This is a genomic window from Aliivibrio salmonicida LFI1238, assembly GCF_000196495.1.
Lineage (GTDB): Bacteria > Pseudomonadota > Gammaproteobacteria > Enterobacterales > Vibrionaceae > Aliivibrio > Aliivibrio salmonicida.
The window spans coordinates 3225744-3325165 of record NC_011312.1 but is presented as its reverse complement, the minus strand read 5'-3'; the positions used below and the strand labels follow the sequence as shown (position 1 = coordinate 3325165).

Sequence of the window (99422 nt, the reverse complement as noted above, 5' to 3'; positions counted from 1 at the left end):
AAATTTTAAAACTTCATCATTTTTTCATTTCTCTCAAGCCTAGAAAAAGGGTAAAATACTCCTCCTTGATTAAATTCATCCAACTCTTTAAAACACCTAAGGTCTAATCATGTTTTACCAAGAAAACTTTGATGTCATTGTTATTGGCGGTGGTCATGCTGGTACAGAGGCTGCACTTGCTGCAGCTAGAACCGGACAAAAGACACTCTTACTTACTCATAACATTGATACATTAGGTCAAATGTCGTGTAACCCAGCAATTGGTGGGATCGGCAAGGGCCATTTGGTAAAAGAAGTCGATGCTTTAGGCGGGTTAATGGCTGAAGCCATTGATCACAGTGGTATACAATTTAGAACACTGAATGCATCGAAAGGACCAGCAGTTCGAGCAACTCGTGCTCAAGCCGATCGCGCGTTATACAAAACCTACGTACGTTCTGTATTAGAAAATCAACCAAACTTAACCTTGTTTCAGCAAGCGGTAGACGATTTGATCATTGAAAATGATAAAGTTATCGGTGCTGTCACTCAAATGGGCCTTAAATTCCGTGCTAAATCAGTTGTACTGACTGCTGGCACATTTTTAGGGGGTCAGATACATATCGGAATGGAAAACTTCTCAGGAGGCCGTGCAGGGGATCCTTCTTCGATCACTCTTGCTCAACGTTTAAGAGATCGTCCGTTTAGAATAGATCGTCTGAAAACAGGTACTCCACCTCGAATTGATGCGAGAAGTGTTGATTTCTCCAATTTAGAAGCACAACCCGGTGATAATCCAACCCCTGTATTTTCCTTTTTAGGTAACCGTCAACAACATCCACAACAAGTAAATTGTTTTATTACTCACACTAATGAAAAAACGCATGATGTCATTCGTAAAAATTTAGACCGTAGCCCTATGTATGCGGGAGTTATTGAAGGTATTGGTCCACGTTACTGTCCTTCAATTGAAGATAAAGTAATGCGTTTTGCAGATAAAGACAGTCACCAAATATTCATTGAGCCAGAAGGACTAACAACCCACGAATTGTACCCGAATGGCATTTCAACAAGCCTTCCTTTTGACGTTCAATTACAAATTGTTCGTTCAATGAAAGGATTCGAAAATGCACACATTGTGCGTCCAGGTTATGCGATAGAATACGATTTCTTTGATCCTCGAGATTTAAAAGCAACGTATGAAACGAAGTTTATTGAAGGCTTATTCTTTGCTGGTCAAATAAACGGAACGACCGGTTATGAAGAAGCGGCTGCGCAAGGCTTAATGGCTGGTTTAAATGCAAGCTTATTCTCTCAAGGAAAAGAAGGCTGGAGCCCGCGTCGTGATGAAGCCTACATGGGCGTATTAATTGATGATTTATCAACGCTTGGCACAAAAGAACCTTACAGAATGTTCACTTCTCGTGCTGAATACCGTTTGTCATTACGTGAAGATAACGCTGATTTACGCTTAACTGAACAGGGTCGAGAACTTGGACTTGTTGATGATATTCGTTGGTCTCGTTTTAATGAAAAAGTAGAAAATATTGAAAAAGAACGCCAACGTTTAAAAGATATTTGGATCAATCCAACGTCTGAAAATATAGATCAAGTTAACTCGATCTTAAAAACACCGATCGTTCGTGAAGCAAGTGGTGAGGATCTTCTTCGTCGCCCAGAAGTTACGTATTCATCATTAATGACAATTGAAAAATTTGGTCCTGCTAGTGATGATCAACAAGCGTCTGAACAAGTTGAAATTCAAACTAAATACGCGGGTTATATTCAACGTCAACGTGATGAAATTGAAAAATCATTACGTCATGAAAATACAAAATTGCCGTTTGATTTGGAATACAACAAAGTTAAAGGCCTTTCAAATGAAGTGGTCGCAAAATTAAGCGACGCAAAACCTGAAAGTATTGGTATAGCATCTCGAATTTCAGGAATTACACCGGCTGCGATTTCAATTTTGTTAGTTCATTTAAAAAAACATGGTTTATTGAAGAAAGGTAAGTAACGTGACCGATTTATCTCAACAATTCGATCGTTTGATTGCTCAAACTGATTTAACTGTCTCTGAATTGCAAAAAGAACAATTACTTGGTTATGTCGCCCTACTTCATAAGTGGAATAAAGCGTATAACTTAACCTCAGTAAGAAACCCAAGTGAAATGGTAATTAAACATATCTTGGATAGTATTGTTGTTAGTCCAAATCTATCTGGTGAGCGATTTATTGATGTTGGTACCGGTCCTGGTTTACCAGGGATACCATTAGCTATCATGAATCCTGAAAAGTCATTTACACTGCTCGATAGCTTAGGAAAGCGAATTCGCTTTATTAAACAAGTGATTCATGAATTAAAAATAACCAATGTCACTCCGATTCAAAGTCGTGTTGAAGACTTCCAACCGGAAGAAAAGTTTGATGCAGTCCTAAGTCGTGCGTTTGCGTCAATGACAGACATGGTGAATTGGTGTCATCATCTACCAAAAGAAGATGGTGTGTTTTTGGCATTAAAAGGGATCTACTCAGAAGAAGAAGCAAATGATCTTCCTGAATGGTGTTCAGTCAGAGATGTAGTGACATTGATCGTTCCGGAGTTAGAGGGTGAAAGACACTTAGTCACCTTAACCGGAAAAAAATAATGGAATGAGGTTAATGTGGGAAGAGTTATCTCTATTGCGAACCAAAAAGGTGGCGTAGGCAAAACAACAACGGCGGTGAACCTTGCCGCTTCAATGGCTGCAACAAATCGTAAAGTATTACTGATTGACTTAGATGCTCAAGGTAATGCTACTATGGCCAGTGGCGTAGATAAATACGACGTAGATGCAACGGCTTATGAGTTGTTGGTTGATGAAGTGCCTTTTGATAAGGTAGTTATAGAAGAAACCTCTGGTGGTTATGATCTCATAGCCGCTAATGGTGACATTACAGCTGCTGAAATTAAATTGATGGAAGTGTTTGCGCGTGAAGTTCGTTTACGCAATATGATCTACCCAGTTCGTGGTAACTATGATTTCATCTTTATTGATTGCCCTCCTGCATTAAATCTCCTTACAATTAACGCCATGGCTGCGTCCGATTCTGTATTAGTCCCTATGCAATGTGAATATTATGCACTAGAGGGGCTAACCGCATTAATTGACACTATTAGTAAATTAGCGGCAGTAGTTAATGCAGATTTGAAAATTGAAGGTCTACTTAGAACCATGTATGACCCTCGAAATCGATTAGCTAATGATGTGTCTGATCAACTTAAAAAACATTTCGGAGATAAAGTGTATCGCACTGTTATTCCTCGTAATGTTCGATTAGCGGAAGCGCCAAGTCATGGTAAACCTGCAATGTATTATGATAAATACTCAAATGGTGCAAAAGCATATCTTGCTCTTGCCGGAGAGATAATCCGCCGTGACGAACTGGAAAAAGAAAGGGAAACAAAAATTCATGAGTAATAAACGTGGTTTAGGGAAAGGACTTGATGCGCTATTAGCGACAAGCTCATTAGCTCGTGAAAAGCAGACTGCCGCTGTTCAAAGTGAGTCATTAGCAAAAAATGCTCAATTAATTGAGCTTGGTATTCATCAATTAACTCCTGGTCAGTATCAACCGCGTAAGATCATGGAAAAAGAAGCCTTGGATGAACTTGCTTTGTCTATTCGTTCTCAAGGGATTATTCAACCTATCGTTGTTCGTGAAATTGCACCATTACAATATGAAATTATTGCAGGTGAACGACGTTTTAGAGCGGCAAAACAAGCAGGGTTAAAACACATTCCATGTGTTGTTAAAGTGGCTGAAGACAAAGCCGCTATTGCGATGGCTCTGATTGAAAATATTCAACGTGAAGATTTAAATGCGATTGAAGAAGCTCAGGCGTTAGAACGTTTACAGAGAGAATTTGAATTAACGCATCAACAAATTTCGGATGTGATAGGTAAATCTCGCACTACGGTGACTAACCTATTACGCTTGAACGCATTATCTGATGAAGTTAAAGCATTAGTTGAAGCCAAATCTTTAGAAATGGGTCACGCCCGTGCTTTGTTAGCTTTAGAGTCTGAATTACAGATTGAATTAGCGCATATTGTCGTGAAAAAGAAGCTGACGGTTCGTCAAACTGAACAACAAGTAAAGAAATTATTAGCGCCAGTTGTTGAAGTGGAAGTCAGTGAGAAAGACGCTCAAATTGAAGCTCTATCTACAAAACTGTCAGAGACTTTGGGTTCAAAAGTCGTTATTACGCAAAATACGTCGGGTAAAGGTAAGTTAACGATTAGCTTTGACGAGGCTCACAAATTAGAACAACTGATTACAAAGCTAGAAAGTTAAATGTGATATAAAGCAGTAGTTGACATTATTATTGTATTTTTCATCGTAAAACTTACTGTTTTGTTCTCATAAATGTAACTATTTGATGCTATTTGATTGCATTCATATTAGTGCAACGTATAATTTTTGCAAAATCTTCACCTTGTGTTGATTTATATCAAGGTAAAGATGCTTTTAAGGAAGAATACATGGTAGCTACGTTAGCTAGACCTGGCCGTTTGCTAGCCAAACGACTGATTATGATCCAGCTTAGCGTGGTTATTTTCATGGCAGTAGGAATGAGCTTAGCCGTTAGTGCTAGCTGGGGGATCTCTGCGCTTATTGGGGGTGGCATTTATGTCATTGCTAATGCGGTATTTGCAGGGTGTGCATTTATGTTCAGTGGAGCAAGAGCGGCTAAAAAGGTTGCTGTTTCTTTCTATGCTGGCGAAGTGTTAAAAATTCTTATAACAGTCGTCTTATTTTCTGTTGCCTACGTGTATATGGAGGTGGAACTTGTTCCCCTCAAACTAACCTATTTGCTGGTACTGGGTATTAATATCTTTGCACCAGTTCTCTTTATTAACAACAGAAAATAGGAAAAGTTATGGCTGCGCCAGGCGAAGCGCTAACACAATCTGGATATATTGAGCATCACCTATCAAACCTGTCTCTTGCGAAACTAGGTATGGTTGCTGATGAAACAAGCTTCTGGAACGTACATATCGATAGCCTGTTCTTTTCTGTGCTTACAGGGATGTTATTCCTTTGGGTTTTTCGTTCTGTAGCAAAGAAAGCAACAACAGGAGTACCAGGAAAGCTACAATGTTTTGTTGAAATGGTCGTGGAATTCGTTGCTGACAACGTTAAAGAAACTTTCCATGGACGCAATCCATTAGTTGCTCCACTGGCACTAACTATCTTCTGCTGGGTTATTTTAATGAACTTGATGGATTTAATTCCAATCGATTTCTTACCATACTCTGCAGCGCATTGGTTAGGTATCCCTTATCTTAAGGTGGTTCCTTCTGCTGATGTGAATATCACCATGGCAATGGCGTTAGGTGTTTTTGCGTTGATGATCTATTACAGCATCAAGGTTAAAGGACTTGGCGGGTTTGCTAAAGAATTAGCACTTCACCCGTTTAATCACCCAATCATGATTCCATTCAACCTATTATTGGAAGTTATTTCGTTATTAGCGAAGCCTCTTTCTTTAGGTATGCGCTTGTTTGGTAATATGTTTGCTGGTGAGGTGGTGTTTATTCTTATTGCGGCAATGCTACCGTGGTATTTACAATGGGTAGGTGCACTACCTTGGGCTATCTTCCACATTTTAGTTATTTTGATTCAGGCGTTCGTATTCATGATGTTGACAATCGTTTATCTGTCAATGGCTCATGAAGATCCTGATCATTAATTTTAATAAAATATATTTATCAATGGCACTTTGCCGACAACAACAAAACTGGAGAAAGTAAATGGAAACTTTACTGAGCTTTTCTGCAATCGCCGTAGGCATCATTGTAGGTCTTGCTTCACTTGGCACAGCGATTGGATTCGCAATTCTTGGCGGTAAATTCCTTGAAGGCGCGGCACGTCAACCTGAAATGGCTCCAATGCTACAAGTTAAGATGTTCATCATCGCTGGTCTATTGGATGCGGTTCCAATGATCGGTATCGTTATCGCGCTACTATTCACATTTGCTAACCCATTTGTTGGTCAACTAGCGGGCTAATTGCCACAGCTAATTGAATTTTTGTAGCTGATTCTTAACGAGGGGTAGCTGTTTTGAATATGAACGCAACTCTGCTTGGTCAAGCAATCGCTTTTGCTCTGTTTGTTTGGTTCTGCATGAAATATGTATGGCCACCAATCATGGAAGCGATAGAGGAACGTCAGAAGAAAATTGCTGACGGTTTATCTGCCGCTGAACGCGCAGCTAAAGACCTTGACTTGGCACAAGCGAATGCTTCTGATCAATTGAAAGAAGCAAAGCGCGCTGCAACTGAGATCATCGAACAAGCAAATAAGCGTAAAGGTCAAATTTTAGATGAAGCTCGTGAAGAAGCTCTGACAGAACGTCAGAATATTCTTACTCAAGGTGAAGCTGAACTTGAAACTGAACGCAACCGTGCTCGCGATGAACTGCGTAAACAAGTTGCAACTCTGGCTGTGATTGGTGCTGAGAAAATCTTGGAGCGTTCTATTAATTTAGAAGCGCAGAAAGATATTCTTGATAACATCACTGCGAAATTGTAAGTAAAAGGGGCTAAGATATGTCGACAATGACAACCATCGCACGCCCCTACGCGAAAGCAGCTTTTGACTTTGCGGTCGAAAAGAACGAATTGAACCAATGGGTTCAAATGTTAACTTTTTGTTCAGAAGTTACAAAAAATAAAGACATGGCTCAATTGCTAGATGGTGCAGTCGCACCAGAAAAATTAGCGGAAATCTTTATTTCTATTTGTGGCGAACAACTGAACGAGTTTGGACAGAATCTGATTCACATAATGGCTGAAAACGGTCGTTTAAAGGTTCTACCTGATGTGTTAGATCAATATATCCTTTTACAACATGAGTTTGAAAAAGTGATTGATGCTGAAATTATTTCGGCAATTGAACTAACTGAACAGCAAAAAGCTGACATTGGCGCCAAACTTGAAGCTCGTTTAGAGCGCAAAGTGAAGCTGAATTGTAGCGTAGATGAGGCCCTGTTAGCTGGGGTCATAATTCGAGCCGGAGACCTAGTCATTGATAACTCAGTTAGAGGCCGTTTGAGCCGACTGAGTGAAACATTGCAGTCTTGATGGGGAATGGTGCATGCAACTTAATTCCACGGAAATTAGCGATCTGATCAAACAACGTATTGAAAAATTCAACGTTGCAAGTGAAGCTCGTAATGAAGGTACAATCGTTTCTGTAAGCGACGGTATTATTCGTATCCACGGCCTTGCTGATGTTATGCAAGGCGAAATGATTGAATTACCTGGTGGCCATTACGCACTAGCACTTAACCTTGAGCGTGACTCAGTGGGTGCTGTTGTTATGGGACCTTATGCTGACTTACAAGAAGGCATGAAAGTTACAGGTACTGGTCGTATCCTTGAAGTACCAGTAGGCCCAGAAATGTTAGGTCGTGTTGTAAACACACTTGGCGAGCCTATTGATGGTAAAGGACCTATTGACGCGAAATTAACTTCTCCAGTAGAAGTGATTGCACCTGGTGTAATCGATCGTAAATCAGTAGACCAACCACTACAAACTGGCTATAAGTCAGTTGACTCAATGATCCCAATCGGCCGAGGTCAGCGTGAGCTAATCATCGGTGACCGTCAGACTGGTAAAACAGCAATGGCGATCGATGCGATCATTAACCAGAAAAATTCTGGTATCTTCGCTATTTATGTTGCAATTGGCCAAAAGGCATCAACAATTGCTAACGTAGTTCGTAAACTGGAAGAGCATGGTGCACTAGCGAATACTATCGTTGTTGTTGCTTCTGCTTCTGAATCTGCTGCGCTGCAATATCTTGCACCGTATGCTGGTTGTGCGATGGGTGAATACTTCCGTGATCGCGGTGAAGATGCTCTGATTGTTTATGATGATCTATCTAAGCAAGCAGTAGCTTATCGTCAGATTTCTCTACTATTGAAACGTCCACCGGGCCGTGAAGCGTTCCCTGGCGATGTATTCTATTTACACTCCCGTCTACTAGAGCGTGCTGCTCGTGTAAGCGTAGCGTACGTTGAGAAATTCACCAATGGTGAAGTGAAAGGTAAAACTGGTTCTTTGACTGCTCTACCTATCATCGAAACTCAAGCTGGTGATGTATCTGCATTTGTACCAACTAACGTAATTTCGATTACTGATGGTCAGATCTTCCTACAAACAGAACTGTTCACCGCTGGTGTTCGTCCTGCTGTAGATCCAGGTATCTCTGTATCTCGTGTTGGTGGTGCTGCGCAAACTAAGATCATTAAGAAACTGTCTGGTGGTATTCGTACTGCTCTTGCACAGTATCGTGAACTTGCAGCATTTGCTCAGTTCTCTTCTGATCTTGATGAAGCGACTAAAAAGCAACTTGATCATGGTGAGAAAGTAACTGAGCTTATGAAACAAAAACAGTACGCTCCAATGTCTGTTTTTGATCAAGCATTAGTTATCTTTACAGCTGAGAAAGGCTACTTGAATGATGTTGAGCTTAAGAAGCTTGCTGATTTTGAAGAAGCTCTGCTGTCGTATGCTCGTGGTCAATTTGCCGATCTAGCAAAAGAGATCGACTCATCGGGTGCTTGGAATAAAGAAATTGAAGATCAGTTCGTGAAACTGGTTGAAGATTTCAAAGCAACCCAGACCTGGTAATTCGTTGGTGACCTGTTATGGGTCACCCGAAAACGGAGAGTAACGATGGCCGGTGCAAAAGAGATTCGTAGCAAGATCGGGAGTGTGAAAAGCACTCAAAAGATCACGAAAGCAATGGAAATGGTAGCCGCTTCTAAAATGCGTCGCTCGCAAGAGTCGATGGCAGCGTCTCGTCCATATGCTGACACAATGCGTAAAGTAATCGGTCATTTAGCGCTTGGTAACCTTGAGTATCGTCATCCGTATCTTGAGGAACGCGAAGCTAAGCGTGTTGGCTACATTATTATTTCTAGTGATCGTGGTTTGTGTGGTGGCTTGAACATTAACTTGTTTAAAAAAGTCATGGCAGGAATGAAAACATGGTCAGAAGATGGTGTTGAAATTGATTTAGCCGTTATTGGCTCAAAAGCAACAGCATTCTTTAATAGCTACGGCGGTAATGTGATTGCTCAAAATTCTGGTCTAGGTGATAAACCTAGTTTAGAAGAGCTGATCGGTACCGTTGGCGTTATGCTTAAGAAATATGATGAAGGTCAACTGGATCGCTTGTATGTAGTGAACAATAAGTTCATTAATACTATGGTACAAGAGCCAACAATTGACCAATTACTTCCTTTGCCTAAATCTGAAGATGAAGCAATGAAACGCACTCATGCTTGGGACTATATATATGAGCCTGAGCCTAAACCATTACTAGATGCCCTATTGATTCGATACGTTGAATCACAAGTGTATCAAGGTGTGGTTGAGAATTTAGCCTGCGAACACGTAGCGCGAATGATTGCGATGAAAGCAGCAACTGATAACGCTGGTGACATTATTGATGAACTGCAACTTGTGTATAACAAAGCCCGTCAATCGGCGATTACACAAGAGCTTTCTGAAATTGTTTCAGGCGCATCAGCGGTTTAAGCATAGGTATTTAAACAGTTTAGAGGATTAACGATGACTACAGGTAAGATCGTACAGATCATCGGTGCGGTAGTCGATGTAGAGTTCCCACAAGGCAGTGTACCTCGTGTATACGATGCTCTGAATGTTGTTGATGCAAAAGAACGTCTTGTTCTTGAAGTTCAACAGCAGATTGGCGGTGGCGTTGTTCGCGCAATCGTAATGGGTAGCTCAGATGGTTTACGTCGTGGCTTAACAGTAGAAAATACTGGCGCGCCAATTACTGTTCCAGTGGGTACTAAAACGTTAGGCCGTATCATGAACGTTCTTGGGGACGCGATTGATGAGTGTGGTGAAATTGGTGCTGAAGAGCATTATTCCATTCACCGTGCAGCGCCTAGCTATGAAGAGCAGGCAAACTCGACTGAACTTCTAGAGACGGGTGTTAAAGTAATCGATTTGATTTGTCCATTCGCTAAGGGTGGTAAAATCGGTCTATTCGGTGGTGCTGGTGTAGGTAAGACCGTCAACATGATGGAACTTATCAATAACATCGCACTACAGCACTCTGGCCTATCTGTGTTTGCAGGTGTAGGTGAGCGTACTCGTGAAGGTAATGATTTCTACTTTGAAATGCAGGAAGCAGGTGTTGTAAACATCGAACATCCTGAAGAATCAAAAGTAGCGATGGTTTACGGTCAAATGAATGAGCCACCGGGTAACCGTTTACGTGTTGCTTTGACTGGTCTAACAATGGCTGAGCGTTTCCGTGACGAAGGTCGTGACGTTTTACTATTCATTGATAACATCTATCGTTATACGCTTGCCGGAACTGAAGTATCAGCTCTGCTAGGTCGTATGCCATCAGCGGTAGGTTACCAACCTACACTAGCTGAAGAGATGGGTGTTCTTCAGGAACGTATCACTTCAACTCGTAGTGGTTCTATCACTTCAGTTCAAGCGGTATATGTACCTGCGGATGACTTAACGGATCCATCTCCAGCAACAACGTTTGCTCACTTAGATGCGACAGTTGTACTTAACCGTAATATCGCATCTATGGGTTTATACCCAGCGATTGACCCGTTAGATTCTACATCTCGTCAACTTGATCCACTTGTTGTTGGTCAAGAGCACTATGATATCGCCCGTAATGTACAATCTACATTACAGCGTTATAAAGAGCTAAAAGACATTATTGCTATCCTAGGTATGGACGAGCTATCTGAAGAAGATAAGCAAGTTGTATCTCGTGCCCGTAAGATTGAGAAGTTCTTAACTCAACCTTACCATGTAGCAGAAGTATTCACAGGCGACCCTGGTATTTACGTATCACTTAAAGACACATTAGCTGGCTTTAAGGGTTTATTAGCTGGTGATTACGATGACGTTCCTGAGCAAGCCTTCATGTACTGCGGTAGAATTGAAGATGCGCTTGAGAATGCGAAGAAGCTATAAGGCTGATTAGGAGGCGATATGGCAGCAATGACCTTTCATCTGGACGTTGTAAGTGCTGAGAAAAGTTTATTCTCAGGGCTTGTTGAAACGATTCAGGTGACCGGTAGCGAGGGTGAACTTGGTATTTTCCATGGACACACACCGCTGCTGACCGCTATCACGCCTGGTATGGTGCGTATTGTTAAACAACATGGCCACGAAGAGTACATTTATGTCTCTGGTGGTATTGTTGAGGTTCAACCTGGTTCGGCAACTGTTCTCGCAGATACCGCTATCCGTGGTGAAGACCTAGACGCAGCTAAGGCAGAAGAAGCTAAACGCAAGGCTGAGGAAAATATTAAGAATCAGCATGGCGACATTAACTTCGCTCAAGCGGCCAGTGATTTGGCTAAAGCGATCGCACAGCTTCGAGTTATCGAACTGACAAAACGTTCGCGTTAATCAAGCACCATTAGAAAGAAGGCGGCCTATTGGTCGCCTTTTCTTTGGCTGTTTTTCGCAATTCTTACTTATCTTTCATCTTATTCGATGCTTTTTAGCATATAATTTAGCCCGCATATTAATTCCATTGGTTATTTATGAATAATATTCATGAAGTAAATAATGGATTTAGTGTTTTTGGTATTTAATAAAGCTAGGCAAATTAAGTCAGCATAAAAAATAGAATGGGCTTTTTATGAACTTCAGTGCAGTAATTCTTGCAGCGGGTAAAGGCACTCGCATGTATTCAAATAAACCTAAAGTACTTCATACTTTAGCGGGTAAACCTATGGCGAAACATGTGATCGATACATGTGAAGGTTTAGGGGCTAAAAATATTCACCTTGTTTATGGTCACGGTGGTGATCAAATGCAAGCTGAGTTAGGCCAAGAGAGAGTAACTTGGGTACTTCAAGCTGAACAACTGGGTACAGGTCATGCCGTTAATCAAGCATCACCAGAATTTTCTGATGATGAAAAAGTATTGATCCTTTATGGCGATGTTCCATTGATCAGTACTGCAACGGTTGAAAACTTATTAGATGCTCAACCTACTGGTGGTATTGCTCTTTTGACTGTCGTTTTAGATAACCCGATGGGTTATGGTCGTATTATTCGTCGTAATGGCCCTGTCATTGCGATTGTAGAGCAAAAAGACGCGACAGAAGAGCAAAAGCTCATTAAAGAGATTAACACCGGTGTGATGGTTGCTACGGGCGGTGATTTAAAGCGCTGGTTAGCGGCGTTGAAAAATGAAAATGCACAAGGTGAGTATTATCTAACGGATATCATTGCTGCTGCTCATGATGAAGGTCGTGCAGTTGAAGCGGTACACCCTGTTAGCCCTATTGAAGTTGAAGGGGTTAATGATCGTGCACAATTGGCTCGTTTAGAGAGAGCATATCAAGCAGCGCAAGCTCAGAAATTGCTAGAGCAAGGCGTAATGCTTCGTGATCCTAGTCGTTTCGATCTTCGAGGATCATTGCAATGTGGTATGGATATTGAGATCGATGTTAATGTGATCATTGAAGGTAATGTTACCTTAGGTGACAATGTTGTCATTGGTGCTGGTTGTGTACTTAAAGATTGTGAGATTGATGATAATACAATTATTCGTCCATACAGCGTGATTGAAGGCGCAACGGTTGGTGAGAAGTGTACTGTTGGTCCATTTACTCGTTTACGTCCAGGTGCAGAATTGTGTAATGATGCGCATGTAGGTAATTTTGTTGAAGTCAAAAATGTACGTTTAGGTGAAGGCTCAAAAGCAAATCATTTAACGTATTTGGGTGATGCAGAGATTGGTAAGCGTGTAAATGTTGGTGCTGGTGTTATTACTTGTAATTATGATGGTGCAAATAAATTTAAAACCATTATTGGTGATGATGTGTTTGTTGGTTCAGATAGCCAATTAATTGCTCCTGTTACTATTGGTAATGGTGCAACGATTGGTGCGGGTTCTACGGTGACTAAAGATGTCGCCGAAAATGAATTGATGATCAGTCGTGCAAAAGAGCGCCGAATTGAACATTGGCAACGACCAACAAAAAAGTAAGATGAGTTAATCAAATTAAGAAGAAGTCATTATGGCTTCTTTTTTTATGCCTATTTAAAAGGTAAGGAATTTGAATGTTGCTGAGTTAGCATTGGCCCGTCTAAAAAAGCCAATTTCACCATCGCTGTTTTTTTAAAAGGTATCGAAAATATAATTATCGGGGATTTTATAACTGTTTTAGCCCTATTTCATGAGTTTTAGATACACTTATCCTACAAACCTTATTATGCTGCCCTCAATTCTGACTGAACTATCGCATGGGTGACTAAATCATTGACCGAATTTCCGACTCGGAAATTCGTAAACACCAGACGACTTTCACATAAAATACATTCGTACGGATCTACTTTTACATATCCTTTTAACATTGCGGCATACCCTGGCATTTTCGGCTCAGCTTCTATTGTCATACCTAAAGCTGCATAAACTCTAGGCAGAGCTTCTCCACGACGACGCATTGATAAAAAACCGTAGTATCGGATCATCTTGAAATGTTTATCAGGATAGTGCTCTACTATCCGTCTTATCATCTCTTCTGGTGATAATGTTAGGCTGTCTGTTGTTCCTGTTCGATGGTCTAAATAATTAAACGTTATCATTCCGCCTTTGGCGTAATGACTTAAACGTGACGCTGAAATCGGGGGCCGTTTTAAATACCGACCAAGATAGTTCATCGTCGGTTTTACATTATTTGTCTTTTTAGCAAAATGAAGCTTCCAACGACGATTATATTGACTGCTTAAAAAGCGTGACCAATCCGTTTTATTACGGATATAGGGGCATTCTTCGCTTGATAAATCAAGCTCATCATAAGCCTTACCCAATAAACTGACGATAGCCGCTCTCCAACAAGGCTCTGTCGTTTTCATTTGGAAGTAAATGGGTTTCCATAAACCGGTACGTTCACAAATTCCCCCACGAGTGACCGATAAATGTAAGTGCGTATTCCAATTCAGTTTTCGACCGTAAGTATGAAGAGCACAAAAGATACCGACATCTATTCCTTTATCTTTTGCCCATCCCAGCAGAATGTTTGCAGCACATTTGAATAATTTATTTAACAGCCAACGGTTATGACGAAAGATAGGCCATAGCGTGTTTGGAAGGGTAAAGGTGATGTGTTGATATTCGCATTCAGGGAAGACATGTTGTTGCTTTTGTATCCATCGCTCTGTGGCTTTCATGCCACAGCTACTGCACGCTCGAGATTTACAGGTTTGGTGAATATATTTGATATGGGTACAGTCAGGGTTGCAACAATGATATTCGCGAGAGCCAAAAGCCGCTGTCCCACAGGACAGCATCTTTGTGACATTTTCAATCACGACCGCTCTTAGGTTAGCTTTGTTATTATGAAGAAATTTAAGCCAGTTATTTTGACTATTAAATAATTGTTTCAGGGGTTTATATGCGTGCATGGCGATAGGATAAACGATTTATTGGCAACAATGGAAGAGGTTGAGTCCTTTTGATTTGCGCCGTAGGCGCCTATTGTTCACCTTAAGCAACTTGTTGCGCCTCTGCTCTTACTGCTACACTACCCATCCAGCCACCACTCGAGAAAACCATGCTAGATAAACACGGTTTACTAACCCAACCTATCGCCGACGTATTACAAAAACTCACCACCCCAATGGTGTTTGGCATGGTTGCGATTCTTCTGTTCAACTTGGTGGATACCTTCTTTATTTCATTGCTTGGTACCGATGCCCTTGCTGCGGTGAGTTTTACCTTCCCCGTAACCTTTGCGGTGAACTGCATTACGATGGGGATTGGGGTTGGATTATCTGCCTCTATTGGACGTTTGCTCGGACAAGGCAACAGTAAACACGCGGCTCAATTAACAACGCACGGATTAATCTTAGCGGTCATTCTTATTCTTATCGCTTGCAGCATTGGCTTTTTCACCATTGAACCCCTGTTTCGATTATTAGGTGCAGAAGACAAACTGTTACCTCTTATCCATCAATATATGTCCATCTGGTATCTCACTATTCCGCTACTGGTTATTCCAATGTCGAGTAACAGTGCCATTCGAGCCACGGGTGACACAACCACTCCGGCGAAAATCATGATGCTGGCAGGGTTAATTAATGGCGTACTCGATCCTCTACTTATCTTTGGTTATGGGCCTTTTCCTGAGTTAGGCATTCAAGGTGCAGCGATTGCCAGTGGCATCAGTTGGTTTGGTGCGTTATGTGCTTCTTTTTATGTATTAACTCGAAAAGTAAAATTGCTTGCTCCACCAAAGCCATCAGAGATAAAACAAGATTGGCATCAGATCTTAAAAATCGGCTCTCCCGCAGCATTATCAAACGCATTAAACCCTATCTCTGGAGCCATTTTAATGATGATGCTTGCCAGCCAAGGTACGGTTGCGGTCGCCTCTTATGGTGCAGCGCAACGAGTCGAGTCATTAATGTTATTAGTGATGATGGCACTTACGTCTTCATTAAGCCCATTTGTCGCTCAAAACCTTGGCGCAAAACAGCCAGAGCGAGTCAAAGAGGCCATATTCTTAGCGATGAAGTTCTCCGTCATCTTCCAACTGTTTCTCTATATTTTAATTGTTCCACTGAGTATCCCGCTATCTCATCTATTTAGCCAAGATGATGCTGTTCAACACGGCCTGTGGATGTACTTGATTGTAAGCGTGCGGGGAACTACACCTAACAAATAAAATTCATTATGCGTATCTTACGATCTTTCATTTAACGAGAACGTAATTATGCAAAAAGATAAAAAGAGAACACCAGAGCAATGGCACGCTCTATTTGAATCTCAGCAATCTAGCAAGCTTAGTGCCGCTGAATTTTGTCGTAACCATAATATTCTGCCAAAGACATTTAGTGCACGTAAAGCACGATGGAAACAAAAGATTAACGCTTCTACTTTCTTGAAAGTAGAAGCGTTAACATCAACTATCATCGCCACTCCACAATTACCAGATATTCAACTTTCTATCGGAAAATTGCGATTAACATTGCCAGCTAATACTGAACCTCACTGGATAGGACTCTTATTAAAAGGGTATCAATCATGAATGTATTTACTGATGTTTCCACCATTTATCTTCATCGTGATTTTGTCGATTTTCGCAAGGCCATTAATGGCCTTGTCGTGATTGTTGAGCAAGAAATGCAACTATCACCGTTTAGTGATGCTCTATTTATATTTTGCAATAAGCCTCGTGATAAACTCAAAATATTGTATTGGGATAAAACAGGATTCGCTTTATGGTACAAGCGATTAGATGAAGACCGCTTCAAATGGCCACGAAATATAAATAACGATACGTTAGCATTATCAGAGCAGCAACTGACACTGCTATTACAAGGTTTTGATATCTTAGGACATCAACCGGTACATTATCAAACAACCCTTTGAATAGTTGATTCTCAGTCAAGAATAGGAGGCAACCGATTGATTACCTGTATTATCGTTATATAGTCATCTACATGACTGATAAAATAAAACCACTTCCTGATACCATTGACGAGCTGAAAGCACTTGTGCTTCAGCTTGAAAATAAATATAACCGTCTTCTAGAGCAATTTCGGCTGGCTCAACATCAGCGCTTTGGTAAAAGCAGTGAATCTGACTCGACTCAATTTGATTTATTCAATGAAACAGAAGAAGAAATCATCATTGAAAATGATGACACACAAACGATTACCTACACTCGTCAAAAGCCAAAACGCCAACGCTTACCTGAAGACTTACCGCGTACTGTTATTATCCACGACATAAAAGATAAAACTTGTAAGTGTTGCGGTCTAGAGATGCATGCGATGGGTAAAGACATCAGTGAAAAGTTGGAATTTGTACCAGCTAAAGTGGAAGTTATTCAACATGTTCGTCCTAAATATGCTTGCCGAAATTGTGAAAAAAACAATACTTCAGTAGACATTAAACAAGCCCCAATGCCAGCGTCACCAATCCCTAAAGGGATTGCGACCGCAAGTTTACTTGCTCAAATTATTACGGCTAAATTTCAATACAGTCTTCCACTTTATCGTCAAGAAACGTTATTTCAGCAATGGGGGTATCATTATTGGACGGCGAACGATGGCGGATTGGTTAATAAAATGCTCGGTACTATTTACCCCTCTTTATAACGAGTTACATCGTATTTTGCTTGAACAACCCACTCTGCATTGTGATGAAACAACGGTAAATGTGTTGGATGTTGAAAAAGCAAAATGTTATATGTGGGTCTACTGCTCTGGCTATGATTCTCCAGGCTCTGGTGTTTTGCCTGGAATTGTACTTTATGATTATCAATCTAGCAGGCATGGCTACCATCCAGTTAACTTTTTAAAAGGTTATAACGGGTATTTACATACCGATGGTTACCAAGGTTATGAACAAACTGAAGCGATTTTAGTTGGCTGTTGGGCACACGCACGTCGACGATTTATTGAGGCTCAACGTGTTCAAGTAAAAGGGAAAACAGGGAGTGCAGATTGGGTATTGAGTAAAATCCAAAAGCTATACCGGATCGAATCGTTATTAAAAGAGGCTTCCCCTGAAGCCAAGTATGTTGCTAGGCAGACAGAAGCCCGCGATTTACTTAAAGAGCTCCGTGATTGGCTTGATAGCGCAGTTAGTCGAGTATCACCTAAAACAAAATTAGGTGAGGCGATTAGCTATACATTAAATCAATGGGATAAATTAGTTCGTTATATTGATGATGGATTGTTATCTATTGATAACAATCGAGCAGAGCGAGCGGTTAAACCGTTTGTTATCGGCCGGAAAAACTGGTTATTTTCGGGTTCAACGGCTGGTGCAGATTCAAGTGCAATGCTTTACAGCATTGTAGAAACAGCAAAGGCAAACGGATTAATCCCTTACGATTATATTAGGTATTGTCTAGATCGTTTATGTGTTGGATCGCCAGATATCGATTCACTTTTACCTTGGAATGTAAAAGACAAGGTGTAGTTCCCCGCACGCTTACACTTGATTTGTGTGCCATTCAGTTATGGATTCCAAGGCATTGTGATGGTGCTTGTGAGCAGCTTAAATGCGATGCAAAAACCGTTACATTCTTTCAGTTGGAGTTTCATGAGGTTGTTTGTGTTTACCTTACCGACGGCGTGGATTGGCAGTCACTTTTATGGCATGGAAGGATTGTTTGTTGGGATTGCAATTGGGAATGTGATGGGTGGGATAAGTGCGTGGGTGTTTGTGAAGCATAGTAAGTTATTGGAGACTATACGCTTCGCTAACTAGAATCTAGACCGCTTCGCTCCTATAAGAGCAACACCATACTCGCTTTTGATCTTATAGTCTCTCGTTAGCGCAGCGTATAGTTTCTAGTTCTATACTTACCAACCCCTCCTCCCCACCCCTTTAACCTGCAAGCGAAGCGATCTGAACGCTGATCTTTAATTACGAAAAAATATATTTTAGCGAAGCAATTAATACCGTCACACCAATACCCAGCATCAGCTTTTTTATCCAATCCAAATCTTTTTTAATCGTAGATAACTCATCCGTCATATGTGCTTTTACATCATACATATCTGCCTTTGTAGATATTTGAGTTTCTAGCATTGCAAGTTGGTTTTCAGCTAGCACTTCCGCTGTCTTTTCTTCCATTCCAGATTTAACGAGCTCTTTAATAAAAGTATGAGTATTAAATAATTCTACTTTTTGCATATAAACCTCTGATTTGGATATAGTGAAGAATATGAGTGTTATTGGTTTAAAATTATACATTAAGTTAAGGCTAGAGACTATACGCTACGCTAACTAGAACGCTTCGCTCTTAGCTCTTAGCTTTTATAGGGGCGAAGCGGTCTAGTCTCTAGTTAGCGCAGCGTATAGTCTCTGGCCCATTTTCAAACTTTGTAGTAAAATTACACAAAGTTATTTATTCGAATTTATTAAGCTATTGACGAGGAACACCTTTATGTCAGCTAAAAAGCCTATGGCGCTAGTTATTCTTGATGGTTACGGTCACCGTGAAGCTCAAGCAGATAACGCAATCACAAATGCAAACACTCCAGTTCTTGATGGTCTAATGGCTACTCAACCAAACACGCTAATTTCTGCATCAGGTATGGACGTTGGTTTACCTGATGGTCAAATGGGTAACTCAGAAGTTGGTCACACAAACATCGGCGCTGGTCGTATTGTTTATCAAGATCTAACTCGTATCACTAAAGCAATCTCTGATGGTGAGTTCCAAGAAAACGAAACACTAGTTAACGCTATCGACAAAGCGGTTAAAGCAGACAAAGCCGTTCACATCATGGGCCTTATGTCTCCAGGTGGCGTTCACTCTCATGAAGATCACATCTACGCAGCAGTAGAAATGGCAGCAGTACGTGGCGCAGAAAAAATCTACCTACACTGCTTCCTAGACGGACGTGATACACCACCTCGTTCAGCTGAAAACTCTTTGAAAAACTTCCAAGAGCTATTCGCTAAATTAGGCAAAGGCCGCGTTGCTTCTCTAATTGGTCGTTACTACGCAATGGACCGTGACAATAACTGGGATCGCGTACAAAAATCTTACGATCTAATGACAGAAGCAAAAGCCGTATTCACTTTTGATTCAGCAGTTGAAGGCCTTGAAGCGGCTTACGCTCGTGAAGAGAACGATGAGTTTGTACAAGCAACTGAAATCAAAGCAGAAGGCGAAGAATCAGCAGCAATCGTTGATGGCGATGCGGTAATCTTCATGAACTACCGTGCTGACCGTGCTCGTGAAATTACACGTGCATTCGTTCCTGATTTCGATGGTTTTGCTCGTGACGCATTCCCAGCAATTGATTTTGTGATGTTGACTCAATACGCAGCAAACATCCCTCTTCTTTGTGCGTTCTCTCCTGCGTCTCTAGAAAATACCTACGGCGAGTGGTTATCTAAAGAAGGTCAAACTCAACTACGTATTTCTGAAACTGAAAAATACGCACACGTTACTTTCTTCTTCAACGGCGGTAAAGAAGACGAGTTTGAAGGCGAAGAGCGTCAACTGGTTGCCTCTCCAAAAGTAGCAACTTACGATCTACAACCTGAAATGAGCGCACCTGAGCTGACTGAGAAATTAGTTGCTGCTATCAAATCTGGTAAGTATGACGCTATCGTTTGTAACTTCCCTAACTGTGACATGGTTGGTCACACTGGCGTATACGAAGCTGCTGTTAAAGCAATGGAAGCGCTTGATGAGTGCATCGGTAAAGTCGTTGAAGCTATCAAAGAAGTTGATGGTCAGATGCTTATCACTGCCGATCACGGTAACGCTGAAATGATGATTAACCCTGAAACAGGTGGCGTTCACACCGCTCACACTAACCTTCCTGTTCCTCTTATCTACGTTGGTAGCAAAGCGATTGAGTTTAAAGAAGGCGGTAAGCTGTCTGATCTAGCTCCTACTATGCTAGCGCTAACTGGCACAGCGATTCCTGCTGAAATGTCTGGTGACGTTCTTTTTAAGTAAGAACTATACGCTTTGCTGACTAGAAACTAGAAACTAGACCGCTTCGCTTCTATAAGAGCAAAAGCAAACACTGTGTTCGCTTTTGTTCTTATAGTCTCTAGTTAGCGCAGCGTATAGTTTCTAGTTCTGCAAATAGTAAAATGCCCACAGGCTTTATAGCCAGTGGGCATTTTTTGTTTTGGTCGAAAATAATTCAGAGGTTGCGCTGAAGACTATACGCTTCGCTAGCTAGAAACTAGACCGCTTCGCTCCTATAAGAACAAGAGCAATACTCGCTTTTGATCTTATAGTCTCTAGTTAGCGAAGCGTATAGTTTCTAGTATCCTTTCGGATTATTCGACTGCCAGCGCCACGTATCCGCCGTCATATCATCAAGAGACAATTTCGCTTCCCACTTCAACTCTTCACGCGCTTTAGCAGGGTCAGCCCAACACTCGGCAATATCACCAGGGCGGCGAGGGACTATTTGATACGGAACTTTAGCGCCAGAAGCTTTCTCAAACGCAGCGACCATTTGAAGAACACTGTTACCATTACCAGTACCCAAGTTATAAATATGCAAACCCGCTTGTTGGCCTTTGTGCTTTAACGCCGCTAAGTGACCATCAGCTAAATCCACCACATGGATATAATCACGAACACCCGTACCATCTACTGTAGGATAATCATCACCAAATACCGATAAAAATTCACGACGGCCAACAGCAACTTGAGAGATAAACGGCATCAAGTTGTTTGGAATACCTTGAGGATCTTCACCCATGGTGCCTGATTTATGAGAACCAACCGGATTAAAGTAACGTAATAGCGTCACACTCATCTCAGGGTGTGCTTTTTGAATATCAGTTAGACACTCTTCAACAATCAGCTTACTGCGACCATAAGGATTGGTTGCTGATTTTGGGAAGTTTTCATTAATTGGGGTAGACGCCGGATCACCATAAACCGTCGCTGATGAACTAAATACAATGCTGTTCACACCCGCTTTACGCATCGCTTCAACTAAAACCAAAGTACCCGATACATTGTTATCGTAATACATGATTGGTTTTTCAACCGACTCACCGACTGCTTTTAAGCCAGCAAAGTGGATCACACTATCGATTTGGTTTTCAGCAAAGACAGTCGCTAAGATTTGAGGATCACGAATGTCACCCTCATAAAATTTAGGTTTTACACCAACCAAAGCTTCAATGCGATCAAGCACCACTTCTTTACTGTTGTATAAGTTGTCTAAAATGATCGGCGTTAAGCCCGCTTCAATCATTTGTACGCAGGTATGGCTACCGATGTAACCCATTCCGCCAGTGACTAAAATATTCATTGTTTTTCTCTATTTTTAATTTATTTGAATAAGAGCCTATACGCTGAGCTAACTAGAACGCTTCGCTCTAGAAACTATAAAATCAAAAGCATTCATGTTGATAGGCTTAATTATTACACCAGCTATACCTGCACTTATAGTCTCTAGTTAGCGCAGCGTATAGTTTCTAGTTTCTAGTTTCACTCTAATATTTATTCTCAACCACTTCAATAAACTCAGCAATCGACTCTCTCGGCAACACATTAATCCCCGCCGCCGCTTCACGTCCACCACCCGTATCAAACGAGCTACAGATCTCACCCGCACCTTGCTTATTATTCAATGGCGCACGAAGAGATACCATATACGTCCCATCCGCATTTTGCGTTAATACCGCATGAGCAGAGTCAGGAGATTGATTTGCCAAAAGGTTACCATAAACTCCGCTAATACGACGTGCCCATGCTTCATTTGGTAATTCAAATAAGCCTAATTTCTCACTTTTGTGCTGCGCTTCAATCGCAAAGGCGTTATCCATATCCGATTGATAGGCATTTTGAAGCTGATAAAAAGGTGATGTTTTATCTGCAATCACATCAAAAGGCGATGGGTATTGTAATAAGGCTTGGTATAACTCTGCGGGATCAAAGTGTAAATCCCCAACCTTGGCCCCATAACCATTATAGTTGATTAAGGTCCCCAATTCTTTTAGCTGTGATTTTTGCTCACAAGATAAGCTGGCAGCGTCTGCCAAGTCATCGGCTTTAGCTATTAAGTTATCACCATAAGCGGCGGTAATCGCCCACTCATGAAATTGACCATTTAATAGGTTATCAACAATTAAAGCAGTACAAGTATTGGCATCTAAATCGATATGAGCAGACAGATTCTCGTGCTGAGGAATATCACCCGCACGATGGTGATCGGCATAAAATACCTCAGCACCAGAACGTAAAGCAAGCTCTAGAGCGACTATGTTCTTTTCCATTGAAATGTCTAATACGGTTAGCTTATCACCCGCTTGGACGTCAATTTTAGCCACTAAGTTGATATCACGTTTAACACCTGTGATTAAGGTTGATTCTTGAGGAGTAGCCAGACGAAGTTGAAGCAGAGCGATGATGCCGTCAGCGTCACCGTTGAAGATGTCGTAGTTCATATGCCAATCCATGGTTATTGTTTATTTTGAATAATATAGCATGACTAGAAATAGGTTCCGGACGGTTCTCCCCCTTTATCGCTATGGCCATTAGAGCAACATAGTCAATACAAGGGGGAGTAACTATACGCTTACCCCTCCAACAACCCTAATAGCTGCTGTGGATCTAACGTTCTACTGCTCGACGTCGCTGACAACACCTGATCCGCCAAATCACGTTTATCATGGTGCAGCGCGATGATCTTCTCTTCAATCGTATCTTTTGTTACTAAACGATAAACCGTGACAGGCTTTTGTTGGCCCATACGGTAAGCGCGATCACTGGCTTGGTCTTCTACCGCTGGGTTCCACCATGGGTCAATGTGGATCACGGTATCCGCTTCGGTCAAATTCAACCCTGTACCGCCGGCTTTTAAGCTGATCAAAAACACAGAGTTAGTGCCGTCTTTAAATGAATCAATGGCCGCCTGACGCTGTTTGGTACTCAACTTGCCATCCAAATAACTGAACGAAATATTCGACTCGGTTAATTGGGCCGAAAAACGTTTTAACACCCCAACAAATTGGCTGAACACCAACACTTTATGATCACCATCTAGCGCTTCTTCAATCAAACTCTGCGCTTCTGATAACTTGGTGCTCGCCTCTCCTTGCATTGAATCAAACACCAAGCTCACATCACAACAAATTTGACGCAACTTAGTTAATGCAGCAAAGACCTCAACCACACCACGGCTCGATGCACTTTTTAAATTCGCGAGTGATTCTTTTCTTACCGCTTCATACGCGGTTCGTTCTTTATTCGATAACTCAACATGATGCACTACCTCAGTTTTTGCAGGCAATTCAGTCAATACTTCCGTTTTGGTACGACGCATAATAAACGGACTCACCAAGGCTTTTAATCGCAGCATATCTTGTTGCTGCTTCGCCGCTTGTGAATATTTAGAACGGAACGATTTAAGATCGCCAAGCAACCCCGGATTCAAGAAGGAGAACAAACTCCATAACTCAACCAGATGATTTTCAACCGGTGTTCCTGATAATGCAAAACGATGCGCCGCTTCCAAACCAAACACCACTTTAGAGCGCTTCGCTTGTGGGTTCTTAATCTGCTGAGCTTCATCCAATACCGCACAATTCCACTCAACCTCATTCAACGCTTCGGCTAATCTCGTCACTAAACCATAACTCAGTACCACGACATCATTTGGCCCCGCCGCTTTAATTGCCGTTAACCGATCATCACACGCTTCCAAATCAATCATTACCAACTGCGGTGTAAAACGCTCGGCTTCTTGCTGCCAATTGGTCAACACCGATTTCGGGCACACCACCATACTTGGTCCTTGCGCACGATAATGGCTCAGTAACGTCAAGCCTTGCAACGTCTTACCCAATCCCATGTCATCCGCAAGACAGGCACCAAAACCGTGTTGCGATAAATGCGCCGCCCACTCCACGCTCTCTTTTTGGTAATCACGCAGAGGCGCTAATAACTCAGCATCTAACTCTGGCTTCACTCGCCACTCTTCAACTAACTTATCCCACGCGTCATCACTGTTGGCCGCCATCGACTCCACCAACTTTTGCAACGGATACGCCATGCGCAGATCAACCAATTGATCGTCATCCACCAAGCTGTCCAATAAGCTCAATTGGCGACGCAGTTGATCTGAAATCAATAAGGTTAACGACGAATTATCAGAGCTCACAAAGCCAGTACGATGATGAGCCAGCAACTGACGTAAATCCATCTCCAAATCGCTGTCAATCTGAACTCGTCCATTCACCTCAAACCAATTCTGCTTTTGATTAATCGACATTGAAAAATCATCAACCCCAATCACCTTCACTTGCTGGCTGTCGGCTTTCCAATGCAGATTTGCGCTCAACTCCCCATCAATCTTAGTAATTAACTCCAACGCGGACTCACCCTCAATTTGCCAAGTAAATGTGCTGTTTTTTTCTAAGCCTAACTCTTTAACTAATAACTTTGCGTGATGTTTTTCATTCGCTAGATCCCGTTGATACCAGATCCCATCAAAGCCACTTTCCCACTCGTTGCCTTTACCCGGCGACCAACTGACTTTGTTGTCTAACGAACCATACTCAATCGCGACATCCAACGATATTCCATTCCACGCTAGCCACAATTGAGGCTCGGCCACACACTCACCACGCGTCACGGTTCCTCGTTGCTCATCAATATCAAACCAATGAACGTGCTCGCCCAACACCGCAATTAACTCTGCCGTTTGAGTTGCTGGAAAATGTGGATCTCGAACTCTTAACTCTTCTAAAAATTCAGAGATCTGCTCTGGCGCATCAATAAAACGAAACACACTGTCATTCGATTGATGCAACCACGATTGAGTACAAGTCCGCTCTGAATAATAAGGGTACGCCTCAAAGGCCAACTCTGCCCCCTCTGTGCGCCACACCAACAACGGCGTTTCTCGATAAAAAGAGACTTGTTCACCCTGATGATCATAAAGATTATCGGCATCACACAAGGCATGAGCAACGGGCTTAGTGATTTTTGAACCACCGCCCCAAATCATGCCCTCATACGAAGCAGCAGATAAGATCGTTGTGTCACTGGTGCTGAGGATTTCTTTGTGTTTATAACCAAACTTCTCTAGCGGCACCTTGCGACCCTGACTCCAACCTCGCTTACTTTTCGCCTGAATTTTCGCTTCAACTTTCGATGCCAATGGATCCAACTGCCAAATCAAACGTTCTTGCTTTACCGCTATTGGATTTAATGTGCCGTCAATGCGCGTTAACCATTGCTGCCAAGGCGAAGCGACATGAATTAATGGATTGTCTTGATCCAGCAAACGAGTTAACGCATTTTTTGCCACCTGAGCCAGTGCAAAGTTATCCGGGTGATCTAATAACGACCTCATCTCTGAAGTACGAGCTAAGGTCATTAACCCAATCCAGACATTGGTATTATCACGCAGACGATAAGCGATAATTGATTCAATTAACATGCGCCCCCACGCCACCTGGCCTCGACTATCCACTAATGAATCTAGCCAGAGTTCAGGGTCCTCAAAATAGTGCGCCAACACACTGTCACTGGCAGTAATAAGATTGATAGACGCACGCCAATACTGCGTAGAAAGCTCTGGCATGCTATAGAAAGCCATACTCATTTTTGCTTTGGTTGCAGAGGTAAGAGAAGGGTCAAGCACACTCACCAATGCCAAATCACACAGTTGAGTAAAAGAGATTTTATCTGAATTAATAGGACGAAAAGCGTCTCGATGACGAAGATAAGTGCTATCAAAATGGGAAGCGGAAAGCAGATAGTCACTCTTTATTCTTGGGGCGAAGCACCACTTATCAAACTGAAAGTTCACACCAAACTGGTTAATTCGCCACTCATCCATCACCTCAATGGCCGTGGTAAATTCCATCTTATTTGGGCGATCGTTTAATAGCTTATACCAGTTAACCATCATCACTTGAGCAAACAGATTAACCCAAACCCGATCATTTAACTGCCAACTGATTGGATCAGAGCAGAGAATATCAAAAGCCAAGCCGATATCTGATGGGTTATTTAGTTCATGCAATAAATCCATCAGCCAATCATAATCAGAAGCCACCGCAAACAAACCCACATAAGGCGCTTTAGGATTATCGATATTCGACTCAACCAAATCTTCTAACTGGGTATTATTTACCTCACCAAATGCCAATAGCGCCCGCGTTAACCCTTGCGGAGTAAAGCATAGCTTATTGCCCTCTTGATACATCATTTTTTGCTGGCATAGATCGGAAAGTGCTTGAGTAAAGTTCAACTCACTTTGTGGTGATTCAGGCTCAGCTAAGATCTGCATCATGGCTTTTTTGACTTTATTCAGCGTATTTTGGCTACAAAGCAAAGCGGCATAGAGAGCAATATGATTAGGGGTATTGGGATTAATAACAGTAAGAGGCATGAGGGCTCGTAAGTAAAGATGAATATACATTACGATAATAATAGGGTCGTGAGAGGAATGCAATTGAAGTGAGAGTGATGAGAAATTATACGGCGGCTAGAAACTAGAAACTAGACCGCTTCGCTTCTATAAGATCAAAAGCAAGCGCCGTATCCGCTTTTAGCTCCTCCCCTTTTATCGAACTAATCACTTGGCTGAAAATGTTGATATTTGATATAAGGGGAGACTGGGAGGGGTTGGTTATAAAAAACTAAAAACTAGGCTTCAGGACGCTACGCGCAGAGGTTTCAGGGGTACTCACTTTTGATCTTCCTGAAACCTGAACCCTGCTTTCCCCTACTATCTTAATCTTTGGATCTCTTCAATACTTAAACCGTAAGCAGATGGCGATATAATCATGAATAATAAAATTGACATCAATTCTAAACAAAAACCACATTTTAAGCACTCTCAGGCACTAAATTATTTTCCATTCGATTAGTGGTATACTTAACTCAGTCAGTAGAGTGGATCACTTTTCATGAGTAAGAAAAACACAACAACGCCCCATGATGGGTTGTTTAAAGCCTTTTTAACAACGCCTGAACCGCTAAAGATATGTTGGAAATACACTTACCAACATATCTGAAAACGTTATGCGACTTATCAACATTGAAACTGGAATCAGGTTCTTTTTTAGAAGACGACTTACGTCCGTATTATTCAGACGTGCTCTACTCAATGAAAACAGAATGTGGTGACGGCTATATTTATGCTCTTATTGAGCACCAAAGCAGCCCTGACGAGCACATGGCCTTTCGTATGTTCAGATATGCTATTGCAGCCATGCAAAAACATCTTGATGCTGGAAACAAAGAATTGCCTTTAGTCGTTCCACTGCTATTCTATCATGGTAAAACATCACCATATCCATACAGCATGAATTGGTTAGATTGTTTTACTAAACCAGAAATGGCGAAAGCACTCTATAACAATGATTTTCCATTAGTAGATGTTACTGTAATGGATGACAGTGCGATAATGCAGCACAAGCGCATTGCACTATTAGAGCTCGTCCAGAAACACATTTACCAAAAAGACATCAATGATATTCTTGAATCGTTAGCCATCTTATTATTAAATGACTACCATACAGACAGCCAAGTCCGAACCCTGATTGAATACTTAGTAACGGTAGGGGAAACTCAGAACGTGAATGCGTTATTGGAAGAGTTGGCGCATCAAGTACCAAAACATGAGGGCACACTAATGACAATAGCAGAGCAACTAATTCAGCAAGGAAAACAAGAAGGACTTTTACAAGGCGAACAAAAAGGACTTCAACAAGGCCGTCAAGATACATTGAAAGAAATGGCACGTAATTTACTGCAATCAGGCGTAGATAAAGCCGCAATCATGAAAGCAACAGGATTTAGCTCTCGTGAATTAGAACTTATTTCTCATTAATACATTCCGTCATAATGTAATAAGAGAGCTAATAAGCTCGAATTCTGCACCTAGATCATAAGCTTTCTTTACTTCAACGCTCTGAAAAGCACTCTTTTCAATTTAGATAAACTCATTATTTAGCTTCTTTCATTCGACTGCGAGCTAAATAGAAACTAGAGGCTAGACCGCTTCGCTTCTATAAGATCAAAAGCAAGCACCATACTAGCTTTTGATCTTCCTGAATTCTGAAACCTCACCGGTTCTCATACTCGCCCGTCGAGGACGCAGTTCGTCCATCCTAGCCTCTCGAAGCGCCCTACTCTTATCACTTCTACTCAGTCAATAAAAAAGTGATCGCCTTCTCCGTAAAATCAGCAAGAGCTTGATAATGACCTTCACGCAAAATATCTTCAACAATCAGTAAATCAATATTTAAATAATCATGTACTAGGCCATTGCGCATACCAATAATCTGTTTCCAAGTACGCAACTCATTGCTAGAAATCAGACCATACTCTTTTAGCAAAGAAAATGATTGATAGGCTTCAGTTGGGCTTTTATTTTGGATTTTCTTTACCATATGCTTAGATAATCCAATGCACATTTCAGTAAAAACCTGTAATAGACGCTCGGCAGCTAAATAATCACGACTTTTTAAGGTCGACTGATTAAGGTCAACACGAAGCTCATTTAACTCTTTGAGGTATTTTGCTTTATGAGACTCAACTTCCGCTAGATATAATTCAAGACCTTTATTCATACAATGCACTTCTTTTGCTTTCAATTAATTGATGTTCAAACATTGAGTTAATACGATTTTGCTCTTTATAAAACAGAAGAGGATTATTGTTATAAATCAGTTTCCCGTACTCAATGACGTTAAATGCAAGGGCTATTGGTATGTGATTGATATCAACGATACTGACTTTATCTAAGGGTAGGTTCAAATGCTCAGCCCATTCCATAGCCAAACACTCAGGGCGAGTTCGCAAAGCAAAAGTAGATAACGAATGATCATTAAATGCCACCGCTAAATCAAAATCACTCTCTTGATGATGCGTACCTTGAGCGCGTGAACCATATAGCCATACAAGCTCAATGCTGTCATCGACTTTAGCTAGGCTAACGATAGAATCAATCATACTTAATCCATTATTGTTGTTTATTTGGATACTATAGCAGGGTTAAAGACTATACGCTGCGCTAACTAGAAACTAGACCGCTTCGCTTCTATAAGATCAAAAGCAAGCGCCGTATCCGCTTTTAGCTCCTCCCCTTTTATCGAACTAATCACTTGGCTGAAAATGTTGATATAAGGGGAGGGGTTGGTTATAAAAAACTAAAAACTAGGCTTCAGGACGCTACGCGCAGAGGTTTCAGGGGCACTCGCTTTTGATCTTCCTGAAACCTGAACCCTGCTTTCCCCTACTATCTTAATCTTTGGATCTCTTCAACACTCAACCCCGTTTTCAAGGCAATGGTATCATTATCAAGAACATCCAATAAATTCCTTGCCACTTCTAATATCCCTTCAGCCTTACCTAGCTCTATACCCTCGGCCTTACCTAGCTCCTTACCATCATCAAACGCGGTATCTATTACGTTATTTAAATCTCGGTAATACTTGAGGCTATTCTCGTACTCTCTTTGCTTTTCTAACGGCAATTGTGCTAATTCAGCCTCTGCAAAAAAAGACTTAAAAACACCTTCAGTCAGCAATTCTGGATAATCTTGTAAGCTTTCAAGGTTCCAATTACCCTTTTGTCCCTGCTCTTGAATAGGAAATGACGAATAAAACACACTGCGATCGACAATCTGCTTACCTAATTGCTCATTAGAAATAAAGGTTAAATCTACAATCGTTGATTCCTCTCCTTCTAATAACGTATTTAAGAAATCAATGAGAATGGTTTTATTCGCCTCAGAGCCAAACAGCTTTTTAAAGCCAAAGTCTGTAAACGGATTGAGGTACTTGTCGGTGAGATACGTCATGCTAAGCCTACTGTAAGAATAAACAGGTAAATATGAGTATATACTGTGGTTAATTAAAGAGCAAAAACTAGGATTAAGTTCGCTTCGCTGGCAAAGTTCAAAGAGGCTTGCTTTTGATTTTAGCTCCTCCCCTTTATCGAACTAATCGCTTGGCTGAAAATGTTGATATAAGGGGAGGTTGGGAGGGGTTGGTGATACATAACTCGAAACTATACGCTGCGCTAACTAGAAACTAGACCGCTTCGCTCCTATAAAATCAAAAGCAAGAGATCTTCCTCGCCTTAATTATTGAATTGGCGGTATTGCTGAGATATATGTGAATCAATCATCGAAATTAACGCGTTTGATATACCAAGGTTTAATGCCTCTTGTTTAAAATCCCGAGTCTCATGATAGATCTCTTCAATCATATTTAGCAAAGGGGTGACACAGGGTCCACGCATGAGTTGCCAAAATGTTAAATTACAGCTAAGTGCCAAATAATACCATCTCTCTAAAGTCTGTATTAAGTGCACATTTCAACTGCCGTTTCTTTAACGTTCCTTTTAAATTCACCAATTTTATGAAGTTCATACACATCTGGCGGATCCTAGATAAATTCTCTGCAGCATGCTGATACATTATCTTGCTATCGTCTTCTTTCATTACGCTATCCAACCACCAATGCATGCTTTCTACACCCCAATGGCCTCGGCATAATTTACCAAACTCTTCTGCTGATAATTTCTTAGATGATATGAAATATCTAATACCTAAAGAGCCTGAGTTACTTTTGTTATGTTTATTATAAGTCACTGCTATACATAAACTTTCTAGACCTTTCCAATCAACAGAGAAGTCTCCAAATACTTCTGTAAATGGCACAACATAATAAGACCTAACCATTTTGCTTCCGCGCTTACCGACTTCTTCCGTTTCAAATTTATCACACTCTAAATGAGCAAGTTGAGCAAGTTGAGCAAAAGAAAATTTATTTAAATAACATATTATGTAAGCGTTCTTGGTTACCTTTCACTGCTAATAAGTAATCACCTTCTCTATTAACAATATCTGCTGCAATTGTTCTCTGACAGCCCATTGCATCAAGACTAATAGTTCTGTTTTTAACTTTAATTAGCTTTAGTATTTCAGGAATTGTCGTAATTTCATTACTCTTAGAATCTGTTTTTAATTGACCTAAAACCAAGCCTGTATCAACAGAATAAGCATTTACCATATGAGTTAAGTATTTGTTTTTACTATAGTCATATGTTCCTCTTAATGATTCCCCATCAATCGCTACATGAGTCGTATCTAATGATTTTTCATACTGAATATCATTGCACCACCGTGTAAAACAAATTGAAAATTCATCTGGGTCAACCAAGCTAACTATTCGAGCAATGGTATCGTGGCTCGGTACTCCATTAGAGTAATCGCTAAATTTTCTAAACCACGTTAAATTCTCTTCACCAAAGGTATCTATCTCATCCCAGGTCTTCATTCCACACAACATTGCGGTAACTACTTGGAACATTACTTCAAAGAAATTATACGTCGATTTTCTCGACTGACGTGTATCGCTTAATATGTTAAAATGCTCTTTAAACTCGTCGTAATTCATCATTTTGTCTTCTTCTGTTTTGTTAACAGTATAAGATCATTTCTAAACACCGAATTCAAGCTATTTTAAAAAATTATATCCCGAAATATTAGGAATCACTGCGTAAATAACATGCGTGGACCCTGGACCCTGCTGCATAATTGTGTCTAGAATTCGGCACGTTTGCACTTAACCTAAACTTTGCGATAGAACCAAACATTGAGCTTTGAGAGCTAATTTTGATAAAAGTTGCAATATAGATGCGACAGAACCAACAAAATTACTATTCACTACGAATCCTTTTTATTCATAACTCGCTCATGTTCAATCGTACTTTCTAATCCTGAAAAATCTTCATATACGAAATACGGGTGCGCGTGATTGATTGTCACATATTTACTGTAAATCAAGAAATCATCGGCTAAGAAGAAGGGGTATGTACCAAGTTCTTTGTCCAACTTGATTGCACTAACCTTAGGCAAAGCGAAACCTACAGTACCATACCAATGATATTCACTCTTCTCACCAAGTAGATATCCAAACTTTCTAACAGAAGCTATCAGATTAGGCTTAATAACAATCCGCTTAATGTTAGATAAAAAACCTTTCCATACACTAAGTTTTGAATGTCCAAGAATCGTCAGATTTGAAGGGTAATTCCCTTCTCTAAAGAGGATACCAAACCAAGGCATAAGTATTGCGTCGTCTTCTAGTACCATCCAATTCTCACAATCGCTTTCGGAGATTCGCTTCCAAATACCTAAGTGGCTTAGAGTACAACCAATCTCACCCCTAGCAGGTTCACGCCCGTAAGTGTCACGGAACCTTTTAACGTCGAACAGTTTCTCTAAATCCGATATTTCCATAGCTCTTGCATCAAAAGCATCATAGAACTCGAAATCTGTAATGCCACGTTTCTTTAGTCTCTCTGTGATGATTGCACGACGAGGTGAATCTTTCAGAGATAACACTATTACTTTAATCATTTTTCAATGACTCCATAAATTTACATTCTACTCTTAATGTCCAAATTAAAAAGAAGGACATTAAGGTGGTACAAAGTGAAAACGCATAGTCTGGTATAAATTGCAACCCAATAAAAAACACCACAGGTAAGAACGTGCTTTCAAGAGAGGCCGTTGTAACAAACGGCTCAACTTTATAACAGCGTACAAAGTTGTTTCTTATAGTCTTGTAAAACAAAATCACAAAGAAAATAAACACCTGAAGCACAAACATTTGACTTGGTATTTTATCAAATAAGTAGAGATCAGGGAGTAAGGACCACAACAACATAAAGACTGAATAACCTAGGGCCAGAATACACAAGGAAATCGGTTCTGTCGCATGAAAAGGAACTAAACAGGCATATAATGCTCAAAGTTCAAGGTAAGGAATTTGAATGTTGCTGAGTTAGCATTGGCCCGTCTAAAAAAGCCAATTTCACCATCGCTGTTTTTTTAAAAGGTATCGAAAATATAATTATCGGGGATTTTATAACTGTTTTAGCCCTATTTCATGAGTTTTAGATACACTTATCCTACAAACCTTATTATGCTGCCCTCAATTCTGACTGAACTATCGCATGGGTGACTAAATCATTGACCGAATTTCCGACTCGGAAATTCGTAAACACCAGACGACTTTCACATAAAATACATTCGTACGGATCTACTTTTACATATCCTTTTAACATTGCGGCATACCCTGGCATTTTCGGCTCAGCTTCTATTGTCATACCTAAAGCTGCATAAACTCTAGGCAGAGCTTCTCCACGACGACGCATTGATAAAAAACCGTAGTATCGGATCATCTTGAAATGTTTATCAGGATAGTGCTCTACTATCCGTCTTATCATCTCTTCTGGTGATAATGTTAGGCTGTCTGTTGTTCCTGTTCGATGGTCTAAATAATTAAACGTTATCATTCCGCCTTTGGCGTAATGACTTAAACGTGACGCTGAAATCGGGGGCCGTTTTAAATACCGACCAAGATAGTTCATCGTCGGTTTTACATTATTTGTCTTTTTAGCAAAATGAAGCTTCCAACGACGATTATATTGACTGCTTAAAAAGCGTGACCAATCCGTTTTATTACGGATATAGGGGCATTCTTCGCTTGATAAATCAAGCTCATAATAAGCCTTACCCAATAAACTGACGATAGCCGCTCTCCAACAAGGCTCTGTCGTTTTCATTTGGAAGTAAATGGGTTTCCATAAACCGGTACGTTCACAAATTCCCCCACGAGTGACCGATAAATGTAAGTGCGTATTCCAATTCAGTTTTCGACCGTAAGTATGAAGAGCACAAAAGATACCGACATCTATTCCTTTATCTTTTGCCCATCCCAGCAGAATGTTTGCAGCACATTTGAATAATTTATTTAACAAACGGTTATGACGAAAGATAGGCCATAGCGTGTTTGGAAGGGTAAAGGTGATGTGTTGATATTCGCATTCAGGGAAGACATGTTGTTGCTTTTGTATCCATCGCTCTGTGGCTTTCATGCCACAGCTACTGCACGCTCGAGATTTACAGGTTTGGTGAATATATTTGATATGGGTACAGTCAGGGTTGCAACAATGATATTCGCGAGAGCCAAAAGCCGCTGTCCCACAGGACAGCATCTTTGTGACATTTTCAATCACGACCGCTCTTAGGTTAGCTTTGTTATTATGAAGAAATTTAAGCCAGTTATTTTGACTATTAAATAATTGTTTCAGGGGTTTATATGCGTGCATGGCGATAGGATAAACGATTTATTGGCAACAATGGAAGAGGTTGAGTCCTTTTGATTTGCGCCGTAGGCGCCTATTGTTCATTATTTTCGAATTAACCTAAAAGTGATACAGCTGAAGATGGAATTTGCCTCGCTTGAGCTAATATACTTAGCTAGAACTTAAGATTCAGCCCAGCAAAGAACACATCGGATTCGAAATCGTTGGCTAAGATAAATTTACGGTATTCGGCATTGAAGCCGATCGTGCTGAAGGCAACAACCTCAGCCCCAAGTCCATAATATGGATTGAGGCCCTTGTGAGACACCGTTCTCTCTGCCTGACCCGTTGGGGTAAAGGTTTTCTCAACGTTTGAGTAGTTGGCACCACCCAGCGCATAGATATTGAAAAACGAAACAGGATAAAGACTGGCTTTGAGGCCGAGGTAGCCTGTGGAGTACTTCACGTGCTGTTTGGATTGGTCAAAAGCGGTGGAAATAACATTACTGGTCATACCATCGATTCCTGCATAACCAATCTCTGTAGAGAAATTAGGATGAAACTGGTAAGAATAGTCAATTTTACTCGCGAAACCTGAGTCAGTCCAATCATTTGACCCTTCGGTGCCGCCGTAACCAATCCCAACGCCAATTTGATGGTTTGCGGCGTAGACACTAGAAGAAATAAGGAATAACAAGGGTAAGAAACGTGTTTTCATAGTGAGCTCTGTTCAATAGTTATAATGTACACTTATAACGGAAATCGCCGTCATAAGCATGAGTATTTTTGTCGGTGTGTTACGATCAAAAATTGTCTTCCAATTATACCTTAAAAATATTATCTGCCTAATGGTTTTTATAGGTTAACTTACGGATGTAACAATAAGGGGCATATCGCGCATCGAATTTGTAAACCCAGAGATTTACCTTACTAAATGTGAATTCTGATTTTTAGACATAACCCTCATTTAGATAGACGTGTTTTGCATGGCAAAGAGAAGACGAATGTATACCCGTGATCAATGAAGATGATTGATTTTTGTGTAAATAGGATCAGAATACTGGAATGAATAAAATTAAATTATCAGTAGAGCTAAAATCAGCATTAGAATTACGTCATTCAAAAGTGAGAGACGGGAATGAACGTGATCGTATTAAAGCGGTTTTATTACGCTCTGAAGGCTGGAAAGTATCAATGATTGCTCAGGCATTACGCATTCATAAATCCACGATCTCTCTTCATATTAATGATTTTTAATTAAGCAAAAGTTAACATCAAATAATGGTGGCTCAGACAGTCATTTAAATGCAGATAAAACAGACTTACTGATTTCTCATCTTACCGAAAACACCTACTTTCATACCTATCAAATTTGTCAGTATATTCAAGATGCTTGGTCTATTTGTTATTCTGTTTCAGGTATGAATAAATGGCTTCATCAACATGGTTTTAGTTATAAACAACCCAAAGGCGTACCTCATAAGTGCGATCTTGAAAAACAAGCCACTTTTGTCGAGCAGTATGAAGCCTTAAAGCGGGAGTTAACTAATGATGACATATTATTGTTTATGGATGCGGTACATTCAACACAAGCAACAAAAATAACGTCAGATTGGATACGAACAGGGATAGATAATACGATTGAAACTACAGGCAGTCGAACACGATTAAATATCGTTGGTACCATCGAGTTGGGTAATTTAGCTAACGCAGTTACAGCACAATATAAAACAGTCAATAGTGAGAGTATCATTCACTTTTTAGATGAAATAAAGCGATATTATAAGGCTTAAAAAGCTATTCATTTAGTGCTTGATGGTGCTGGTTATCACCGCTCTCATGCTGTGATTGATAAAGTAAAAGAGTGTGGAATAACACTTCACTACCTTCCACCTTACAGTCCAAATTTTAACCCGATAGAACGGCTGTAGAAAGTCATGAATGAATATGCTAGAAATAATCGTTATTTTTCGACTGCAAAATTATTTAGGGAAAGTATCAATCATTTTTTTGATTCTACTTTGCCATCTATTGGTGCTGATTTAAATACGAGAATAAATGACAACTTTCAGCGATTTTACTCTGCAAATTGAAGTGCTACAGGTATATATACAATGCATCATTGCACTAGAGGGATATGTAGAATTAGGTAGCCATTTCCATATATGAACGTTACGTGATCACGTTAGCTTTGAATTAATACTTACGTATTTATCAATTAAGTTCTTAAGTTCTCAAGTTTTAAGTAAAAGTGACGATATTATTATCTAGCGAGTAGCATGAAGAAAAGATTTAATGCTGCTGCAGGTAAGTGTGACATAAGATACGCAGGTTTCGTTTCATGTGTCGTAGGGAAAATTACAGCTCATCAATTTATGATTAAATTAGGAATCATATGAACAATATCAAAATACGTTATTTATTACTATCAATAGCTCTAATTCCAATTATTGGTATGATGGTAATTCTAATGGTCTCTTTAAATCAAACAGATAAGATAAATGCTCAATCAACAGAAATAGCAACAAACATGTTACCTTCGACTAAACTTCTTGGGAGTTTAAATACTCAAACTTCTGATTTTCGCCTAGAAGAATCAGAAATGATTATTTTAAAAGACTCTACTAAAACTATTGATGTATATAATAAGAAGTTGAAAGAAATAAATGAAATTATAGGAAAATATCGCAATTTTATCTCATCAAAACAAGAAGGTACTTTATTTGATGAGTTTGAAAGAACGTTTAAAATATATGAAACAGAGTCAAAAAAATTAATTACTCTGATTGATGAAGGCAGGATGGAGCAAGCGGCTAAGTTTCATTTTACTTCTCACCAGAAATGCTATAATGATTATAGTGAACTACTGCTTGCTTTGATTGATTTAAATGAAAAAGATTCTGTAGCTGCAAGTAATCTTGGGGATGAGCTGTTTAATAATTCAATGATAATTATAGGGCTTGTATTTTTAGGTTCGATTACCATATCAATTATTGTTTCTTTTTTTATTATTACTCGATTTGAAAAATCAATGAAAGGAATTTCAGAGGGCATTACTAGCCTCTCATTAGGAGACTTAAATAACTCTTCAGAGGTTATTAGTGGGGAAAATGAATTAGCAAGACTATCAAAAGATTACCAAGGTGTAATATCGAAGTTACAAGGGATTGTTGGGGGGTTATTTTCGGTTTCAGAGCAAGTTAGTTCTTCTTCTGAAGAGCTTATTGTTGTCATGCAAAATACAGCTAAAAATATTCAAAGTGAGTTAGCTCAAGTAGAGGTAATTTCTACTGCAATCAGTGAACTCTCAAGTACAAGGTAAGGAATTTGAATGTTGCTGAGTTAGCATTGGCCCGTCTAAAAAAGCCAATTTCACCATCGCTGTTTTTTTAAAAGGTATCGAAAATATAATTATCGGGGATTTTATAACTGTTTTAGCCCTATTTCATGAGTTTTAGATACACTTATCCTACAAACCTTATTATGCTGCCCTCAATTCTGACTGAACTATCGCATGGGTGACTAAATCATTGACCGAATTTCCGACTCGGAAATTCGTAAACACCAGACGACTTTCACATAAAATACATTCGTACGGATCTACTTTTACATATCCTTTTAACATTGCGGCATACCCTGGCATTTTCGGCTCAGCTTCTATTGTCATACCTAAAGCTGCATAAACTCTAGGCAGAGCTTCTCCACGACGACGCATTGATAAAAAACCGTAGTATCGGATCATCTTGAAATGTTTATCAGGATAGTGCTCTACTATCCGTCTTATCATCTCTTCTGGTGATAATGTTAGGCTGTCTGTTGTTCCTGTTCGATGGTCTAAATAATTAAACGTTATCATTCCGCCTTTGGCGTAATGACTTAAACGTGACGCTGAAATCGGGGGCCGTTTTAAATACCGACCAAGATAGTTCATCGTCGGTTTTACATTATTTGTCTTTTTAGCAAAATGAAGCTTCCAACGACGATTATATTGACTGCTTAAAAAGCGTGACCAATCCGTTTTATTACGGATATAGGGGCATTCTTCGCTTGATAAATCAAGCTCATCATAAGCCTTACCCAATAAACTGACGATAGCCGCTCTCCAACAAGGCTCTGTCGTTTTCATTTGGAAGTAAATGGGTTTCCATAAACCGGTACGTTCACAAATTCCCCCACGAGTGACCGATAAATGTAAGTGCGTATTCCAATTCAGTTTTCGACCGTAAGTATGAAGAGCACAAAAGATACCGACATCTATTCCTTTATCTTTTGCCCATCCCAGCAGAATGTTTGCAGCACATTTGAATAATTTATTTAACAGCCAACGGTTATGACGAAAGATAGGCCATAGCGTGTTTGGAAGGGTAAAGGTGATGTGTTGATATTCGCATTCAGGGAAGACATGTTGTTGCTTTTGTATCCATCGCTCTGTGGCTTTCATGCCACAGCTACTGCACGCTCGAGATTTACAGGTTTGGTGAATATATTTGATATGGGTACAGTCAGGGTTGCAACAATGATATTCGCGAGAGCCAAAAGCCGCTGTCCCACAGGACAGCATCTTTGTGACATTTTCAATCACGACCGCTCTTAGGTTAGCTTTGTTATTATGAAGAAATTTAAGCCAGTTATTTTGACTATTAAATAATTGTTTCAGGGGTTTATATGCGTGCATGGCGATAGGATAAACGATTTATTGGCAACAATGGAAGAGGTTGAGTCCTTTTGATTTGCGCCGTAGGCGCCTATTGTTCTAATCTTAACTAGAGCACTACATGGACTTTTCTGGCTACCAATACCCTTCAGATATAATTCTTCAAGCTGTACGCTATTACGTATCATATAAACACTCAGTACTCGTGATATTGAAGAGATTTTCACTGAGCGTGGCAGTACTATTGACCATTCCACTGTAAACCGCTGGGTTATTACTTTTGCACCTATGCTAGAGCAGAACGCACGTCAATTAAAACGTAAAGTATCGCCATCATGGCGCATGGATGAAACCTATATCAAAATTAAAGGTGAATGGTGGTATTACTACCGAGCTGTTGATAAATTTGGTGACATCGTTGATTTTTACTTGAGCAAAGAACGTGATGAAAAAGCGACGAAAGCCTTTCTACGTAAGGCTATTAATACTAATGGTTTGCCAGATAAAGTGGTCATAGATAAGAGCGGGGCTAATGCTTTAGCCTTGCACAATATGAATATCAGCTTGTGGTTAAGCGTTGTTTTTATGTTGAACTTAATAGAAATTGTCGATGTGAAATACCTCAACAATATAGTTGAGCAAAGCCACCGACCGATCAAGCAAAAAATGTATCAGGCGTTGGGTTGGAAGTCTGTAGAGGGCGCAACAGCTACCATGTCAGGCCAAGAGGTCTGGACCCAAATTAAACGTGGGCAAGTTGGTGATTTAAGTTTGCCCGTTTGGGAGCGCTTTTATGCGATCGCTGCATAATTGTGTCTAGAATTCGGCACGTTTGTACTTAACCTAAACTTTGCGACAGAACCGTTGGTTATAAAAAACGAAAAACTAGGATTCAGGACGCTGCGCGCAGAGGTTTCAGGGGTACTCGCTTTTGATCTTCCTGAAACCTGAGACCTGAATCCTGCATTTTCTCTTCCTCACCTCTCAAAGCAAAGCGTCCTGCTCTTCAGCCTTCCAAACCAAATCCCCTATTCCATCAACCGGATTAAACCCAGTCGGCGCATCAAGAAGCAACTGACGTATCCCTTCATGGTCAAAATTATGACAAACGGTATCTAATTTATCTAACAACGCATTGTATTCATCTAATGGTAAAAAATCTTCTTGTGCCGTCATGATACGTTCATGGGCCGTTGAACCAACATTGTCACCGATTAGCAATTCTTCATACAGTTTTTCACCTGGACGTAAGCCCGTGTAGTGAATCTCAATATCACCATATGGATTTGATTCATCTTTCACTTCTAAACCAGAAAGACGAATTAAGTTTTTTGCCAAATCAACTATTTTGACTGACTCTCCCATATCAAGAACAAACACATCACCCCCCTTACCCATCGCCCCCGCTTGAATCACTAATTGCGCGGCTTCAGGAATCGTCATAAAGAAACGAGTGATCTCTTCATGAGTAACGGTAATAGGTTCACGGTTTTCAATTTGACGCTTAAATACGGGTACAACAGAACCCGACGACCCTAATACATTACCAAAACGCACCATACAAAAACGAGTCCCTGCTGTTGCATCTTTTGCACGGATCTTGTTTTGCTGCTCTGCCAACGCTTGCAGACCTAACTCAGCCATACGCTTAGTTGTGCCCATTATATTGGTAGGGCGAACCGCTTTATCAGTAGAGATTAAAACAAACGATTCTACTTTTGCTTCAATCGCAGCACGAGCTGTGTAGTTAGTACCAAAGACGTTATTACGAACCCCTTCAACGACATTGTACTCAACTAATGGTACGTGTTTATAAGCGGCTGCGTGATATACCGTTTGAACTTTAAAGCTTCCCATCACTTTAGATAAGCGGTTAATACGTTGAACCGAACCTAACAGTGGAATAATTTGAATACCTAAGCCTTCAGCCTCAACAAGCAAAGATAGCTCTCTATCAATTTGATACAACGCGAATTCAGATAACTCAAATAACACCAACGCTTTAGGTTTATTACGAACAATCTGGCGGCACAATTCAGAGCCAATAGAACCACCCGCACCAGTGACCATAACGACTTTATCTTTGATGTTAGCCTCCATTAAAGCTTGCTGTGGCGCAACGGGATCTCGACCTAACAGATCATCAATAGAGACATCTTTAAGCTCATCAATACTCGCGTTGCCTGCAACGATATCTGACATATCAGGAACAGTCCGTATCTCAACAGGCAATAATGAAATGGTATCTAACACTTTTTTACGACGGCGACGAGACGCACTTGGTATCGCTAGTAGTATTTGTTTTACGCCATGGTTGATTATTATTTTTTCTGCACAAGCCGCGGTATACACATACAAACCCATCATCATGGTATTTTGTAAGGTAGGGTCTTCATCAACAAAACCCACGACTTTATGCGTTCTTGATTGACGTAGTGCTAACGCTAGCTGACGACCAGCACTGCCCGCTCCATAAATTAATACTGGATTACCCGATTTATTTGATGATTGTGCAACTAAGCTACGAATAATAAGGCGGCTACCGCCAACACTAATCGCTAAAAAAGATCCATAGATAATAGGAACAGAGCGAGGAATGTCTGCATCAAACAAAAATGCTAAGCCAGCCATCGCAATCGCAGATAACACCGTACCTAACCCGACTAAAGCCAATACATGTAAACCTAAGTATCTTAATACTGCTCGATATAGGCCTAACTTTGTAAAAATCAGTAAGGTAATAATAACGGTACTAACTAAAACATACTGACCTTCTACTGAAGGCAAAGCCTTAACTTGTCCAATACGAACCCAATAAGCACCAAGAAAAGAGAGAGCAATAAAAAATAAATCAATAATTAAGCTGATAAGGCGTTTTTTATAGCGAGATAGAGACCAAATGACGTTTAAATTAAGCATAATAAACCGTTTATATTTTTATAAGAAAAATCAGCAAAATGAATGATACGGATTAGATACAAAAAATCCCAGAAGTTATCGTGAATAGATCACCTTTCTGGGATTTTAAGTTTGTTTCAAGCAAATTATTTTACCGCATCACCCGAGCCACTGCCTGTCGCTGTCATGATGATGTATTTAAAGTAATCTTTAATGGTTAACGTATCAATCATCTGCTTGTCAGTTTTAGCTAACAATTGTGGTGTAGACATATCGATATTTTGAACTTGAGCTAAACCTGTTACACCGGGAAGTACATCATATACCCCTAATGCATCACGCTCTTTAATTAGATCGTCTTGGTTAAATAAGTTTGGACGAGGGCCAACCAAGCTCATTTCACCTTTCACCACGTTGATGAGCTGAGGCAACTCATCAATTTTGGTCTTGCGCAAAAAATTACCAAGCTTTGTGATTGATGCATTATTTGCTAAGTGGCTAGCTACCGATTTAGTTTCAACAGACATAGTGCGAAACTTAATAAGTTTAAACGGCTTTTTATTACGCCCTACTCGTTCTTGAATGAAGATTGGGGAACCGGTATCAAACAAGCCAATAATAGTTACGATAAGCAGAACTGGCCATAAGAAAAGCAAACCGAAAAAGGCTGCGAAGAAATCGATAATACGTATCATTGTTTGCTCTCTGATAGTGTCTCTGAAAGTGAAGCCATTGTTTGTTCCATTGTATAAGGTGGAGTCCAACCCAGTACATCTTTTAAATTAGAAGAATCCACTTCAAGGTTACCAACTAATTGTTCAACCATTAGTGATTTACCAAGTAGCTTAGCGCCTAAACGCATTAAGCTAACCGGCACCGGTAACTGTATTAAGTTTGTACCAAGTCCTTTAGCTATGGCATTAGTAAATCCTTTAATAGACACCGTTTCACTTTCAGACGCTAAAAAAGTATGACCACCTGCATTGGGATGTTTCGCACACGTCACCAATAAATCAGCTAGGTTCTGTACAGAAATAAAATCGCGCTTATTCTGAGTTAGACCAAATGGTAAGAGAGGCACTTTATTAACCAAACGCGTTAAAGTGCCAAAATTACCAGGGGCATTAGGACCATAGACTAATGTCGGCCGAACAATAACCAATTCCATGCCTGTTTCTTTAGCTATTTTTTTTAAGCCAATTTCAGCATCATATTTTGATTGCGCATACGCATTATGTGGTTGCAAATCAGACAGAATAGAAAAAGGGGTATTGGTGGTTGATGTGCCATTAACACGAATAGAACTGACAAAAACGAAACGTTTAACGCCAGCTTTAGCGGCTTCATTGGCTAAATGTAAGGTTCCATCAACATTAACCGATTGATAATCTGCGTCAGTAAATAAATGATTGTGAGCAAGACCAGCTAAATGTATGACTTGTTCTATCTGTGCAAAAATGATTGATGTTTTTTTTGAATCGAATAGATCAGACATTAATATCTGTCGAGAATTAGATGATTTTTCATCTAATTCTCGACTAGCAACTAAACAGCGATAATCAAGATATTTATTTACAACAGAACCAATAAACCCACTGACTCCGGTTAACAATACCGCTTCAGGTCTAAAATTAGTTGTGCATATTTTCGGCAAAAAAAACTCCTTTTAATCAGCATCAAATAACGTGCAGATCCAACTTTGCAAAGAATATTTATCATAAATTTCTTGCTCAGGTTTTAAGTAGATAGATGACATGAATCTTTCTGAAATAACAGGCGCATCTCGGTCAATAACGAGAACATTACTTTCGCTATAAAATGCATAGTTCTTTATATCCGCATTAGTCATGATCAGCTTTTTATTTAACCCAAGCATTTCTATAGAGCGCATGGTTAATCCAGTTTGATCAGGATGCTGAATATCAATTACAGCGCTAGAATTAATAAAAACATTTTTTATCTCTAACTTTGACATTGAACTAAAAGACACTTCGTTATAAGAGATAAAATCAAATTCACGAGTAAACATTTTTTTTAATATAAAAAGTAATTTACTAGAGCAATAGAAGAAGCTAAAAGTATTAAAACCTCTATCTTTAAATTGCTTCATGATTGATTTGGCAAGTTTAACTCTATCACTATGAACAGTGCCAATAAAAGACACTGCATATTGAGTAGTAACTAATTTATCTCGTTCTATACTTTTAAAATTATTGTTATAGAAAAGCGCCAAGAATCTTATATCGACACCACTTATACGATCAGTCGGGTCAAAAGAGAATACTCTATCAAAACAAGATACAACTTTTTTTGCATTGGATTTATTTTTAAACGAATCCCACATGTATAAAATTGAAATCATACTTTCATTAGCAGACTGGATATTTTCTATAAATTTCTGCTCTAAAGTCTCTGGAGATATCACAAACAAATAATCGTATTTTTTTTCAGTAGCTTTATAGCATATTTGTGTAAAGTGTTTTTCAATATCACTCTTAATCAAAGTTTTAAAGTTTAATCTATTAAGGATTTTAGCTATCGATGATGTAAACGGCCGTTCATCAAAATAGTCAACATCCACACCTAATGCTATCAATTCATCAGTGATGTCTTTTTCATAACCAAAAAATGATGGCGCAATGAAAAGTATTTTTTTATTCTTTAACATAACGATTCATACTTATTAAAATAAATGTTATTTATACAAGCCTTTTGACTTCATTTCAGCAATGGAGCTTTCATACAAGTCAGCTTGAACTTCTTGTTGATTAACCCAAGCAGTAAATTTTCGCATACCACTAACAAAATCAACTTTAGGTTCAAATCCGATTTTCGATTTAATTAAAGTAAGATCGGCAAAATTATGTCGAATATCTCCAACACGATAATTGCTACTAATCAGTATATTAGAACTAGACTCATAAACACTCTTCAATGTCTCTGCAACGCTCAATACGTCTGTACAGACCCCAGAACCAACATTAAAGATTTGATAATTTGCATTCTCATTGAAAATAGAGAGTACAATAGAATCGACTACATCATCGATATAAACAAAATCACGACTTTCCAAACCATCTTCAAATATATTGATATCATTACCATTTTTAATTCTCGTTGAAAAAATAGATAAGATACCTGTGTATGGATTAGATAATGACTGACCAGCGCCATATACATTTTGAAATCTTAATGACACGGTAGGAATATCTAAACTTTCCCCTGTGATCATAAACATTTGTTCTTGAACTTGTTTCGTTACACCATAAATAGAAGAAGGATGTATTTTGCTTTCTTCATCAGTAGCAAGCAATTCAACATTAATGGAGCATAAAGGGCACTTAACATTAAAATCATCATGCTTCATATCTTCATCATTGCGGGCGTTAGGATACACAATGCCGTGTTCTGAACATAAATACTTACCTTCCCCGTAAATAGATCGTGAAGAGGCAATTACCATCTTAGTGATGTTATGTGGTTCATTAGCAAGTAAATCTAAAAATATCGCGCTACCACCAATATTGATATCTGAATATTTTTTTATTTGGTACATCGACTGTCCAGTTCCGGTCTCTGCCGCTAAATGAACAACAGTATCAATATCTTTCAATGCTTCTAGCCAGTCGTCACGAGATTCCACAGTACCTTGAATAAATCGAACTTTACCTTTTATTGAACAATACAAAGGTGATAATTCAGGATTTTCTCCATGTATCTGCGGTGATAAATTATCAAGTACTGTGACATTACAGCCTTTATCTATTAAATCCAGCGCCAAATTTGAGCCAATAAAGCCTGCACCACCTGTGATTAATACATTCTTAGTCATTTTTAAATCCTAAATAAAATTTCCAACAGTGTCTGTTTTTTTCCAAATCATATCAATTGGATCATAACGTTTAATAATTTTTGCTGGGACACCGACTATAACGCAATAGTCAGGGTAAGTTCCTCTAACCACCGAGTTCGCACCTACTATACATTGCGTACCTAAAATTGTACCAGCTTGTATCACAGCACCATATCCTATAAAACAATTAGGACCTATTGAAGTCTGCTTAGTAATATACTTTTGCTTTAGAATATGTACACCTATTTCAGTATAATCATGATCTATATTAGTAATCATAACATTTTCTAAAATAGTTGTATTTTCCCCAATTGTTAATTTTCCTTTAGAAGTTATATGGAAATTTTGACCAATAGAAATATTTTCTTCAAAAACAATTGAGGATTCATTATCAACAGGCTCTATTCGAGCGCCAGGAAATATCCTGACTCTTTTAGCTATAAATATACGACTAAAATGGCTTATAAAAATAGGCTTTCCAATATAAGAAGGTAACTTAAACTCACCTAAAAAAGGCTTATATATTAATCCTCTGATAATCCATAAAATTTTAAATAACATTAATTCCTCTTGAAATAATGTAAAAATGCATAAATAACTAATTGAAGCCTGGAATGCAATTTTTGATATAAATTACGGTTAGAAGCATTGCCGGTTTGAGATGAAGTTGACATATGCCTACGGTATAAAAGTAATGGCTGCTTTTCAAAATATACATTAAAACTTAACTCGATCATAATACCAAACCACCAATCATGAAACATCATCAAATTATTTGGTATTGGTAATGAATAGTCGAGTACATTTTTATTAAAAGCTAAACAGCAACCAAGATATGAGCTTTTATACAAATTATAAAAAAATCCAGCCTTAGAATTATTAAAATCAAAATATGAATGCTTAATAACATTAAGATTCTGATCTGTAACCATACAATTCATAACAACTGCATCATGAGTTTTCAAATGGTTTAGCGCTATCGAAACTCGATTATCCAACCAAATATCATCTTGATCAGCTAAAAAAATAACATCGCCAGAACTATTATTTAGAGAATTTGTAACATTACCGACAACACCTGATTCACACTCATTAGATAAAAATATGATTCTAGAATCAAAAAAGGAGTTTACAATATCCTCTGTTTTATCTGTAGAACCATCATCAGATATAATCACCTCATCAAATGTACCTAGCTGAATCAAGATTGAATCTAACTGCTCTCTAATATATTTTTCACCATTATATGTTGCCATACATACTGATATTTTCATGTTTTTTTTCTTAGCACGTAGTAATTAAAGAAAATAGATATTGGCATAAAAGATAAATATTTAATATTTAAGCGAAGCATTCGCCTTATAACAGACCAAAGTGTAGACTTATGTAAACTAATAGCTAACTCTGCAGCTCCTTCACAATAGAATTTAAATCTTGATAATTCGGCTACTCTATTCATCCCTTCATCGCCGGATAGGCTATGATTCAGCTCGACGTCAACTAACACCAAGTTTCTATTACCCTCCTTATACTTTTCGATAAAATATACATCACTAAAATCCAGTTTGATATTAGGATTATACCCACCTACTTTTTCAAAAATAGTAACTGGAATGAACAAACCACTATTGATAACAGATATTCCATTAATATCTTGAAGTTTCGGTAAATTAAACTTTTTATAATGACTACAATGACCAATAAAGTTTTTCAGCGTTGCTGGTGAATAAATTTTTGATTTGTTTTTATCACAAACAATTGGAGCATAGATAAAAGTATCACCATACTCGTTAAACGCATTGATGTAATCATCTAAATTAGACAGAAGGAAATAAGTATCCTGATCCAAAATCAAAACAGCACTTTTATTAGAACTTAGAGCGTACTCAAAAGAATGATTATAAGCCTGGCTGACACCTGAATTATTTTCATCGTGATAATACATTAAATGTTTATGATTTAAGTTATTACTTTCAGCAATAATAGGATCAGTAGAGTTATCATAAATAATCAGCTCAACATTGATATCACTTGATAACAACTCAAATATAATTGGAATATCCGCAATGGATTTATTAAAAACAACAACTGAAATTAAAATGTTATTATACATACCAACCTGTTTAAAATTTAAATACATATCTAAACTTCATTGAAAAAAGAAAACAAAGAAGGACAAATAATTGATTGAAGTAATTTGTAAATGGACTCATAAATAGTGAGTAAAACACAACACTTATTAGCAAGCTAGAAGATAAACTTTTTGAGTTTATATATGATCTATAACTATAATCAGCTAAAATACCATATAAAAATGAAATAATAGCAACACCAAAAACTCCAAAGTCTAAATATAAATCCGCAATTATAGTTCCCAGTAAGCTATAAGAGTCTAAAAGTGGGTTATACTCTATATCGAAAGCTTCATTGTATTTAAATATTTTTATATACGCTTGCAATAAATATTTACCAAAATGTAACTCATTATCATTTAGTAAAATCATGTCATTTAACGTAGAAAAATTTGTCGCTGTATACAGATTAAAAGTAACATCAAATATATTTACATCAAATTCCTTGTTTATTTTAGCATAAGCTTTCATAAACTCCAACTCATTGACATCTGATGTACCGCCGCCTAGATATCTCAAAGAACCGATAATAATAAACAAAATACTTATAGAAATAGTCAGTTTGAAGAATTGCTTGTCTATCGATAAATCATTAAATCTAATATAGGTAAAAAATAAAGAAAATATTAATAATAAAATCAATTGTCTTGATAAAGAATCAAATATCATTAATGTACAGAATAGAATATAACCAATGCAAATATACTTCCTTATGTTTCCTTTTTTATATAGGTAGTAATAGCAACTAGGAAGTATAGCTAACAACATGTAGAAATAATGAAGAATTGGTAAATTAATTTTATCTATGTAGGCATTTGAACCTTGTAGTGTTTTAACTACTGAAAAGCCACCACTTAAAAAGGTCTCAACTACAAAAATAATGACACCGAGAGTAAAAAATAAATGCACAACACTATACGAAACGCTTGCATCATAAGAAATACATTTGGCCTTACTTGAAAAAATACAACCTGAAAAATATGCTATAAAAAACACAAAAATAACAATATAAGTTTCTAGTGAAAGGTCATTTTGACGATATGATAAGTTAAATTGATAGTAGAAAAAACCAAATAAAAATGGTAAAACAAATATTATTGGATTGAAAAGTTTTTTATAAATAAGAAAGCTAACAATAATAATTAAATTCATTGAAAAATAACTTATTATAAGAGTTAACTTACTGCTTGATGCTATATCGCTTAAATTTAAAAAGTACAAAAAAAACAATAAACTTATAAAAATATAGCCAAGTACTCTGAAAAAAAAACTCATAGTTCACCTGAAATTAGGTTTAGTAAAATAATTTTTAACTCTATTTTTAAATTGCCTTCCATAGCAATAAATGATTCTAAAAGTTGATCCCTTCGCAAAGCATTTAGCCAGATCTAAAATTGTTAAACAGTTACTCAAACTTAACCCATGAGCTTTCATATACAAAAACCATGCATCACCAAATCTGTCTTTATGTAATATTCCTAACTGAAGATAACTTTCACTATCACTATTTGAAACTCTAACTTTACCAAGTTCAATGTTAACGGCGTAATCAAGTCGCTTAATTTTGTAGCAGTTACCAATGAATAGGTGTCTTAGAATAAAGTCCCAATCTTCCAATGACTTTAAGTTAATATTAAAACCGCCGAGCTCTTCAAAACGAGATTTTTTAATCATAAATCCAATATCAATGTCATTATGATACTTTATATCGTCTATAGATATTTCACCAAACTTTTGCCTAGTTTGACTATTGATCACTTCAAAGTCACCGGATTCAAAAAAACGCCCAGATGAGACCAACGAGTACTTACCCTCTTTAGCTATATGAAGCATATTATTCAAACGGCCTGGCATATAAATATCATCGTCATCAAGAAACGTAATAAACTCTCCTTCGGCTTGAGCTACACCTAGGTTTCTAGCTCTTGCAGCACTATGCAAACCATCATTTCGTATCACCTTGACAACGATAGAACTTGGTACAATTAAACTAACGATTTTCCGAATTTCTGTGACTAAGCTCTCTTTACTATCATCTACAATGACTATTTCAATACTAGAAAGCTGTTGATACACTATCGAGTTTAGTGCTCGCGGCAAGCAGTCTAATCGATTACAGGTTGGAATAACTATGCTTAATAAAATTTCACTCACCATATACCTTATTATTAAGTTAAACTTTTAAGGGCGTTGTTGACCAAATCAGCTAGAGGTTTGATCAGGGTCCACGCATGAGTTGCCAAAATGTTAAATTACAGCTAAGTGCCAAATAATACCATCTCTCTAAAGTCTGTATTAAGTGCACATTTCAACTGCCGTTTCTTTAACGTTCCTTTTAAATTCACCAATTTTATGAAGTTCATACACATCTGGCGGATCCTAGATAAATTCTCTGCAGCATGCTGATACATTATCTTGCTATCGTCTTCTTTCATTACGCTATCCAACCACCAATGCATGCTTTCTACACCCCAATGGCCTCGGCATAATTTACCAAACTCTTCTGCTGATAATTTCTTAGATGATATGAAATATCTAATACCTAAAGAGCCTGAGTTACTTTTGTTATGTTTATTATAAGTCACTGCTATACATAAACTTTCTAGACCTTTCCAATCAACAGAGAAGTCTCCAAATACTTCTGTAAATGGCACAACATAATAAGACCTAACCATTTTGCTTCCGCGCTTACCGACTTCTTCCGTTTCAAATTTATCACACTCTAAATGAGCAAGTTGAGCAAGTTGAGCAAAAGAAAATTTATTTAAATAACATATTATGTAAGCGTTCTTGGTTACCTTTCACTGCTAATAAGTAATCACCTTCTCTATTAACAATATCTGCTGCAATTGTTCTCTGACAGCCCATTGCATCAAGACTAATAGTTCTGTTTTTAACTTTAATTAGCTTTAGTATTTCAGGAATTGTCGTAATTTCATTACTCTTAGAATCTGTTTTTAATTGACCTAAAACCAAGCCTGTATCAACAGAATAAGCATTTACCATATGAGTTAAGTATTTGTTTTTACTATAGTCATATGTTCCTCTTAATGATTCCCCATCAATCGCTACATGAGTCGTATCTAATGATTTTTCATACTGAATATCATTGCACCACCGTGTAAAACAAATTGAAAATTCATCTGGGTCAACCAAGCTAACTATTCGAGCAATGGTATCGTGGCTCGGTACTCCATTAGAGTAATCGCTAAATTTTCTAAACCACGTTAAATTCTCTTCACCAAAGGTATCTATCTCATCCCAGGTCTTCATTCCACACAACATTGCGGTAACTACTTGGAACATTACTTCAAAGAAATTATACGTCGATTTTCTCGACTGACGTGTATCGCTTAATATGTTAAAATGCTCTTTAAACTCGTCGTAATTCATCATTTTGTCTTCTTCTGTTTTGTTAACAGTATAAGATCATTTCTAAACACCGAATTCAAGCTATTTTAAAAAATTATATCCCGAAATATTAGGAATCACTGCGTAAATAACATGCGTGGACCCTGGGACAGATGCGGTAAAAACTTTTTGAACGTGCCCTTTTTTACCGATTTCAAAAGTAATAAATCTTGCAGTAGCACTACTCATTGATGTATTTAAAAAAGACAGCATTAGAACGATGCTACCAACGACATTGTAAATACCAAAATCTTCTACACCTAGAGCATCTAACACAACTCGAGAAGTATATAAAGATACACCTAAAGTAAAAAACATTCTTAAATACAAGAAAATAGCATTTTTCGCTATTATTTTATTTCCGTCTTGCTTAGTTGTTTCTTCAGTCATGCCCAATCATTACTAATTATCTTTTCAAATTTTATTCCATTTATATCTTTTTCAGAAAGCATGGGAATTCCGGAAAGAGGCCAATTTATAGCTAAGCTCTCATCGGCCCAAAAAAGTGATATTTCAACTTTCGGATTATAATAATCCGTACACTTATATACAAATTCAGCTTCATCACTCGTTACATAAAAACCATGTGCAAACCCTTTCGGCACCCACAACTGCCGCTTGTTTTCTGCGGATAAATACTCGCCAACCCACTGACCAAACGTTGGAGAGCCTTTACGTATATCGACCGCCACGTCAAACACCTCTCCTGAAACCACACGAACTAATTTCCCTTGGGTGTTTTCAGTTTGATAATGCAAGCCACGCAAAATCCCTTTCTTAGATTTTGAATGGTTATCTTGTACGAATCGGGTAGGCTTACCAGTCACTAACTCTTCAAATTTCGCTTGATTCCAGGTTTCCATAAAGAAGCCGCGTTCATCACCAAAAACCGATGGCTCAATAATTTTCACATCGGGAATGCGAGTATCAATCACTTTCATGCACTTATCCTGTATACGCTTGTATGTTCTTTAGGGCCGTTTGCCAATCACTCGCTTCTATTGAAAATGCGGTTGTGATTTTATTGGTATTTAGGCAAGAGTTACTTGGACGTTTCGCTGGGGTTGGGTATTGCACTGTTGTGATGCCCGTTAAGCTTGGCTTTGTCTTAATTACACCTTGCTCTTTTGCTGTATCAAAAATAGCATCAGCAAACTCGTACCAACTCACATGAGGCAAACCAGAATAGTGATAGACACCATAATCAACCATATTACCTTGGGTAATGCGCTCTGCGATAGTAATCAATGCGTTGGCAATATCACCCGCGTACGTTGGTCCACCAAACTGGTCTCCAACAATGCTTAATTCATCTCGAGTTACGCCTAAACGGAGCATGGTTTTGACAAAATTATTACCATGCTCACCAAACACCCAAGCAGTACGAAGGATAATGTGTTTATCGCACGCGTTTGCTACGGCGCTTTCACCGGCTAATTTACTTTCACCGTAAACGCCTTGTGGATGCGTAACATCACGCTCGTCATACTCACCAACCTTATTACCTTCAAAGACATAATCGGTTGAGATATGCAACATAGCCGCACCAACTCGCTGTGCGGCTTGCGCTAAATAGTTAGGTCCATCACGATTAATCGCGTATGACAAATCCACTTCGTCTTCCGCTTTATCCACGGCAGTATGCGCCGCCGCATTGATAATAATCGTGGGTTGAAAATCATCAGCAATTGCATTCACAGCATCTTGATTAGTGATGTCTAACTGATCTCGGTCTAAAGCAAGCACGCTTGTGCTTGCTTTATTCACTAATTGAGCAGTAAGGCAATGACCAACTTGACCATAACATCCTGTAATTAATACCCGCATCAATTCATGGCCTTTTTTTGACTTTCATTTACTAAGCGAGTCAAATATTGGCCATACTCATTCTTCATCATCGGTTTCGCAAGTGTTAACACTTGCTCATCACTCAACCAACCATTACGCCACGATATTTCTTCCAAACACGCCACCTTTAACCCTTGAACATTCTCAATGGTTTGTACAAATGAAGACGCTTCATGAAGACTTTCATGCGTTCCAGTATCAAGCCACGCAAAACCACGACCTAATAACTCAACATTTAACGAGCCATTATTAAGGTACATCTCATTCAACGTGGTAATTTCAAGCTCACCTCGATGTGAAGGAGTTACTTTCTTCGCCATCTCAATCACATCGTTATCGTAGAAATAAAGCCCGGTTACCGCATAATTTGATTTTGGTGCTTCAGGTTTTTCTTCAATCGAAATCGCCTTCATGTTGTCATCAAACTCAACCACACCAAAACGCTCAGGGTCCTTTACTTGATAACCAAATACTGTCGCTCCAGATTCACGAGACGCCGCATTTTTTAACGTTTGAGAGAAAAATTGGCCATAGAAAATATTGTCTCCCAACACCAAACACACACTGTCATTACCAATGAACTCTTCACCGATAATAAAGGCTTGCGCTAAACCATCTGGACTAGGTTGAATGGCATACTCGATATTAATACCAAAGTAAGAGCCATCACCCAATAAACGTTTAAAACCCGCGTTATCTTCAGGCGTAGTAATAATTAAAATGTCTTTAATGCCCGCCAGCATTAAGGTAGAAATAGGATAAAACACCATTGGCTTATCGTAGATAGGCAATAGTTGTTTAGATACACCACGAGTTAATGGGTACAGACGTGTACCTGAACCACCAGCGAGAACAATCCCTTTCATTATTTACTTTCCTTTGATTCTACTGACTCTACACCTAGGCGCTCACGTTGATAGCTGCCATCTTGTACATGTTGACACCATTCTTGGTTATTTAAATACCATTCAATCGTCTTTTTAAGACCTGTTTCAAAAGTTTCTAGTGGTGTCCAACTGAGTTCTCGCTGCATTTTACTTGAATCAATTGCATAACGTCGGTCATGGCCTGGCCTATCTGTTACATAAGTGATTTGTTCTTGGTACTTAGATTCTTTTGGCACTAAAGAATCTAAAATTGCGCAAATCGTCTGAACAACTTCTAAGTTTTGCTTTTCGTTATGACCACCGATGTTGTAGGTTTCACCGACTTTACCTTCAGTCACAACTTTATAGAGCGCACGTGCGTGGTCCTCAACAAACAACCAATCGCGAATTTGATCACCTTTACCGTAAATAGGTAAAGGTTTTCCTTCTAATGCATTTAAAATAACCAGTGGGATCAGCTTTTCAGGGAAGTGATATGGACCATAGTTATTTGAACAGTTGGTTACTATTGTTGGTAACCCATAGGTTCTTAACCAAGCACGAACTAAATGATCAGAACTAGCCTTAGATGCAGAATATGGGCTTGATGGCTCGTATGATGTTGTTTCGGTAAATAACGGTAACTCTTTATTCGCTGAAGGCTCTGTACCATCTTCAATATCGTCTGGATGCGGTAAATCGCCATAGACTTCGTCAGTAGAGATATGATGAAAACGAAAAGCTTTCTTAGCATCTTCAGATAATGTGTTCCAATACGCTCTTGTCGCTTCAAGAAGTGTATAGGTGCCCACGATATTAGTCTGGATGAAATCTGCCGGGCCCGTGATTGAGCGATCAACATGTGACTCTGCTGCTAAATGCATAACAGCATCAGGCTTGCATTGTGCGAAAACTCTGTCTAATTCGGCACGGTCACATATATCAACTTGCTCGAAAACATAACGTTCATTTGACTCAATACTCGCTAACGATTCTAGGTTACCAGCGTAAGTTAATTTATCGACATTGATAACACTATCTTGTGTATTATTGATAATGTGACGCACTACTGCTGAGCCAATAAAACCAGCTCCACCTGTGACTAAAATTTTCATTTTTATGCTTCCAAGATGTATTACTTGCCTAAAAACAAGTTCAATTTAGACGTTGTGAATTGAAAAATCACACATCCCAATCTCAGCCTATAGAACCAAGCTGAGACACTTTAAATCTATTTTGAGACAGTCGCTCTTATTTCTAAGTAAGCGCTATCCCTTGTAAACCTTGGGTTCAGGGTTTACGCATGAGTTGCCAAAATGTTAAATTACAGCTAAGTGCCAAATAATACTATCTCTCTAAAGTCTGTATTAAGTGCACATTTCAACTGCCGTTTCTTTAACGTTCCTTTTAAATTCACCAATTTTATGAAGTTCATACACATCTGGCGGATCCTAGATAAATTCTCTGCAGCATGCTGATACATTATCTTGCTATCGTCTTCTTTCATTACGCTATCCAACCACCAATGCATGCTTTCTACACCCCAATGGCCTCGGCATAATTTACCAAACTCTTCTGCTGATAATTTCTTAGATGATATGAAATATCTAATACCTAAAGAGCCTGAGTTACTTTTGTTATGTTTATTATAAGTCACTGCTATACATAAACTTTCTAGACCTTTCCAATCAACAGAGAAGTCTCCAAATACTTCTGTAAATGGCACAACATAATAAGACCTAACCATTTTGCTTCCGCGCTTACCGACTTCTTCCGTTTCAAATTTATCACACTCTAAATGAGCAAGTTGAGCAAAAGAAAATTTATTTAAATAACATATTATGTAAGCGTTCTTGGTTACCTTTCACTGCTAATAAGTAATCACCTTCTCTATTAACAATATCTGCTGCAATTGTTCTCTGACAGCCCATTGCATCAAGACTAATAGTTCTGTTTTTAACTTTAATTAGCTTTAGTATTTCAGGAATTGTCGTAATTTCATTACTCTTAGAATCTGTTTTTAATTGACCTAAAACCAAGCCTGTATCAACAGAATAAGCATTTACCATATGAGTTAAGTATTTGTTTTTACTATAGTCATATGTTCCTCTTAATAATTTCCCATCAATCGCTACATGAGTCGTATCTAATGATTTTTCATACTGAATATCATTGCACCACCGTGTAAAACAAATTGAAAATTCATCTGGGTCAACCAAGCTAACTATTCGAGCAATGGTATCGTGGCTCGGTACTCCATGAGAGTAATCGCTAAATTTTCTAAACCACGTTAAATTCTCTTCACCAAAGGTATCTATCTCGTCCCAGGTCTTCATTCCACACAACATTGCGGTAACTACTTGGAACATTACTTCAAAGAAATTATACGTCGATTTTCTCGACTGACGTGTATCGCTTAATATGTTAAAATGCTCTTTAAACTCGTCGTAATTCATTTTTTTTGTTAACAGTATAAGATCATTTCTAAACACCGAATTCAAGCTATTTTAAAAAATTATATCCCGAAATATTAGGCATCACTGCGTAAATAACATGCGTGGACCCTGGGTCAACAGCGCCTTTATTCACATTAAATTTTACTATTACCTTCAATATACCCAAATGCCCTAATTAAATTATCATGCACTGCTGTGCCATAATAGATTACATTAGCATCTGTTTGCTCTTCAAAATCATAAATCGCAGTTGAAAATAGTGTAACTACATTTTTCAATTTATTATCATACATAACCGATTCGACTAGATTATAATTATTTAACACACTGCATTTTGGAAAATTCACCTGATAGTTAGTCAATTCTCTTGGATGTGGTTTTATTATCACATTTTCAAATTTACTAATTATTCTACTATAAATATCTATTTTTTCTTTTTCCGTTAGAACACCATCCTCACTAAGCGGTTGCGTTATGAGTAATGTTACATTTTTAACCATAATTGTTTTTATTTTAAAAACACTGTTTAGCATCACATCTAAATTAGAAATAAAGTCATTACGATTAACTAATGATACTTTGCTTATTATATCCAATGGGGTGTCCGACAATCCAGTTAGGTATATTTTCGATACATAATCACAATAACCCATATTACTAACTGGCACTCTTAATAACGACAAAACACAGCGTTTAAAGATGTTTCTTTTTACTGGTGGTTGATAATTTTTTATTCCATCTTCAATTAAATTAAGCTTTCTAGCATAAAATAAAGGTGATAAAAACAAATGATCATGTCCATAGTACTCTGTCGCTGTATCAAAAAATGGTTTTAAATATTTGAATCGTCTTGGAAAAAGACCATTAGACAACATGATTAATTCCAATTTAGATATGCGGCTTACATTTTTGTGATAGATAATATAGTTGGGTATTTCCGCTAACACTTCTTGAAAGCTTATGTTATCACCCATGATGACTAATGTATCTGTAAGGCTTTTATTTATATGTGTGTATAATGCTATGGAATACAATGACTCAACCATCAATACTTTACTATATACACTATTTGATATCTGTTTACTCTTTATTAAAGACATGATTATTCAACTTAAAACTTTAACTTGATATATATCATCTATACTTTAACTAGTTATCTTTTTTACAACACTAACTAATCTAGATTTCATATTTCGTACTATTTTCATGACAAGATAGGTAGCAACATCACGACTGCTAATTACAATTCCACAATTCCACAATTCCACAATTCATCTTTATAATCTTTTTTGAAATCACGTTTTCTTTTTGCTTTAATTCTTAATGTGTTCGGTAATTTCAAAGTTATATTGAATTTATTTAATGTTCGTTCAATGCTTAAAAAACGCAAACGTATTATAAATTCTTTTGTTATCTTCACGTAGCGACTCTGGGGGTTGTCCTTTAGCAAATAGTTACTAAAACCCATGTCTTTTTTAATAAATTTCATATGGTAATAAGCAAACACTCCACCGGCATCACTTAATCCAGACAGATCTAAAAACTCGAATTCTTTTTTCCATTTGAATATATTGTTTTTACTTACGGGGAATATACATAAATCACCATTCATACCACAAAATATAGAATTTGAAGGTATAAATAACTCACCGTGATTATCAATTAAATTAACACCATGTAATTTAAAGTAATCAGTCTCAGATGAGTTAGCTAGGTAAGAACGAATTATATCTGTCGCAGAAGTATCATAGATTATATCACCATCAATCTTCACCGCATACTTACATGTCGTTTTTGATAATGCGTAATTGTAATAATGAACCAAACTATGTACATTATCATGTGGTAATTCAACATGCTCTTTTGAACCTTGAGCAAATACTTTAGGTAAATATTTAAAAGCTTTTACTTTACCACCAAAATCATTAATTGCTCTTTTTATTTCATATTCAGTATTATCTGAACAATCATTAAAAACAACAATTAATTCATCAAGTAAATCAATCCAAGAACTGATAACTTGATAAATATATTCACCTTCATTTTTGGCCCGAATAAAACCACTTAGACCAACGCTTCTATTTATTGAATCAAACGTTTCTAGGTTAACTATTGGGTTTAGTTCAATATTAATCATTTATTTTTAATCCCCAAGGCATTTTGTAAGCATTATTAGAAATATAAAATGTCATTATAAAGTGTATTAACTTAGATAAAGTAAAGGCCATAGCAACACCAACTAGTCCAAATTGTTTAGCAAAGACAAATAACAATATTACATTAATCAGTCCAGCTATAATCGTAATGCATGCTAAGTAACTCGTTTTTTTAGAAAAGAAAATATAATTAGTGACCATGAGATACATACCACTAAATGCTTGACCTAAACATAGCCAACCAATGATTTCACCTGCCGCTTTATATTTATCACCTGCAATTAACGTAATAAATAAAGGTCCAATCCAGAATGCAAGCCCCGCTAATAACAGGATACTAACCATATAGATATAGGTGTTTTTTACAATTTTCTGTTTCTCTTGCGCATCATTATGTTTCAACCGTTCAAATAACCACGGAACATAGGCTTTATTAATAGCATCAAACACAATTAGCATTGCCGAACTTAACTGCACTGCCACCATATAAATTCCGACATCGACAATGCCTAACTGCTGGTTAATGACAAATCTATCATATAAATTCAACAAGACACCGCCGATCGAATGAGGCATAAGTGGCACACCAAAAGCTAGCACTTCTTTAATATATGTTGGTCGCCATAGACGCACTTGCAATAGATTATCTTTATATAACCAAGCCAATGCGACCATCGTGGCAATCAAGCCAGTAATGACTTGAGCATCGATCCGGCCTTCTGCACCTTGTTCTAGAACAACCACAAACAGAATAGACAATAACATATTAATCAAACTACTACTGACTTGTAGCATACCAAACAATTTAGCCTGGTTCCTTATCTGCCACTGACCTAAGCGGATTCTCGATATAAAACCTAGAATGCTAATACCTACAGCCGCTAAAACCCAAGACGTCGGTATAGCTAAAAATTCACTAAGCTGTTGCTGGAATAATGCAATACATATAAAAACGAGCACACTACTTACAGCCAAAATCTGCATGCAACTACCATTAAACTCTTTTAAAACAGTTTCACTTACATCACCATCATAAAACTTACGCTCAGCAGCACCAACGGCATTTAAACCAATAAAAGTACCGATACCAGCTAATAAAGTCTGGAACATGGCAATTTGACCATATTCAGCAGGACTTAAATAACGTGTTAAAATTGGTAATAATAAAAAAGGAATAATGGCATTTAATATATTTGACACCAGATAAACTCGGGCGCCCTTTAATAAACTCATAAACAGCAACCTATCACTGATTATTTATGTTTAGATCGTAAAAATCTTTACATAATGGTACTGATGACTGCATAAACTGTTTAATTTCAGTCAAAGCATTTTCTAATACTGCTTGTTGATAATATGGATTAGCAGCCTTCTGTACTGTATGTTGAAATACTACCGACTGGCTATCCGTAACCGAAGCTAAAATAGCCTCAGCTGTACATTCACAATCAATGACCGTGTCACCTCGTACGCGACCTTTCTGCCGTTCTCCGATATTAATCGTCGGCACTTTTAATGAAGGCACTTCGATTAAACCAGATGATGAGTTGCCAATTAGGCCTTGTGCATACTTATTTAGTGCTAAATATTCTTCAGGCTTAACAGACGTCATATAGCGAGAGTTCGTCTCATCGCAGAACGCCTTAACTTTAACTGTAATTTCATCAGCACCGGTGTCTGAGTTTGAACCAATAAAAATAAGGTCGTACTTTAGTGTTAATGTTTTAAGCGCCAAGAGTAATGCGTTCATCTGTTCAGCAAGCGGTGTGTCCGTTAAGGTTTCAGGATGGAATACCACCATAAAATAAGGATTTTGCAGTGATCCAAAACGATTTTCTAACATCTGTTTTGTCGGTAAATCCATTAGTAGGCTGTTTTCTGCCCCTAATGCACCAATGTTAAATACACTATCAGGATGCTCGCCCATTTGAATAATACGCTGACGATACTCTTCTGTAGAAGCTAAATGCAATTTACTCATTTTGGTAATAGCATGACGTATAAACTCATCATAATTGCCCAATGTTTTCTCACCACCGTGTAAATGAATGATAGGTAAGTTATGCATAGCTACAGCTATCGCAACAGAGAATATCTCATAGCGATCACCTAATATCATTACAGCATCAAATTTATTGTCTTGAAAATACTGACCAAATTCAGCCTGACAGATAGACATTGAAGCTAAAATATTGGCGTTATTTTCAGTGTTGATATGAATATCAATCAACTTATCAATAACAAACCCATCATTTTCGATTACTTGATAAGTTAAGCCATATTTCTCGTCGCAGTGCATACCAGTAGCAACTATGGTTAATTCAATCTCACTGTCATCTTTTAGTGCCAGTAATAGTCGCTTCATAATGCCGTATTCAGCTCTAGAGCCTGTGATATAAAGTAGTCTTTTCATTACAGGGCTTCCGCTATTTCTTGCTCTAATTGTTGATATGCTTCTGGAGAAAAATGTAAACCATCATGTGTAAATTCTGCTGGTAAATTACCAAATTGGTCATAAAACGCTGAACTTAATGCCACCCAGCTCACATTGGTTAGGTGCTCGTGAAGATAATCATTTAATTCATTGATCACAGCGTTGTTGCGATCGATCCGTCCTCGCACAGGTGGCACTGAAAGCAAGTAAATCTCAACATTTGGATTAATATCAGCTAATATATTGATAATTTCAGTGATCCACTGCAGTGTTAATGCTGGTGTCCAGCCATCAATAACAATGTCATTAGTGCCGGCAAACAGCACCACTTTATCACCTAACTGAGTAAGTAAATTCGGCGTCAAGATAAAATCTAAATACTCTTTGCTGCTAATACCAGCAATACCTAAGTTATTTACCTGTAGGCTATTTAATGCATCAATATCCCAATAATCAAAAATTGAGTGGCCAATTAACGTGATAGGTAATGCGGCATTCATTGTAGACTGCTTTTCGGCAATACGCTGATGAATTGACTTTAATAGGATCTGCTGCTTATTTTTTTGCTGTTGAATACTAATAGCTAACTCAAAGTCTAACTTATCATCAATATCGACTGAATCCGCTTTATTCATAATATAAGCAATACTATCAGCACCAAAGAAATGTTTTTTACTTAAGTATTCTTGATTACGACCAATAAATATCGCGCCATTAGGACTATATTCTTTACTGTTTTGGCGGCGATAATTACTAAAATCTAAGTCAAAATACTGCAGGCTTAAATCTGTATCTATCGGCTTAATTAAATCAGCACTTTTGCCACTCTCTGCTACCGAAACCAAAAAATTCGCATAATCTGACTGCTCAAAAAGTAATGCAGCGTCTTTAATGTGTGCGCCGTGACGAAAGGGGGACGTTGGCTGCAATAATACAAAATAATCAAAACCAGATACTTTTTGCAAAATATCCTCAATGACCATGAATGAGGTTGCACTATCAGATGCTAACGCGTCGCTACGCATCATCACTTCTGCACCATATTGCTCGGCAATACTCTTGTATTCTTGCGAGTCGGTTGACACTATGACTCTCTCGAAGATATCAGAATCTATTGCAGCTTCGATGGTATAGGCAATCAATGGCTTGTCTAATAACATTAAAATATTTTTATTAGCTAGCCCTTTCGAACCCGAGCGCGCTGGAATAATCGCTATCTTCTTGAGAGTCAATTTGTTATACCTCTTGTGCTACAAATTCAGAATGTGCAATTAATTGATCTTCACTGAAGTCTTGTTCTGCCGTTTTACCTAACACCTCATACCAAGACATAGGGCTAATACCATTACCCGGTCTTTTAGTAGTAATGTTATCAAGCGTAAACACATCACCTTTCTTAATATCAAACTTTGCCACTATCGATTTCCGCGCCACAATCTTATTTTTACGTTCTGAGTTTGTCACCAGTTTATCATGGCTACCTAATGCTTGCTCAACCGCACGGATCCCTTGGCATAACAATGTTAATTCTTCAGGCGTTACCGAAGCTTTATGATCTGGCCCATGAAAATTCTTATCTAAGGTAAAATGCTTTTCAATAAAAGTGATACCGTATGGGACTGATGCTATACTGGCAAAATAACCTGGCGAGTGATCCGAAAAACCAATTTTATATTGCTTAAAAGTTTCTTTAAAACCAGCAATGGAATTTAAGTTTACATCTTCAAATGCCGTTGGGTATTCGGTATTACAGTGCAGGATAGTGATCTCTTCTGGCTTCATACCATTTTTAGCAAGCACATCCAGTGCTAGCTGAATCTCTTCCACGGTAGCCATACCGGTCGAAATGACAATCTCTTTGCCTGCAATTGGCAAACGGGCAATTTTTTCTAAATAAGGCAGATTTAATAGCTCACCCGATGGGATCTTCCAGGTTTTTTGCTCACGAGATGCCAAGAAATCGATCGAATCAAAATCAAATGGCGTTGAGAATACATCAAGGCCGATCTCTTTTGCGTATTCTTCTAGCTTAATGAATTCATCATAAGGTAGTTCCAGTTTACGCGTCATCTCTAATTGAGACTCATCGTTGCCTGTTACTTTTATTTGGTATTCCGCTTTAGGTGCAAATTTAGATATTAGTTGGTCTGCTTTAAAGGTTTGGAATTTTACCGCATCCACACCGGCTTTTTTCGCTTCATCAACCATTTTTTTTGCTAAATTAAAATCACCATTATGGTTACAGCCGATTTCTGCAACAATGTAAATTTTTTTCATTATGCTATTCTCTAATTAAATTAGTTAAACGATTTCTCGAATTAAATGCGTAGGAGAACCCGCAACAACAATCTTATCGTTAATGTTCCGAATTACGACCGAACCTGAACCGATGATGCTCTGAGAACCAATTGTAATTTGCCCATTCACTACAGTGCAGCTTCCCACGAAGGTTCTATCGCCGACTACAACATCACCATTAAGTACGACATTCGTTGATATATTTGTGCAGCAACCAATTACATTACCATGCTCAATCAAAGAGCGGGTGTTAACGACTACGCCATCTTGTAATCTTGAATCACTATTAATGATGCACATTTTACCAATATAAATGCCTTCACCTAATTCAACATTGCGGGAGACCATCGCACTAGAGTCAATAATATTAATGAGTTTAAGTTGCTTTTCTTTTAGTAAATGAAGGAAGTTGTAACGAGAATGAGGTTCGCCCACTCCTATGAAATATACGTAATTGTCAGGATTCAATATTCCATTAATATCGTTAGCAATAATCGGATAATCCTGATGATAACCTTGCTTATAAGTATCAATAAAACCAACTAGTTCTACTTCGGTATGGTTGATACTATCGATTATCGATTTAGCAAAACCACCTGCGCCTATGATTAATAGTTTCTTTTTCATGAATGCTTTTTACTCACGCTAGATTTAATCTATTTATTATGAAAAAACAAAGCTCATAATTTCACTTGTGATTAAGGCCCTAGATTCTCGATATAAACGACACTCGCATAGTTGTAGTTATAACAATAATACTGGACATCTGCTTTTTATCGCTTTCAGAATTGAGCTGAGACACTTTTTATCCCAGGGCAACCGCATGAGTGTTTAGTTTTTAGACAACCCCGCAATCAACACGTTTTCCAGCATTGATATATTCATTAAACAACGCTTTTGTTTTCCGACGATACTCACTTTCGTTGGCTCAACCCGAAGCATATTCAGAGCCATGTGACGTAGACAGGATAGATTTTCCGCACCGTTATCTTTGTATATCTGACAGGCATCTTCATTCATACTAACGTCAAGTATCCAGTGCATCGACTCTATGCCCCAATGCTCACGAACAGCATTAGCTGCTTGCTCTGCTGTTAATGTTTTCGAGCTAATGTAATAGCGATATTCTAGCCCTATGGATTTTCCTTTTTTATACCGGAAACTCTCAACCATGATGATGTTTTTTAACCCTGTCCAACGAGAGAAATTACCTTCTAAAACATCACTGTTGAGCACATAGCACTGGCGTGACTCTACACGGCCATGGCCATTCTCGAATTCTATGTCTTGCGCTGTCGTAGCTCTTTGATGACTAAACGCTTTCTCTACCGCTTTACGCAGTTGACCTTGGTTGTTTTTAACCGCAAGCAAGTAGTCTCCGTCTTGATTAACTATGGCTTTGGCAATTTTTGTTTGGCATGCCATCGCATCGATGGTGACTAGAGCACCACGTAAGTCTAGCATCTTTAAAAGTTCAGGAATGGCGGTAATTTCATTGCTCTTTTGGTCGGTTTTTATCTGTCCAAGCACCAGTTTATTCGAAGAGGCGTAAGCACTTATCATATGGATTGTGCTGGCTCGGTCTTCTCGGTTGTATGAGCCGCGAAGTGTTTTACCATCAATTGCGATCACTTGACCTTCAGTCAAAGTATGTACTGATTGCATCCAGTTCAAAAAACATTCGTGAAACTGCACCGGCTCTATCGTTGATATGATCCGAGCAATAGTATCGTCAGCAGGAATATCAACCATGAACATATCGTTCTTTTGAAACCAATGGTGATGGCCTTGAATGTACTCTCGAATGTCAAACCAGCCTTTAGCACCGGCGATCACAGCGCAAAGAGAACCAAATAAAACGTCAAACAGAGGGTAAGTAACTTTCGCACTTTGGCGTTGATCAGCAATGATTTTAAAATGCTCTTTGAAGCTGTCGATATGCATACTGGCTCCCTAAAAAAGGAGTATAAGATCACAAGTAAATGAGATCGTCAAACCGATCTTTTTTGTTTAAAAAACGTTCACGATCTTGCCCTGCTTTTTATCCATTTTGAGACACTCTAATCAGACTATCTCACTGTAATTATTTGAAAATGCCTATTTCTTCAACTTGTTCCAATAGGCCATTCAAACAATCCAGACACGCTACCGCCCGCAGGTGATCGCGTATTCCTGACGCATGAAATTCATAGATGTGTGTTTTTCAGAAACTATACGCAGTACTAACTAAAACGCTTTGCTCTGAAAACAATAAAATCATAAGTAAAAAAGAGCCGAATAAACGACTCTAGCTCTTATGGCAGCGAAGCGAACTAGTCTCTAGTCTCTAGTCTCTAGTCTCTAGTCTCTAGTCTCTAGTCTCTAGTCTTCTGCATTTTATCCCATTTCTTCACATAATACACCCTGTTTTCCTATTAATATCACTCTTTAACTTGCCATTATTTGAAATATTATGCGTATTTGTGCGCTCTGTATGTATTGGTTTCCTAACCGATACATCGTGGGTTTATCTGTTTCATTAATGGCATCTATATCAATAAAGATACTGGCGTTTCTCAAAACAGAGCGAAATGCGTATTCACCGTGCATTGATAACTGTTGGCAAATGTATGCTTTGCTTATCGGAGTCGGGTAGACTTTCTGCATTAGATCTAGCAGCTCTCGCGGGCGGCCATTCGCTAATGTAATATGCCTTGCTAAAATTTGTTGTTTTTCAGATTGTTTTAATATCTTCATTCGCGGTCCATAGCTTATTTATTCGGTCTTATTTTTGTATTTACTTATTGTTGCTTTTCTCTAACATGGCTTGAATGCGGTGCTCTATGGGTTCTTTTGTTCCGCTTTTTCTATGAGCGTTCACCAAGACATCAATGTGCCTTATCGGTAATCCAATGGTTGATGCTGAGTTGTCTATTGGCTGATAAGTGGGTTTATGGCTTTTTCCTTTAGAGGAAGAGAGGGTTTTGGCGCTGCGTCGTAGCCAGTTGTTAACAAAATGCCCTAACTGCTCAGGCGGCGCTGTTTATTGGGGTGAACGACTAACTGTTGTGACCCCCTCTGTGGGTGTGTCAGCTTCCTCCTCCTCAGTGCGTAAACTGCACACCTCAATATGGCTATCTTTTGGAATACGCAGTTGATACAAGTTACTTCGCTGTCGCCCTCGTTTATCAAACCGTTTTACTCGCTCTACAAAACCTAACGTTTCGTAAGCGTGCGGGGAACTACACCTTGTCTTTTACATTCCAAGGTAAAAGTGAATCGATATCTGGCGATCCAACACATAAACGATCTAGACAATACCTAATATAATCGTAAGGGATTAATCCGTTTGCCTTTGCTGTTTCTACAATGCTGTAAAGCATTGCACTTGAATCTGCACCAGCCGTTGAACCCGAAAATAACCAGTTTTTCCGGCCGATAACAAACGGTTTAACCGCTCGCTCTGCTCGATTGTTATCAATAGATAACAATCCATCATCAATATAACGAACTAATTTATCCCATTGATTTAATGTATAGCTAATCGCCTCACCTAATTTTGTTTTAGGTGATACTCGACTAACTGCGCTATCAAGCCAATCACGGAGCTCTTTAAGTAAATCGCGGGCTTCTGTCTGCCTAGCAACATACTTGGCTTCAGGGGAAGCCTCTTTTAATAACGATTCGATCCGGTATAGCTTTTGGATTTTACTCAATACCCAATCTGCACTCCCTGTTTTCCCTTTTACTTGAACACGTTGAGCCTCAATAAATCGTCGACGTGCGTGTGCCCAACAGCCAACTAAAATCGCTTCAGTTTGTTCATAACCTTGGTAACCATCGGTATGTAAATACCCGTTATAACCTTTTAAAAAGTTAACTGGATGGTAGCCATGCCTGCTAGATTGATAATCATAAAGTACAATTCCAGGCAAAACACCAGAGCCTGGAGAATCATAGCCAGAGCAGTAGACCCACATATAACATTTTGCTTTTTCAACATCCAACACATTTACCGTTGTTTCATCACAATGCAGAGTGGGTTGTTCAAGCAAAATACGATGTAACTCGTTATTAAGAGGGGTAAATAGTACCGAGCATTTTATTAACCAATCCGCCATCGTTCGCCGTCCAATAATGATACCCCATTGCTGAAATAACGTTTCTTGACGATAAAGTGGAAGACTGTATTGAAATTTAGCCGTAATAATTTGAGCAAGTAAACTTGCGGTCGCAATCCCTTTAGGGATTGGTGACGCTGGCATTGGGGCTTGTTTAATGTCTACTGAAGTATTGTTTTTTTCACAATTTCGGCAAGCATATTTAGGACGAACATGTTGAATAACTTCCACTTTAGCTGGTACAAATTCCAACTTTTCACTGATGTCTTTACCCATCGCATGCATCTCTAGACCGCAACACTTACAAGTTTTATCTTTTATGTCGTGGATAATAACAGTACGCGGTAAGTCTTCAGGTAATCGTTTGTGTGTCATCATTTTCAATGATGATTTCTTCTTCTGTTTCATTGAATAAATCAAATTGAGTCGAGTCAGATTCACTGCTTTTACCAAAGCGCTGATGTTGAGCCAGTCGAAATTGCTCTAGAAGACGGTTATATTTATTTTCAAGCTGAAGCACAAGTGCTTTCAGCTCGTCAATGGTATCAGGAAGTGGTTTTATTTTATCAGTCATGTAGATGACTATATAACGATAATACAGGTAATCAATCGGTTGCCTCCTATTCTTGACTGAGAATCAACTATTTAAAGGGTTGTTTGATAATGTACCGGTTGATGTCCTAAGATATCAAAACCTTGTAATAGCAGTGTCAGTTGCTGCTCTGATAATGCTAACGTATCGTTATTTATATTTCGTGGCCATTTGAAGCGGTCTTCATCTAATCGCTTGTACCATAAAGCGAATCCTGTTTTATCCCAATACAATATTTTGAGTTTATCACGAGGCTTATTGCAAAATATAAATAGAGCATCACTAAACGGTGATAGTTGCATTTCTTGCTCAACAATCACGACAAGGCCATTAATGGCCTTGCGAAAATCGACAAAATCACGATGAAGATAAATGGTGGAAACATCAGTAAATACATTCATGATTGATACCCTTTTAATAAGAGTCCTATCCAGTGAGGTTCAGTATTAGCTGGCAATGTTAATCGCAATTTTCCGATAGAAAGTTGAATATCTGGTAATTGTGGAGTGGCGTTAATCTTTTGTTTCCATCGTGCTTTACGTGCACTAAATGTCTTTGGCAGAATATTATGGTTACGACAAAATTCAGCGGCACTAAGCTTGCTAGATTGCTGAGATTCAAATAGAGCGTGCCATTGCTCTGGTGTTCTCTTTTTATCTTTTTGCATAATTACGTTCTCGTTAAATGAAAGATCGTAAGATACGCATAATGAATTTTATTTGTTAGGTGTAGTTCCCCGCACGCTTACTCTATAAGAGCAAAATCAAGAGCTAGATTGATTCAGGATTCAGGAAAAATAAAAGCATGATGATTAACTAAAATCATCATGCTTTTTTTATTTTTTAGAAAAAAGTTAACAGCACTGAATAGCCTCTAGTTAGCGCAGCGTATAGTCTCTAGTTAACACCAAAGCTCACCACACCCACCCCTGAAACCTTTAAGCGAAGCGATCTGAACCCTGATCTTATTTCTTCTCTTCCGCCAACCACTCTGCTACGTCTTTTGCAAAGTAAGTTAGGATGCCATCAGCGCCGGCACGTTTGAAGCACAATAACGACTCCATCACCGTATCACGCTCACTCAACCAACCATTCATAATAGCGGCTTTGTGCATCGCATATTCACCTGATACTTGATAAGCAAAGGTAGGTACTTGAAGCTCAGTCTTAACACGACGAACGATGTCCAGATATGGCATACCCGGTTTCACCATGACCATGTCAGCGCCTTCATTGATGTCCATTGCTACTTCATGAATCGCTTCATCGCTGTTGGCTGGATCCATTTGGTAGTTCTTCTTGTTGCCACCTTTAAGATTCGACGAAGAACCAACGGCATCACGGAACGGCCCGTAATAACAAGAGGCATATTTTGCAGAGTACGCCATGATTTGTGTATGAACATGGCCCGCTTTTTCTAGCGCTTTACGGATTTCACCAATACGACCATCCATCATATCTGATGGTGCAACAACATCCGCACCCGCTTCAGCGTGAGAAAGTGCTTGCTTGATCAAGACTTCCGTTGTGATGTCATTCATTACGTAACCATCTTCATCGATGATCCCGTCTTGCCCATGAGTGGTGAATGGGTCTAATGCCACATCAGTGATCACGCCTAGCTCAGGAATGTGCTCTTTCAATGCTTTAACGGCACGTTGAACAAGACCTTCAGAGTTATGAGCTTCTGCTGCACATAAACTTTTTACGTCCTGAGACACAACCGGGAACAATGCAATGGCAGGGATCCCTAACTCATATAAACGCTGGGCTTCTTCAAGCAGTAAATCAATCGATAAACGATCAACGCCAGGCATAGAATCTACGCTTTCACGACGATCTTTACCCATCAGCACAAACATTGGATAGATTAAATCATTAACGGTTAGTTGGTTCTCAGCCATTAAACGACGGCTAAATTCATGCTTACGCATACGACGCATACGACGGTTTGGAAACGTACCTTGAATGGATACAGACACACTGAGCTCCTTTTGTATTTATGATGCATTCAATATATACCCATCGTCTTTTGAATCCAACTATCGCCCATAAATGTTCATCATATTTCTCTTCCTTATTCTTAGAGATCTGATTTTTGCTATGAACTTGGTATGATAGAAAGAGAATTTTATTTTAAGGCTTTTATCATGATAGATACGCACGCTCATATTTATGCAAAAGAATTCGATGACGATCGTGATGCGGTTGTTCAGCGAGCTTTAGAACAAGGTATTAATCAAATATTACTGCCAAATATCGATCTAGCATCCATTGAACCTATGCTTCAAACAGAAGCCGCTTACCCTGACATTTGCCGCTCAATGATGGGCTTACACCCTTGCTATGTGAACGCCGATGTTAAGCAAACTCTCGCAACTATTCACGCATGGTTTGAGAAGCACAACTTCATTGCAGTAGGTGAAATAGGTATTGACCTATACTGGGACAAAACCTTTAAAGCTGAACAAGAGATGGCATTTATCACCCAATTAAACTGGGCAAAAGAGATGACGTTGCCTGTTGTTATTCATACTCGTGATTCTATTGAAGAAACATTAAGCCTTCTAAAAAAAGAACAGGATGGCTCGTTATCAGGCACATTCCACTGTTTTGGCGGCTCGGTTGACGAAGCAAAAGCAATCAATGATCTAGGCTTTCATTTAGGATTAGGCGGTGTTTCTACCTTTAAAAATGGCGGAATGGATAAAATCATTCCTCACTTGAATATGGATTACTTAATTCTAGAGACCGATTGCCCATATTTAGCACCAGTACCACACCGTGGTAAGCGTAATGAGCCAGCGTACACACAATTAGTCGCGCAACGTGTGGCTGATTTACGTGAAATGAGCTTGGCCGATGTCGATGCGATTACGACGAAAAATGCGAAAAGACTTTTTGAGATTTAAGAGAAAAAATAGAGTTCAGAGGTGATTGTCGTAAATGATTAATACAACTAGAAACGATACGCTTCGCTAACTATAAGATCAAAAAAATACTGAACAATTAAACCCTGCATTCACAACCCCTCCTAGCCTCCCCTTATATCGACATTGGTGATCACATAAGATATTTACTCAAGGGGAGGAACGGTATTGTGATCGCTGAAATATACGCAACAATGAAGGTTCTCCCCCTTTGTCTATGAATTACTGGGATCGATAATATCAATAGAAGGGGGAGTTAGAGGAGGTTGCTGATACCATATTTCATCAAGATTCTAAATCGGCTTTTGCTCTTACTAGAAGCGAAGCGTTCTAGCCTCTAGTTAGCGCAGCGTATAGGCTTTTACTTTGTCCCAAACAAGAAAAACCCCGCTAGACTCTCGTCTAACGGGGTTATAACTTTACTCGCAGCAATCCAGCTACTAATGGTGCTCCATGCATCAAATCCTTGATAGTATGCTGATTCCTTCAGCTTATTCCTTTCTCGCCATCCTAGCGGTGTCCTTGATCTTATCCTGATCCGTTAACAATCCGTCGTTAACTCTCTTCGCTTGTTCCTTGAGCGGTATCCTTTACATCATCCTGATGTGCAATCCGTTTTGCCTCAATCCTAGAGGTGTCCATCGTCTTTCCTTAGTAGCAACCATCCTAGTTACTATTGCGTCCATTCAATGTCCATTTTGCTATCCATGCCAATTACTTATCCTAAGTAACCGAGTGCCTCATCCTGAAGCGTACCAAATCCGTGGCTAATTCCTGTTCCGTGTCAGTATCCTTCCGACACCAGTAAGATTACGCTTTTCATTATTTTCAGCAATAGACTAAATTCAAATTTTTGCAAAAAGAATTATCGCCCTTTCTTTACAGTAGATAATTTAACTTAATATCAATAAGTTACTAAATAACCGATTGTATTTATCCATAAATAAAGCGAAAAAGCGCACTTATTTGTAAGAGATCTCGCACACGAGTAATGGGGTTTTGGGAATAAGGATTCAGATCGCTTCGCTAGAGGTTTCAGGAAGAGTCTATACGCTGCGCTAACTAGAGGCTAGACCGCGTCACTTCTATAAGAGAAAAATCTGATTCTTTAACGCTGTTATTCCAACGTCACAACACTCGCTCTTATAGTATCTAGTTATCGAAGCGTATAGTTTCTAGCGAATATAGATAAACTCATCACACATCCCCCAGAAACCTTTAAGGGAGCTTGCGACCAATCTGAACCCTGCTCTTACTTTGCCCAAAACAAGAAAAACCCCGCTAGACTCTCGTCTAACGGGGTTATAACTTTACTCGCAGCAATCCCGCTACTAATGGTGCTCCATGCATCAAATCCTTGATAGTATGCTGATTCCTTCAGCTTATTCCTTTCTCGCCATCCTAGCGGTGTCCATCGCCTTTCCTTAGTAGTAACCATCCTAGCTACTATTGCGTCCATTCAATGTCCATTTTGCTATCCTTGCCGATTACTCATCCTAAGTAACCGAGTGCCTCATCCTGAAGCGTACCAAATCCTTGGCTAGTTCCTGTTCCGTGTCAGTATCCTTCCGACACCAATAAGATTACGCTTTTCGCTTTTTTCAGCAATAGACTATTTCACTATTTTTGCAAAAAAAAATATGAGATATTCATCAATGAAAATAAAATACTTTAAATTCAATAGTTTAATTAAAATCCACGTTAATAAGTGCAAAAATAAAGCGTTAAATCTCACTCCCTTGTGAGAGATCTCGCACAAGCCCTTTCCATTTTGTCTCTTAGTCTTCGTATAGCAGGAAAAATGAAGCGTGACGATGATCACTTTACATAACCTGAATTCTGGATAAAACATGCTTTAAGCGAGGATTAGTTCAAATTCACATTCTGATAGCTTAATTCGTGGCTTTTGTTTTTTTAAACAATAAGCCACAACGCCTGAAATTACATTTAGCATGAAACCAGTCACGCTACGATGACGGCTATGTTCAATTTGAGAGATATTCTTCAATTGGTCATTTATCGTTTCGATAATGTATCTCTTTGATAACATAGCCTTATCAAAAGCACTTATCTCTTTTGCTTTCATGTTTTTTCGCGAGGTAGTCACTAAATCGACATCAGAGTTCTTTAAGCTCTCACTCAACTTTTTACCTATGTACCCTTTATCAGCGTACAATTTCCCCGAGAGTTCTTTGCATAAATCAGGTACAGGAGTCCTATCATTTACATTGCCAGCTGTGATTTTCAGCGAAATAATTTCTCCAAGATGGTTAATCAATAAATGAAGTTTGAAGCCGAAAAACCATCCCATGGTACCTTTTCCTCTTTTCGCAACACCATCAAAGACTTTATGGCGAGGAATTCGAATGTTATGGCATACTTTAAGACTCGTGGAGTCAACAAAAGCAATGCCAGTCGGCTTACCTTTGATAGATTGAAAATAGGCACACATTGGGGCGATTAGGCTAGGCATTTTGCTCACAAATCGAGTGTAGCTAAGTAAATTTGGAAAGTATCCTTTCCAATATTGATGAACTAACCCGATATAGAAGTTCTTGAAATCTCTATGATTTGATTGATGAAAAGCGATGACAATAGTCATACATTCACTAGTAGACATTACTGACTGACGTTTTCTTTTTCTCTCACTAGCCTCAACAAGGTATTTTTCCCATTGAGATAAGAATTGATAACAAAAATCATCGACATCACAAAATATATCAACTAATTTATTCATCTTGCCCACCTTTTAAAATACGTTCAAATAATTCTTGGTCGAAAGATCTGATCGTTAGGTGGGCAATTAGTTCAGCCTTATCCAGAATTCAGGTTACATACTTTCTCATCAACACAAGACCCGATTTGAAATCCAAAAATCAGGCATAAAAAAAGCGCTGATATAATATCAACGCTTTTTATTTTCGCTTCAATCAAGCACTACGCTTCATCTTGCTCCAAATCATCATCTGTTTTCTCTCTCACATAGAAACGAGAAAAGAACAAACCAAACTCAAACAAAATACACATAGGCACTGCAAGTAAGGTTTGAGAGATAATGTCTGGCGGTGTTAGCATCATACCAACAACAAAAGCACCCACGACAATATATGGACGTTTTTGTTTTAACGTTTCAGGCGTTGTCGCTCCCGTCCAACATAATAAAATGATGGCAACAGGAATTTCAAACGCAATACCAAACGCTAAAAACAATGCTAATACAAAATCAAGGTAACTGGAGATATCCGTCGCTACTTGTACGCCTTCCGGTGCAATGTTCGTAAAGAAACTAAACACCAATGGAAACACAATAAAGTAGGCGAAAGAAACACCTGCATAAAACAGCATTGAGCTTGAAAACAGTAAAGGCATGACCAATTTCTTTTCATGCTTATACAATCCAGGAGCTACAAATGCCCACACTTGATAAAGAATCACCGGAATAGCGACAAATATCGATGCCACCAAAGTCAGCTTTATAGGCGTGAAAAATGGTGACGCGACATCAGTTGCAATCATGGTTGCACCCGCTGGTAATCTTTCAACCAAAGGGGCAGATAGGAACTCATAAATGTCGTTAGCAAACCAAACTAAACCTAAAAACACCACGATAACGGCAATTAATGCCTTTAAAAGACGGTTTCTTAACTCTAGTAAATGAGTGAGCAACGGCTGAGAGTGTTCAACTGATGACATAATTACTCTGCTTTTGTTTTAGAGGTAGAGTCAGATACAACGGAAGTTTCAGTGTCTGCACTCGGTGCTTCTACTTTTTCTTCTGGTTTTGCATATGGACGAGTGACATCTGCTGCCGCTTGTTTTAACTCTTCAACTGATTTTTTAAGTTCAGGCGATAAGTCATCCATATTCATCTGTTCTGCTTTACGCAAGTTATCTTGAAGTTCTTGAATCTTCAATTCTTGAGTCAGCTCATCTTTGACGTTATTCGCCATGCTTTTTGCTGCCCCAACAAACTGCGCTACTGATCGGATCGCTTTTGGTAAACGTTCCGGTCCTAGTACCACTAGCCCAACAACAGAGATCAGTATCAGTTCCCAAAAACCGATATCAAACACGAATTATGCCTGCTCTTTGTCGTTTTGCTTTTGTTTTTCTACTGTTTCTGCTTCTTTTTTCTCTAAGTTCTGAGGAACAAAATCCGCGTCTTTCTTCGCGTCTTTCGCTGATTCATCTTCACTTATCGCTTTTTTAAAGCCTTTAACAGCAGAACCCAAATCACTGCCTACACCGCGTAATTTTTTCGTACCAAATAACAGAACGATAATTACTGCAATTATAAGAAGTTGCCAAATACTAATACCACCCATGCTTATTTCCTCAGCGTGTTAGGGGTTAAAAAATTGCTAAATAGAGTAACGCTTATTAACGATATGCTCGCCAGCTTAATAGCCAAAACGTGACACCTGTAGCAGCACTAATTGATGCTAACGCAGTAATGTTACTGGTTAATAACACCGCAGAACAAATCAGCAGAGTTGCTCCAACATTAAATAGGAATTGTCCTTTTGCCTGTTGACGCTTACTTTGACGATAACCTGCGTAAAGTTTATCCATTCGTTGATTAAGAACTTTGCCTTGGCGCAAACTGTCATAAACTAAATCAGGTAGTTCTGGCAGTTTCTCAGCCCAAAATGGCGCTTTCTCAGTCAAAGCAGTCAAAAAGGCTGCCGGTCCAATTTGTTTTGCCATCCACGTTTCTAGAAACGGTTTGGCGGTTGCCCACAAATCCAATTGAGGATATAGCTGTCTGCCTAATCCTTCCACGTATAATAACGTCTTTTGCAATAAGACTAATTGCGGCTGCACTTCCATATTAAAGCGACGTGCTGTGTTAAATAAATTCAATAACACATGACCAAAAGATATCTCACCTAATGGTTTAGCAAAAATCGGCTCACAGACAATACGGATAGCAAATTCGAATTCTTCGACATTAGTCTCTGCCGGAACCCAACCTGAATCAATATGTAACTGTGCGACTTTACGATAATCGCTATTAAAAAAGCCAAGTAAGTTCTCCGCTAAATAGCGCTTGTCTTCTTTATTGAGTGTTCCAACAATACCACAATCTAATCCAATCCACTGCGGATTCTCTGGATTATCCGGATTTACAAATACGTTACCCGGGTGCATATCCGCATGGAAAAAGCTGTCACGAAATACTTGAGTAAAGAAAACCGACACACCACGTTCAGCCAACAGCTTCATGTTGGTGCCATTTTTCTCTAGTTGCTCGATGTCAGAAACTTGAATACCATAAATACGCTCAGACACCATCAAGTGTTCAGAACTGACATCCAAAATAACTTCAGGGACATACAGCTCTTCACTGCCTTCAAAGTTGCGACGCAATTGCATTGCATTGCTCGCCTCTCTTCTTAAGTCTAGCTCATCGATTAAGGTTTTCTCATATTCTTCGATGACCTCGACCGGTTTAAGGCGGCGCGCTTCTGGTATGTGTTTCTCTACCAAGGTAGCCATGCGATACATCAGGCGAATATCCGCTTCAATCACTGGGCGAATATCCGGACGAATAACCTTAAGGACAATCTCACGACCAGACTCTTTCAATTTTGCGGTGTGTACTTGAGCAATCGAGGCGGATGCTAATGGGACAATATCAAAATCCGTAAACCAATTTTCTAATGGTCCACCCAATGATAACTCCATTTGATCTTTTGCTAGCTGGCCATCAAAGGGGGCGACCTGGTCTTGCAGTAAAGCTAATTGATCAGCTAAATGAGGAGGAAAAAGATCACGACGCGTAGACATCATTTGACCGAATTTAATCCAAACCGGACCCAATTCTTGCAATGCTAACCGTAAACGCTCACCCAATGGTTTTTCTGGATAGCGATTCTTAATCCAAAATAACCCTTTGCGTAAACGTTTTGGTAATTGAGTTAATGCATGATCAGGCAATAGCTCATCCAATCCATACTCAAGTTGAACCTTGGTGATTTGATATAAGCGTTTTAGCTCTGATGGGGTCATGCGCGCTCCATTGATGCTGTCTGTAATAATTGCGTCAAGCGAGCGTCTAATTGTGCGAGGTGTTTTTCAACATCAGACACTTGATCGCAGAAGTACGCAACCTCTAAAGGCGGTGGGGCAATCTTCCATTCTTCCGTTAGGACTTCTGCAGCATGACGAGTTTGACGCGTCACTTGCTTTTTAATCCAGCATGCACTGCCTTTAACGCCACTCACCAATGTATGCGCAACAATGTCTCCCGTATATTGAGACAATTTCTCTTCAACATCCGGTTTTAATTCTGTTAATAATGCAGAGAATTGCTGAGCGAGGTTAAGATCACCTTCAAGCACTAACTTATCTTGCTTTATTAATTGAGTAATATTGTTTTGCTCTCGCAATTGCGGCAACACCGACAAATTCAACGCAAGATAACAATCAACCTCACCTTCAAATTTAGACAAGATATCAACGTGCTGTTGGCTAAAAATAAAATAGAGATCTTTATTAAACTCATTCAAATGAACATGAATAATCTTCTCTTTTAATCGATGCAATGCAGCTTTGCTCTCTGGCGATTCTTTTAGCAGGGCGTTTAACCCCGTTTCAATCACACCTGTTACAAACGGATCTAATGGCATCATTTTATCCTATTAAAATTTGTAACCACGATGCAGAGCAACAATACCACCAGTTAAGTTGTAGTAGTTTGCTTGCTCAAAGCCAGCCTCTTCCATCATGCCTTTCAGTGTTTCTTGATCTGGGTGCATACGAATAGATTCAGCAAGATAACGATAACTGTCAGCATCGTTGGCTATCAATTCCCCGATTTTAGGCAACAGGTGGAATGAATAAGCATCGTAGATTTTTGATAATGGTTCAAGGATAGGTTTTGAGAACTCAAGAACCAACAGGCGACCGCCCGGCTTTAACACGCGAAACATCGAGCGTAATGCTTTGTCTTTGTCTGTCACGTTACGCAGACCAAAACTGATTGTAATACAATCAAAATGGTTATCAGGAAAAGGCAGTTCTTCAGCATTTGCTTGCACGTAGTTCACGTTACCAACAATGCCCATGTCTCTTAATTTGTCACGACCAATATTCAACATTGAGTTGTTAATATCAGCCAAAATAACTTGGCCTTTCTCACCAACAATACGAGAAAACTTAGCCGTTAAGTCGCCTGTACCACCGGCTAAATCAAGCACTTTATGTCCAGGACGTACGCCACTGCAATCAATAGTAAAGCGCTTCCAAATACGATGAACACCACCAGACATAAGGTCATTCATGATGTCGTATTTTGCCGCTACAGAGTGAAATACTTCAGCAACTTTCGCTACTTTTTCTTCTTTTGCTACTGTTGTAAAACCGAAGTGTGTGGTCTCTTCGGTAGAGTGCGTTTTGTCCGTCATTTTAAGTCCTCTAGAGATAATATGTTGACCCCTTCTTATCCTGTGGGATCAACAGCGCTCTAGTCTACTTTATCCGACCCACTATCACCAAGCGTTTGCATGGCATCGGCTTCAAAAGATTGCTCAATAAGACGACGATTTATGTCTCGTTTTACTTCTACACCAAGCTCTTTAAAGCTTTCCGCTTGGCGAATGATGTTCCCTCTTCCTGTTGCCAATTTATTCATTGCGCCTTGGTAGCTTTGATTTGCCTTATCTAATGCACCGCCGACCGCTTCCATGTCATCCACAAACAATCGCATTTTGTCGTACAGCTTCGTGGCTCGTTCAGCAATAATTTTCGCGTTTTGATTCTGTCTTTCATTGCGCCATAAGTTACTGATGGTTCTGAGTGCAACCAGTAATGTTGTTGGGCTTACAATGATAATGTTCTGCTCCATCGCATCCGAGATTAACGAAGGATCGGCTTCAATCGCCACCTGAAAAGCGGGCTCAACTGGAATAAACATCAAGACATAATCCAAGCTGCGTAAGCCATTTAATTTGTGGTAATCCTTTTTGCTTAAACCACGTAAATGAGCACGAATGGCCATAAGGTGTTCATCAAGCGCCTGCTCTTTTTGATTAAAGTCATCGCTGTTAAAAAATCGCTCGTAGGCAACCAAGGTCATTTTGGAATCGACCACGACATCTTTCTCGTCAGGTAAGTGAACAATCACATCAGGATAAAAGCGCTTACCCTCGTCGTCATCCATACTGACTTGGGTATCGTACTCATGACCTTCACGTAACCCCGATTCTTTTAACACTCGACCAAGAACAACTTCACCCCAATTACCTTGTTGTTTGTTGTCACCTTTTAAGGCGTTAGTCAGGTTTACCGCTTCTTGTGTCATGCGTTCATTAAGCTGTTGTAAGCTGCGAATTTCATGCACTAACGTGTGACGCTCTTTGGCTTCAAGACCAAAACTGTCGTTAACCTGTCTTTTGAATCCTTCAAGCTGTTCTTTTAATGGCGACAACAAGCCCTCTAAACTCACTTTATTTTGCTCATCAACGGTTTTCGTTTTCTGCTCAAACAATTGGTTGGCTAAATTCTCGAACTGTTCCTTTAAACGCAGCTCTGCACGCTCTAGTATCTCGAGTTTTTCTTGGCTTGCTTTGCGCTCTTCTTCGTGTCGCGCTTCTTGTTCACGCAATTCAGCTTCAATATTGGAATTCGTTTGACGAGAAAACTCAAGTTGTTGTGTGAGAAATTCTTTTTCTTTTTGAATGGCATCAAAGTAACGCAGTTTTTCCATCGCAGCCATTAGACGACCATGAAATTGCTTTTGCTCTTGAACCAGTTTATCTCTTTCAATGTCTAGCTCATCAAGCTCTGCCTGTTGCTTATCTACCTGTTGATTAAGTTGACTCAATTGAGTACTCGCGAGTTTTTTTTCTGACTCTAATGATTGCTCTAATAATGCCAATGCTTGTTCGTTACGGCTTTTCGTTAATGTATAGGCGACAGCGTAAGCAACCACTGCTCCTGAAAAACCAAACAATAAATGCCCACCAAACTGATTCAAAAAATCCATAATTTACTCAATACAAAAACGAATCTTTATAGGATATTTTGATACTGGATAAATGTCCAGTTAACACTATTTCATCACTGCAGGTAAACTCCGGATCTAAATGGATTTCTAATAGAGAAGAATAACAATGAATGAACGCCGTGCATTAGGATTTGGGATCGCAGCCGTCCTCTTATGGTCGACTGTCGCGACCGCATTTAAAATCACCCTAGAACACTTTACTCCCATCCAAATGCTGACGATTGCCTGTGCAGTTTCAATTTTAGCGTTAGTGGGGGTTGCCGCTTATCAAAAAACCTTATCACAACTAACAAGTACCTTTTTTGCCAACCCTTTGTATTACATTTTATTAGGTGCTATTAACCCATTGGCGTATTACTTGGTTTTATTTAAGTCTTACGATCTATTACCAGCCTCTCAAGCACAACCAATCAACTACAGCTGGGCAATCACATTAACATTAATGGCCGCTGTATTTCTTGGTCAAAAAATCCGAAAACAAGATTGGATTGCCTGTGTGCTTGGGTATGTTGGTGTCATTATTATTGCAACCAAAGGGGACGTTCTAGGTTTAGAGTTTGACAGTCCATTAGGCGTTGGTCTCGCGTTATTTTCAACATTATTATGGGCAAGCTATTGGATTTTAAATGCGAAAAATAAAGCAGATCCTATTTTAGGATTATTACTGGGGTTCTTAGTTGCCTTACCCGTTGCGGTCGGTTTAAGCATTTATGAAGGTGCCCCTTGGGAGCAAATCCCAATGAGTGGCTGGTTGGCTGTGTCTTATGTGGGTCTATTTGAGATGGGCATTACGTTTGTATTGTGGTTATCTGCATTACGACTCACACAGAATACCGCTCGCATTAGTAACCTAATCTTTGCTTCTCCTTTTATCTCTTTATTACTCTTGGCTAATATCATTGGTGAAGAGATCCACCCGTCCACATTAATCGGTTTGGTTATGATAGTTTGTGGCTTGGTTGTTCAGCAATTTTATGGCAAGAAAAAAGAACCTACATCGGCCGCCCAGATTAAATAATAAAACCATCAATAGGTGATTTAGCGATAAAAAAAACAGCGGAGTTCGCTGTTTTTTTTATTTATAACCTTTACTTGCTTGCTAAATACGCTTGGAAATCTGCTAAAGAGACCCCTTCTTTTGCCATTTCTTCTGCAAGTTTTTTTGTTGTCTCACCTTTGCGTTCTTCAATTACCACTTGGAATTGGTAAATCAGATCACGCAATGTAGGAACAGACACTTGTCGCGCAGCACTTCTTACGCGCTCTTGGCTTTGGTTTCCTAATTCAGAAAGAAGTTTACCAAACATTAATTTCTCTGGTGACTCTTCCATCTGCTCTAAGACACGAGCCATTTCAATAATAGACATCGACATTGCGTGTTTTGCCTTTTAATTAACGATTAAAACGAGATAAGGGGTGAATATACACTAAAACCATCTTATCTCGATCTATTAAAAAAGCAATGTTGCTGTTTTTTTATTCATCAATTGAAATTATTCAGTAATTGGATCTGAATGCCATCGTTTACCAACGCGACTTAATAGGATCAGCAAGCCTGGGATGAGAAGCCACATCATTAGTGCTAAGAGTTGTGCTGAAGGGAGTGCTAATCTTTGCATTGTGCCAACAATGATTCCCGCACCACTCATTTGAAACAGCCCTAATAATGCTGCCGCAGTTCCTGCTCTATCACCGAATGGTGCTAGTGCCTTACCTGCCGCCGAACCCAGTACCCATGCGAAGCCTACTGACGAGAAGAAAATCGGGATCATAAACGCCCAAGCTTGCTGAATATGTTGGAACCCTAACATTAACCCACCGGCAACCACTAAAATACTGAGGCCGAAAAGTAATGCATTACGAGTTCCGAATTTGATCATGAATTTTGGTGCAGCAAAACATGCCATGATATTTAGTACCGCATTCACCGCAAACCAATTGGTAAACTCTTGCATTGTAAGCCCAAGTTTATCCATCAGTAATACCGGTGCCGATGTCACATACGCTAAAATGACGCCCATCGCTAACATACATAATGTCGCATGGAACAAAAAGGCGGGATGCTTTAGCACTGACCAATAACGAGATGGACTGATCAATCGCCCTGTTTGTAAGGTATTTGATGGTTTTGTTTCTTTATAGTTCAACGCGATAATCACAAAACTAACTAATGCAAACCCTGCCATGAAACTGAAGTTTGAACGCCAACCAAAATGCATCGTTAAATAACTGCCTAAAATTGGTGCTAACGCAGGAATAAAACAAATCGCGCCATTCAAATAACTGATCATTCGACCACTCTTCTCTGCACCAAATGAGTCTCGTACTGATGCGAACGCCGCAACAGAAGTCGCACAGGCACCAAAACCTTGAAGTAAACGAGCCAACAACAGCATTTCCATTTCTTGAGCTGAATACGCTAATGCCGCACTCAAACCATAAATAACAATACCAGTAAGAGCGATAGGACGACGGCCATAACGATCCGCTAATGGACCAGCAAACAATTGGCCTAATCCCATACTGAACATGAACCACGTTATCGTGTCTTGTCCTAATGTTGATGCAACTTGGAATTCGCTTACCATCATCGGTAATGCAGGCAGATAAATATCAATCGCTAACGGACTGAATAAAACGAGCATCACCATAAGGGTGATCAATTTTTTATCTGATGGTCTTGAGCTTGGCGTGTGCATGTTTCGTGTTAACTCCTAATGTTTGAATCGGGAGTGTACTCAATTAGAGATATGAACAGAAATGGTTTATATTCAGATCTAACATTCTAATTTGGAATATCTCTATGTTCTTCGAAAAGTTAGCGAGAATCGACCTCAATTTACTTTTAACTCTTCACCTCTTATTGGAAGAGAAAAGTGTTACTCGTGCCTCTCAACGATTGTGTTTAAGTCAATCGGCCGTCAGTAAAAACTTAGCTAAATTACGAGAACAATTTGATGATCCCCTTTTTACTCGTACCGCTTACGGGCTTCAGCCCACAGCAAAAGCAAGAAACCTCCATGGACAGCTTCATGTTTTATTAAGCCACTTAGAAAGTATTACTGAAGCGTCTGAGTTTGACCCTCAATGCAGCCACTATCGTTTTCGGGTTGGTTTAGTGGAAAGTACCTATCCATTACTATTACCTCGTTTCATGTCCTACATATTAAATGAAGCGCCCAATGTTATGCTCGATACCCATGCATGGGATAAAAACACCTTAAAAAAATTGCAATCAGGTGAAATGGACATTGGTATTACCGGTAAAGATTTAGACCCGAAATACGCAAACATTACGATGCAAATGCCATCAGATGTTCGAGGACAAGAAATCTATCGAGATAATCAAATGTGTTTGGTACGTCCTGGTCACCCTGTATTAGATCAAGAATGGAATTTAGACACCTATCTAAAACAACGTCATGTTCAAGTGCGGTGCGATGGCAAAGACCAATGGTTGCTTGATTATAAACTTGCTGATCGCGGCCTTGAACGCAGCATCAGTATTATCGTTCCTGACTTTAATAGCGCAGCAAGTCTATGCACTCATACAGACTTAGTGTTCACCGCCCCAAGTCACTTTATTAAACTCATCGCAAAACAACTTAATCTTGTTGTATTGCCCCTGCCCACAGAGCTACCCCAGATGGCCTATACACTGTTTTGGCATCAACAAAAAGACAATGATGCTGCCAATTGCTGGCTACGCAATACCATAATTAATCACTGCCAAGATTTATCAGCATCAACAATTGCAGACCACGAATAAAAGCACTAGGTTATAACCAAATAAAATCGATATTTTCTGCCTCTCCACATACGGACAGATCAATAATAAGGACACTTCAGATGCACCTACACACTTCTCAGCGTATTGAACAACTTCGCTCATGGCTTGCTCAACAACATTTAGATGCACTTATTATTCCTCATGAAGATGAATTTTTAGGTGAATACATCCCTGAGCATAACGAACGTCTGTTATGGGCAACAGGATTCACCGGTTCAGCTGGTGCCGCCGTCATAACAAAAGACAACGCCGCGATTTTTGTTGATGGCCGTTACACGGTTCAAGTTCGTAAACAAGTGCCAGCAGAGGTATTTGAGTACCGTCATTTACATGAAGAACCTTTATTGGAGTGGATTAAAAATTCTCTACCTACTGGCTCAAAAGTTGCCATCGACCCTCGTATGCATACCGCACAATGGTTACGTAATGCTAAAGCAGTTATTGAAGGACACGCCTCTCTTGAGATGCTAAACAGTAATCCAATCGATCGCTTATGGTCAGATCGTCCAGCAGTTAAAGTGTCTGACGTTCGCTTAATGGGATTAGCGCTTGTTGGTCAATCAAGCGCAGATAAACGTAAAGAAATTGCAGGTGTCATCGCAAATAAAAAGGCAGACGCCGCCCTATTAACGCAACTTGATTCTATTTGTTGGTTACTGAATGTGCGTGGTTTGGATGTCTCTCGCCTTCCTGTTTTGTTATCACACGCCATCATTCATGCTGACGAAAGTGTCGACTTTTTCCTAGACCCAACTCGTCTTCCTACCAACTTCATTGAACATGTAGGTCAAGGGGTTCGAATTCACAAACCTGACGCACTGCAATCGACTCTGCAATCGCTTGTTGGTCAAAAAGTCTTGGTTGATTCAGCAACATCGAACGCATGGATGTCATTGATTCTATCTGACGCTAAAGCCGAAATTATAGAAGCTGCTGATCCATGCCTATTACCAAAAGCAGCCAAAAACGAAACAGAAAAATCAGGAATGAAAGCGTGTCACATTCGTGATGGTGCCGCGATGGTTAAGTTTTTAACGTGGTTTGATGCAGAAATCGATGCAGGAAAATTGCATGATGAATCGGTACTTGCGGATAAACTTCAAGGTTTCCGTGAAGAAGATGACACTTTGGCTGATTTAAGTTTTGATACCATTTCAGCCGCCGCAGGTAATGCATCGATGTGTCACTACAATCACGAAAACCAACCTGAGCCAGGTAAGCTACAAATGAACAGCTTATACCTTGTTGATTCAGGCGGCCAATATCCAGATGGCACAACCGACATTACGCGTACACTTCCTGTTGGAACACCAAGTGATGACATCAAGCAGCAATTCACCCTTGTTCTAAAAGGCCACATTGGATTGGCATCAGCACGCTTTCCAAAAGGCACTTGTGGTCATCAGTTAGACATTCTTGCTCGTCAACATTTATGGGCACAAGGCTACGACTATGATCATGGAACGGGTCACGGCGTTGGTCACTTCTTAAGTGTTCATGAAGGCCCACAGCGCATCGCTAAAGTCGTCAATAATACCGCTCTACTTCCGGGTATGGTTCTGTCTAATGAGCCGGGATATTACCGTGCAGATGAGTTTGGTATTCGTATTGAAAACTTAGAATTAGTTGTCGAAATAGAAACCAAAGGCGATTTCTCTGTTCTTGGTTTTGAATCATTAACACGTTGCCCAATCGACAAACGTCTCATTAATGTTGATATGCTAAATCGCCCAGAACTGGCTTGGTTAAATTCCTACCATCAGAAAGTGTGGAATGACGTCAGTCCATTAGTGAATGGCGAAGTAAAAGAATGGCTAAAACAAGCAACAGAAGCGCTTAGCTATGAAGACTAATACATTGCTTTAAACAACTAAAATAATACGACCACGTAATCGACAGTGGTCGTATTATTGTCTAAAACGTTTCACGTGAAACATGCTTGTTATCACGCTGCATTGTAATACGATGTATAACGTAGCTTCACCTACCGCACAATATCTCATTAATAACAGTCCTCTCAATTAAGTAATACAGAACGATAAACCGGTCACATACAAACAACGTTTTATAGGTAATCCTCCCTTTGAATTTAAAGGAATAAACATAGGATTACGTATAATGAAAAAAACGCTTTTAGCTCTTACCGTGTCGAGTATTATCTTAAGTACCCCCTCACTCGCGTCTGCACCAAATACAAATTTAAATTTGATGCCATACCCTCAATCTGTAGAGTTAAAATCAGGAAAACTGCCCATTGATAACAATTTCAGTATTTATATTGATGGTTATAAATCGGAACGCATTCAACAATTGGCTCAACGAATCATTAAACGCATCGAAGCACAAACCGGCTTACCTCTTCTTTCCCCATTTTCTAATTCAGAGAAAAACGCCACTTTAATTATTCGAGTCAATAAAGCCGCAAAAAAAGAGATTCAAGACAATCATATTGATGAGTCTTACCAGCTGTCCGTAAACCAAAAGCAAATCATCTTACAAGCTGAACGCCCTTATGGCGTAATTAGAGGTGCAGAAACTTTCCTTCAGCTTATCACAACATCAAAGAATGGTTACTCTGTTCCTCAGATAATAATTGAAGACCAACCTCGTTTTCCATGGCGTGGCGCTTCATTCGATTCCTCACGTCACTTTGTTTCAATCGAAACGATTAAACGTCAGATAGATGGTTTCGCGTCTGCCAAAATGAATGTGTTTCACTGGCATCTTTGGGATGACCAAGCCATTCGCATTCAAATTGAAAGCTACCCTAAATTATGGCAAAAAACCGCTGACGGTGATGTTTACACCAAAGAAGAGATTAAAGACGTTATTGAGTACGCACGGTTACGCGGCATTCGAGTGATCCCTGAAATATCATTACCGGGTCATGCCTCTGGGGTAGCTCACGCCTACCCAGAACTAATGTCGGGTGAAGGTAAACAATCTTATGAGCAACAACGAGCTTGGGGAGTATTTGTCCCTTTAATGAACCCTCTCAACCCTGAGTTATATATCTTCTTCGACAACGTATTCAGTGAAGTTACCGACCTCTTCCCTGATGAATATATTCACATTGGTGGTGACGAACCAAATTATCAGCAATGGAGTAACAATAAAAAAATCCAAGCTTTCATCAAAGAAAATAACATTGATGGTAATCGAGGTCTTCAATCTTACCTAAACGCACGCATTGAAAAAATGTTGAATGACAAAGGTAAGAAGATCATGGGTTGGGATGAGATTTGGCACAAGGACCTACCAACTTCTATCGTGATTCAAAGTTGGCGTGGGCACGACAGTATTGGACAAGCTGCAAAAGAAGGTTACGCAGGATTATTATCAACGGGATTTTACTTAGATCAACCTCAACCGACTAGCTACCATTACCGCAACGATCCAATGCCAAAAGGACCACAAGTCGATGACCAACAGCATCAAGGTGAAAGCTTTGAAACCTACACATGGCAAAAACCAAGAGGCAAAGGTGGCCCTCGTAAAGGGACATTAACGATCATTACCAGTAAAGAGGGTAACGCACGTGCCTTTACCGATTACAACGGAAAGTCACGCGCAAAAGTTGATATTATCGAGTACACCAAAGGAGAATCATTCCGTGGTCACTTTGATAATTTCATGTCTTATACTGAATTCAACTTAACGATGGATAACCGCCAATTTTCTGATGGCAGTTACCAATTGATTGGTAATGTTCGTTGGCCAACAACAGGAGAGTTAACGGCCTCCTCGTCAATGAAAGGAACCAAGATTGAAAAACCTACCGGTGGTTACCCCGTCGCATTAAATGAAAAAGAGCAAGTATTAATCCTTGGTGGAGAAGCCGCTATCTGGGCTGAGAACTACGATGACCTCACCGTTGAAGCTCGTATTTGGCCTCGCACTTACGCGGTTGGTGAACGCTTATGGTCAGCTGAATCTCTGACAGATGAAGACAGTATGTATAAACGGTTAGAAGTCATGAATAACTGGGCGACAATTTCTGTTGGTTTGCAGCACCAAGCAAACAGTTATAAACAGTACTTACGTTTGGCTAGTTTTGCAAACTATGCTGAACCAGCACAATATTACGCACGTAACTGGGCTAAATTTAATGCCACCGATCCTAAAGGCGAATTATACAATCAATATGAAAGGTTAAATCGTTTTGTTGATGCCGTACCTGTTGAAAGTTTGGCCGTATTAAAAATGATGAGTTTGGCAACAACGGCGACAAATACCCCCTCTGATTTACAAGAATTGAAACGCCACTATCAAACGGTGTTAGACAGTGCCATAAAATCAAAACCTATTTTTGAAAACAACATTGCTTCTATCGATACTGCACCATTAGCCGAAAAGCATAAAGAGGTGGCAACCGCCGCTCTAGAGCTTATTGCAATCCTAGAAAAAGGAAATAAACCAACATCAACACAGCTTCGTCACGTTATCTCCGTAACCACAACGGCATCAGGAATGTACGATGAAATGATCGTTGCAATCGTTCGTCCAACAGAAGAACTAGTGCGTCAGCTACGTAAACAATAAAAACCACCCTCGACGATAAAAGAAAGCCGTCACCACCTTAATGGTAATGACGGCTTTTTAATTTCAATACAGCAAAGAAGAGGAAAACAGTTTCACGTGAAACACGGTTCGTCGCGACAGTTCACTAACCCGAATAACTTCGCTCCCAATCTTTCCACACCGGTTCAAATCCCCTCGCCTTTACCGCTTGTGCAACCGCAGACGCTGAACGCTCATCACTAATAGCAAATTGCTCTAATGCCTCTTCGTTATTTGCATAACCTCCAGGTTGAGTTTTTGATGCTGCAGAAACAGAGGTAATACCAAGCGGTAATACATTATTTCTAAAATGTTCAGACTCACGAGTAGACAGTGACAATTCAACTTCCGAATTTAACAAACGGTATGCACAGATTAACTGCACAAGCTGTTTATCACTCATGATTGATTTGGGTTGCAAAGCGCCTTCACATGGACGCAAACGTGGAAAGGAAATCGAGTACCTTGTTTGCCAGTACGTACGCTCCAAGTAATCTAAATGCGCAGCCACATAAAAACAATCGGTGCGCCACTCTTCTAAACCAATCAAGGCACCAATGCCTATTTTATCAATCCCTGCTTTGGCTAATCGGTCCGGCGTTTCTAAGCGGTAGTTAAAGTCCGTTTTGTTACCTCGCAAATGATGTTCCGCATACGTCGATGGATGGTACGTTTCTTGGTACACCATCACGGCATCTAAACCCAATGTTTTTAGTTCTGCGTATTCGTGTTGATCTAATGGTTGAACTTCCATGGCCAAATAATTAAATGACCGCTTAATTTGAGGAACCGTATCACGGAAATAATTCATCCCAACTTTGGTTTCATGCTCTCCAGTCACCAAAAGTACACTGTCAAAATTCATCGCTTTAATCGCATCAATCTCATTAGCAATTTCATCTTGATTCAAGGTCTTTCGTTTAATTCGATTCTCCATCGAGAACCCACAATAAGTACACGCGTTTGCACATAGGTTCGAAAGATAAAGAGGAATATAAAACCCCATGGTATGACCAAATCGCTGGCGAGTCAGTCGTGCGGACTCTTGAGCCATTTGCTCTAAATACCCTTCAGCGGCTGGTGAGATTAACGCTTTAAAATCGTCTAAATTGCGCTTTGGTTTGTTCAGCGCTCTTTCTACGTCTTGCGCTGTTTTACTGTAGATGGAGAGTTTGACCTCATCCCAATTCAGTTTTTTCCATTCATCAGTAAACGTCATCGTCTTTCCTTAGCCTTGGGAGTTAATCCAAAAATGCCGTTAATGGGCTCGATGCCACCGCTTGAGAACTCACAGACACCAACCCATTTTCATACGCTAACCGTCCAGACTGAACCGCCAACTTAAATGCCGTAGCCATCGCCACTGGATTTCTTGCTGCCGCAATCGCGGTGTTCACCAATACCGCATCAGCACCCAACTCCATCGCAAAGGCCGCATGCGATGGTGCGCCAATTCCAGCATCAACCACAACGGGCACTTTTGCTTGATCGATAATAATCTCTAAAAAATCACGACTCACAATGCCTTTGTTTGACCCAATAGGCGCCCCCAATGGCATCACTGCCGCACAACCGACTTCTTCAAGTCGTTTGCATAACACCGGATCAGCGTGACAATAAGGCAAGACAATAAATCCTTGGCGAACTAATTCTTCCGCCGCTTTTAATGTCTCAATCGGATCGGGCATTAGGTATTTTGGATCAGGGTGGATTTCCAATTTCAACCAATTAGTTTGCAACGCCTCTCTGGCTAACTGAGCCGCAAAGATCGCTTCTCGGGCATTTTTAGCGCCTGACGTATTAGGCAGTAAATTTATGCCCGCCGTCATAATTGGCTTTAAAATGTCATCCTCAGGATTGCTCACATCAACTCGTTTCAACGCCATCGTTGCAAGCTCAGAACCCGATTCAATTAATGCCTGCTGCATTATTAACGAATTGGGGAATTTTCCTGTTCCAGTAAACAAACGAGAAGAAAATGGTGTATTTGCGATAATCAATGGTTGTGTCATATCAGCCTCCTGCAATGGCTTGGAATAAAGAAATCGATTCACCGTCAGATAAACCACGTTGTTGCCATTCACTTCGAGGAACGATTTGTTGGTCAATAGCTAACGCACACCCTTGAGTTTCTATTTGTTGATGAGATAGAAACATGAATAACGTCACTTTCTTTTCAACCCGATGCACAACCCCATTTAATTCCACACTAATTAAATTATTCACTGACCGATTCTCTCTCTTTATGATGTGTTTCACGTGAAACATCTTGCAAATCACTTGGTGACTGACAGACAGGACAACAATGGTCTTTGGGAATACCCATCGTCGACCAAGATAATGACTTACCATTAAATTGATGCAGTGAACTCCATGTCATCCACTCAGGTTGCGTTAGATACTTAATTGTCTCTAAGGCTTGTAGATTACCTATCATGCCAACCACTGGCCCAACAATTCCGAAAGATTGACAGTTCTTCGTTTGTTGGCTTTCAATAAAAGGGAACAGACAGTGATAACAAGACGACGATGTGTTACCTAACTCATCACTCTTATTTGAAAACAACATCAATTGCCCTTGCCAACCAATCGCCGCGCCAGAAATTAAAGGCACCTGATGTTGAACACAGGCGGCATTAATATTGTGGCGTGTTGTTAAGTTATCAGTGCAATCCAGAACAACATCTACCTGAGTAATGAATCGAGAAAGCGCAGGTTCTGTTAGATGCTTCGTTATCACCTCAATCGTGATCGTCTTGTTGATTGATTGCAGTTCTTGAGCCATCGCTAACGCTTTATTCTGTTTTATACTCTGCTCACGATAAACCACTTGCCTCTGTAAGTTACTAAGATCAACGTCATCGCCATCGGCAATAATCAACGTTCCCACGCCAGCGGCAGCCAAATACATTCCAACAGATGATCCCAATCCTCCGCAGCCAACCATTAGCACGGTGCTATTTCGAAGAGACAATTGTCCTCGCTCACCAATATCAGGCAACATGATTTGTCGGCTATAACGAAGGAAATCTTGATCATTTAATCCTTCCATCAATAAATTACTCATCCATCACCTCCAGTGTATTTTGCGATTTAAGAAGGTAATCGGATGTTCTTGGTTGGGCTAAAATCGCAGAAAACTGATTGACGGCTTTTTCTATATTGTCGGCTTGAGTGATAGCTCGAACGACCGCAATGCTATCAACTCCGGTTTGCCACACTTGCTCAGCCACCGTTAAATCAATACCACCGATAGCAACGGTTGGTGTTTCACCCGCTAATTTTCTGTTGTTCGCTAAGTTAACTAAACCTTGAGGCTCTGATGGCATGTCTTTGGTCGGCGTAGGGAAAACATGACCAAGAGCTAAGTAACTTGGATTCAATGCTTTAACGGTCATTAACTCACTGTCATCGTGAGTAGATAATCCTAAACAAATACCGGCATCAGAGATGGCAAGTAAATCGGCCACTTCAATGTCTTCTTGTCCAAGATGAATACCAAACGCGCCATGCTTTATTGCTAGTTGCCAATAATCATTAATAAAAACTTGAGCATCATATTCACGACCGAGTCTAATCGCTTCAATAATCTGCTTTTCTAAATCAGGGTGTTCCGAGTTTTTAATTCGTAATTGAATGGTTTGAACATTAAGTTTAAGTAATGTCTCTATCCATGACACATCATCTACCACCGGGTAAAGGCCAAACTTTTCTCTATCGATTGCAGGAAAAGAATACATCGTTTGATCTCCAGAGTGGTGTTCCACGTGAAACACCACCATTCATGATTAAAATAATAATGGTAACTGTCGTTAGCTTTTCACGGGTTCTGCATCTACAGCAGGATGGTACAACTCAGAACCAGAGGCCTTAAACTCTGCTGATTTTTGGCGCATACCTTCAAGTGGGTCATCGAGCATTTTGATATTAATCGCTTGGTCTAACGCCACTTGTTCTGTGTCTTTGGCATACTCTCGAACTTCTTGTGATATTTTCATTGAGCAGAATTTAGGCCCGCACATTGAACAAAAGTGAGCAACCTTGCCCGACTCTTGAGGCAGTGTTTCATCATGAAATTCACGAGCGGTAATCGGATCAAGTGACAGATTAAACTGGTCTTCCCAACGAAATTCAAAACGGGCTTTTGATAAGGCGTTATCTCGAATTTGGGCACCCGGATGACCTTTGGCTAAATCACCCGCATGAGCGGCTAATTTATAGGTGATCAAACCAATCTTAACGTCTTCTTTATTTGGTAGGCCTAAATGTTCTTTCGGTGTGACATAACAAAGCATTGCACAGCCATACCATCCAATCATGGCCGCACCAATCCCCGAAGTAATGTGATCATAACCAGGGGCAATATCAGTCGTTAATGGACCTAATGTATAGAACGGTGCTTCATGACAATGCTTGAGTTGCTCGTCCATGTTCTCTTTGATCATATGCATTGGTACATGACCCGGCCCCTCAATAATCACTTGAACATCGTATTCCCAAGCAACTTTAGTTAACTCACCGAGCGTTCTCAATTCAGCAAACTGTGCTTCATCATTCGCATCCGCAATTGAGCCAGGACGTAAACCATCCCCTAAAGAAAGAGAAACATCGTACTTTGCACAAATCTCACAAATTTCACGAAAATGCGTATATAAGAAACTTTCTTGATGATGCGCTAAACACCATTTTGCAATGATAGAACCGCCACGAGAAACAATCCCTGTCACTCGTTTCGCCGTCATTGGTACATAACGAAGCAGTAAACCGGCATGAATCGTAAAGTAATCTACACCCTGCTCTGCTTGCTCAATTAAGGTATCTCGCATTACTTCCCAGTTTAGATTCTCAGCCACGCCATTCACTTTCTCTAGTGCTTGGTACATCGGAACCGTGCCGATTGGTACTGGACTATTACGAAGGATCCATTCACGTGTTTCGTGAATATTACGACCCGTCGATAAGTCCATCACCGTATCGCCGCCCCAACGCGTAGACCAAACCAGTTTCTCTACTTCTTCTTCAATCGACGAACTGACCGAAGAATTACCAATATTGGCATTAACTTTAATTAAAAAATTACGACCAATGATCATTGGCTCTGCTTCTGGATGATTAATATTGGCAGGAATAATGGCTCGCCCTTCGGCGACTTCGTTACGTACAAATTCAGGGGTAATTTCTTTTGGAAGGTTAGCACCAAAACTGTGTCCAGGATGCTGATGATTTAGTTGTTCATCTGCAAATTTTTGACGTCCCATGTTTTCACGGATCGCGATGTATTCCATTTCTGGGGTAATAATACCTTGGCGAGCATAATGAAGTTGGGTAACACATTGTCCTTTTTTCGCTCGACGAATTGTTGGTAGATTGCCATAACGAAGCTCATCAAGCGTTTCATCAGATAAGCGCTCTTGAGAATAAACAGAGCTTACCCCTTTCAACATTTCAGTATCAGTGCGGTCTTCTATCCAACGTTCGCGTAATTTAGGCAACCCTTGGTAAACATCAATGTCGTAATTTGGGTCGGTATAGACCCCTGAGGTGTCATAGACTTGTATGGGTTCGTTTGGTATCAGCGTTGGGTTTTCTTTTGTTCCACCGACTAAGCTATCAGCCAATGAAATTTCACGCATTGGAACACGAATATCAGGACGAGAACCGTCGATATAGATTTTTTTTGAATTGGGATAAGGTTGAACAGAAAGCGACTCAATGTTTGATTTAGCATCCAAACGCGCTTGTTTACGACTTGACGACATAGCAAAATTCCTTGTAATAATTAGGATAATTGCTTGTCGGATTATGTAGCAAGAGGTTCTTAGTGTGCGTAAATATAAAGTAGAAAAATCGTCTACTTAATTCAAGGTATCTGCTGAAAATGACACTTTGCAGTTACAATGATATGACAGCACTAAGTGATAAATTATCTCTTGTTCCCTTCGCAGGTATTAGCCTGATCAGGTTCTACGGATCCCGCAACGCGGTCTCAGCTCGTACTTTAAAAAAGTACTAAGCACTCCGACAAGTTTCTTTCAGAAGTTCTTGGTGAAAAACTGAACGAGTGCGGAGTATAAAGAAAGGAATAAATCACAGCAAATATTCCATTGAAGAAATAATAAAATATCGAGAAAAAGAAAAAGCCACATTAATATGCGGCTTTGTTAGCGATTTGTATCAGATTCGACTAAGTAAAGAATGTCTTATTGAGCAATCATGACATCACATTTCAATTTATCAGAAACTTCATCACCAAGAGTACGTCCCCAGTGAATTTTACTTTTATGGTAACCAATGATCACGAGATCGGTATTGATTTTATCCCCAATCTCACTGATGTGTTTTACGATATTTCCATCAGCAATATGTACCGCGCGAACAGGATAAGGTGATTCTTTAGATAATATAGATAACTGCTCTATTCGCTTAAACTCTAACGCGTTATGGCTCGATTCTAGCTCTAGCTCAACATCCATGTAATTAACATCACCGATGCCGACCTCTACAAAAATGACATGCAATTCTGCGTCATTTTGTTTTGCAAGAACCCCTGCTTTAACCATTAACTTATGCGCTTTACTGTCATCAGGATTTAATGCGAGTAAAATGGTTTGGTATAACTTCATATCTTGCTCCTGTGAAAGAATAACTTACGACGCTGATACTATAAAACTATAATCAACCTGCTGCAATTAGAAGCATGGTTAAGTAATCACTGCCATTTTTGTATTTAAAAGAGATATTGATAAAAATTCATATCCAACTATGTTATTAATAAGCTAGCTTTCTATTTTAATCGAGGTATCAATGAATCAATTTATGCTATTGGGCTTTATTGCTTTTGGTGGCGCATTTGGGGCTTGTGCCCGCTATTTGATCTCAGAACTTTGTGTCGTTCTATTAGGTAAAGGCTTTCCGTATGGAACCTTAACCGTCAATATTGTCGGATCTCTTATCATGGGTGTATTAATGTCTTCTCTTAACCAAGGCATTATTGAAGCCGCGCCTTGCCGTCCAATTATAGGGCTTGGATTTCTTGGAGCACTAACGACGTTCTCTACATTCTCGATGGATAATGTCATCTTGATGCAACAAGGAGAAGTAATCAAAGCGGGTCTAAATATTTTACTGAATGTAACCTTAAGCATCACTGCCTGCTTTATTGGCTTTCAATTAATGAAAAGCTAATCTATCTGCTTTTTAGTATGTTCTTTACGAGCAGACATAAAAAAGACGCTTAATAATAAGCGTCTTTTTTAGTTTCAATGAGTCGTTATTATCACCACGTTCTTACGGGTGTGTAACCACTTATCATTATAGCCATTTTCGTATTTACGCTTTCGAATCCTTTCCAAAGTTTTTTCGTTACTGCTGTTTTTTTATTTCTTGGTTGTTGCTTACCGTACATAGCTTCATTCAGCATGTTCTTTGCAGCAATTTGACCAAGATAAACAGAACCTAAATCGTAATTCATTTTATAAAACCTTAGAGATTAATTAAGCAGCGAATTGTACTGCTTACCCTCTAAAAAACAAGATCTAGATCACACTTTTATTTCAGTAATAAAATAGGACATTATCGAATCGTTGGCGTTGCTAAGTATGTAGACTTACGAACACCTTCCCCAAATGTACTCTGGATTAACGCCGTCATCTCTTGCGAATTTATGGAATCAGCCATCTTTTGAATATTCAATAACGCATCAATTCCATAGCCATGTATTGTGTACCTCGTAAATAACCAGGCTTGTTGTGATGAGTTATTTTTCATTGGAGACAAATCAACCACTAACTGTTTTGCAGCAGAACGGGTTTCTTCCTCAGACACTCCTTTTAATAAATCAGTAATCACTTTATCTATCGCTGATTCAATAAGCTCCGCATTTTTTGGAGCAACTTGAGCGCCAACAATCCAATTACTTCGTAATTCACCATCAGAGTTTATGATTTCTGTATAAGGAGCATAATCTAAGCTCAGCTCTTCACGTACATAAGACATCAAACGTTTAGAGACAATGCGCTGCAGCATATCTTCCATAAACAAGGATTTTGCAGATTGCTTCTCATCAGCCTTATTCGCAATAAAATGAGCGATATAGTGACTGTTGTTCTCGGTATTAACTGCCATTGTAAAACTAAGCTTAAATGGTTCTTTGTAACCAGCGGCATAATCAACAGGTTCAGAATTAACGAATTGAATACTAGCAACATACTGACGCAATAACGGTTTTAACTCTGTTGGTTTAAGATCAGCAACAATCACTAATTGATAATTTCTATTCTGTTGGAATAATAATTGATGAACTTGTTTTATTTGCTCATCAGTTACGTCAACCACTCCATCGCCTTCCAGTAATCGATGACTGCTCGTTACTACATACGTATTGTGGTTAATGGCTTGAGTAAATTTACCCAGTGGTGTTTCTAGGTAGGCAGTGCGGTTTTGATTAAACTCCTGTTTTACCGCTTTAAGCTGCTCTCCATCAACTTTAATCTCAGACATCAATGCTGATAAAACAGCAAAACTTTCGGCAACCCCTTCTCTATTAGTTAAGACTTCAAGACCATGATGAGTAAAGTTAATATATGGATAAAGCTCAATATCATTACGTCTTAGATGTGCATCTAACTGAGACCCGGTAAGGTCGCCCAATCCACTGCGACTAACAACAGGAATCGCAATGTTTGCTGCGGGAAGTAAATTTGGAGTCAACGCGGCCATCCCACCTTTACTCGCTAACGAAATACTGATGTCATTCCCAGAGTTTACATCTCTTAAATACAGAACATTAATTCCATTATCTAACGTCCAACTTGTTACGTTTCTTTCGCTCGATATCAACGTTTCTGAAATAATACTTCCAGACATAACAGGAATAGGGAAAGCGGAGGTAATATTATTAAGCAAAGGTTTATTACCCTGCTTGTTATACAGAGACCTTAACTCAGGGATCGCTAGTTTAGTGGCATCAATACTTTCACTCGCATCTAAATTAATACCAAATTGGTAAGAACTTGATAGCAAATCATGCATATGTTGATTAATCGCCGTAAGGTCTACCGTAGAAATAAAGGCTTCCAAGCTTTCTTTATAATCTAAGATAGACTGACTTGGTTGTTGGTTAACGATATTCATTGATTTGTTTTCTGCATGATCAACAGCGTTTAAATCGTCTCGATTTTTACCAATATTATCTAATTCATATTGATAATATTTTACGATGTCCTCTAACTCATTAGCCGTTGCACCATAATCACGTAAAGAAGCCAACACCTCTAAAAATTGCGTTTCGCTTTGCTCTCTATAACGTGTCGGGAATGATACTGAAGAAATGGAGTAACGACGGTCTGAAACAAAGTATTCTGTCGAATAAATCCATTGAGCGGGCATTGCTGCATCTAAAAATGCAGCATTCATTCTTTGTTCAATTAATTCTTGAGAAATATAATCTAACCAAAGCTGGTGTTGTTTTTCTCTACTTTGAACATTCGCGTTTCCACGATCAATAATCATATTGATGCTTGGCGCTTCACCACCCGTAATATAGCCAATAAAATCAGATGTATTTAATACCTCCTTTTCCATTGTTGTTGCCGCAGTTGTGCCTTTTTCCCAAGAAGTGAAGTGTTTTTTAACGAGTTCAGTCGCTTGCGCTAAAGTAACGTCCCCCGTGATAACGATCTCAGCCAATTGTGGTTGATACCATTTCTTATAAAACTCGCTTAATGTTTCTGAAGACGCGGACACGACCGATTCTTTATCACCAAGAGGATCATAAGCATCATATGAGTTGTTGGTCATGTGCTCATAAAATTGTGTCGATGTATCCTTCTCTTCAAACCGAGAATATCTAAACTCACCAAGAATAACGTCTTTCTCTTTCTCTACCTCTTTAGAAGAAAGCTCGATACCATCCCCAATATCTCGCATCCATGTAAGGGCGTTATTTAATTCACTATTATTTGGAAGATCTAACTTATAAACGGTTTCTTCATAAGAAGTATAAGCATTAATATCAGCGCCAAAGCTGAGTCCTGCATTTTCAAATAAAGAAATGACGTCATTTTGAGAAAAGTGCTCACTTCCATTAAACGCCATATGCTCAACAAAATGTGCATATCCTTTTTGATCTTGTGTTTCTTGAAATGAACCAGAATGAATAATCAATCTTACTGAGACCTCTTTTTCAGTATCTGGATAGATATGATAACGAAGTCCATTATCAAGTTGTTCGCTGACCCAATTAGGATCTGTTTTTATTGGTGTAACGGGGTGAGTTGCGCAGCCTGTAACGAATAAAGAAAAAGCTATTGGTAACCAATAAGTTCTCATAATACATCCTAGTTATTATATTTATATTTTATAAGGCGCTGATCTAAATATAAAGTATCTATAAATGCAAGGAATTAACGTAAATGATTGCTATTCTCAATGGTTTTTTTGTTACTTGCGAAATCCGCCACTCTTTTCTCAAATCCCAAACAGCAAAAAGGCTTGTATCTTTCGATACAAGCCTTCTCTAAATATGGCAGAGATGAAAAGATTCAACCCCCAACACGCGCGTTCTTATGGTGGGGGAATCCGCGGCTCTTTTCTCAAATCCCAAACAGCAAAAAGGCTTGTATCTTTCGATATAAGCCTTCTCTAAATATGGCAGAGATGAAAAGATTCAACCCCCAACACGCACGTTCTTATGGTGGGGGAATCCGCGGCTCTTTTCTCAAATCCCAAACAGCAAAAAGGCTTGTATCTTTCGATACAAGCCTTCTCTAAATATGGCAGGGGTGGAGAGAT

Annotated in this window: 87 protein-coding genes, 1 tRNA gene, 8 pseudogenes and 1 riboswitch (1 of these 97 only partly in view); of the genes and pseudogenes, 30 read left to right on the top strand and 66 right to left on the bottom strand. The window is 39.2% G+C overall.

Going from position 1 to position 99422, the window contains the following annotated elements; genetic code table 11:
* Window positions 1-109 precede the first annotated feature (109 nt).
* The 14 genes from mnmG (at window position 110) to glmU (ending at window position 13052) form a co-directional block, all read left to right on the top strand.
* A complete protein-coding gene (gene mnmG, locus VSAL_RS16125; protein WP_012551453.1) occupies window positions 110-1999 on the top strand; it encodes a tRNA uridine-5-carboxymethylaminomethyl(34) synthesis enzyme MnmG in 1890 nt (629 codons plus the stop codon).
* A 1-nt stretch (window position 2000) separates the two neighbouring features.
* On the top strand, window positions 2001-2630 hold the full coding sequence (rsmG, locus tag VSAL_RS16120) for a 16S rRNA (guanine(527)-N(7))-methyltransferase RsmG (protein ID WP_012551452.1): 630 nt from the start codon (window positions 2001-2003) through the stop codon (window positions 2628-2630).
* 15 nt (window positions 2631-2645) lie between these two features.
* The gene (locus VSAL_RS16115) at window positions 2646-3443 is read left to right on the top strand and encodes a ParA family protein (RefSeq protein WP_012551451.1); all 798 of its coding nucleotides are present in this window, start codon (window positions 2646-2648) and stop codon (window positions 3441-3443) included.
* Window positions 3436-4320, top strand: a complete 885-nt coding sequence (locus VSAL_RS16110) for a ParB/RepB/Spo0J family partition protein (RefSeq protein WP_012551450.1) — start codon at window positions 3436-3438, stop codon at window positions 4318-4320. Before VSAL_RS16115 ends, VSAL_RS16110 begins: the two co-directional genes overlap by 8 nt.
* 188 nt (window positions 4321-4508) lie before the next feature.
* Window positions 4509-4898, top strand: a complete 390-nt coding sequence (locus VSAL_RS16105) for a F0F1 ATP synthase subunit I (RefSeq protein ID WP_012551449.1) — start codon at window positions 4509-4511, stop codon at window positions 4896-4898.
* Between the two features lie 8 nt (window positions 4899-4906).
* Entirely contained in the window at window positions 4907-5719 is an 813-nt protein-coding gene (gene atpB / locus VSAL_RS16100; RefSeq protein WP_012551448.1) for a F0F1 ATP synthase subunit A, read from the top strand.
* 61 nt (window positions 5720-5780) lie between these two features.
* On the top strand, window positions 5781-6038 hold the full coding sequence (gene atpE / locus VSAL_RS16095) for a F0F1 ATP synthase subunit C (RefSeq protein ID WP_012551447.1): 258 nt from the start codon (window positions 5781-5783) through the stop codon (window positions 6036-6038).
* A 53-nt stretch (window positions 6039-6091) separates the two neighbouring features.
* Entirely contained in the window at window positions 6092-6562 is a 471-nt protein-coding gene (gene atpF / locus VSAL_RS16090) for a F0F1 ATP synthase subunit B (protein ID WP_012551446.1), read from the top strand.
* Between the two features lie 17 nt (window positions 6563-6579).
* The gene (gene atpH / locus VSAL_RS16085) at window positions 6580-7113 is read left to right on the top strand and encodes a F0F1 ATP synthase subunit delta (protein WP_012551445.1); all 534 of its coding nucleotides are present in this window, start codon (window positions 6580-6582) and stop codon (window positions 7111-7113) included.
* A 13-nt stretch (window positions 7114-7126) separates the two neighbouring features.
* Window positions 7127-8668: a F0F1 ATP synthase subunit alpha gene (atpA, locus tag VSAL_RS16080; RefSeq protein ID WP_012551444.1), complete on the top strand. Its 1542-nt coding sequence runs from the start codon at window positions 7127-7129 to the stop codon at window positions 8666-8668.
* Between the two features lie 45 nt (window positions 8669-8713).
* Window positions 8714-9580, top strand: a complete 867-nt coding sequence (gene atpG, locus VSAL_RS16075) for a F0F1 ATP synthase subunit gamma (RefSeq protein ID WP_012551443.1) — start codon at window positions 8714-8716, stop codon at window positions 9578-9580.
* A gap of 33 nt (window positions 9581-9613) precedes the next feature.
* Window positions 9614-11017 carry a F0F1 ATP synthase subunit beta gene (gene atpD, locus VSAL_RS16070; RefSeq protein WP_012551442.1) on the top strand — a complete coding sequence of 468 codons (1404 nt, stop codon included), beginning with the start codon at window positions 9614-9616 and terminating at the stop codon, window positions 11015-11017.
* Between the two features lie 18 nt (window positions 11018-11035).
* A complete protein-coding gene (locus tag VSAL_RS16065; RefSeq protein ID WP_012551441.1) occupies window positions 11036-11458 on the top strand; it encodes a F0F1 ATP synthase subunit epsilon in 423 nt (140 codons plus the stop codon).
* A gap of 235 nt (window positions 11459-11693) precedes the next feature.
* Window positions 11694-13052, top strand: coding sequence for a bifunctional UDP-N-acetylglucosamine diphosphorylase/glucosamine-1-phosphate N-acetyltransferase GlmU (gene glmU, locus VSAL_RS16060; protein WP_012551440.1), 1359 nt, complete (start codon window positions 11694-11696; stop codon window positions 13050-13052).
* A gap of 224 nt (window positions 13053-13276) precedes the next feature.
* Here glmU and VSAL_RS16055 read toward each other — a convergent pair whose 3' ends face one another.
* Window positions 13277-14470 (bottom strand): IS91-like element ISVsa9 family transposase, encoded by a 1194-nt coding sequence (locus VSAL_RS16055; protein ID WP_012548931.1) that lies wholly within the window; start codon window positions 14468-14470, stop codon window positions 13277-13279.
* A 149-nt stretch (window positions 14471-14619) separates the two neighbouring features.
* Here VSAL_RS16055 and VSAL_RS16050 point away from each other — a divergent pair.
* From VSAL_RS16050 to VSAL_RS16030, 5 genes and pseudogenes are all read left to right on the top strand, one after another.
* A pseudogene (locus VSAL_RS16050) lies at window positions 14620-15702 on the top strand (MATE family efflux transporter); the annotation flags it as partial.
* Window positions 15703-15780: 78 nt separating this feature from the next.
* Window positions 15781-16095: an IS66 family insertion sequence element accessory protein TnpA gene (gene tnpA / locus VSAL_RS16045; RefSeq protein ID WP_012548925.1), complete on the top strand. Its 315-nt coding sequence runs from the start codon at window positions 15781-15783 to the stop codon at window positions 16093-16095.
* Window positions 16092-16439 (top strand): IS66 family insertion sequence element accessory protein TnpB, encoded by a 348-nt coding sequence (gene tnpB, locus VSAL_RS16040; RefSeq protein ID WP_012548924.1) that lies wholly within the window; start codon window positions 16092-16094, stop codon window positions 16437-16439. Before tnpA (VSAL_RS16045) ends, tnpB (VSAL_RS16040) begins: the two co-directional genes overlap by 4 nt.
* Window positions 16440-16510: 71 nt before the next feature.
* Window positions 16511-17999: pseudogene (locus VSAL_RS16035) on the top strand (IS66-like element ISVsa2 family transposase).
* 12 nt (window positions 18000-18011) lie between these two features.
* Window positions 18012-18290, top strand: a pseudogene (locus tag VSAL_RS16030) (MATE family efflux transporter); the annotation flags it as partial.
* Window positions 18291-18449: 159 nt separating this feature from the next.
* Here the strand turns inward: VSAL_RS16030 and VSAL_RS16025 are convergent.
* Entirely contained in the window at window positions 18450-18719 is a 270-nt protein-coding gene (locus VSAL_RS16025) for a hypothetical protein (RefSeq protein ID WP_044583354.1), read from the bottom strand.
* A gap of 253 nt (window positions 18720-18972) precedes the next feature.
* Between VSAL_RS16025 and gpmM the strand changes: the two genes are divergently transcribed.
* Window positions 18973-20505, top strand: a complete 1533-nt coding sequence (gpmM, locus tag VSAL_RS16020) for a 2,3-bisphosphoglycerate-independent phosphoglycerate mutase (RefSeq protein WP_044583353.1) — start codon at window positions 18973-18975, stop codon at window positions 20503-20505.
* Window positions 20506-20821: 316 nt separating this feature from the next.
* Here gpmM and galE read toward each other — a convergent pair whose 3' ends face one another.
* The 3 genes from galE to VSAL_RS16005 all read right to left on the bottom strand — a co-directional run bounded on the left by galE (window position 20822) and on the right by VSAL_RS16005 (window position 26923).
* The gene (gene galE, locus VSAL_RS16015; protein WP_012551437.1) at window positions 20822-21829 is read right to left on the bottom strand and encodes a UDP-glucose 4-epimerase GalE; all 1008 of its coding nucleotides are present in this window, start codon (window positions 21827-21829) and stop codon (window positions 20822-20824) included.
* A gap of 184 nt (window positions 21830-22013) precedes the next feature.
* Window positions 22014-22967 carry an acetyltransferase gene (locus VSAL_RS16010; RefSeq protein ID WP_012551436.1) on the bottom strand — a complete coding sequence of 318 codons (954 nt, stop codon included), beginning with the start codon at window positions 22965-22967 and terminating at the stop codon, window positions 22014-22016.
* Window positions 22968-23098: 131 nt separating this feature from the next.
* Window positions 23099-26923: a DEAD/DEAH box helicase gene (locus VSAL_RS16005; RefSeq protein ID WP_049940429.1), complete on the bottom strand. Its 3825-nt coding sequence runs from the start codon at window positions 26921-26923 to the stop codon at window positions 23099-23101.
* 520 nt (window positions 26924-27443) lie between these two features.
* Here VSAL_RS16005 and VSAL_RS16000 point away from each other — a divergent pair.
* Window positions 27444-28369 (top strand): annotated as a pseudogene (locus VSAL_RS16000) (Rpn family recombination-promoting nuclease/putative transposase).
* A gap of 313 nt (window positions 28370-28682) precedes the next feature.
* Here the strand turns inward: VSAL_RS16000 and hepT are convergent.
* From hepT to VSAL_RS15960, 8 genes are all read right to left on the bottom strand, one after another.
* Complete coding sequence (gene hepT, locus VSAL_RS15995; RefSeq protein ID WP_012551433.1) at window positions 28683-29111, bottom strand: type VII toxin-antitoxin system HepT family RNase toxin; 429 nt, start codon at window positions 29109-29111, stop codon at window positions 28683-28685.
* Window positions 29104-29493 (bottom strand): type VII toxin-antitoxin system MntA family adenylyltransferase antitoxin, encoded by a 390-nt coding sequence (gene mntA / locus VSAL_RS15990; RefSeq protein WP_012551432.1) that lies wholly within the window; start codon window positions 29491-29493, stop codon window positions 29104-29106. Before mntA ends, hepT begins: the two co-directional genes overlap by 8 nt.
* A gap of 286 nt (window positions 29494-29779) precedes the next feature.
* Window positions 29780-30343: a PD-(D/E)XK nuclease family transposase gene (locus VSAL_RS15985; protein ID WP_012551431.1), complete on the bottom strand. Its 564-nt coding sequence runs from the start codon at window positions 30341-30343 to the stop codon at window positions 29780-29782.
* 468 nt (window positions 30344-30811) lie between these two features.
* Window positions 30812-31330 carry an ISAs1 family transposase gene (locus VSAL_RS24125; protein ID WP_269447621.1) on the bottom strand — a complete coding sequence of 173 codons (519 nt, stop codon included), beginning with the start codon at window positions 31328-31330 and terminating at the stop codon, window positions 30812-30814.
* Window positions 31314-31949 (bottom strand): ISAs1 family transposase, encoded by a 636-nt coding sequence (locus tag VSAL_RS24120; protein ID WP_083799302.1) that lies wholly within the window; start codon window positions 31947-31949, stop codon window positions 31314-31316. The genes VSAL_RS24125 and VSAL_RS24120 overlap by 17 nt, the downstream gene beginning before the upstream one ends.
* A gap of 266 nt (window positions 31950-32215) precedes the next feature.
* A complete protein-coding gene (locus tag VSAL_RS22350; protein ID WP_012551430.1) occupies window positions 32216-32911 on the bottom strand; it encodes a glycosyltransferase family 25 protein in 696 nt (231 codons plus the stop codon).
* Between the two features lie 566 nt (window positions 32912-33477).
* Window positions 33478-34668, bottom strand: a complete 1191-nt coding sequence (locus tag VSAL_RS15965) for an IS91-like element ISVsa9 family transposase (RefSeq protein WP_012548923.1) — start codon at window positions 34666-34668, stop codon at window positions 33478-33480.
* A gap of 151 nt (window positions 34669-34819) precedes the next feature.
* Window positions 34820-35362, bottom strand: coding sequence for an outer membrane beta-barrel protein (locus VSAL_RS15960; RefSeq protein WP_012551428.1), 543 nt, complete (start codon window positions 35360-35362; stop codon window positions 34820-34822).
* 347 nt (window positions 35363-35709) lie between these two features.
* On the opposite strand from VSAL_RS15960, the pseudogene VSAL_RS15955 reads away from it, so the two are divergent.
* Window positions 35710-36737 (top strand): annotated as a pseudogene (locus tag VSAL_RS15955) (IS630 family transposase).
* Window positions 36738-37039: 302 nt separating this feature from the next.
* Window positions 37040-37966, top strand: a complete 927-nt coding sequence (locus VSAL_RS15950) for an MCP four helix bundle domain-containing protein (protein WP_044583352.1) — start codon at window positions 37040-37042, stop codon at window positions 37964-37966.
* A gap of 159 nt (window positions 37967-38125) precedes the next feature.
* Here the strand turns inward: VSAL_RS15950 and VSAL_RS15945 are convergent, their stop codons facing one another.
* A complete protein-coding gene (locus tag VSAL_RS15945; protein ID WP_012548931.1) occupies window positions 38126-39319 on the bottom strand; it encodes an IS91-like element ISVsa9 family transposase in 1194 nt (397 codons plus the stop codon).
* 100 nt (window positions 39320-39419) lie between these two features.
* On the opposite strand from VSAL_RS15945, the pseudogene VSAL_RS15940 reads away from it, so the two are divergent.
* Window positions 39420-40108: pseudogene (locus VSAL_RS15940) on the top strand (IS6 family transposase).
* Between the two features lie 174 nt (window positions 40109-40282).
* Here the strand turns inward: VSAL_RS15940 and VSAL_RS15935 are convergent.
* From VSAL_RS15935 to hemB, 32 genes and pseudogenes are all read right to left on the bottom strand, one after another.
* On the bottom strand, window positions 40283-42217 hold the full coding sequence (locus VSAL_RS15935; RefSeq protein ID WP_012551427.1) for a polysaccharide biosynthesis protein: 1935 nt from the start codon (window positions 42215-42217) through the stop codon (window positions 40283-40285).
* A 125-nt stretch (window positions 42218-42342) separates the two neighbouring features.
* On the bottom strand, window positions 42343-42891 hold the full coding sequence (locus tag VSAL_RS15930; protein WP_012551426.1) for a sugar transferase: 549 nt from the start codon (window positions 42889-42891) through the stop codon (window positions 42343-42345).
* Complete coding sequence (locus tag VSAL_RS15925; protein WP_012551425.1) at window positions 42888-43850, bottom strand: NAD-dependent epimerase/dehydratase family protein; 963 nt, start codon at window positions 43848-43850, stop codon at window positions 42888-42890. The genes VSAL_RS15930 and VSAL_RS15925 overlap by 4 nt, the downstream gene beginning before the upstream one ends.
* A gap of 12 nt (window positions 43851-43862) precedes the next feature.
* The gene (locus tag VSAL_RS15920) at window positions 43863-44864 is read right to left on the bottom strand and encodes a hypothetical protein (protein WP_012551424.1); all 1002 of its coding nucleotides are present in this window, start codon (window positions 44862-44864) and stop codon (window positions 43863-43865) included.
* A 27-nt stretch (window positions 44865-44891) separates the two neighbouring features.
* A complete protein-coding gene (locus VSAL_RS15915; protein ID WP_012551423.1) occupies window positions 44892-46028 on the bottom strand; it encodes an NAD-dependent epimerase/dehydratase family protein in 1137 nt (378 codons plus the stop codon).
* Window positions 46029-46037: 9 nt separating this feature from the next.
* Window positions 46038-46610 carry an acyltransferase gene (locus VSAL_RS15910; RefSeq protein ID WP_012551422.1) on the bottom strand — a complete coding sequence of 191 codons (573 nt, stop codon included), beginning with the start codon at window positions 46608-46610 and terminating at the stop codon, window positions 46038-46040.
* Window positions 46610-47323, bottom strand: coding sequence for a glycosyltransferase (locus tag VSAL_RS15905; RefSeq protein ID WP_012551421.1), 714 nt, complete (start codon window positions 47321-47323; stop codon window positions 46610-46612). The genes VSAL_RS15910 and VSAL_RS15905 overlap by 1 nt, the downstream gene beginning before the upstream one ends.
* On the bottom strand, window positions 47320-48162 hold the full coding sequence (locus VSAL_RS15900; RefSeq protein WP_012551420.1) for a glycosyltransferase: 843 nt from the start codon (window positions 48160-48162) through the stop codon (window positions 47320-47322). Before VSAL_RS15900 ends, VSAL_RS15905 begins: the two co-directional genes overlap by 4 nt.
* 10 nt (window positions 48163-48172) lie before the next feature.
* Window positions 48173-49456 carry an O-antigen polymerase gene (locus VSAL_RS15895; protein ID WP_012551419.1) on the bottom strand — a complete coding sequence of 428 codons (1284 nt, stop codon included), beginning with the start codon at window positions 49454-49456 and terminating at the stop codon, window positions 48173-48175.
* Between the two features lie 3 nt (window positions 49457-49459).
* Window positions 49460-50338, bottom strand: coding sequence for a glycosyltransferase family 2 protein (locus VSAL_RS15890; RefSeq protein WP_012551418.1), 879 nt, complete (start codon window positions 50336-50338; stop codon window positions 49460-49462).
* 101 nt (window positions 50339-50439) lie between these two features.
* A complete protein-coding gene (locus tag VSAL_RS24115) occupies window positions 50440-50958 on the bottom strand; it encodes an ISAs1 family transposase (protein ID WP_269447621.1) in 519 nt (172 codons plus the stop codon).
* Window positions 50942-51577, bottom strand: a complete 636-nt coding sequence (locus VSAL_RS24110; protein WP_083799302.1) for an ISAs1 family transposase — start codon at window positions 51575-51577, stop codon at window positions 50942-50944. The genes VSAL_RS24115 and VSAL_RS24110 overlap by 17 nt, the downstream gene beginning before the upstream one ends.
* 57 nt (window positions 51578-51634) lie before the next feature.
* The gene (locus VSAL_RS15880) at window positions 51635-51982 is read right to left on the bottom strand and encodes a hypothetical protein (RefSeq protein ID WP_044583349.1); all 348 of its coding nucleotides are present in this window, start codon (window positions 51980-51982) and stop codon (window positions 51635-51637) included.
* Window positions 51979-52533, bottom strand: coding sequence for a dTDP-4-dehydrorhamnose 3,5-epimerase (rfbC, locus tag VSAL_RS15875; RefSeq protein ID WP_012551417.1), 555 nt, complete (start codon window positions 52531-52533; stop codon window positions 51979-51981). The genes VSAL_RS15880 and rfbC overlap by 4 nt, the downstream gene beginning before the upstream one ends.
* A 4-nt stretch (window positions 52534-52537) precedes the next feature.
* Window positions 52538-53419 carry a dTDP-4-dehydrorhamnose reductase gene (rfbD, locus tag VSAL_RS15870; protein ID WP_012551416.1) on the bottom strand — a complete coding sequence of 294 codons (882 nt, stop codon included), beginning with the start codon at window positions 53417-53419 and terminating at the stop codon, window positions 52538-52540.
* A complete protein-coding gene (gene rfbA / locus VSAL_RS15865; protein WP_012551415.1) occupies window positions 53419-54306 on the bottom strand; it encodes a glucose-1-phosphate thymidylyltransferase RfbA in 888 nt (295 codons plus the stop codon). Before rfbA ends, rfbD begins: the two co-directional genes overlap by 1 nt.
* Window positions 54306-55421: a dTDP-glucose 4,6-dehydratase gene (gene rfbB / locus VSAL_RS15860; RefSeq protein WP_012551414.1), complete on the bottom strand. Its 1116-nt coding sequence runs from the start codon at window positions 55419-55421 to the stop codon at window positions 54306-54308. The genes rfbA and rfbB overlap by 1 nt, the downstream gene beginning before the upstream one ends.
* Before the next feature lie 215 nt (window positions 55422-55636).
* On the bottom strand, window positions 55637-56146 hold the full coding sequence (locus tag VSAL_RS24105; protein WP_269447619.1) for an ISAs1 family transposase: 510 nt from the start codon (window positions 56144-56146) through the stop codon (window positions 55637-55639).
* Window positions 56130-56762 carry an ISAs1 family transposase gene (locus tag VSAL_RS24100; protein WP_083799300.1) on the bottom strand — a complete coding sequence of 211 codons (633 nt, stop codon included), beginning with the start codon at window positions 56760-56762 and terminating at the stop codon, window positions 56130-56132. Before VSAL_RS24100 ends, VSAL_RS24105 begins: the two co-directional genes overlap by 17 nt.
* 134 nt (window positions 56763-56896) lie before the next feature.
* Entirely contained in the window at window positions 56897-57736 is an 840-nt protein-coding gene (locus tag VSAL_RS15850; protein WP_158306885.1) for a glycosyltransferase family 52, read from the bottom strand.
* A gap of 266 nt (window positions 57737-58002) precedes the next feature.
* Window positions 58003-58899: a hypothetical protein gene (locus tag VSAL_RS22345; protein WP_012551412.1), complete on the bottom strand. Its 897-nt coding sequence runs from the start codon at window positions 58897-58899 to the stop codon at window positions 58003-58005.
* Window positions 58892-60151, bottom strand: coding sequence for a lipopolysaccharide biosynthesis protein (locus tag VSAL_RS15840; RefSeq protein ID WP_044583348.1), 1260 nt, complete (start codon window positions 60149-60151; stop codon window positions 58892-58894). The genes VSAL_RS22345 and VSAL_RS15840 overlap by 8 nt, the downstream gene beginning before the upstream one ends.
* A 13-nt stretch (window positions 60152-60164) precedes the next feature.
* Complete coding sequence (neuC, locus tag VSAL_RS15835; protein ID WP_012551410.1) at window positions 60165-61331, bottom strand: UDP-N-acetylglucosamine 2-epimerase; 1167 nt, start codon at window positions 61329-61331, stop codon at window positions 60165-60167.
* Window positions 61331-62584, bottom strand: a complete 1254-nt coding sequence (locus tag VSAL_RS15830) for a cytidylyltransferase domain-containing protein (protein ID WP_012551409.1) — start codon at window positions 62582-62584, stop codon at window positions 61331-61333. The genes neuC and VSAL_RS15830 overlap by 1 nt, the downstream gene beginning before the upstream one ends.
* A gap of 4 nt (window positions 62585-62588) precedes the next feature.
* Window positions 62589-63629 (bottom strand): N-acetylneuraminate synthase, encoded by a 1041-nt coding sequence (gene neuB / locus VSAL_RS15825; protein WP_012551408.1) that lies wholly within the window; start codon window positions 63627-63629, stop codon window positions 62589-62591.
* 24 nt (window positions 63630-63653) lie between these two features.
* The gene (locus VSAL_RS15820; protein WP_012551407.1) at window positions 63654-64277 is read right to left on the bottom strand and encodes an acetyltransferase; all 624 of its coding nucleotides are present in this window, start codon (window positions 64275-64277) and stop codon (window positions 63654-63656) included.
* A 204-nt stretch (window positions 64278-64481) separates the two neighbouring features.
* Complete coding sequence (locus VSAL_RS15815; protein ID WP_012551406.1) at window positions 64482-65594, bottom strand: ISAs1-like element ISVsa13 family transposase; 1113 nt, start codon at window positions 65592-65594, stop codon at window positions 64482-64484.
* Between the two features lie 483 nt (window positions 65595-66077).
* Window positions 66078-66386, bottom strand: a complete 309-nt coding sequence (locus VSAL_RS15810; protein WP_012551405.1) for a hypothetical protein — start codon at window positions 66384-66386, stop codon at window positions 66078-66080.
* A 485-nt stretch (window positions 66387-66871) separates the two neighbouring features.
* A pseudogene (gene tnpC, locus VSAL_RS15805) lies at window positions 66872-68324 on the bottom strand (IS66 family transposase).
* Between the two features lie 71 nt (window positions 68325-68395).
* On the bottom strand, window positions 68396-68743 hold the full coding sequence (gene tnpB, locus VSAL_RS15800; RefSeq protein WP_012548924.1) for an IS66 family insertion sequence element accessory protein TnpB: 348 nt from the start codon (window positions 68741-68743) through the stop codon (window positions 68396-68398).
* Window positions 68740-69009 carry an IS66 family insertion sequence element accessory protein TnpA gene (tnpA, locus tag VSAL_RS15795; RefSeq protein WP_012549325.1) on the bottom strand — a complete coding sequence of 90 codons (270 nt, stop codon included), beginning with the start codon at window positions 69007-69009 and terminating at the stop codon, window positions 68740-68742. The genes tnpB (VSAL_RS15800) and tnpA (VSAL_RS15795) overlap by 4 nt, the downstream gene beginning before the upstream one ends.
* A 297-nt stretch (window positions 69010-69306) precedes the next feature.
* Entirely contained in the window at window positions 69307-70323 is a 1017-nt protein-coding gene (hemB, locus tag VSAL_RS15790) for a porphobilinogen synthase (protein WP_012551404.1), read from the bottom strand.
* 168 nt (window positions 70324-70491) lie between these two features.
* On the opposite strand from hemB, the gene VSAL_RS15785 reads away from it, so the two are divergent.
* Window positions 70492-71253: a TatD family hydrolase gene (locus VSAL_RS15785; protein ID WP_044583347.1), complete on the top strand. Its 762-nt coding sequence runs from the start codon at window positions 70492-70494 to the stop codon at window positions 71251-71253.
* 1873 nt (window positions 71254-73126) lie between these two features.
* On the opposite strand, the gene VSAL_RS15775 is transcribed toward VSAL_RS15785, so the two are convergent.
* From VSAL_RS15775 to rmuC, 8 genes are all read right to left on the bottom strand, one after another.
* A complete protein-coding gene (locus tag VSAL_RS15775) occupies window positions 73127-74008 on the bottom strand; it encodes an IS982-like element ISVsa6 family transposase (protein WP_012548944.1) in 882 nt (293 codons plus the stop codon).
* Between the two features lie 200 nt (window positions 74009-74208).
* Window positions 74209-74964 (bottom strand): twin-arginine translocase subunit TatC, encoded by a 756-nt coding sequence (gene tatC, locus VSAL_RS15770; RefSeq protein WP_012551402.1) that lies wholly within the window; start codon window positions 74962-74964, stop codon window positions 74209-74211.
* Window positions 74965-74966: 2 nt separating this feature from the next.
* Window positions 74967-75344 carry a Sec-independent protein translocase protein TatB gene (gene tatB, locus VSAL_RS15765; protein ID WP_012551401.1) on the bottom strand — a complete coding sequence of 126 codons (378 nt, stop codon included), beginning with the start codon at window positions 75342-75344 and terminating at the stop codon, window positions 74967-74969.
* A 3-nt stretch (window positions 75345-75347) separates the two neighbouring features.
* The gene (gene tatA, locus VSAL_RS15760) at window positions 75348-75596 is read right to left on the bottom strand and encodes a Sec-independent protein translocase subunit TatA (RefSeq protein WP_012551400.1); all 249 of its coding nucleotides are present in this window, start codon (window positions 75594-75596) and stop codon (window positions 75348-75350) included.
* Between the two features lie 55 nt (window positions 75597-75651).
* Window positions 75652-77283: a ubiquinone biosynthesis regulatory protein kinase UbiB gene (gene ubiB / locus VSAL_RS15755; protein ID WP_012551399.1), complete on the bottom strand. Its 1632-nt coding sequence runs from the start codon at window positions 77281-77283 to the stop codon at window positions 75652-75654.
* Entirely contained in the window at window positions 77280-77903 is a 624-nt protein-coding gene (locus VSAL_RS15750; protein ID WP_012551398.1) for a ubiquinone biosynthesis accessory factor UbiJ, read from the bottom strand. Before VSAL_RS15750 ends, ubiB begins: the two co-directional genes overlap by 4 nt.
* 12 nt (window positions 77904-77915) lie before the next feature.
* Window positions 77916-78680 (bottom strand): bifunctional demethylmenaquinone methyltransferase/2-methoxy-6-polyprenyl-1,4-benzoquinol methylase UbiE, encoded by a 765-nt coding sequence (gene ubiE / locus VSAL_RS15745; RefSeq protein ID WP_012551397.1) that lies wholly within the window; start codon window positions 78678-78680, stop codon window positions 77916-77918.
* Window positions 78681-78739: 59 nt separating this feature from the next.
* Window positions 78740-80260 (bottom strand): DNA recombination protein RmuC, encoded by a 1521-nt coding sequence (gene rmuC / locus VSAL_RS15740; protein WP_012551396.1) that lies wholly within the window; start codon window positions 80258-80260, stop codon window positions 78740-78742.
* Window positions 80261-80387: 127 nt separating this feature from the next.
* On the opposite strand from rmuC, the gene VSAL_RS15735 reads away from it, so the two are divergent.
* The gene (locus VSAL_RS15735) at window positions 80388-81299 is read left to right on the top strand and encodes a DMT family transporter (protein WP_012551395.1); all 912 of its coding nucleotides are present in this window, start codon (window positions 80388-80390) and stop codon (window positions 81297-81299) included.
* Between the two features lie 70 nt (window positions 81300-81369).
* On the opposite strand, the gene tsrA is transcribed toward VSAL_RS15735, so the two are convergent.
* On the bottom strand, window positions 81370-81654 hold the full coding sequence (gene tsrA, locus VSAL_RS15730; protein WP_012551394.1) for an H-NS-like global regulator TsrA: 285 nt from the start codon (window positions 81652-81654) through the stop codon (window positions 81370-81372).
* 120 nt (window positions 81655-81774) lie between these two features.
* Window positions 81775-82980 carry a multidrug effflux MFS transporter gene (locus tag VSAL_RS15725; RefSeq protein ID WP_012551393.1) on the bottom strand — a complete coding sequence of 402 codons (1206 nt, stop codon included), beginning with the start codon at window positions 82978-82980 and terminating at the stop codon, window positions 81775-81777.
* A gap of 104 nt (window positions 82981-83084) precedes the next feature.
* On the opposite strand from VSAL_RS15725, the gene VSAL_RS15720 reads away from it, so the two are divergent.
* From VSAL_RS15720 to VSAL_RS15710, 3 genes are all read left to right on the top strand, one after another.
* Window positions 83085-84050, top strand: coding sequence for a LysR family transcriptional regulator (locus tag VSAL_RS15720; RefSeq protein ID WP_012551392.1), 966 nt, complete (start codon window positions 83085-83087; stop codon window positions 84048-84050).
* Between the two features lie 80 nt (window positions 84051-84130).
* Complete coding sequence (locus VSAL_RS15715; RefSeq protein ID WP_012551391.1) at window positions 84131-85924, top strand: aminopeptidase P family protein; 1794 nt, start codon at window positions 84131-84133, stop codon at window positions 85922-85924.
* Window positions 85925-86189: 265 nt separating this feature from the next.
* A complete protein-coding gene (locus tag VSAL_RS15710; RefSeq protein WP_012551390.1) occupies window positions 86190-88613 on the top strand; it encodes a family 20 glycosylhydrolase in 2424 nt (807 codons plus the stop codon).
* Window positions 88614-88737: 124 nt separating this feature from the next.
* Here VSAL_RS15710 and thiH read toward each other — a convergent pair whose 3' ends face one another.
* The 7 genes and pseudogenes from thiH to VSAL_RS15675 form a co-directional block, all read right to left on the bottom strand.
* On the bottom strand, window positions 88738-89850 hold the full coding sequence (thiH, locus tag VSAL_RS15705) for a 2-iminoacetate synthase ThiH (protein WP_012551389.1): 1113 nt from the start codon (window positions 89848-89850) through the stop codon (window positions 88738-88740).
* Window positions 89851-89872: 22 nt separating this feature from the next.
* Window positions 89873-90643 (bottom strand): thiazole synthase, encoded by a 771-nt coding sequence (locus VSAL_RS15700; protein WP_012551388.1) that lies wholly within the window; start codon window positions 90641-90643, stop codon window positions 89873-89875.
* A 1-nt stretch (window position 90644) separates the two neighbouring features.
* On the bottom strand, window positions 90645-90857 hold the full coding sequence (gene thiS / locus VSAL_RS15695; protein WP_012551387.1) for a sulfur carrier protein ThiS: 213 nt from the start codon (window positions 90855-90857) through the stop codon (window positions 90645-90647).
* Window positions 90850-91698, bottom strand: a complete 849-nt coding sequence (locus tag VSAL_RS15690; RefSeq protein ID WP_012551386.1) for a HesA/MoeB/ThiF family protein — start codon at window positions 91696-91698, stop codon at window positions 90850-90852. The genes thiS and VSAL_RS15690 overlap by 8 nt, the downstream gene beginning before the upstream one ends.
* Window positions 91691-92365 (bottom strand): annotated as a pseudogene (gene thiE, locus VSAL_RS15685) (thiamine phosphate synthase); the annotation flags it as partial. The pseudogene thiE and the gene VSAL_RS15690, both read right to left, overlap by 8 nt.
* A 78-nt stretch (window positions 92366-92443) precedes the next feature.
* Entirely contained in the window at window positions 92444-94390 is a 1947-nt protein-coding gene (gene thiC / locus VSAL_RS15680) for a phosphomethylpyrimidine synthase ThiC (protein ID WP_012551384.1), read from the bottom strand.
* 158 nt (window positions 94391-94548) lie between these two features.
* A riboswitch (TPP riboswitch) is annotated at window positions 94549-94662 on the bottom strand.
* A gap of 169 nt (window positions 94663-94831) precedes the next feature.
* On the bottom strand, window positions 94832-95254 hold the full coding sequence (locus VSAL_RS15675; protein WP_012551383.1) for a universal stress protein: 423 nt from the start codon (window positions 95252-95254) through the stop codon (window positions 94832-94834).
* A gap of 181 nt (window positions 95255-95435) precedes the next feature.
* Between VSAL_RS15675 and crcB the strand changes: the two genes are divergently transcribed.
* The gene (gene crcB / locus VSAL_RS15670; RefSeq protein ID WP_012551382.1) at window positions 95436-95816 is read left to right on the top strand and encodes a fluoride efflux transporter CrcB; all 381 of its coding nucleotides are present in this window, start codon (window positions 95436-95438) and stop codon (window positions 95814-95816) included.
* A 91-nt stretch (window positions 95817-95907) separates the two neighbouring features.
* Here crcB and VSAL_RS15665 read toward each other — a convergent pair whose 3' ends face one another.
* The 3 genes from VSAL_RS15665 to VSAL_RS15650 form a co-directional block, all read right to left on the bottom strand.
* A complete protein-coding gene (locus tag VSAL_RS15665; RefSeq protein ID WP_012551381.1) occupies window positions 95908-96102 on the bottom strand; it encodes a hypothetical protein in 195 nt (64 codons plus the stop codon).
* Between the two features lie 101 nt (window positions 96103-96203).
* Window positions 96204-98960 carry a M16 family metallopeptidase gene (locus VSAL_RS15660; RefSeq protein WP_012551380.1) on the bottom strand — a complete coding sequence of 919 codons (2757 nt, stop codon included), beginning with the start codon at window positions 98958-98960 and terminating at the stop codon, window positions 96204-96206.
* Window positions 98961-99404: 444 nt separating this feature from the next.
* Window positions 99405-99422, bottom strand: a tRNA-Trp gene (locus tag VSAL_RS15650); it runs 59 nt beyond the window's last position.

What these genes read in the sequence shown, in the direction of transcription:
- mnmG (WP_012551453.1), top strand. Translation starts at nt 110, where the DNA reads ATGTTTTACCAAGAAAACTTTGATGTCATTGTTATTGGCGGTGGTCAT.
- VSAL_RS16110 (WP_012551450.1), top strand. Translation starts at nt 3,436, where the DNA reads ATGAGTAATAAACGTGGTTTAGGGAAAGGACTTGATGCGCTATTAGCG.
- VSAL_RS16105 (WP_012551449.1), top strand. Translation starts at nt 4,509, where the DNA reads ATGGTAGCTACGTTAGCTAGACCTGGCCGTTTGCTAGCCAAACGACTG.
- atpB (WP_012551448.1), top strand. Translation starts at nt 4,907, where the DNA reads ATGGCTGCGCCAGGCGAAGCGCTAACACAATCTGGATATATTGAGCAT.
- atpE (WP_012551447.1), top strand. Translation starts at nt 5,781, where the DNA reads ATGGAAACTTTACTGAGCTTTTCTGCAATCGCCGTAGGCATCATTGTA.
- atpH (WP_012551445.1), top strand. Translation starts at nt 6,580, where the DNA reads ATGTCGACAATGACAACCATCGCACGCCCCTACGCGAAAGCAGCTTTT.
- atpA (WP_012551444.1), top strand. Translation starts at nt 7,127, where the DNA reads ATGCAACTTAATTCCACGGAAATTAGCGATCTGATCAAACAACGTATT.
- atpG (WP_012551443.1), top strand. Translation starts at nt 8,714, where the DNA reads ATGGCCGGTGCAAAAGAGATTCGTAGCAAGATCGGGAGTGTGAAAAGC.
- atpD (WP_012551442.1), top strand. Translation starts at nt 9,614, where the DNA reads ATGACTACAGGTAAGATCGTACAGATCATCGGTGCGGTAGTCGATGTA.
- VSAL_RS16065 (WP_012551441.1), top strand. Translation starts at nt 11,036, where the DNA reads ATGGCAGCAATGACCTTTCATCTGGACGTTGTAAGTGCTGAGAAAAGT.
- glmU (WP_012551440.1), top strand. Translation starts at nt 11,694, where the DNA reads ATGAACTTCAGTGCAGTAATTCTTGCAGCGGGTAAAGGCACTCGCATG.
- VSAL_RS16055 (WP_012548931.1), bottom strand. Translation starts at nt 14,470, where the DNA reads ATGCACGCATATAAACCCCTGAAACAATTATTTAATAGTCAAAATAAC.
- tnpA (WP_012548925.1), top strand. Translation starts at nt 15,781, where the DNA reads ATGCAAAAAGATAAAAAGAGAACACCAGAGCAATGGCACGCTCTATTT.
- tnpB (WP_012548924.1), top strand. Translation starts at nt 16,092, where the DNA reads ATGAATGTATTTACTGATGTTTCCACCATTTATCTTCATCGTGATTTT.
- VSAL_RS16025 (WP_044583354.1), bottom strand. Translation starts at nt 18,719, where the DNA reads ATGCAAAAAGTAGAATTATTTAATACTCATACTTTTATTAAAGAGCTC.
- gpmM (WP_044583353.1), top strand. Translation starts at nt 18,973, where the DNA reads ATGTCAGCTAAAAAGCCTATGGCGCTAGTTATTCTTGATGGTTACGGT.
- galE (WP_012551437.1), bottom strand. Translation starts at nt 21,829, where the DNA reads ATGAATATTTTAGTCACTGGCGGAATGGGTTACATCGGTAGCCATACC.
- VSAL_RS16010 (WP_012551436.1), bottom strand. Translation starts at nt 22,967, where the DNA reads ATGAACTACGACATCTTCAACGGTGACGCTGACGGCATCATCGCTCTG.
- VSAL_RS16005 (WP_049940429.1), bottom strand. Translation starts at nt 26,923, where the DNA reads ATGCCTCTTACTGTTATTAATCCCAATACCCCTAATCATATTGCTCTC.
- hepT (WP_012551433.1), bottom strand. Translation starts at nt 29,111, where the DNA reads ATGAATAAAGGTCTTGAATTATATCTAGCGGAAGTTGAGTCTCATAAA.
- mntA (WP_012551432.1), bottom strand. Translation starts at nt 29,493, where the DNA reads ATGATTGATTCTATCGTTAGCCTAGCTAAAGTCGATGACAGCATTGAG.
- VSAL_RS15985 (WP_012551431.1), bottom strand. Translation starts at nt 30,343, where the DNA reads ATGACGTATCTCACCGACAAGTACCTCAATCCGTTTACAGACTTTGGC.
- VSAL_RS24120 (WP_083799302.1), bottom strand. Translation starts at nt 31,949, where the DNA reads ATGATGAATTACGACGAGTTTAAAGAGCATTTTAACATATTAAGCGAT.
- VSAL_RS22350 (WP_012551430.1), bottom strand. Translation starts at nt 32,911, where the DNA reads ATGATTAAAGTAATAGTGTTATCTCTGAAAGATTCACCTCGTCGTGCA.
- VSAL_RS15965 (WP_012548923.1), bottom strand. Translation starts at nt 34,668, where the DNA reads ATGCACGCATATAAACCCCTGAAACAATTATTTAATAGTCAAAATAAC.
- VSAL_RS15960 (WP_012551428.1), bottom strand. Translation starts at nt 35,362, where the DNA reads ATGAAAACACGTTTCTTACCCTTGTTATTCCTTATTTCTTCTAGTGTC.
- VSAL_RS15950 (WP_044583352.1), top strand. Translation starts at nt 37,040, where the DNA reads ATGAACAATATCAAAATACGTTATTTATTACTATCAATAGCTCTAATT.
- VSAL_RS15945 (WP_012548931.1), bottom strand. Translation starts at nt 39,319, where the DNA reads ATGCACGCATATAAACCCCTGAAACAATTATTTAATAGTCAAAATAAC.
- VSAL_RS15935 (WP_012551427.1), bottom strand. Translation starts at nt 42,217, where the DNA reads ATGCTTAATTTAAACGTCATTTGGTCTCTATCTCGCTATAAAAAACGC.
- VSAL_RS15930 (WP_012551426.1), bottom strand. Translation starts at nt 42,891, where the DNA reads ATGATACGTATTATCGATTTCTTCGCAGCCTTTTTCGGTTTGCTTTTC.
- VSAL_RS15920 (WP_012551424.1), bottom strand. Translation starts at nt 44,864, where the DNA reads ATGTTAAAGAATAAAAAAATACTTTTCATTGCGCCATCATTTTTTGGT.
- VSAL_RS15915 (WP_012551423.1), bottom strand. Translation starts at nt 46,028, where the DNA reads ATGACTAAGAATGTATTAATCACAGGTGGTGCAGGCTTTATTGGCTCA.
- VSAL_RS15910 (WP_012551422.1), bottom strand. Translation starts at nt 46,610, where the DNA reads ATGTTATTTAAAATTTTATGGATTATCAGAGGATTAATATATAAGCCT.
- VSAL_RS15905 (WP_012551421.1), bottom strand. Translation starts at nt 47,323, where the DNA reads ATGAAAATATCAGTATGTATGGCAACATATAATGGTGAAAAATATATT.
- VSAL_RS15900 (WP_012551420.1), bottom strand. Translation starts at nt 48,162, where the DNA reads ATGTATAATAACATTTTAATTTCAGTTGTTGTTTTTAATAAATCCATT.
- VSAL_RS15895 (WP_012551419.1), bottom strand. Translation starts at nt 49,456, where the DNA reads ATGAGTTTTTTTTTCAGAGTACTTGGCTATATTTTTATAAGTTTATTG.
- VSAL_RS15890 (WP_012551418.1), bottom strand. Translation starts at nt 50,338, where the DNA reads ATGGTGAGTGAAATTTTATTAAGCATAGTTATTCCAACCTGTAATCGA.
- VSAL_RS24110 (WP_083799302.1), bottom strand. Translation starts at nt 51,577, where the DNA reads ATGATGAATTACGACGAGTTTAAAGAGCATTTTAACATATTAAGCGAT.
- VSAL_RS15880 (WP_044583349.1), bottom strand. Translation starts at nt 51,982, where the DNA reads ATGACTGAAGAAACAACTAAGCAAGACGGAAATAAAATAATAGCGAAA.
- rfbC (WP_012551417.1), bottom strand. Translation starts at nt 52,533, where the DNA reads ATGAAAGTGATTGATACTCGCATTCCCGATGTGAAAATTATTGAGCCA.
- rfbD (WP_012551416.1), bottom strand. Translation starts at nt 53,419, where the DNA reads ATGCGGGTATTAATTACAGGATGTTATGGTCAAGTTGGTCATTGCCTT.
- rfbA (WP_012551415.1), bottom strand. Translation starts at nt 54,306, where the DNA reads ATGAAAGGGATTGTTCTCGCTGGTGGTTCAGGTACACGTCTGTACCCA.
- rfbB (WP_012551414.1), bottom strand. Translation starts at nt 55,421, where the DNA reads ATGAAAATTTTAGTCACAGGTGGAGCTGGTTTTATTGGCTCAGCAGTA.
- VSAL_RS24100 (WP_083799300.1), bottom strand. Translation starts at nt 56,762, where the DNA reads ATGAATTACGACGAGTTTAAAGAGCATTTTAACATATTAAGCGATACA.
- VSAL_RS15850 (WP_158306885.1), bottom strand. Translation starts at nt 57,736, where the DNA reads ATGGGTGATAACATAAGCTTTCAAGAAGTGTTAGCGGAAATACCCAAC.
- VSAL_RS22345 (WP_012551412.1), bottom strand. Translation starts at nt 58,899, where the DNA reads ATGATTAATATTGAACTAAACCCAATAGTTAACCTAGAAACGTTTGAT.
- VSAL_RS15840 (WP_044583348.1), bottom strand. Translation starts at nt 60,151, where the DNA reads ATGAGTTTATTAAAGGGCGCCCGAGTTTATCTGGTGTCAAATATATTA.
- neuC (WP_012551410.1), bottom strand. Translation starts at nt 61,331, where the DNA reads ATGAAAAGACTACTTTATATCACAGGCTCTAGAGCTGAATACGGCATT.
- neuB (WP_012551408.1), bottom strand. Translation starts at nt 63,629, where the DNA reads ATGAAAAAAATTTACATTGTTGCAGAAATCGGCTGTAACCATAATGGT.
- VSAL_RS15820 (WP_012551407.1), bottom strand. Translation starts at nt 64,277, where the DNA reads ATGAAAAAGAAACTATTAATCATAGGCGCAGGTGGTTTTGCTAAATCG.
- VSAL_RS15815 (WP_012551406.1), bottom strand. Translation starts at nt 65,594, where the DNA reads ATGCATATCGACAGCTTCAAAGAGCATTTTAAAATCATTGCTGATCAA.
- VSAL_RS15810 (WP_012551405.1), bottom strand. Translation starts at nt 66,386, where the DNA reads ATGAAGATATTAAAACAATCTGAAAAACAACAAATTTTAGCAAGGCAT.
- tnpB (WP_012548924.1), bottom strand. Translation starts at nt 68,743, where the DNA reads ATGAATGTATTTACTGATGTTTCCACCATTTATCTTCATCGTGATTTT.
- tnpA (WP_012549325.1), bottom strand. Translation starts at nt 69,009, where the DNA reads ATGCAAAAAGATAAAAAGAGAACACCAGAGCAATGGCACGCTCTATTT.
- VSAL_RS15785 (WP_044583347.1), top strand. Translation starts at nt 70,492, where the DNA reads ATGATAGATACGCACGCTCATATTTATGCAAAAGAATTCGATGACGAT.
- VSAL_RS15775 (WP_012548944.1), bottom strand. Translation starts at nt 74,008, where the DNA reads ATGAATAAATTAGTTGATATATTTTGTGATGTCGATGATTTTTGTTAT.
- tatC (WP_012551402.1), bottom strand. Translation starts at nt 74,964, where the DNA reads ATGTCATCAGTTGAACACTCTCAGCCGTTGCTCACTCATTTACTAGAG.
- tatA (WP_012551400.1), bottom strand. Translation starts at nt 75,596, where the DNA reads ATGGGTGGTATTAGTATTTGGCAACTTCTTATAATTGCAGTAATTATC.
- ubiB (WP_012551399.1), bottom strand. Translation starts at nt 77,283, where the DNA reads ATGACCCCATCAGAGCTAAAACGCTTATATCAAATCACCAAGGTTCAA.
- VSAL_RS15750 (WP_012551398.1), bottom strand. Translation starts at nt 77,903, where the DNA reads ATGCCATTAGATCCGTTTGTAACAGGTGTGATTGAAACGGGGTTAAAC.
- ubiE (WP_012551397.1), bottom strand. Translation starts at nt 78,680, where the DNA reads ATGACGGACAAAACGCACTCTACCGAAGAGACCACACACTTCGGTTTT.
- rmuC (WP_012551396.1), bottom strand. Translation starts at nt 80,260, where the DNA reads ATGGATTTTTTGAATCAGTTTGGTGGGCATTTATTGTTTGGTTTTTCA.
- VSAL_RS15735 (WP_012551395.1), top strand. Translation starts at nt 80,388, where the DNA reads ATGAATGAACGCCGTGCATTAGGATTTGGGATCGCAGCCGTCCTCTTA.
- tsrA (WP_012551394.1), bottom strand. Translation starts at nt 81,654, where the DNA reads ATGTCGATGTCTATTATTGAAATGGCTCGTGTCTTAGAGCAGATGGAA.
- VSAL_RS15725 (WP_012551393.1), bottom strand. Translation starts at nt 82,980, where the DNA reads ATGCACACGCCAAGCTCAAGACCATCAGATAAAAAATTGATCACCCTT.
- VSAL_RS15720 (WP_012551392.1), top strand. Translation starts at nt 83,085, where the DNA reads ATGTTCTTCGAAAAGTTAGCGAGAATCGACCTCAATTTACTTTTAACT.
- VSAL_RS15715 (WP_012551391.1), top strand. Translation starts at nt 84,131, where the DNA reads ATGCACCTACACACTTCTCAGCGTATTGAACAACTTCGCTCATGGCTT.
- VSAL_RS15710 (WP_012551390.1), top strand. Translation starts at nt 86,190, where the DNA reads ATGAAAAAAACGCTTTTAGCTCTTACCGTGTCGAGTATTATCTTAAGT.
- thiH (WP_012551389.1), bottom strand. Translation starts at nt 89,850, where the DNA reads ATGACGTTTACTGATGAATGGAAAAAACTGAATTGGGATGAGGTCAAA.
- VSAL_RS15700 (WP_012551388.1), bottom strand. Translation starts at nt 90,643, where the DNA reads ATGACACAACCATTGATTATCGCAAATACACCATTTTCTTCTCGTTTG.
- VSAL_RS15690 (WP_012551386.1), bottom strand. Translation starts at nt 91,698, where the DNA reads ATGAGTAATTTATTGATGGAAGGATTAAATGATCAAGATTTCCTTCGT.
- thiC (WP_012551384.1), bottom strand. Translation starts at nt 94,390, where the DNA reads ATGTCGTCAAGTCGTAAACAAGCGCGTTTGGATGCTAAATCAAACATT.
- VSAL_RS15675 (WP_012551383.1), bottom strand. Translation starts at nt 95,254, where the DNA reads ATGAAGTTATACCAAACCATTTTACTCGCATTAAATCCTGATGACAGT.
- crcB (WP_012551382.1), top strand. Translation starts at nt 95,436, where the DNA reads ATGAATCAATTTATGCTATTGGGCTTTATTGCTTTTGGTGGCGCATTT.
- VSAL_RS15665 (WP_012551381.1), bottom strand. Translation starts at nt 96,102, where the DNA reads ATGAATTACGATTTAGGTTCTGTTTATCTTGGTCAAATTGCTGCAAAG.
- VSAL_RS15660 (WP_012551380.1), bottom strand. Translation starts at nt 98,960, where the DNA reads ATGAGAACTTATTGGTTACCAATAGCTTTTTCTTTATTCGTTACAGGC.